Source organism: Shewanella sp. SM68 (assembly GCF_025653925.1).
Classification (GTDB): Bacteria; Pseudomonadota; Gammaproteobacteria; order Enterobacterales; family Shewanellaceae; genus Shewanella; species Shewanella oncorhynchi.
This window is the reverse complement of record NZ_JAKKRU010000001.1, coordinates 230,687-346,029: the sequence shown is the minus strand read 5'-3', so window position 1 is coordinate 346,029 and position 115,343 is coordinate 230,687. Positions and strand designations below refer to the sequence as shown.

At 44.0% G+C, this 115,343-nt stretch carries 95 protein-coding genes, 2 tRNA genes and 2 pseudogenes (1 of these 99 cut by a window edge); 67 read left to right on the top strand and 32 right to left on the bottom strand.

Annotated features, from left to right (window positions below; translation table 11 throughout):
- Window position 1 precedes the first annotated feature (1 nt).
- The 4 genes from L5M40_RS01515 (at window position 2) to L5M40_RS01500 (ending at window position 2,666) form a co-directional block, all read left to right on the top strand.
- Window positions 2-682 (top strand): response regulator transcription factor, encoded by a 681-nt coding sequence (locus tag L5M40_RS01515; RefSeq protein ID WP_105252565.1) that lies wholly within the window; start codon window positions 2-4, stop codon window positions 680-682.
- A 248-nt stretch (window positions 683-930) separates the two neighbouring features.
- Window positions 931-2,058, top strand: a complete 1,128-nt coding sequence (locus L5M40_RS01510; RefSeq protein WP_105252564.1) for a M14-type cytosolic carboxypeptidase — start codon at window positions 931-933, stop codon at window positions 2,056-2,058.
- 12 nt (window positions 2,059-2,070) lie between these two features.
- Window positions 2,071-2,388 carry a hypothetical protein gene (locus L5M40_RS01505; protein ID WP_028759858.1) on the top strand — a complete coding sequence of 106 codons (318 nt, stop codon included), beginning with the start codon at window positions 2,071-2,073 and terminating at the stop codon, window positions 2,386-2,388.
- Window positions 2,385-2,666, top strand: coding sequence for a YeaC family protein (locus L5M40_RS01500; RefSeq protein ID WP_113940384.1), 282 nt, complete (start codon window positions 2,385-2,387; stop codon window positions 2,664-2,666). The genes L5M40_RS01505 and L5M40_RS01500 overlap by 4 nt, the downstream gene beginning before the upstream one ends.
- Before the next feature lie 304 nt (window positions 2,667-2,970).
- Here L5M40_RS01500 and ansA read toward each other — a convergent pair whose 3' ends face one another.
- Together ansA and sppA are read right to left on the bottom strand one after the other, a co-directional pair.
- Window positions 2,971-3,984 carry an asparaginase gene (ansA, locus tag L5M40_RS01495; protein WP_006086774.1) on the bottom strand — a complete coding sequence of 338 codons (1,014 nt, stop codon included), beginning with the start codon at window positions 3,982-3,984 and terminating at the stop codon, window positions 2,971-2,973.
- A gap of 137 nt (window positions 3,985-4,121) precedes the next feature.
- A complete protein-coding gene (sppA, locus tag L5M40_RS01490) occupies window positions 4,122-5,969 on the bottom strand; it encodes a signal peptide peptidase SppA (protein WP_263176185.1) in 1,848 nt (615 codons plus the stop codon).
- Between the two features lie 165 nt (window positions 5,970-6,134).
- On the opposite strand from sppA, the gene L5M40_RS01485 reads away from it, so the two are divergent.
- On the top strand, window positions 6,135-8,153 hold the full coding sequence (locus tag L5M40_RS01485; protein ID WP_105252560.1) for an NADPH-dependent 2,4-dienoyl-CoA reductase: 2,019 nt from the start codon (window positions 6,135-6,137) through the stop codon (window positions 8,151-8,153).
- 316 nt (window positions 8,154-8,469) lie between these two features.
- Here the strand turns inward: L5M40_RS01485 and yfaE are convergent, their stop codons facing one another.
- From yfaE to ubiG, 5 genes are all read right to left on the bottom strand, one after another.
- Entirely contained in the window at window positions 8,470-8,895 is a 426-nt protein-coding gene (yfaE, locus tag L5M40_RS01480; RefSeq protein ID WP_113940499.1) for a class I ribonucleotide reductase maintenance protein YfaE, read from the bottom strand.
- A 38-nt stretch (window positions 8,896-8,933) separates the two neighbouring features.
- Window positions 8,934-10,064 (bottom strand): class Ia ribonucleoside-diphosphate reductase subunit beta, encoded by a 1,131-nt coding sequence (nrdB, locus tag L5M40_RS01475; protein ID WP_028759863.1) that lies wholly within the window; start codon window positions 10,062-10,064, stop codon window positions 8,934-8,936.
- Window positions 10,065-10,138: 74 nt separating this feature from the next.
- Window positions 10,139-12,427, bottom strand: a complete 2,289-nt coding sequence (gene nrdA, locus L5M40_RS01470; RefSeq protein WP_219250838.1) for a class 1a ribonucleoside-diphosphate reductase subunit alpha — start codon at window positions 12,425-12,427, stop codon at window positions 10,139-10,141.
- A 503-nt stretch (window positions 12,428-12,930) separates the two neighbouring features.
- Window positions 12,931-13,602, bottom strand: a complete 672-nt coding sequence (locus L5M40_RS01465; RefSeq protein WP_263176178.1) for an HAD family hydrolase — start codon at window positions 13,600-13,602, stop codon at window positions 12,931-12,933.
- A gap of 1 nt (window position 13,603) precedes the next feature.
- Window positions 13,604-14,314: a bifunctional 2-polyprenyl-6-hydroxyphenol methylase/3-demethylubiquinol 3-O-methyltransferase UbiG gene (gene ubiG, locus L5M40_RS01460; protein ID WP_173496881.1), complete on the bottom strand. Its 711-nt coding sequence runs from the start codon at window positions 14,312-14,314 to the stop codon at window positions 13,604-13,606.
- Window positions 14,315-14,699: 385 nt separating this feature from the next.
- On the opposite strand from ubiG, the gene gyrA reads away from it, so the two are divergent.
- The 3 genes from gyrA to L5M40_RS01445 all read left to right on the top strand — a co-directional run bounded on the left by gyrA (window position 14,700) and on the right by L5M40_RS01445 (window position 19,955).
- Window positions 14,700-17,450 carry a DNA gyrase subunit A gene (gene gyrA / locus L5M40_RS01455; protein WP_028759867.1) on the top strand — a complete coding sequence of 917 codons (2,751 nt, stop codon included), beginning with the start codon at window positions 14,700-14,702 and terminating at the stop codon, window positions 17,448-17,450.
- Window positions 17,451-17,585: 135 nt separating this feature from the next.
- Window positions 17,586-18,677: a 3-phosphoserine/phosphohydroxythreonine transaminase gene (gene serC, locus L5M40_RS01450; protein WP_263176177.1), complete on the top strand. Its 1,092-nt coding sequence runs from the start codon at window positions 17,586-17,588 to the stop codon at window positions 18,675-18,677.
- 357 nt (window positions 18,678-19,034) lie between these two features.
- Window positions 19,035-19,955 (top strand): LysR family transcriptional regulator, encoded by a 921-nt coding sequence (locus L5M40_RS01445; RefSeq protein ID WP_105252555.1) that lies wholly within the window; start codon window positions 19,035-19,037, stop codon window positions 19,953-19,955.
- On the opposite strand, the gene L5M40_RS01440 is transcribed toward L5M40_RS01445, so the two are convergent.
- From L5M40_RS01440 to L5M40_RS01430, 3 genes are all read right to left on the bottom strand, one after another.
- On the bottom strand, window positions 19,952-20,812 hold the full coding sequence (locus L5M40_RS01440) for a YjjW family glycine radical enzyme activase (protein WP_263176240.1): 861 nt from the start codon (window positions 20,810-20,812) through the stop codon (window positions 19,952-19,954). The genes L5M40_RS01445 and L5M40_RS01440 overlap by 4 nt on opposite strands.
- Window positions 20,813-20,838: 26 nt before the next feature.
- Window positions 20,839-22,395, bottom strand: a complete 1,557-nt coding sequence (locus L5M40_RS01435) for a YjjI family glycine radical enzyme (RefSeq protein WP_263176176.1) — start codon at window positions 22,393-22,395, stop codon at window positions 20,839-20,841.
- A gap of 376 nt (window positions 22,396-22,771) precedes the next feature.
- Complete coding sequence (locus L5M40_RS01430; protein ID WP_263172078.1) at window positions 22,772-23,962, bottom strand: amino acid aminotransferase; 1,191 nt, start codon at window positions 23,960-23,962, stop codon at window positions 22,772-22,774.
- A gap of 435 nt (window positions 23,963-24,397) precedes the next feature.
- Between L5M40_RS01430 and aroA the strand changes: the two genes are divergently transcribed.
- The 10 genes and pseudogenes from aroA (at window position 24,398) to L5M40_RS01380 (ending at window position 34,597) form a co-directional block, all read left to right on the top strand.
- Window positions 24,398-25,678, top strand: coding sequence for a 3-phosphoshikimate 1-carboxyvinyltransferase (gene aroA / locus L5M40_RS01425; RefSeq protein ID WP_263148166.1), 1,281 nt, complete (start codon window positions 24,398-24,400; stop codon window positions 25,676-25,678).
- Window positions 25,679-25,864: 186 nt separating this feature from the next.
- Window positions 25,865-26,557, top strand: a complete 693-nt coding sequence (gene cmk, locus L5M40_RS01420) for a (d)CMP kinase (protein WP_028759874.1) — start codon at window positions 25,865-25,867, stop codon at window positions 26,555-26,557.
- 99 nt (window positions 26,558-26,656) lie between these two features.
- Window positions 26,657-28,327, top strand: a pseudogene (gene rpsA, locus L5M40_RS01415) (30S ribosomal protein S1); the annotation flags it as partial.
- Window positions 28,328-28,400: 73 nt separating this feature from the next.
- Window positions 28,401-28,688, top strand: a complete 288-nt coding sequence (ihfB, locus tag L5M40_RS01410; RefSeq protein ID WP_006081718.1) for an integration host factor subunit beta — start codon at window positions 28,401-28,403, stop codon at window positions 28,686-28,688.
- Between the two features lie 122 nt (window positions 28,689-28,810).
- Entirely contained in the window at window positions 28,811-29,086 is a 276-nt protein-coding gene (locus L5M40_RS01405; protein WP_028759876.1) for a LapA family protein, read from the top strand.
- Between the two features lies 1 nt (window position 29,087).
- On the top strand, window positions 29,088-30,248 hold the full coding sequence (gene lapB, locus L5M40_RS01400) for a lipopolysaccharide assembly protein LapB (RefSeq protein WP_113940394.1): 1,161 nt from the start codon (window positions 29,088-29,090) through the stop codon (window positions 30,246-30,248).
- A gap of 45 nt (window positions 30,249-30,293) precedes the next feature.
- Window positions 30,294-30,989, top strand: coding sequence for an orotidine-5'-phosphate decarboxylase (pyrF, locus tag L5M40_RS01395; protein WP_263176238.1), 696 nt, complete (start codon window positions 30,294-30,296; stop codon window positions 30,987-30,989).
- A gap of 186 nt (window positions 30,990-31,175) precedes the next feature.
- The gene (locus L5M40_RS01390; RefSeq protein WP_028759878.1) at window positions 31,176-31,997 is read left to right on the top strand and encodes an SDR family oxidoreductase; all 822 of its coding nucleotides are present in this window, start codon (window positions 31,176-31,178) and stop codon (window positions 31,995-31,997) included.
- 70 nt (window positions 31,998-32,067) lie between these two features.
- On the top strand, window positions 32,068-32,610 hold the full coding sequence (locus tag L5M40_RS01385; RefSeq protein WP_263176174.1) for a DUF2058 domain-containing protein: 543 nt from the start codon (window positions 32,068-32,070) through the stop codon (window positions 32,608-32,610).
- Between the two features lie 229 nt (window positions 32,611-32,839).
- Window positions 32,840-34,597: an acyl-CoA dehydrogenase family protein gene (locus tag L5M40_RS01380; RefSeq protein ID WP_168827074.1), complete on the top strand. Its 1,758-nt coding sequence runs from the start codon at window positions 32,840-32,842 to the stop codon at window positions 34,595-34,597.
- Between the two features lie 101 nt (window positions 34,598-34,698).
- Here L5M40_RS01380 and dacB read toward each other — a convergent pair whose 3' ends face one another.
- The gene (gene dacB / locus L5M40_RS01375) at window positions 34,699-36,192 is read right to left on the bottom strand and encodes a D-alanyl-D-alanine carboxypeptidase/D-alanyl-D-alanine-endopeptidase (protein WP_263176173.1); all 1,494 of its coding nucleotides are present in this window, start codon (window positions 36,190-36,192) and stop codon (window positions 34,699-34,701) included.
- Between the two features lie 59 nt (window positions 36,193-36,251).
- Window positions 36,252-36,428, bottom strand: coding sequence for a hypothetical protein (locus L5M40_RS01370; RefSeq protein ID WP_006081710.1), 177 nt, complete (start codon window positions 36,426-36,428; stop codon window positions 36,252-36,254).
- A gap of 429 nt (window positions 36,429-36,857) precedes the next feature.
- On the opposite strand from L5M40_RS01370, the gene L5M40_RS01365 reads away from it, so the two are divergent.
- Together L5M40_RS01365 and pssA are read left to right on the top strand one after the other, a co-directional pair.
- Window positions 36,858-37,190 (top strand): DUF1904 domain-containing protein, encoded by a 333-nt coding sequence (locus L5M40_RS01365; protein ID WP_028759882.1) that lies wholly within the window; start codon window positions 36,858-36,860, stop codon window positions 37,188-37,190.
- Window positions 37,191-37,201: 11 nt separating this feature from the next.
- A complete protein-coding gene (pssA, locus tag L5M40_RS01360) occupies window positions 37,202-38,515 on the top strand; it encodes a CDP-diacylglycerol--serine O-phosphatidyltransferase (protein ID WP_028759883.1) in 1,314 nt (437 codons plus the stop codon).
- Between the two features lie 153 nt (window positions 38,516-38,668).
- On the opposite strand, the gene emrD is transcribed toward pssA, so the two are convergent.
- Both emrD and ampC read right to left on the bottom strand, forming a co-directional pair.
- Window positions 38,669-39,901 (bottom strand): multidrug efflux MFS transporter EmrD, encoded by a 1,233-nt coding sequence (gene emrD, locus L5M40_RS01355; RefSeq protein ID WP_263176172.1) that lies wholly within the window; start codon window positions 39,899-39,901, stop codon window positions 38,669-38,671.
- A gap of 377 nt (window positions 39,902-40,278) precedes the next feature.
- Entirely contained in the window at window positions 40,279-41,463 is a 1,185-nt protein-coding gene (ampC, locus tag L5M40_RS01350; RefSeq protein ID WP_263176171.1) for a class C beta-lactamase, read from the bottom strand.
- 396 nt (window positions 41,464-41,859) lie between these two features.
- Between ampC and L5M40_RS01345 the strand changes: the two genes are divergently transcribed.
- The gene (locus tag L5M40_RS01345) at window positions 41,860-42,624 is read left to right on the top strand and encodes a tRNA-uridine aminocarboxypropyltransferase (RefSeq protein WP_028759886.1); all 765 of its coding nucleotides are present in this window, start codon (window positions 41,860-41,862) and stop codon (window positions 42,622-42,624) included.
- A 147-nt stretch (window positions 42,625-42,771) separates the two neighbouring features.
- On the opposite strand, the gene L5M40_RS01340 is transcribed toward L5M40_RS01345, so the two are convergent.
- Complete coding sequence (locus tag L5M40_RS01340) at window positions 42,772-44,829, bottom strand: PhoX family protein (protein ID WP_263256188.1); 2,058 nt, start codon at window positions 44,827-44,829, stop codon at window positions 42,772-42,774.
- 430 nt (window positions 44,830-45,259) lie between these two features.
- Window positions 45,260-46,375, bottom strand: a complete 1,116-nt coding sequence (locus L5M40_RS01335) for a tyrosine-type recombinase/integrase (RefSeq protein ID WP_263256187.1) — start codon at window positions 46,373-46,375, stop codon at window positions 45,260-45,262.
- A gap of 589 nt (window positions 46,376-46,964) precedes the next feature.
- Here L5M40_RS01335 and L5M40_RS01330 point away from each other — a divergent pair.
- The 4 genes from L5M40_RS01330 (at window position 46,965) to L5M40_RS01315 (ending at window position 50,602) form a co-directional block, all read left to right on the top strand.
- Complete coding sequence (locus L5M40_RS01330; protein ID WP_219252409.1) at window positions 46,965-47,492, top strand: hypothetical protein; 528 nt, start codon at window positions 46,965-46,967, stop codon at window positions 47,490-47,492.
- Between the two features lie 167 nt (window positions 47,493-47,659).
- Entirely contained in the window at window positions 47,660-47,998 is a 339-nt protein-coding gene (locus tag L5M40_RS01325; RefSeq protein ID WP_105252539.1) for a hypothetical protein, read from the top strand.
- A gap of 347 nt (window positions 47,999-48,345) precedes the next feature.
- On the top strand, window positions 48,346-50,334 hold the full coding sequence (locus L5M40_RS01320) for an ATP-dependent DNA helicase RecQ (protein WP_131524715.1): 1,989 nt from the start codon (window positions 48,346-48,348) through the stop codon (window positions 50,332-50,334).
- Window positions 50,327-50,602 (top strand): hypothetical protein, encoded by a 276-nt coding sequence (locus L5M40_RS01315; protein WP_028759892.1) that lies wholly within the window; start codon window positions 50,327-50,329, stop codon window positions 50,600-50,602. Before L5M40_RS01320 ends, L5M40_RS01315 begins: the two co-directional genes overlap by 8 nt.
- A gap of 86 nt (window positions 50,603-50,688) precedes the next feature.
- Here the strand turns inward: L5M40_RS01315 and eco are convergent, their stop codons facing one another.
- A complete protein-coding gene (gene eco, locus L5M40_RS01310) occupies window positions 50,689-51,240 on the bottom strand; it encodes a serine protease inhibitor ecotin (RefSeq protein ID WP_028759893.1) in 552 nt (183 codons plus the stop codon).
- Window positions 51,241-51,881: 641 nt separating this feature from the next.
- On the opposite strand from eco, the gene L5M40_RS01305 reads away from it, so the two are divergent.
- From L5M40_RS01305 to L5M40_RS01285, 5 genes are all read left to right on the top strand, one after another.
- Window positions 51,882-53,132, top strand: coding sequence for a cation diffusion facilitator family transporter (locus tag L5M40_RS01305; protein WP_263256185.1), 1,251 nt, complete (start codon window positions 51,882-51,884; stop codon window positions 53,130-53,132).
- Window positions 53,133-53,612, top strand: a complete 480-nt coding sequence (locus L5M40_RS01300) for a MarR family winged helix-turn-helix transcriptional regulator (protein WP_028759894.1) — start codon at window positions 53,133-53,135, stop codon at window positions 53,610-53,612. It abuts the gene before it with no gap.
- Between the two features lie 211 nt (window positions 53,613-53,823).
- Window positions 53,824-55,917 carry a prolyl oligopeptidase family serine peptidase gene (locus L5M40_RS01295; protein WP_173244780.1) on the top strand — a complete coding sequence of 698 codons (2,094 nt, stop codon included), beginning with the start codon at window positions 53,824-53,826 and terminating at the stop codon, window positions 55,915-55,917.
- 268 nt (window positions 55,918-56,185) lie between these two features.
- A complete protein-coding gene (locus L5M40_RS01290; protein ID WP_263177187.1) occupies window positions 56,186-57,811 on the top strand; it encodes a phosphoethanolamine transferase in 1,626 nt (541 codons plus the stop codon).
- 188 nt (window positions 57,812-57,999) lie between these two features.
- Window positions 58,000-59,028, top strand: coding sequence for a GGDEF domain-containing protein (locus L5M40_RS01285; protein WP_028759897.1), 1,029 nt, complete (start codon window positions 58,000-58,002; stop codon window positions 59,026-59,028).
- Between the two features lie 132 nt (window positions 59,029-59,160).
- Here the strand turns inward: L5M40_RS01285 and L5M40_RS01280 are convergent, their stop codons facing one another.
- The gene (locus tag L5M40_RS01280; RefSeq protein ID WP_105252534.1) at window positions 59,161-61,866 is read right to left on the bottom strand and encodes an acetate--CoA ligase family protein; all 2,706 of its coding nucleotides are present in this window, start codon (window positions 61,864-61,866) and stop codon (window positions 59,161-59,163) included.
- A 276-nt stretch (window positions 61,867-62,142) separates the two neighbouring features.
- Between L5M40_RS01280 and L5M40_RS01275 the strand changes: the two genes are divergently transcribed.
- The 10 genes and pseudogenes from L5M40_RS01275 to L5M40_RS01230 all read left to right on the top strand — a co-directional run bounded on the left by L5M40_RS01275 (window position 62,143) and on the right by L5M40_RS01230 (window position 72,897).
- Window positions 62,143-63,285 carry a methyl-accepting chemotaxis protein gene (locus tag L5M40_RS01275; protein WP_263177189.1) on the top strand — a complete coding sequence of 381 codons (1,143 nt, stop codon included), beginning with the start codon at window positions 62,143-62,145 and terminating at the stop codon, window positions 63,283-63,285.
- A gap of 14 nt (window positions 63,286-63,299) precedes the next feature.
- Complete coding sequence (locus L5M40_RS01270) at window positions 63,300-63,584, top strand: STAS domain-containing protein (protein WP_028759900.1); 285 nt, start codon at window positions 63,300-63,302, stop codon at window positions 63,582-63,584.
- An 8-nt stretch (window positions 63,585-63,592) separates the two neighbouring features.
- Entirely contained in the window at window positions 63,593-65,326 is a 1,734-nt protein-coding gene (locus L5M40_RS01265) for a SpoIIE family protein phosphatase (protein WP_263177190.1), read from the top strand.
- 3 nt (window positions 65,327-65,329) lie between these two features.
- Window positions 65,330-65,695, top strand: coding sequence for a response regulator (locus L5M40_RS01260; RefSeq protein WP_028759902.1), 366 nt, complete (start codon window positions 65,330-65,332; stop codon window positions 65,693-65,695).
- A 17-nt stretch (window positions 65,696-65,712) separates the two neighbouring features.
- Window positions 65,713-67,866: a chemotaxis protein CheA gene (locus tag L5M40_RS01255; protein WP_263177191.1), complete on the top strand. Its 2,154-nt coding sequence runs from the start codon at window positions 65,713-65,715 to the stop codon at window positions 67,864-67,866.
- Between the two features lie 10 nt (window positions 67,867-67,876).
- On the top strand, window positions 67,877-68,389 hold the full coding sequence (locus tag L5M40_RS01250; protein WP_049821692.1) for a chemotaxis protein CheW: 513 nt from the start codon (window positions 67,877-67,879) through the stop codon (window positions 68,387-68,389).
- 5 nt (window positions 68,390-68,394) lie between these two features.
- Window positions 68,395-70,392: a methyl-accepting chemotaxis protein gene (locus tag L5M40_RS01245; protein WP_263256183.1), complete on the top strand. Its 1,998-nt coding sequence runs from the start codon at window positions 68,395-68,397 to the stop codon at window positions 70,390-70,392.
- Window positions 70,393-71,237 (top strand): annotated as a pseudogene (locus L5M40_RS01240) (CheR family methyltransferase).
- Window positions 71,224-71,844, top strand: coding sequence for a chemoreceptor glutamine deamidase CheD (cheD, locus tag L5M40_RS01235; protein ID WP_105252529.1), 621 nt, complete (start codon window positions 71,224-71,226; stop codon window positions 71,842-71,844). The pseudogene L5M40_RS01240 and the gene cheD overlap by 14 nt, the downstream one beginning before the upstream one ends.
- Window positions 71,845-71,847: 3 nt before the next feature.
- Window positions 71,848-72,897 carry a chemotaxis response regulator protein-glutamate methylesterase gene (locus L5M40_RS01230; protein WP_263148274.1) on the top strand — a complete coding sequence of 350 codons (1,050 nt, stop codon included), beginning with the start codon at window positions 71,848-71,850 and terminating at the stop codon, window positions 72,895-72,897.
- 108 nt (window positions 72,898-73,005) lie between these two features.
- Here the strand turns inward: L5M40_RS01230 and L5M40_RS01225 are convergent, their stop codons facing one another.
- Window positions 73,006-74,640, bottom strand: coding sequence for a diguanylate cyclase (locus tag L5M40_RS01225; RefSeq protein WP_263177195.1), 1,635 nt, complete (start codon window positions 74,638-74,640; stop codon window positions 73,006-73,008).
- Between the two features lie 391 nt (window positions 74,641-75,031).
- Between L5M40_RS01225 and L5M40_RS01220 the strand changes: the two genes are divergently transcribed.
- From L5M40_RS01220 to L5M40_RS01200, 5 genes are all read left to right on the top strand, one after another.
- Window positions 75,032-75,712, top strand: coding sequence for a class I SAM-dependent methyltransferase (locus L5M40_RS01220; RefSeq protein ID WP_263177197.1), 681 nt, complete (start codon window positions 75,032-75,034; stop codon window positions 75,710-75,712).
- Complete coding sequence (locus L5M40_RS01215) at window positions 75,702-76,763, top strand: HNH endonuclease (RefSeq protein WP_263148278.1); 1,062 nt, start codon at window positions 75,702-75,704, stop codon at window positions 76,761-76,763. Before L5M40_RS01220 ends, L5M40_RS01215 begins: the two co-directional genes overlap by 11 nt.
- Before the next feature lie 281 nt (window positions 76,764-77,044).
- Window positions 77,045-77,473, top strand: coding sequence for a hypothetical protein (locus L5M40_RS01210; RefSeq protein ID WP_219250807.1), 429 nt, complete (start codon window positions 77,045-77,047; stop codon window positions 77,471-77,473).
- Window positions 77,474-77,494: 21 nt separating this feature from the next.
- Window positions 77,495-78,079 (top strand): hypothetical protein, encoded by a 585-nt coding sequence (locus tag L5M40_RS01205; protein ID WP_219250806.1) that lies wholly within the window; start codon window positions 77,495-77,497, stop codon window positions 78,077-78,079.
- A 119-nt stretch (window positions 78,080-78,198) separates the two neighbouring features.
- On the top strand, window positions 78,199-78,825 hold the full coding sequence (locus L5M40_RS01200; RefSeq protein WP_219250805.1) for a Fic/DOC family protein: 627 nt from the start codon (window positions 78,199-78,201) through the stop codon (window positions 78,823-78,825).
- Window positions 78,826-78,828: 3 nt separating this feature from the next.
- Here L5M40_RS01200 and L5M40_RS01195 read toward each other — a convergent pair whose 3' ends face one another.
- Window positions 78,829-78,984, bottom strand: coding sequence for a hypothetical protein (locus L5M40_RS01195; RefSeq protein ID WP_173913200.1), 156 nt, complete (start codon window positions 78,982-78,984; stop codon window positions 78,829-78,831).
- Between the two features lie 206 nt (window positions 78,985-79,190).
- On the bottom strand, window positions 79,191-80,801 hold the full coding sequence (locus tag L5M40_RS01190; protein ID WP_263177198.1) for an ABC-F family ATPase: 1,611 nt from the start codon (window positions 80,799-80,801) through the stop codon (window positions 79,191-79,193).
- Window positions 80,802-81,476: 675 nt separating this feature from the next.
- On the opposite strand from L5M40_RS01190, the gene L5M40_RS01185 reads away from it, so the two are divergent.
- The 7 genes from L5M40_RS01185 (at window position 81,477) to L5M40_RS01155 (ending at window position 90,135) form a co-directional block, all read left to right on the top strand.
- Window positions 81,477-82,061 (top strand): VF530 family DNA-binding protein, encoded by a 585-nt coding sequence (locus L5M40_RS01185; RefSeq protein ID WP_263177199.1) that lies wholly within the window; start codon window positions 81,477-81,479, stop codon window positions 82,059-82,061.
- 1,533 nt (window positions 82,062-83,594) lie between these two features.
- Window positions 83,595-84,563 (top strand): helix-turn-helix transcriptional regulator, encoded by a 969-nt coding sequence (locus tag L5M40_RS01180; protein ID WP_131524741.1) that lies wholly within the window; start codon window positions 83,595-83,597, stop codon window positions 84,561-84,563.
- A complete protein-coding gene (locus L5M40_RS01175) occupies window positions 84,560-85,753 on the top strand; it encodes an EAL domain-containing response regulator (RefSeq protein WP_263177200.1) in 1,194 nt (397 codons plus the stop codon). Before L5M40_RS01180 ends, L5M40_RS01175 begins: the two co-directional genes overlap by 4 nt.
- Before the next feature lie 3 nt (window positions 85,754-85,756).
- Window positions 85,757-86,056, top strand: a complete 300-nt coding sequence (locus tag L5M40_RS01170; RefSeq protein ID WP_173496906.1) for a hypothetical protein — start codon at window positions 85,757-85,759, stop codon at window positions 86,054-86,056.
- Window positions 86,046-87,950: an ATP-binding protein gene (locus L5M40_RS01165; protein ID WP_263177202.1), complete on the top strand. Its 1,905-nt coding sequence runs from the start codon at window positions 86,046-86,048 to the stop codon at window positions 87,948-87,950. Before L5M40_RS01170 ends, L5M40_RS01165 begins: the two co-directional genes overlap by 11 nt.
- Before the next feature lie 187 nt (window positions 87,951-88,137).
- Window positions 88,138-89,172, top strand: a complete 1,035-nt coding sequence (locus tag L5M40_RS01160) for a GGDEF domain-containing protein (RefSeq protein ID WP_168827133.1) — start codon at window positions 88,138-88,140, stop codon at window positions 89,170-89,172.
- Window positions 89,173-89,346: 174 nt separating this feature from the next.
- Window positions 89,347-90,135, top strand: a complete 789-nt coding sequence (locus L5M40_RS01155; protein WP_263177203.1) for a CLCA_X family protein — start codon at window positions 89,347-89,349, stop codon at window positions 90,133-90,135.
- Between the two features lie 140 nt (window positions 90,136-90,275).
- On the opposite strand, the gene L5M40_RS01150 is transcribed toward L5M40_RS01155, so the two are convergent.
- The 3 genes from L5M40_RS01150 to L5M40_RS01140 form a co-directional block, all read right to left on the bottom strand.
- A complete protein-coding gene (locus L5M40_RS01150) occupies window positions 90,276-91,238 on the bottom strand; it encodes a hypothetical protein (protein ID WP_263177204.1) in 963 nt (320 codons plus the stop codon).
- Window positions 91,239-91,413: 175 nt separating this feature from the next.
- Window positions 91,414-92,154: a TonB-dependent siderophore receptor gene (locus L5M40_RS01145; RefSeq protein ID WP_263177206.1), complete on the bottom strand. Its 741-nt coding sequence runs from the start codon at window positions 92,152-92,154 to the stop codon at window positions 91,414-91,416.
- Window positions 92,102-93,499, bottom strand: coding sequence for a TonB-dependent siderophore receptor (locus tag L5M40_RS01140; protein ID WP_263256182.1), 1,398 nt, complete (start codon window positions 93,497-93,499; stop codon window positions 92,102-92,104). Before L5M40_RS01140 ends, L5M40_RS01145 begins: the two co-directional genes overlap by 53 nt.
- Before the next feature lie 125 nt (window positions 93,500-93,624).
- On the opposite strand from L5M40_RS01140, the gene L5M40_RS01135 reads away from it, so the two are divergent.
- From L5M40_RS01135 to L5M40_RS01105, 7 genes are all read left to right on the top strand, one after another.
- The gene (locus L5M40_RS01135; protein ID WP_131524752.1) at window positions 93,625-94,794 is read left to right on the top strand and encodes a PepSY-associated TM helix domain-containing protein; all 1,170 of its coding nucleotides are present in this window, start codon (window positions 93,625-93,627) and stop codon (window positions 94,792-94,794) included.
- A complete protein-coding gene (locus L5M40_RS01130; RefSeq protein ID WP_105252512.1) occupies window positions 94,794-95,270 on the top strand; it encodes a hypothetical protein in 477 nt (158 codons plus the stop codon). Before L5M40_RS01135 ends, L5M40_RS01130 begins: the two co-directional genes overlap by 1 nt.
- Window positions 95,271-95,541: 271 nt before the next feature.
- Window positions 95,542-97,713 (top strand): TonB-dependent siderophore receptor, encoded by a 2,172-nt coding sequence (locus tag L5M40_RS01125; RefSeq protein WP_173496912.1) that lies wholly within the window; start codon window positions 95,542-95,544, stop codon window positions 97,711-97,713.
- A gap of 638 nt (window positions 97,714-98,351) precedes the next feature.
- On the top strand, window positions 98,352-98,810 hold the full coding sequence (locus L5M40_RS01120) for a hypothetical protein (protein ID WP_263177208.1): 459 nt from the start codon (window positions 98,352-98,354) through the stop codon (window positions 98,808-98,810).
- Window positions 98,811-98,993: 183 nt separating this feature from the next.
- Window positions 98,994-99,644, top strand: a complete 651-nt coding sequence (locus tag L5M40_RS01115) for a DsbA family protein (protein ID WP_263177209.1) — start codon at window positions 98,994-98,996, stop codon at window positions 99,642-99,644.
- A gap of 795 nt (window positions 99,645-100,439) precedes the next feature.
- A complete protein-coding gene (locus L5M40_RS01110; protein ID WP_198573216.1) occupies window positions 100,440-100,625 on the top strand; it encodes a CsbD family protein in 186 nt (61 codons plus the stop codon).
- 142 nt (window positions 100,626-100,767) lie between these two features.
- Entirely contained in the window at window positions 100,768-100,920 is a 153-nt protein-coding gene (locus L5M40_RS01105; protein ID WP_301553935.1) for a DUF3309 family protein, read from the top strand.
- 423 nt (window positions 100,921-101,343) lie between these two features.
- On the opposite strand, the gene L5M40_RS01100 is transcribed toward L5M40_RS01105, so the two are convergent.
- From L5M40_RS01100 to L5M40_RS01085, 4 genes are all read right to left on the bottom strand, one after another.
- Window positions 101,344-101,646 carry a ferritin-like domain-containing protein gene (locus L5M40_RS01100; RefSeq protein ID WP_263256181.1) on the bottom strand — a complete coding sequence of 101 codons (303 nt, stop codon included), beginning with the start codon at window positions 101,644-101,646 and terminating at the stop codon, window positions 101,344-101,346.
- A 388-nt stretch (window positions 101,647-102,034) separates the two neighbouring features.
- Window positions 102,035-102,111, bottom strand: a tRNA-Val gene (locus L5M40_RS01095).
- 37 nt (window positions 102,112-102,148) lie between these two features.
- A tRNA-Val gene (locus L5M40_RS01090) sits at window positions 102,149-102,225 on the bottom strand.
- 250 nt (window positions 102,226-102,475) lie between these two features.
- The gene (locus L5M40_RS01085; RefSeq protein WP_168827724.1) at window positions 102,476-103,855 is read right to left on the bottom strand and encodes an MATE family efflux transporter; all 1,380 of its coding nucleotides are present in this window, start codon (window positions 103,853-103,855) and stop codon (window positions 102,476-102,478) included.
- 33 nt (window positions 103,856-103,888) lie between these two features.
- On the opposite strand from L5M40_RS01085, the gene L5M40_RS01080 reads away from it, so the two are divergent.
- Window positions 103,889-104,512 (top strand): riboflavin synthase subunit alpha, encoded by a 624-nt coding sequence (locus tag L5M40_RS01080; RefSeq protein WP_263177165.1) that lies wholly within the window; start codon window positions 103,889-103,891, stop codon window positions 104,510-104,512.
- 34 nt (window positions 104,513-104,546) lie between these two features.
- Here the strand turns inward: L5M40_RS01080 and L5M40_RS01075 are convergent, their stop codons facing one another.
- A complete protein-coding gene (locus tag L5M40_RS01075) occupies window positions 104,547-104,747 on the bottom strand; it encodes a CPXCG motif-containing cysteine-rich protein (protein ID WP_028759934.1) in 201 nt (66 codons plus the stop codon).
- A 247-nt stretch (window positions 104,748-104,994) separates the two neighbouring features.
- Window positions 104,995-105,228 carry a hypothetical protein gene (locus tag L5M40_RS01070; protein ID WP_131525575.1) on the bottom strand — a complete coding sequence of 78 codons (234 nt, stop codon included), beginning with the start codon at window positions 105,226-105,228 and terminating at the stop codon, window positions 104,995-104,997.
- A gap of 291 nt (window positions 105,229-105,519) precedes the next feature.
- Here L5M40_RS01070 and thrS point away from each other — a divergent pair, with 291 nt between their 5' ends.
- The 4 genes from thrS (at window position 105,520) to rplT (ending at window position 108,646) form a co-directional block, all read left to right on the top strand.
- Entirely contained in the window at window positions 105,520-107,448 is a 1,929-nt protein-coding gene (gene thrS / locus L5M40_RS01065) for a threonine--tRNA ligase (RefSeq protein ID WP_028759936.1), read from the top strand.
- Window positions 107,449-107,451: 3 nt separating this feature from the next.
- On the top strand, window positions 107,452-107,994 hold the full coding sequence (gene infC / locus L5M40_RS01060) for a translation initiation factor IF-3 (protein ID WP_012089240.1): 543 nt from the start codon (window positions 107,452-107,454) through the stop codon (window positions 107,992-107,994).
- 84 nt (window positions 107,995-108,078) lie between these two features.
- Window positions 108,079-108,273: a 50S ribosomal protein L35 gene (gene rpmI / locus L5M40_RS01055; RefSeq protein WP_006081653.1), complete on the top strand. Its 195-nt coding sequence runs from the start codon at window positions 108,079-108,081 to the stop codon at window positions 108,271-108,273.
- 16 nt (window positions 108,274-108,289) lie between these two features.
- The gene (gene rplT / locus L5M40_RS01050; protein WP_006081652.1) at window positions 108,290-108,646 is read left to right on the top strand and encodes a 50S ribosomal protein L20; all 357 of its coding nucleotides are present in this window, start codon (window positions 108,290-108,292) and stop codon (window positions 108,644-108,646) included.
- 254 nt (window positions 108,647-108,900) lie between these two features.
- On the opposite strand, the gene trxB is transcribed toward rplT, so the two are convergent.
- Complete coding sequence (trxB, locus tag L5M40_RS01045; protein ID WP_219234163.1) at window positions 108,901-109,854, bottom strand: thioredoxin-disulfide reductase; 954 nt, start codon at window positions 109,852-109,854, stop codon at window positions 108,901-108,903.
- A 331-nt stretch (window positions 109,855-110,185) separates the two neighbouring features.
- Entirely contained in the window at window positions 110,186-111,301 is a 1,116-nt protein-coding gene (gene ald / locus L5M40_RS01040; protein ID WP_263177168.1) for an alanine dehydrogenase, read from the bottom strand.
- Window positions 111,302-111,480: 179 nt separating this feature from the next.
- On the opposite strand from ald, the gene lrp reads away from it, so the two are divergent.
- The 3 genes from lrp to lolA form a co-directional block, all read left to right on the top strand.
- The gene (gene lrp, locus L5M40_RS01035) at window positions 111,481-111,987 is read left to right on the top strand and encodes a leucine-responsive transcriptional regulator Lrp (RefSeq protein ID WP_006081649.1); all 507 of its coding nucleotides are present in this window, start codon (window positions 111,481-111,483) and stop codon (window positions 111,985-111,987) included.
- A 342-nt stretch (window positions 111,988-112,329) separates the two neighbouring features.
- Entirely contained in the window at window positions 112,330-115,095 is a 2,766-nt protein-coding gene (locus L5M40_RS01030; protein ID WP_263256179.1) for a DNA translocase FtsK, read from the top strand.
- A 56-nt stretch (window positions 115,096-115,151) separates the two neighbouring features.
- On the top strand, window positions 115,152-115,343 hold the start of the coding sequence (gene lolA, locus L5M40_RS01025) for an outer membrane lipoprotein chaperone LolA (protein WP_028759940.1). The gene runs 435 nt beyond the window's last position; 192 of the gene's 627 nt are visible here — the first part of the coding sequence; it begins with the start codon at window positions 115,152-115,154; its stop codon lies off the right edge, out of view.

Genomic DNA, 115,343 nt, shown 5'->3' with positions numbered 1-115,343 from the left:
GATGAGTAAAATACTCTTGGTCGATGATGATCCATTGTTTAGCGTTTGGTTAGCTGATGCCCTATGTACACAAGGGCATGAGGTTAAGTGTGCGGTTAATGGCATCGAGGGTCTGGCATGCATTGACAGTTTTGCTCCAGACATCATAGTGCTTGATTTAGTGATGCCACAGATGAATGGATTTGAGTTGCTAAAAGCGCGTGAATGTTCAACGCCAGTATTGATGATTTCAGCACGTGACAATGAAGATGATCGCATCACTGGTTATGAATTGGGGGCAGATGATTTTCTGAGTAAGCCGTTTAGCATAAAAGAGATTTTTGTCCGCTTACGAGCCTTAGAGCGGCGTCTCTGTGCCGGTCACTCTCACTCGCCGCAAATGGCGACTGTGGCGGCTAAAGTGATTAACTTCGATGAAATGAGCTATAGGATCACTATTGGCACCCGCTATGTCGATTTGACCCAAACCGAGTTTAAATTATTTAAATATCTTTTTGAAAGAAAAGGCCAAGTCATCACTAAGCAAGAGTTGCAGCGCTCAGTGCTACAGAAAGATTTGGGCCGATTTGACCGTAATCTAGACATGCATATTAGTAACACTCGCCGTAAGCTAGCCAATATCAGCTTGCCGCGTAATTTGATAAATACAGTACGAGGCCAAGGTTATAGTTTTATGGTCTAACATCTTCATTAATTTATAGCGAAAGGCTCTTTTTTTTTATAGCGAAAGGCTCTTTTTTTGTGGATTTTAGGCGTGTTAACTGGTTAATTAAAGGCCGATTGCAAGTGTCTTGACTGAATTTAATGGCTTTCGTTTTCCCCTTGGGATGTTTTGGTTTATTCTATCGGCCATATAATAAAATGTGCCGTGTGCTATCTGTCGCACGCCATTAAATTGCCCTTAGTTTTAACAACCTATTAGGAATCATTATGCGGATCAGTGCCAACTTTGATGGCGGAAATATCCAAGTCGTCAATCTTGATAATAAAGACGATATTCAACTTGCTATCCGCCCTGATGCGGGTGGTGAGTTTTATCAATGGTTCAATTTTCGATTTGAAGGTGAAGTGGGTAACCATTACACCTTGAATATTATCAATGCGGGAACCGCTTCTTATACCAAGGGATGGGAAGATTATCAGGCGGTGGCCAGTTATGATCGCCAGCATTGGTTCCGTATTCCGACTCAATATCAAGACGGTAAACTGAGCATTAGCATAGAGTTAGATTGCGATGCCATTCAAATCGCTTACTTTGCACCCTACAGCTATGAGCGTCATTTAGATTTACTCAGCGGCGCCCAGTTACACCCAGATGTCAATTTAGAGCATTTAGGCCTGACCTTAGATGGCCGCGATATTACTCTGATGAAAGTGGGGAATGGCGATCCTTCTAAACGCAATATTTGGATCACCGCCAGACAACATCCGGGTGAAACGATGGCTGAATGGTTAGTTGAAGGCCTAGTGAATCGTTTACTCGATAATGACTGTCCCACGGCAAAGGCGCTGCTTGATAAGGCTAATTTCTATATAGTCCCCAACATGAATCCCGATGGCAGTGTCAGAGGCCACCTGCGCACCAACGCGATTGGGATTAATCTTAACCGCGAGTGGCAAACACCGAGTTTAGAAAAAAGCCCTGAGGTATATCACGTCGTCAACAAGATGCAGCAAACGGGTGTTGACCTGTTTTATGATGTGCATGGTGATGAAGGCTTACCTTATGTGTTTCTAGCGGGTTGTGAAGGCGTCCCCGCTTACAATGATAAACTCGCGCAGCTGCAAGCGGACTTTAGTCAAGCATTGACCTTAGCCAGTGCCGATTTTCAAACTCAGTATGGGTATGATAAAGATGAGCCCGGCCAAGCGAATTTGACCGTAGCGTCTAATTGGGTTGCCCAGACCTTCAAGTGTTTATCAAATACCCTTGAGATGCCGTTTAAAGACAATAACAATCTGGCCGATCCTTTTGTGGGTTGGTCACCAGAACGCAGTATTTATTTAGGTGAAGCATCGCTGATTGCCATGCTCGCCGTTGTTGATAAGTTACGTTAGGGCGAGGCTGATATGGCATTAATTGAATGTCCGGTGTGTCGTAAACGTATGTCGAGCAAAGCGCCTTCATGCCCCCATTGCCAAGCAAAAACCGATGGCGACAATGAGTCCTTATCGCGCATTAGCCATATTCAAAAGTCCAGCAGCTTAATGAATCAGAGTTTCGTTGCTATGACCTTGTTCATTGCTGGTGTGGTGATTTGGTTTTGGGGTGGGGAACCCGCCGAAGGTATGCGTGCGAATATCGCCGGAATATGCTTTGTGTTTGGTTTTGTAGGTTATCTCATTACACGAGTCAGAATCGTGTTACATAAGCGGAAAAGTGTATGACGGATATCAATCAAGTGATCGACCAAATGCCCGTTGAAGTCTATGAAAGGCTTCGCAGTGCTGCAGAGCTGGGTAAGTGGGAGGATGGTACTGTGTTGAGTGAGACTCAGCGTGAATCGACTCTGCAGGTGGTGATGTTGTATCAAGCGCGTAAGCTTGAGCAAACAGAGCATTTCACTATTGCATCTGACGGTAAAATTAATGAGCTGTCTAAGGCCGAGCTGAAAAAGCAATTCCGCGGTGAGCCGATTGCTGGCTTTAAAGCGCAGGATTTATAATTTCTGACTGGCCGCGCAGATCGGCTTGCAAGGTGTGCTTTATTAGGAATTAGGTGTAAGTCTGAGGTTGGCAAGGGGAGCTAGCATTTTATCTTTTGTTAGTGATATCAATGCTAACATTGATTTGATATCAAATAACTTCAATGCAACTCTTGGTCCGCAAAAGTCTTAAAATAAACGCTCATTTAGTGCTGTTAAGTCTGAACTAAAATCTAGTCTGAGTTTAAATCAAAAAAGCCCATCAAATATGGGCTTTTTTGTTGCTAGCGTTTGAGGGCAACAAACAGATTAGAAGACTATATCTTTAATCTATGCTCAGTTCACCGACTAGATTTTGTAACATGGCCGCTTTTATCTCAGCTGGCTGCAAATTTTTAGATAGCAAATAATGCAGTTTTGCTAAGGCCGCTTCTATGGTCATATCGGCGCCACTGATCACGCCTGCTTTGGCTAATGCATTGCCTGTGGCGTAGCCACCCATATTCACCTTACCTTGGAAACATTGGGTTAGATTCACCAGCACTATGCCACGTTCATCTGCTTGCCTTAAGGTTTTGAGTAAGGCGGCATCCTGCGGCGCGTTACCCACACCAAATGTTAGCAGTATGAGGGCTTTAACTGGCTGTTGCAGAATGTTCTCAAAAATCTGTGTTGATATCCCAGGATACAAGGTCACCACACCGACAGGTTGTGGGCTGATATGAGCGACTTCTAATGGGGTATCGTTGGCGACCGTGATTTTGCCTGCGCGCAGATTGATTTTGATCCCCGCCTCAAGCAGTAGCGGGAAGTTGGGTGAGGCGAAAGCATCGAAGCCGTCGGCGTGGGCCTTAGTCGAGCGATTACCCCTAAAGAGTTTGTTATTGAAGAATAAACACACTTCAGCGACTGGATAATTCGCCGCAATGTAGAGTGAGTTCAATAAATTAGTTTGGCCGTCTGAGCGCAACTGGGCGAGAGGAATTTGCGAGCCCGTCACTATCACAGGTTTTGACAAGCCTTGCAGCATAAACGATAGTGCCGAAGCTGTGTATGCCATGGTATCTGTGCCGTGAAGGATCACAAAGCCATCGTATTTATCGTAATTAGCTTGTATGTCGTCGGCGATCATCTGCCAATCGGTTGGTGCCATATTGGAAGAGTCGATAAGCGGGCAGTATTCGTGGATGACGAATGTCGGCATTTCTTCATGGTAAAACTCAGGCATAGATTGTACACACTGAGTCAGGAATCCCGCGACGGGGACAAAGCCGTTATCGGTCTTTTGCATACCGATGGTGCCGCCAGTATAGGCAACATAAATGGAGCGTTTAGTCATTCTTGTCGTTTTCTTAGCTTCAAGTGGCCGAATTATACGATTTTACTGACATAAACCCAATAAAAAAGCCCGGAGATCCGGGCTTTGTCTTTGTCATCATCTTGAAGTTGCGAGCTGCAACCTAGACGCTGGCAGATTTAGTTCATCATATTGCAACTATCACAGTAGATGTAGACGTTATTTGGATCATCGAAAGAGGTGAGTGTTTTCAAACTGCTAGTCCACTGTTGTAGCATTTGTTCTAACATCGATGACTGACTTAGTGAGGCGGGCAGGTAGCTCGATACTGAGGCAAACATCTGCTGCATGAATTTTTGTTCGGGTGTCAGCTCTTGCTCGATGACGCGGGTGTCAAATAGCGTCATATCCGCGAGTTTAGCGGCTTTAGCTATGGCTTCATCTATATCACCCAGTTCATCGACTAAGCCAAGCTCAAGAGCTTTTTTACCGCTCCACACACGGCCCTGAGCAATCTTATCGACTTGTTCTATGGTCATCTTACGTTCTTTAGCGACCAGGGAGATAAAGTCCGAATAGCCGCGTTCAATATGACGTTGGATAATCGCTTCAATCTGGGGGGAAAGTGTGCGGGTAACAGATAATCCTGCCCATTCTGAGGTCGATACGCCATCGGTATGCACGCCTATACTGGCCAATGAATCTTCAAAGGTAGTGATCATACCAAAGATCCCAATCGAACCCGTGAGCGTCGTTGGCGTTGCGAAGATATAGTCGGCACTGGCTGAAATCCAGTAACCACCGGATGCAGCTAAACTGCCCATACTCACAACCACGGGTTTACCCGCTGCTTTAAGTGCCAGTAATTCTTGACGAATCTGCTCAGAGGCAAAGGCGCTACCGCCAGGGCTATCAACGCGTAATACTAAGGCTTTAATGTGTTTATCAAAACGTGCCTTACGTAGCAGTTCGGCGGTGCTTTCGCCGCCAATTTGGCCCGCAGGTTGAGTGCCGTTCAAAATTGTGCCACTTGCCACAATAATACCAACACTGTCTTGCTCTACAAAGCTGGGTAATGGTGTCACTAAGGTTAAGTAATCATAAAAACTGACTTGCTTGAAACTGTCACCACTGCTGGCTTTTCCTACGGTTTCTAGCATGGTTTTACGAAAATCTTCTGTGGTCGCTAGGTTATCAACCCATTTCATGTTAATTGCCATTGTGGCTGAATCGCCATTGGCTTTATCGAGCTCTGCCAAATAAGTGGTTGCGTCGGGCACCAGAGAATTCGGTTCGATATTGCGATTGCCAGCAACCGTTTGTGTGTAGCTTTGCCATACATCGGCTAATAGTGCACTACTGGCTTCCCGCGCAGCATCTGACATATTGTCACGTATGTAGGGTTCAACCGCAGATTTAAAGGTCCCCACGCGGAAAATATGCGCTTTGACTTTGAGTTTTTCTAAGGCCGATTTGAAATATTGGTTGTACATACTCAGGCCATCAAGCGAGACACCGCCTTGGGGATTGAGGTAAATGGTGTCGGCAAAACTGGCGAGGAAATATTGATTTTGCTCGTAGTAGTTGCCGATGGCGATGACTTTTTTACCGCTCTCTTTAAAGCGATTGAGTGCATTGCCGATAGATTGTAGTTTGCTGATCCCAGCACGTTTAAGATCGACCAGATCGAGCACTAGTACGCTAATACGTTGATCTTGTGCTGCATTGTCAATGACATAAAGCACATCAGCGAGTAGGATTTCACCATCGGCGTTGGCATTTTGGCCTTGTTTGAATACGGCTTCTAAGGGATCGACTTGTTGTTTCTGATCGACAATAGAGCCGGCTAAATTAAGCACCAGTGCCGAATTATCTTCAACTTGGATATCTTCGCTACTGCCAATGGCGATAATGATCGCGGCTAAGAGTCCAAAAAAGATTAGATTGAGGATGAGTTTACGCGTCCCGTTCAGGGTGTGCCAAATAAACAAACATATTCTCTTGAAAAACGATGGGTTAGCGGACATCTGCCACTCCTTTATAAGTCCAATCTGCCAATGCTAACTGAAAATGGCGCTACAGGCTAAACACAATTGTAAAGGATTTTGACTGATGGCCTCGATCCAACGGTTGAGCTTAGATTTGACACAAGGTATGCTGATTTAAATCACTTGTTTTAAAAGGATGTTTGAATGTCGTTTCCCCATTTATTAGAACCCTTAGATCTGGGATTTACCCAGCTCAAAAACCGTGTGCTTATGGGCTCAATGCATACAGGTTTGGAAGAAGAAAAGGGCGGATTTGAGAAACTGGCAGCGTTCTACAAAGAACGTGCTCTGGGCGGTGTAGGTTTGATTGTGACGGGTGGTATTTCCCCTAATCTTCGTGGTCGCCTTACGCCCCATGCCTGTCAGCTGAGTTTTCCTTGGCAAGTGGGTAAGCATCGCGTGGTAACGCAGGCGGTGCATGAGGCTGGCGGTAAGATCTGTATGCAAATTTTGCATGCGGGCCGCTACGGTTATCATCCTTTTTCCCAAGCACCGAGCAAGATTAAATCACCCATTACACCTTTTACGCCGTCTGCTATGTCTAGTCGCCAAGTGCGCTCGACCATTAAGGATTACGCTAGTTCCGCCGCCCTTGCCAAGAAAGCGGGTTACGATGGTGTTGAGGTGATGGGATCTGAAGGCTATTTGATCAATCAGTTTGTCAGTGCGCGCACCAACACCCGCACCGATGAATGGGGCGGTGTGTTTGAAAAGCGGGCGCAATTCCCAATTGAGATTGTTAACGCGATACGGGCAAAAGTCGGAAAAGACTTCATCATTATCTTCCGTTTATCTATGCTCGATCTAGTGGATAACGGTTCAACTTGGGATGAAGTGGTGCAGCTCGCCCAGTGGTTAGAGCAAGCTGGCGTGTCCATTCTAAATACGGGCATTGGCTGGCATGAAGCGCGAGTACCGACCATTGCGACAAGCGTGCCCCGTGGCGCCTTTGCGTGGGTAACTGAAAAGCTCAAACAATCTGTCTCTGTTCCCTTAATTGCGACTAACCGCATTAACACCCCTGAGATTGGTGAGCAGATTATCGCCTCTGGTCAAGCTGACATGGTGTCGATGGCGCGGCCTTTCCTTGCTGATCCTGAGTTTGTGAATAAGGCTGCGGCGAACACGCCGGAGCTTATCAACACCTGCATTGGCTGTAACCAAGCTTGTCTTGATCATACTTTTTCCCTCAAGCGCGCAACTTGCTTAGTGAATCCTCGCGCCTGTTATGAGACTGAAATCAACTTCTTACCCACTGCAAATAAAAAGCGTATTGCGGTGATGGGGGCAGGCCCTGCGGGCATGGCGTTTTCTGTTTATGCCGCCATGCGTGGCCATGACGTTGTCTTGTTTGAAGCGAAATCTGAGGTGGGTGGTCAGTTTAATCTCGCCCGTAAAATTCCTGGGAAAGAAGAGTTTAACGAGACTATTCGTTATTTCATTAACCAAATTAAGCTGCATAAGGTGGAGCTGAGATTAAATACTCGCCTCGATGCCAGTGTGCTGGCGACGGAAACGTTTGATGAAGTGGTAATCGCCTCAGGCGTTGTGCCGCGTGATTTAGTCTTACCCGGTTTTGACGACCCACGGGTGGTCGATTATCAAAAAGTGCTCTCGGGTGAAGTGACTGTTGGTAATACGGTGGCCTTGATTGGCGCTGGCGGTATAGGATTCGATATGGCGCACTTTTTGTGTGAGCGCCAGTCGAGCACCTTGGACCCCGATAAATGGCTGCAACAGTGGGGCATAGATAAAACTTACCAGCATGCGGGCGGCCTAACTGAACCTCATTCCGACAATACTGATCATCGTAAGGTGTTTTTACTGCAACGTAAAACGTCGAAGATGGGCAAAGGCTTAGGCAAAACCACCGGCTGGATCCACCGTCTTGTGCTTAAGCAACATGATGTGAAGATGAAAATGGGCGTGAGTTACGACAAGTTTGATGATGCTGGACTGCATATTCGCGTGGGTGAAACCGCTGAAGTGCTGGCCGTCGATAACGTCGTTTTGTGTGCTGGGCAAGAATCGAATCGCACGTTAGTAGATGAGATGAAAGCAACGGGCCTGCCTGTGCATCTGATTGGTGGCGTAGATGTTGCGGCAGAGCTTGATGCTAAGCGTGCAATCCGCCAAGGCGCTGAACTGGCAATGCGTTTATAGAAAGTCGATAAGCCTTACGTTTTAAGCGTTAAGTATTCAATTTTAGATCCTGAAAGCCTGAACCTGTGTTCAGGCTTTTTTGTTTTAGTTTGTTTTAGGTTTTTTTGTGTGAATGCATTGAAAATAGAGAGAAGGGAAAATAGTGGGTTTTAAAACGTTTGGTATCTAATGGCGCGGATTGAATAAGGCTGTATTGAAAGGGGCTGTTTGTCTAAAGCTACTCTTTGTTTAAAAGCTCATTTTTGTTTTAAAGCGATTTTGGGTTTTAACGCCACATCTTGTTTAAAGCAGCTTATTGAACAATTGAGTCTTGCCGTTATGAGTCTTCAAACACTGCCTGTTTCTGCGTGCGTGTGTCACTTGCCACATTTTGTGTTTGCTTTGACTTAGCCAAACTGGCTTTATTCTGATGAGATTGACACGCATAGGTGACCACAGCTGCACCTTCAGGTGACAAGTCCAGCTCTAAATCTTCGGTTGGCACACAGCAGCAGGGCAAACATTCATCATGTTTAAGTTCGGCTAAGGGTTCGTTTAAGTAGCTGACTTTTCCGCTGATGACGCGTGTTTTGCAGGCGCCGCAGAAACCGTTGCGACATTCTGAGAAGATTTTAACTTTTTTAGCTTCGAGCGCTTGCAGCAAAGTGCCTTGTTGCTCGGTAAAGAGCAACACAGGCTGACCTTGAAGGCGCACGATTGGCGCCTTTGCAAACAGGTTTTGTGGCCGTTTTTTTGATGTCACAGTTTTAATGCCATTTTGTAACGTCACTTTTAAGTGTCTTATAGATCGAAGTCGAGGAATTCATCGCCATCAACCGCGGAGTCGATTTGGCCGACAAGGTATGAAGAGACTTCAACTTCCTGTGGTGCAACTTGCACTGCATCGCTTTCTAACCAGTTTTTCATCCAAGGTAATGGATTGGTTATTTCTGGGTATGGTTGCGGTAGATTCACCGACTTCATGCGTTGATTAGTAATAAACTCAACGTATTGGCACAGGATCTGTTCATTCAAACCTATCATAGAGCCGTCTTTGAACAGGTATTTGGCCCATTCTTTTTCTTGCTCTGCGGCTTTGAAGAATAAATCGAAAGCTTCCTGTTGGCATTCTGCAGCAATTTCACCCATTTCTGGATCGTCTTTACCGCCTTGCATGATGCTTAAAATATGCTGAGTGCTGTTTAAGTGTAAGGCTTCATCACGGGCGATTAAGCGAATAATTTTCGCGTTACCTTCCATGAGCTTACGTTCAGCAAAGGCAAATGAGCAGGCGAAGCTAACATAGAAACGAATAGCTTCTAGGGCGTTGACTGACATCATGCACAGGTACAAGGCTTTTTTCAGGGTACGGGTATTGACTATGACTTCTTTGCCATCGATGACATGGGTTCCAGCACCGAGTAAATGGAATATCTGAGTCAATTGGATCAAGTGATCGTAATAAGCGGCGATATCGGTCGCACGGCTTAAGATTTCTTTGTTCACGACGATATCGTCGAAGATCACTGAAGGATCGTTAACGATATTGCGAATGATGTGGGTGTATGAGCGCGAGTGAATTGTCTCAGAGAAAGACCAAGTCTCAATCCAGGTTTCTAATTCAGGCAGTGACACCAGTGGCAAAAAGGCCACATTGGGCGAGCGGCCTTGAATCGAGTCGAGTAGGGTTTGGTATTTCAGATTCGAAATAAAGATGTGTTTTTCATGATCAGGCAATGCACCGTAGTCAATCTTATCGCGACTGACGTCTACTTCTTCCGGGCGCCAAAAGAAAGATAACTGCTTTTCTATCAGTTTTTCGAACACTTCATATTTTTGTTGATCGTAGCGCGCCACGTTGACCGATTGACCTAAAAACATAGGTTCACGGGTGGCATCGTTGGGTGTTTGACAGAAGGTAGAGTAGGCCATGGTGCTATTTTTCCAATGGATAGGGATCCACTAAATAGGGATCCCTATAAAACCGTTAACGTTAAAGTTAAAGACTAGATTTTACATGCGCCGCCGGCGCAACCGTCATCTTCTTTCTCTAAATTGGTGATGTCATCGTGTGAATCCGACGCACCATCGCGAGTGTTATGGTAGTAAAGCGTTTTAACACCTAACTTGTAAGCATTGAGCAAATCTTTCAGCAGGGTTTGCATGGGGACTTTACGGCCTTCAAAACGTGAAGGATCGTAGTTAGTGTTAGCCGAAATCGCTTGGTCAACGAACTTCTGCATAATACCCACTAGCTGTAAGTAACCGTCGTTGCTTGGCATTTTCCACAGCAATTCATAGCTATCTTTCAGTGTATCGAAATCTGGTACCACTTGTTTTAGCTGACCATCTTTGCTCGATTTCACGCTGATAAGACCACGTGGTGGCTCGATACCATTGGTCGCATTGGAAATTTGCGACGAGGTTTCTGATGGCATTAATGCCGATAGCGTTGAGTTACGCAGGCCATATTGCTTGATATCGCTACGCAGTGATTCCCAGTCTAAGTGCAATGGTTCGGCACAAATTTTATCCAAATCACGTTTGTAGGTATCAATTGGCAAAATACCTTGAGAGTAAGTGGTCTCGTGGAATAACGGACACGCACCTTGCTCTTTGGCTAAGTTCATTGAGGCTTTCAGTAAATAGTACTGAATCGCTTCGAAGGTTCTGTGGGTTAAAGCGTTCGCGCTACCATCAGAATACTTCATGCCGTTTTTCGCTAAATAGTTAGCGAAGTTGATCACGCCTATGCCTAAGGTACGGCGATTCATCGAGGCGATTTGCGCGGCTTTGATAGGGTAATCTTGATAATCCAATAGATTATCCAGTGCGCGTACGGCGAGGTCGGCTAATGGCTCAATATCAGATAACTCTTTGATAGAACCTAAGTTAAGTGCTGACAGCGTACAAAGCGCGATTTCACCTTCTGGATCATCGATGTTGTTTAATGGTTTAGTCGGCAGGGCGATTTCAAGACACAGGTTAGACTGTCTGATCGGCGCGACTTTTGAATCAAACGGGCTGTGAGTGTTGCAGTGATCCACGTTCTGAATGTAGATACGGCCCGTTGAAGCGCGCTCTTGCATCATCAGTGAAAACAGCTCAACGGCTTTTATGGTTTTCTTACGAATGCTGCTGTCTTGCTCATATTGCACATATAAACGCTCAAACTCATTTTGATCTTCAAAGAAAGCATCGTACAAGCCAGGCACGTCAGATGGGCTAAATAAACTGATGTTTTCGCCTTTGATCAGACGTTGATACATCACTTTGTTCAACTGCACACCGTAGTCTAAATGACGGATACGGTTGTCTTCGACGCCGCGGTTATTTTTCAATACCAGCAGAGATTCGACTTCTAAGTGCCAAATAGGGTAGAACAGGGTCGCAGCACCGCCACGCACGCCGCCTTGAGAGCACGACTTCACTGCGGTTTGGAAATACTTATAGAAAGGTAAGCAACCTGTGTGGAAGGCTTCACCACCACGGATTGGGCTACCTAAGGCGCGAATACGACCGGCGTTAATACCGATACCCGCACGTTGACTGACGTATTTCACGATAGACGAAGCGGTCGCGTTGATGGAATCTAAGCTGTCACCACATTCGATCAGTACGCAAGAGCTAAACTGACGCGTTGGGGTGCGCACACCGGCCATAATTGGCGTTGGCAGCGACAGTTTAAAAGTTGATACCGCGTCATAGAAATCTTTAACGTATTTCAGGCGCGTCTCTTTTGGATAACGGGCAAACAAGCAAGCCGCAACCAAAATGTAAAGGAACTGCGCGCTCTCATAGATTTCGTGGGTAACACGGTTTTGAACTAAATACTTGCCTTCAAGCTGTTTTACTGCAGCGTAGGAAAAGTCCATATCGCGCCAATGGTCGATATAGGTATCCATCACATCCAGCTCTTCGCGGGTGTAATCTCTTAAAATGTGTTGATCGTATTTACCCAGCTCAACCAATTTAGTCACGTGAGCATACAATGCGGGCGGCTCAAACTGACCGAAGGCCTTCTTACGCAAATGAAACACCGCTAAACGGGCAGCGAGGAACTGATAGTCCGGTGATTCTGGAGAAATTAAATCTGCCGCAGCCTTGATAATGGTTTCATGGATAGCTTCGGTTGGGATGCCATCGAAAAACTGTAGGTGCGAGCGAAGTTCAACTTCCGAAACAGAAACGTTTTTTAATCCCTTGGCTGCCCAAGTAATTACGCGGTGTATTTTTTCGAGATCGATATTCTCACGATCGCCACAGCGTTTTGTGACTGTCATAGTGCTATTCATTTGGAGATAGGCCTTGGTTCTTATATGTATTTAGGTGAGCAAAATCACCGTACGTATCCTTGTAAAACAATCAATAATCGTCCCTTAAATACAGCTGACTGGTTAAAAACGAGTCAATTAAGCGGCGAGCTTCTAGTGTGTCTGATTGTTACCTATACACAAGATATGGTGTTTTAAATTATATGGGATACAAGATAGTGAGGTTTGCCCCTATTTGCAAGTCTGAATTCAGGGGACATCTTGTGGATAACGTGAGGATAAAATTTTGCGTTAGTAACGACTAACCTTGAAGCTCAATTTCAGGTTAGCGTGTCACACTCATGGGGGATTTTTAGGCGATCTTTTTCTTTAGATCGCGATCGCTCACGAGTGCCGATCTTTTATGCGCCTGACTTTTTCCGTGGGTCATAAATAGTATGCTGACACACTGATGTCCGTCAGTGAAGTTACGTATTGGATGCCTTATTCGTGAGCATTGTAGGCGCTGTTTTTGGTTGATGTTGTTAAGTCAATGCTTCGATTAGTGCTTGATGTAGCTCAGTTGGGCTCGCAAAATGCGCGTGCGCAGGCCATTGCAACGGCTTGTCGTTCACGCCCAGATAACCCCATAGGGCCACGCCGCCTAACATGCCAGCAGCCTTGGCCGCGAGCAAATCTCGCTCGGCATCCCCAAGATACAAAATGTGTTCTGGAGCACAGTTCAGCTGTTGTGCGCCTAACAGCATAGGTGCAGTGTGGGGTTTTGGGTGTTTTGTAGAATCGCCACTAATGATAACGGGCATACGCAAGTGTAAATTCAGTTTTCGCAATAAGGGACGGGTAAAGCGCGCAGGCTTGTTGGTGATCACCCCAAACGGCAGCTGAGTTAACTCGAGCCAGTCGAGTAATGCCGCTATGCCTGTGAATAGCGCACAGTGATCGCCATTTATACGCTGATAGTGGGCGAGTAGCCCTTGCTGAACTTGAGACCGAAGATCTTCTGCTGCATCAGGGATCGCGGCATCGACTAAGGCAAAACTGCCGTGGGATGCGGCGTAGCGCATGGCCGCTAACGGCTGCGCGGCGATGCCGACATCTTGAAGACTTAAATTGAGGGCTTGCACCAGATCCGGCGCGGTATCCGCTAAGGTGCCGTCGAGATCGAACAGTACGCCTTTGATCTGTGCCAGACTCATATTAATCAACCTTACGCGTCGCTATCATGTAATTCACATCAACCTTAGGCGTGTACTTAAAAATGCCCGTCAATGGGTTGTAGCTTACCCCTAAGGCATCGGTACAGATAAGATCGGTATTATCTACTAGCTCAATCAGCTCCGAAGGCTTAATGAATTTTTTATGCTCGTGGGTGCCAACTGGCAGCATTTTTAGCAAATATTCCGCACCTAAAATGGTGTGCACGTAGGATTTAATGTTGCGGTTGATGGTGGAGAAAAACACATGACCACCGGGTTTGACCATGTCACAGCATGCTTTAATCACAGATTGTGGATCGGGTACATGTTCGAGCATTTCCATGCAGGTCACCACATCGTAATAGGCTTGATGATCTTGGCTGTGGGCCTCGGCAGTATTTTTTACATAATTAATGCTCACGCCCGTTTCGAGGGCATGTAGGCGGGCGACTTCTAAGGGCTCATCACCCATATCTAAGCCATCAACCTCGGCGCCGATGCGGGCCATGCTTTCAGACAATATGCCGCCACCACAGCCGACATCGAGCACTTTCTTGCCGAAAATACCGCCAGCGGTTTGATCGATATAGTTTAAGCGCAGCGGGTTTAATAGATGCAGCGGCTTAAATTCGCCGTTGAGATCCCACCAAGTTTCGGCCATACGTTCAAACTTTGCGATTTCCTGTGGGTCTACATTGTTATTCTGATGCATGCTATTACCTGAAGAAGCTGTATTGTGCGGCTATTATAACGACTATGTTTGATAAACAAAGTGCTCGACTGAGCTAAGCCCTTGTGGTTGAGTGAATTTTCAGCAGTTATCTGCTTTTATGTTAATTGTTGTGCTCCGTATCGACCTTTTACTTCATCCCGTTGACGATTTTTCCTCATCGTAAGCCGTGTATTTCAACGCTTGTTTATAGCTCAAACGACCAAATTGACAGTGTTTTCATCTATTAAGCCACCAGACTCTCAATTCGATAATGATAGGTCTGGCGACATTAAATAACTGTGTTAGAATGCCAAATCACGTTTTTGGGCTAGGCAATGATACGGATTATACGTTGTCGGCTATTTTTCAGGGGAACGAGCAGTTTATGACTGATCTGGCATCATCTATTTCGCCAATTAATATCGAAGACGAACTAAAGAATTCGTACCTTGATTACGCCATGAGCGTTATCGTGGGACGTGCATTACCAGACGTGCGCGACGGCTTAAAGCCGGTTCATCGCCGCGTTCTGTTTGCCATGAGTGAATTGAAGAACGATTGGAACAAGCCTTACAAAAAATCTGCCCGTGTGGTTGGTGACGTCATCGGTAAATATCACCCCCATGGTGATTCTGCTGTTTATGACACTATCGTCCGTATGGCCCAGCCATTCTCACTGCGTTACACCTTAGTAGACGGCCAAGGTAACTTCGGTTCGGTCGACGGTGACTCAGCGGCGGCAATGCGTTATACCGAAATCCGTATGGATAAGTTAGCGCACCAATTACTGGCCGATCTTGAAAAAGAGACAGTGGATTTCGTCCCTAACTACGACGGCACAGAACAGATCCCAGCTGTATTACCTACACGCGTACCTAACCTGTTAATTAACGGTTCATCGGGTATTGCCGTGGGTATGGCAACCAACATCCCACCACACAACCTAACGGAAGTAGTGAAAGGCTGTTTGGCATTGATTGAAGAACCCTCACTGTCGATTGAACAGTTGATGGAATACATTCCTGGTCCGGATTTCCCCACTGCAGCGATTATCAATGGCCGTAAAGGCATTATTGATGCCTATAAAACTGGCCGTGGCCGCGCGATCATGCGTGCTCTGGCAGATGTGGAAACCGAAGATAATGGCCGTGAGCGCATTATCGTCACTGAAATCCCGTATCAAGTGAACAAAGCGCGGTTAATCGAGAAGATTGCCGAGCTGGTTAAAGATAAAAAGCTTGAAGGGATCAGTGGTCTACGCGACGAGTCTGATAAAGACGGTATGCGTATCGTTATCGAAATTAAGCGCGGTGAAGTGGGCGAGGTTGTACTAAATAACCTTTATGCTCAAACGCAAATGCAGTGTTCTTTCGGGATTAACATGGTGGCCCTGACCAATGGTCAGCCTAAACTGTTTAATCTTAAAGAAATGCTCGAATGCTTTATTCTGCATCGCCGTGAAGTGGTGACGCGTCGTACCGTATTTGAACTGCGTAAAGCCCGTGAGCGTGCCCATATTTTGGAAGCGCTGGCGGTTGCACTGGCTAACATTGACCCGATTATTGCACTGATCAAAGCCTCACCCACGCCTGCGGATGCCAAAGTGAAATTGGTTGAGCAAGGTTGGGAATTAGGCCACGTTCAAGGCATGCTGGAAAAAGCGGGCGATGACGCCGCGCGTCCAGAGTGGTTAGAGCCACAATACGGTATTCGTGACGGTCAATACTTCCTGACTGAGCAACAAGCTCAGGCCATTCTGGAACTGCGTTTACACCGTTTGACCGGTCTTGAGCACGATAAGATCATCGCCGAATACGAAGAACTGCTCGAATTTATCGCGGGTCTGCTGTTTATTTTGCGCAGTCCTGAGCGTTTGATGGAAGTGATCAAGGAAGAATTAGTTCAAATCCTTGAAGAATATGGTGATGCGCGCCGTACAGTGATCAATGCCAACGAAGTCGATATGAGTCTTGAAGACTTGATCAACGAAGAAGACGTTGTGGTAACACTGTCGCACTTAGGTTATGCCAAGTATCAACCATTGACCGATTACCAAGCCCAGCGCCGTGGTGGTAAAGGTAAAGCCGCGACGAAAGTGAAAGACGAAGATTTCGTCGAGAAGCTGTTAGTTGCCAATACCCATGATACCATTTTGTGCTTCTCTGATTTTGGTAAGATGTACTGGCTCAAAGTGTATCAACTGCCATTAGCGAGCCGTACGGCCCGTGGTCGTCCAATTGTTAACTTGTTGCCGTTATCCGATGGCGAGCGCATTACTGCGATTCTGCCAGTACGTGAATACGCGGCGGACAAGTACATCATCATGGCGACCTCACACGGTACTGTGAAGAAAACCGCACTAACTGCTTATAGCAATCCACGTGCAAACGGTATTATCGCCGTTAACCTCAAAGACGGTGACCAACTGATCGGTGTCGATATCACTAACGGTGATGACGAAATCATGTTGTTCTCGAACGAAGGTAAAGTGGTTCGCTTTGGTGAGAAAGTTCGTGATTCTGAAACAGGCGAAGTGAAAACCGATCCTGAAACTGGTGAAGAAGTCTTGTCCTTACGTCCTATGGGCCGTACTGCAACAGGCGTTCGTGGTATCCGTTTAGAAGAAGGTCAGAAAGTCGTGTCGCTTATCGTACCCAAAGGCGATGGCGCGATTCTGACTGTGACTGAAAACGGCTACGGTAAACGGACGCAACTGTCTGAATATCCAGCGAAGAGCCGTGCGACTAAAGGTGTGGTTTCAATCAAGGTGAGTGAACGTAACGGCGCTGTTGTTGGGGCTGTTCAAGTCGGTCTTAACGACGAACTGATGCTCATCAGTGATAAAGGTACCTTAGTGCGTACACCTGCGAGCGGCGTGTCTATCATTGGCCGTAACACTCAAGGTGTAACGATTATCCGCACTGCGGGCGACGAGAAAGTGGTCGGCCTACAACGTATCGACGAAATCCAAACTGAAGAAGATGAAGTCGAGCTGGATGAAAACGGTTTACCGATTGTTCCTGTCATTATCGAAGGCGAATTAGCCGACGAGGCTCTTGAAGAAGCGCTGGATGACGAAGAAGAGTTGGACGAAGATGAAGACGAGCTTGCTGATGATGAGCAAGACGAAGAGTAATTAAGTGTCATATTAACGAGCGTCCAATTGGACGCTCGTTTTTTTAATGGCATTGATGTTGATAGCATTGTTCGTTTTAGAATGGTTTCGTATTTATCAATACCTACATCATGGTTGGGATTAAGGAGAGTGTCAGTGAGCGCGATTTATAATTTCTGTGCTGGACCTGCAATGTTACCCGCAGCGGTAATGAAAAAAGCACAACAGGAATTACTTGATTGGAATGGCCAAGGCGTTTCCGTGATGGAAATCAGCCACCGAAGTAAAGAGTTCATCGCGCTTACACAACAAGCCGAGTCCGATTTACGTGAACTGATGCAGATCCCCACAAATTACCATGTGCTATTTATGCACGGCGGTGGTCGTGGACAGTTCTCCGCTGTTGTGAATAATTTTTTAGGTAATCATGGCAGAGCCCTGTATTTAGTCAGTGGTCAATGGTCATCTGCCGCGTTAGCCGAAGCACAAAAGCTCGTGGGTGAAGCGCAGATTGATAGCTTGAATATTGTTGAAAAACACAATGGACTCAATGCGGTTGTCTTACCTGATTTACATAAGATCGATGCCGATTATCGCTATGTTCACTATTGCCCTAATGAGACAGTAGATGGTATCGAAATTTTTGATGAATTAGACCCACCTTGGCCAATTGTTGCCGATTTATCGTCAACCATTATGTCACGTGAAATCGACGTCAGCCGCTACGGTTTGATTTACGCTGGCGCACAAAAGAATATAGGTCCATCGGGTCTGTCGATAGTGATAGTGCGCGATGACATGTTAACACTGCCGAGTTTACCGCAGTCGTCCATCATGGACTATCGTTTAGCCGTTGAGCATGACTCTATGTTCAACACACCGCCAACCTTTGCTTGGTATCTCGCCGCTGAAGTCTTTGCTTGGCTTAAGTCCATTGGCGGCATTGCGAGTATTGCAAAAATTAATCAACAAAAAGCGCAGATGTTATATCAATGCATTGATGGTAATGCTTTCTACCGTAATGGGGTTGTTGCAGCGAACCGCTCACAAATGAACGTGACTTTCCAATTAGTCAACGAAGCGCTCGATAGTGAGTTCCTAAAGCAAGCCCAAATAGCTGGACTCGTTGCCTTAAAGGGCCATCGTATCGTAGGTGGTATGCGTGCTAGCCTCTATAATGCAATGCCACTCGATGGCGTAGTTGCCTTGGTCAAGTTTATGAATGAGTTTGCAAACAAACATAGCTAGGCTTAGCTGTATTGAGTTACTCATTAGCTTGCGACGCTTAGCGTCTAGAGTTTGCTGCTTGAATATCAACGTTATGCTTATTGAATGTTGATCATCAGTTAGCCATCTCAAGTGAGACATCCCAAAAGCGAATGCTCAAATGCATTCGCTTTTTTGTTAACTTTAATTTATCGACAATGGCGTTAAGCAAGATGACGTTGAGACCAGATGCCTTCAAGAACACTCGTTTTGAGAAAGCCTGTGAGCTGACGCGCATTACTGAGTAAGATGCTGGGTTAGTTATATGTTATTGTTTATCATGATTAAAAGAACGTATCTTTAAATGCGTGTACACGATAAATCAATAGGATGTCACCGATGGATTTGGCCAAGCTTTCGCGGATTAGTATGAAGCATTTGATCACTTTGCATGTGATGCTCGATACCCTGAGTGTAACCGCCAGCGCCGAACGTTTATGTTTAAGCCCCTCATCCGTCAGTAAAACCTTAAGCCAGCTCAGGGACAGCTTGAACGATGAACTGTTCTATCGTAACGGCAACTCACTGGTAGCAACCCCATTGGCAAGACGATTAGGGCCTAGCGTGCAGCAAATGATCAATGATATGAATCAGATCATGAGTCAGGATGCGTTTAACCCTGCACATTTTGAGGGGCGTTTTTCGCTTGCGATGCGCGAAAGTACCTTTGAGCTGCTGGCCGCCAAGCTCAGCGCCCATATTCTGAGCTTGGCTCCTAATATCCGCCTCGATATTTACAGCAAAGACAATATTGGTTTTGATGGATTGCTTAAAGGTACATTAGACTTTGTGCTGTTACCCCATGATCTGAGTCAACCTAATCCTCTTCAAGACGATCTGGTGTGGGAAACCTTGTTTAGCGATGAAATGATCTGCCTGATGAATTCATCCCATCCCTTGGCTAAACAGCCGCATATCAGCTTCGATGATTACCTGAGTTTTAGCCATATTGGCATTACAGACACAGATCTGAGCACGCCTTTTTTTGATATTTTGCTCGCCCAGCAATCTAAAAAACGTGCCGTTCCCATTTCGGTCCCAGACTTTGGCAGTGCTGCGTTAATGTGCCATCACAGTGAGTTGCTCTTTACCTGCTCGCGCCGCTGGGCATCTATTGCCAGCCAAGCTCAAGGCTTAACGATTAAATCTTTACCCATAGAATATGGCAAAGTGGCTTACAGCCTAGTTTGGCATAGTCAAAGCATGAAAGATCCCGCGCTGCGCTGGCTTTATGAGCAAATTTTGTTTTGCAGTCGTTAAAGGTATATAGAAGGTAACATGAGATTGGTTACGCCTCGCTTTGCAAGGGTTGCGGCTAAGCGTTCAATATCGGCTTGTTTACAGCTTGGCCAATTGAGTGCTGCATCGACAACACCATGATGGTGAAAGGCATTTAACTTAACTCGCGTATCTGGGCCTAGCAGAAGTAAATAGGTCGCTAGTGCTTCTATTTCTTCCTCGTAATCCGTGATGCTTGGAATGTGCAGCAATCTCACCTCATACAGTTTTTGCTGTTTAGCCAATAACTGGATTGATTTGAACACGGCATGGTTATCACGACCGGTAATATACCTATGGGTATCCTGTTGCCACGCTTTAAGATCCACCATAGCGCCATCTAAAAACGGCAGCAGTTTATGCCATCCCGTTAGACTCAAACTGCCATTGGTGTCGAGCATACAAGTCAGGTGTGATAACGGCTTTGTGGCCTTAATCGCTTGAAACAACCCAATAATAAACGGCAGTTGCAGGCTCGCTTCGCCGCCGCTAACCGTAATGCCATTAATAAAGTGACGCTGACTATGGAGAATCGTCAGTATATCCTCAACGGTGTAACGAGTGAGCTTGGGGCTCGCTTGTTTTGGGCATACGGCAAGGCAGGTATCGCATTGGCTACAACGCTCACTATCCCAGTGAATACGAGGCTTATTATTGAGATTTATCAATGTCAGCGCATTTTCAGGGCAGGTGGTGACACAATCGCCACAGGCATCGCATAAACCTATGGTATGTGGGTTATGGCAGTTTTTGCATTGATAGTTGCAGCCCTGCAAGAATAACACGAGCCTGCTGCCAGGCCCGTCGACGCATGAAAAGGGCAATAGCTGACTGACTATTGCCTGTTTATTTATGGCCGGTTCATTTAACAACACAGGGGGGAGTGCTCATGGGCGATAACGCGTGCTTGTCGTTGCAATATTCCCGTATTAACCGCAGCTTCTGCGGCTAAGCCTGTGGTATTGAGACGCGAGCCGCACTGTTTAAACGCTTTAATATCTGAGCGTTTTACCATATAGCCAGTCACGCGCATTAAATCGTTAGAGGCGACATTGGCGGTAAACTCCCTAAAACCTAACTCAAGTGCGGCTTTACACAGTTGGAACATGGCTTGAGGATTGGATTTTACAGTTTCATCTATGGTCAAAATATCGCTAATCCCCGCCGTATAATACTGATGATGCTGCGCTAAGGCTTGAATATGGGCGATGGGATTCGGTTCAATACCATAGGGAATACGAACGCCTGGGGTCACATCGTTGTCGATACTAATACCGCCCTGTGAATGCAGTAGTGCCCGCCCATGGTAACCATGGGCGACGGGTGTAGATTTCACTATGGTATCGAGCGTGGCAGAAATACGGTAGCCAAGTTGATTTGCATCTGCCTGATGACCATAGCCAGTGTGTTGATCTCGTTGAGATAACTTCGTTGCATCAGTAGTCGTGAATGTCCGCAGAATATTCACGGCTTCTGCCATGCCGTAAATACCAAACATGGGTGCAAAGCGCGATTCATCAATCAATTGCTCTTTAACTAAAAAGCTGTCAAAGAAGTGTGATTCTTGATGCAAAAATGCCGAGCGCGCTTCAATGAGCTCGAAGGTGAGTGAGCAGTAATTTGGCAATACAGTATCAAAAAAATCGTTTATAGAATTGGCCTTTAACGCCACTTCTTTAAGATTCAGTCGAACTAAGGTATTGGCGCCGCCCGCTAACGGCAACGCGTTGTAGCAACTGACAATACCAAAACCGCGCTCATCAAACGCACTGGTATGCAGTGGGTAATTCGCGATATGCGGCTTACTGCACTGACAAATATTGGTGGTCGCAAGCAACAACAATTCATCCGGCGTGACGGCGGGGTCGTACATAAAGGTCAAATTGGGGGCAACTTGTTTTAACTCTGCATCAATGCGCAGTAGGGTGCGGCAAACGATGTTATCTGTAGGGCCAATATTCACGTGCATAAAGGCATCGGGCAGGGTTCTGTCGAGCATGATCCAGAACAGCTTTAATTTACGATAAAGGACTTCTGAATCTATTCCTTCAACGAAAGGCATCAAAATGTCATCCAGCTGACCTAAATACACGGGGATATTGGTCACCGATGGCACGTGATGATACAGAATCGTTAAGGCATTGATAGCTTCGTCCAAGTTTTTTGCCGCTGATAACTCTAAGTATTCAGAGCCTTGTTGAAGGTAGCGGGCATAATCTGGCAACACATAGCGTGGTTTAAACGGCGCATGGCCTTCAAACATGTCGCAAATAATACCGTCATTCATCGCCGCTTTTACCTCGGGCGATATCGACATATAGGGCAAACTGGCTTCCGCTTCTAATGCTAAATAGTTGGATTTTTGCTTGGGTGAAAGCTGAGGGCTAGTAACGATTTGCACTAATCTATCTGGTAATAACATGGCGGAATATCCACAAGTTCTATGATAACCACTAATTTACTCAGTGGCGTTGGCTTTAAAAAGTGAAAATAGCTGCAGTCCTGATTAATGAAATGGAAATCCGCCGACCGAGGTCACAATTTGTGGCTTATTGCGATAACGCCGCGATGCCAAAATCGCTAGAATGTGGTTTTACGATTGAAAATAAATGCTTGAACAGTGAGACGTGGTGGTGTTTGTCATATTGGGGGATATGCAACAGAGGATAATAAACTGTCAAAACTTATCGGGTGGGATGATTGAAAAATTGAATACATTAGGCGGTAAATGAACTCTGCTGTATCTCTTTATTGCGGGAATACAGCAGAGTGAGCGGTGCAGATAAACTCAGCGGCGCTTAGAGCACTTTAGCAATTGATTGGGCTAAGTAATCGACGTTATCTTCACTGATCCCAGCAATACTGATGCGACTTGAACCTACCATATAGATGCTGAATTCTTTTTGTAGGCGCGCCACTTGCTCTGGAGCCACCCCAAGGAAAGAGAACATACCTTTTTGGCGGGCGATAAAGCTAAAGTCACGGTTTACGCCGTTGGCTTTAAGTTTATCCACTAAAATGGCGCGGTTGCCGTTGATGCGATCGCGCATCACTTTCAGCTCATCAAGCCATTCTTGGGTTAATTCTTTTGATCCTAAAATCGTCTCAACAATCGCCGCACCATGGGCAGGTGGCATAGAGTAAAGGCAGCGAACCACATAAAGCAGTACCGATTGCGCGATATTGGCGGTATTGGCATCTTTGGCAATCACAGAGCAGGAACCAATACGCTCACGGTACAAACCGAAGTTTTTCGAGCATGAGCTGCACAGGATCATATTATCGACCGCTGCCGCCATATGACGCACGCCGTAGGCATCAATATCAACGCCATCACCAAAGCCTTGGTAGGCCATGTCAATCAGTGGCGTAAAGCCTTGCTCTTTTGTAAGGGCAACCACTTTATCCCATTGCTCTGTGGTTAAATCCATTCCGCTTGGGTTATGGCAACAGGCGTGGAATAACACCACATCATCAGGACTTACTTGCGATAATGCAGCAAGCATCTCATCAAATTTCAATGATTTGCTATCGTAGTCATAGTAAGGATAGGTTTTAACAGTAATACCAGCTGCTTCGAATAAACCGATATGGTTTGCCCAAGTTGGATCGCTTACCCATAACACGGCATTCGGGTTGCAGCGTTTGATAAAGTCACCCGCCACGCGCAGCGCGCCTGTACCACCGGGTGTTGAAACGGTGCGGATACGGTTAGCGATAATGGCACTGTGGCCAGCACCAAAGGCTAATTCCGTCATCAAGGTGTTGAATTGTGGTGAGCCTGTTGGGCCGATATACACTTTGGTGGTTTCGGTATCGAGACGGAATTTTTCCGCTTTTTTCACGCAGCTTAGAATAGGGGTAACGCCGGTAGGATCTTTATAAACGCCCACACCTAAATCCACTTTTTGTGGGTGAGAGTCTTCGCGGTACTGAGTTAACAAGCCAAGGATGGGGTCCGCTGGCATTGCGATGAGTGAGTTAAACATAGCTCCATCTACCTTTCTGGTTATAGTGCAAACGTGATTGTTCGTATCAGATATGCGTTATTTATCGTTTGGAGGCTAGAATAGCGCGGAAAGGTAAAGTAATTAAAGTGAAAACTGTGATTACACGCCAGTTATCTTGGCAAAAAAGCCTGCCAAAAATACGGTTAAATCATAAATTAACCACTTAAATTTTGCGTTTTTGTTGTTTTTACACTGATCTCAGCAAATAATCTGACCAAAATGCCATTTTTCTCGAAAAAACGGTTGAATCCTTAGCGACAATCGGTAATTTTATAACGACGAAGCACCAACAAGGCCCCAATCTCCTTTTATTTGTAATCTTAACTTGACGCGCTGTAGCGTGAAGTTGCCATTTTGCGTATTCAGTCCGCGTGATCGTGATGATGACGCCCTATAGAGAAAGAAGATTTATTCATGAAGCAATTACGTCTTGAACCTGTTGTGCAAGTCCACGGTGAAATCAATATTCCGGGCTCAAAAAGTATTTCAAATCGAGCCTTATTATTGGCCACCTTAGCCCAAGGTACTACCACGCTCACCAATCTGCTCGATTCAGATGATATCCGCCACATGCTGGCCTCCCTCAAGCAGTTAGGGGTGAACTACCGTTTATCGCAAAACAATACTGTGTGTGAACTCGATGGTTTAGGTGGTGTGATTTCCTCAGCATCCGCGCAGGAATTGTTTTTAGGCAATGCGGGTACCGCAATGCGCCCCTTATGCGCCGCCTTAACCTTAGGCCAAGGTGAATTTACCCTCACGGGCGAACCACGTATGGAAGAGCGTCCGATTGGCGATTTAGTCGATGCCTTAAGGCAACTCGGTGCCAATATTGTTTATCTTAAAAATGACGGTTTCCCGCCACTGACGATTAATGCCACTGGCCTTAATGGCGGTGATGTTGAAATTGCAGGCGATTTATCGAGCCAGTTTTTAACGGCTTTGTTGATGGTTGCGCCGCTTGCTAAGGGCAGCGTCAATATCCATGTCAAAGGCGAGTTAGTCTCTAAGCCTTATATCGATATCACTATCGCCTTGATGGCGCAGTTCGGCGTTAAAGTCATTAACCATGACTATGCCCGTTTTGAGATTGTTGCAGGCCAGCGTTATATATCACCAGGCAAAGTACTGGTAGAAGGCGATGCGTCATCGGCATCGTATTTCCTTGCCGCTGGGGCGATTAAAGGCGGCGAAGTCAAAGTCACGGGTGTGGGCCGCTTGAGTATTCAAGGTGATGTAAAATTTGCCGATGTGCTCGAAAAAATGGGCGCAGATATCGAGTGGGGCGATGACTATATTATTGCCCGCGGCTCACAATTAACCGCCGTCGACTTAGATATGAACCATATTCCCGATGCGGCTATGACCATAGCTACGGCCGCGCTATTTGCGAAAGGCACGACGGTTATTCGCAATATTTACAACTGGCGCATCAAGGAAACCGACCGCTTAGCAGCAATGGCTACTGAGCTGCGAAAAGTGGGCGCCGAGGTTGAAGAGGGGAATGACTACATTAAAATCACCCCGCCAGCCGTTATTAACACCGCTGAAATTGATACCTACAACGATCACCGCATGGCCATGTGCTTTTCTATGCTGGCATTTGCCGATTGCGGTATCACCATCAATGATCCTGACTGTACTTCTAAAACATTCCCTGACTACTTTAAGCAGTTTGCGAGCCTGCAAGGCTAAGTCTGTTTGTTTCGTCATTGTTACAACCATCAATGTCAAGAATAGCAAGCCGTATTTGTGCGGCTTCTAATCTTCATAAAAAATCCACGGATTTTGTTTGTCTTTTGTTGTACAATGCGGCGCGCTCATTTTCGGGGGCTCACTTGATGAACTCACGGATGATGGTTATTTTTTGCGGAGGAATGTATGTCTGAACGGGCTCCTGTAGTCACAATCGACGGCCCAAGTGGTGCTGGCAAAGGTACAATTAGTCAATTATTGGCTCAGCATCTAGGTTGGCAACTACTTGATAGTGGTGCCATTTACCGAGTTCTTGCGCTTGCAGCAATTCATCATAACGTTGAACTGGAAAATGAAGAGTCTATCACGTTGTTAGCGGCACATCTGGATGTGAAGTTTCTAACAGGCAATGATAAAGATCCGGTTCAAGTGATATTGGAAGGTGAAGACGTCACCAACGACATTCGCACCCAAGAGTGCTCGAATGCCGCTTCAAAAGTCGCTGCCTTTCCACGGGTGAGAGAAGCCTTATTACGTCGCCAACGGGCCTTTAAAACGGCGCCAGGATTAATTGCCGATGGTCGTGACATGGGAACAGTCGTTTTCCCAAGTGCGCCGGCAAAATTATATTTAACCGCCTCAGCTGAAGAGCGTGCCCAAAGACGCTATAATCAGTTGCAGGACAAGGGCTTCGATGTTAATATCGAGCGCCTTTTAAGTGAAATTATCGAACGTGATGACCGCGATATGAATCGTCCGGTGGCTCCTTTAGTCCCCGCCGATGACGCGCTCATTATCGATACTAGCGGTAAGGGTATTGATGAAGTGCTAGCGCTTGCGCTTAACTTTATCAACCAAAAATTATCCGGCACTAACTAAGTTAGTCCACCGGATAGGTATTCGTATTAAGGATGATACGGATAATTTGACTGACTCCACGTCTAGGACGGACAGTGGTTTAATAAAGAAAGTAACCTAAACATGACTGAATCTTTTGCTGATCTATTTGAACAATCCCTTCAAACTCTGGAATTCCGTCCAGGCTCTATCGTTCGTGGTACTGTTGTATCAATCAAAAACGGTATGGTACTGGTTGACGCGGGTCTGAAGTCTGAAAGCCCAATCCCAGCTGAACAATTCAAAAACGCTCAAGGCGTTTTAGAAATTCAAGTTGGCGATGAAGTTGACGTAGCTCTTGACTCTGTTGAAGACGGCTTCGGTGAGACTCAACTGTCTCGCGAAAAAGCGAAACGTCATGAAGCTTGGATCGTTCTGGAAAAAGCTTATGAAGATGCTGAAACTGTAATCGGTATCATCAATGGTAAAGTTAAAGGCGGTTTCACTGTTGAATTAAACGGTATCCGTGCCTTCTTACCAGGTTCTCTAGTTGACGTGCGCCCAGTTCGCGACACCGCTCACTTAGAGTACAAAGAATTAGAATTCAAAGTTATCAAGCTAGACCAGAAGCGTAACAACGTTGTTGTTTCTCGTCGTGCAGTTATCGAATCAGAAAGCAGCGCTGAGCGTGATGCACTGTTAGAAAACCTGCAAGAAGGTCAAGCAGTTAAGGGTATCGTTAAGAACCTGACTGACTACGGTGCATTCGTAGATTTAGGTGGTGTTGACGGTCTGCTACATATCACAGATATGGCGTGGAAACGTGTTAAACATCCATCAGAAATCGTCAATGTTGGCGATGAAATCAACGTTAAAGTACTGAAGTACGATCGTGAGCGCACTCGTGTGTCTCTAGGTCTGAAACAACTTGGCGAAGATCCATGGTTAGAAATCAGCAAACGCTACCCAGAAAACACACGTTTAACTGGTCGCGTTACTAACCTAACTGACTACGGTTGCTTCGTAGAAATCGAAGAAGGCGTTGAAGGTCTGGTTCACGTTTCTGAAATGGATTGGACTAACAAGAACATTCACCCATCTAAAGTGGTTAACTTAGGTGATGAAGTTGAAGTTCTGGTTCTGGACATCGATGAAGAGCGTCGTCGTATTTCTCTAGGTCTGAAACAATGTAAGACCAATCCATGGGATGACTTCGCAACTCGTTACAACAAAGGCGACAAGGTTTCTGGTAAGATCAAGTCAATCACTGACTTCGGTATCTTTATCGGTCTTGACGGCGGTATCGATGGTCTAGTTCACCTGTCTGACATTTCTTGGAACGGTACTGGCGAAGACGCAGTTTCTGAATACAAGAAAGGCGATGAAATCCATGCAGTGGTTCTGTCTGTAGATCCAGAGCGTGAGCGCATCAGCTTAGGTGTTAAGCAAACTGAAGATGATCCATTCAACGCATACTTGGCTGACAAGAAGAAAGGTACTATCGTAAACGGTACTGTTTCTGCTGTTGATGCTAAAGGTGTGACTGTTGAACTGGCTGACACTGTTGAAGGTTACATCCGTGTAGCTGACATTTCACGTGAGCGTATCGAAGATGCATCTACTGTCTATAATGTAGGTGATGCAATCGAAGCTAAGTTCATGGGTGTTGACCGTAAGAACCGCTCTATCAGCCTGTCAATCAAAGCGAAAGACGAAGCTGAAGAGAAAGAAGTAATGGCGACTCTGAACAAACAAGATGACGCTGTTATTAGCAATGCAATGGCTGAAGCGTTTAAAGCAGCTCGTAAATAATCGCCTGTTGTTTGGGGAGACATCTCTCCCCATTAGGCGACTGTGTTTGGCTTGATAATAGGGGATAGCTAGGATGACGAAATCTGAACTTATCGAAAAACTCGCCACCAGGCAGTCGCAGCTGTCGGCGAAAGAGGTTGAAGGCGCAATCAAAGAAATGTTGGAGCAAATGGCAACAACATTAGAAAGCGGTGATCGTATTGAGATCCGTGGCTTTGGTAGTTTCTCGCTTCACTATCGTGCACCGCGGACTGGCCGTAATCCAAAGACTGGTTCATCAGTCGATTTGGAAGGTAAATACGTCCCGCACTTTAAGCCAGGCAAAGAACTGCGCGAGCGTGTTGACGCCGTTAATGTGTGATTGACCGCATAGTAAAAAGCCTCCGTTAGGAGGCTTTTTTGTATCTATTGTAAGGCAATACTGGTCAGCTTAGTAAATTTCTTGGATAATCATTAAATTGAAACGCGTTTAGGGAGTGCAGCGTGAAATCATTTGTAGCAACTGTGCTTGTGGCACTGTTATTTATTTTGGCGTTGATTTTTGGCGCGCGTAATGAACAAGTGGTGACCATCAGCTATTTTGTCGCACAGGGTGAATATCGTTTACCTGTTGTGTTAGCGATTGTCTTTTTTGCTGGTTTTATTTTGAGTTGGTTATTTGCTAGCTACTATATTGTTCGCTTGAAATTAAGTTTAGCGGCAACTAAAAAGAAACTAAATCAAGTGATCGCTAAAATCCCTCAGGATGTAGACGCCTAATATGCTTGAGATCCTCTTTCTGTTGCTTCCCATTGCTGCCGCCTATGGCTGGTATATGGGGCGACGGAGCATAAGGCAGAATCAAAGTAATCAACGTAAACAATTGAGCCGGGATTATTTTACTGGCCTCAATTTCTTACTGTCGAACGAATCGGATAAAGCCGTCGATTTGTTTATCAGTATGCTAGATGTTGACGATGAAACCATCGATACCCATCTGTCACTCGGTTCGCTGTTCCGTAAGCGAGGTGAGGTCGACCGCTCTATTCGTATCCATCAAAATTTAATCGCGCGGCCTACATTAACCAATGAGCAGCGTGACATCGCTATGATGGAGTTGGGTAAAGATTATCTAGCAGCAGGTTTTTACGACAGAGCCGAAGAAATCTTTATCAACTTGGTCAGCCAAGACGATCACAGTGAAGAATCTGAAACACAGCTGATTGCTATCTATCAAGTGATTAAAGAGTGGCAGAAAGCCATTGATATCACTAAGCGTTTGAGTCGTAAACGTCAGCAAGTTTTAAAGCCGTTAACGGCGCATTTCTATTGCCAGTTAGCCGATGAAGCCAGTGATGACGCGCAGAAAATTAAACTGCTACAGCAAGCGCTGAAGCAAGATCCCCAATGCGGTCGTGCATTATTGACCTTAGCGAAAAAATTCCTCGATATTCAAGATTATGCCCAGTGTAAGCAAATGCTGCTGCAACTGAAAAAAGCCGATATCGAGCTTTTTGCCGATGCGATTCCAACGGCCAAACAAGTTTATCGCGACACGCAAGATAAAGAAGGTTTTCAAGAATTACTCGCGGGCGCCATGGCCGATGGCGCTGGAGCTTCTGTGGTGGTCGCCTTAGCGCAGCACATGATAAGTCTTGATGAGATTAAAGCGGCAGAGACCATGGTGCTCGATGCGTTATATCGCCATCCGACCATGAAAGGTTTTCAGCACTTGATGCAGATGCATTTGCGCCAAGCCGAAGAAGGGCAAGCTAAGCAAAGTTTAACTATGCTAGAGCAGCTCGTTGAACAACAAATTAAATTCCGTCCGAGTTACCGTTGTAAGGAGTGTGGTTTTCCTTCCCATGCGCTTTACTGGCATTGTCCTTCCTGTAAAAACTGGGGCAGCATTAAACGGATCCGAGGCCTAGACGGCGAATAATCTATTAGAAGAATACACAGTTTGTGTAACCCCGTTGGAGAGATGATGACGACTAAACCTATCCTCGTAGCGCTTGATTACGATAATAAAAACCATGCTTTACAACTGATAGAGAAACTCGATCCCAACATGTGCCGCCTTAAAGTCGGCAAAGAAATGTTTACCTTGTTTGGCCCGCAACTGGTGAAAGATATCCATGATCGTGGTTTTGATTTATTCCTTGATTTGAAATTTCACGATATTCCCAATACTGTCGCCAAAGCCGTGGCCGCAGCCGCAGAGCTGGGCGTATGGATGACGAACGTACATGCCAGCGGTGGCTTAGCCATGATGGAAGCGGCAAAAAAAGCCTTGCTGCCATACGGCGATAAAGCGCCTATGCTGATCGCGGTCACAGTATTAACCTCGATGAGTGATGACGATCTTAAATTACTCGGCATCAATGTTCCTGCGTTTGAGCATGTGCAACGTTTGGCGAAGCTCACGCAGCAAGCGGGACTCGATGGCGTGGTGTGTTCCGCCCAAGAAGCGACAGCCTTGAAATCACTGTTAGGTTATGATTTCAAGCTCGTGACGCCGGGGATCCGCCCAGTTGGCAGTGATGCTGGCGATCAACATCGGGTGATGACGCCACCTCAAGCGATTGCCGCCGGTTCAGATTACCTAGTGATTGGCCGCCCAATCACCAAAGCTGCCGATCCGTTAGCGGCATTGCAAGCGATTCACCAATCATTGGCATAGACGCCACACTAGCCGTCTAAAGCGCGGTTTGAAAGCCGTTTGACCGTCGTTTAAATAAAAAAGGCTTGGAATCGCTTGTTGGTATCCTTGATATGATTGATAAAAGTTGAAATAGTATCTTGAATGACAGCATAGAATAATGAATCACATCCTGAGTGCTTATCTCACTGTTCACGGAGAACGCCCATGTTTAATGCTACGATGTTTAACTATCAAGGTAAGAATGTTGTCGTTGTCGGAGGAACCAGTGGGATAAATCTCGCGATTGCCATTGCGTTCGCACAGGCTGGCGCAAATGTGGCCGTTGCGAGCCGGAGTCAAGATAAAATCGATGCCGCGGTATTGCAGTTGCAACAGGCCAATCCTGACGGTATTCATTTGGGTGTGAGTTTTGATGTGCGCGATCTTAGCGCCCTTGAAGTCGGTTTTGATAAAATCGCTTCTGAGTTTGGTTTTATCGATGTGTTGGTCAGCGGCGCGGCGGGGAATTTCCCCGCCAGCGCCGCAAAGCTTTCGGCCAATGGTTTTAAGTCGGTGATGGACATTGATTTGCTCGGCAGTTTTCAAGTGCTAAAGCAGGCTTATCCTTTGCTGCGTCGCCCCAATGGCAATATTATCCAGATTTCGGCGCCGCAGGCTTCGATCGCTATGCCAATGCAAGTGCATGTTTGTGCGGCTAAAGCGGGTGTGGATATGCTGACGCGAACTTTAGCGTTAGAGTGGGGCTGTGAAGGGCTGAGAATTAATTCGATTATGCCTGGCCCCATCGCCAATACTGAAGGTTTTAATCGCCTTGCACCCAGTGCCGCATTACAGCAAAAGGTTGCTCAATCCGTTCCGCTAAAACGCAATGGCGCAGGTCAGGATATCGCCAATGCCGCGCTATTCTTAGGCTCTGAATTAGCTTCTTATATTACGGGAGTTGTGCTGCCGGTCGATGGCGGTTGGTCACTTGGCGGCGCCAGTATAGCGATGACAGAGCTTGGCGAACTGGCCGCAAAAATGTAGTTTGGTTTTAGATGATTGATATTCAAAATCGAGAACTTTGATTTTATAGAAATTAAGTAGGTAATGATCCATGGCTAATGCATTACAAGAGCAGCTACTCAAAGCAGGGCTTGCCAGTAAACAAAAGGTTCGCGACGTTAAGACTCAAAAACGCCGTGATAAAAAATCACGAATAGATGATGGCTCCAGTGCTTTTAAGCAAGAAGTGGCTGAGCAAAAACGGTTGCAGGCGCAAAAAGATAAAGTGCTAAATGAGCAACGTTTTGCTGAGGCATCTGAGCGTGGACAAGTGCGCGGTTTAATCACAGAGTTCACTAAGTCTGCGATTAAGATCCCAGCTTATGCTGAAGTGAAATTTAACTATACTCTTGATAATAAAATTTATTCTTTATACATAGATGAAAAACTGCAGGCAGAATTGCTTAAAGGGCAGTTAGGCATAGTGCGTTACGAAGATAAGAGTTACTTAGTACCACATAAGTTAGCCGAGCGAGTTAAACTGCTGGTGCCGCAGTGGTGTGGTTATCTGTGGCAACAGGATGAATCTAAAGCTGTGGTCGTTGAAGATGATCCCTATGCAGATTACGCAATTCCTGATGATTTAATGTGGTAATTGCCACAAGCCTGTGACCTAACGCTAAGACAATCCTGTTGTAAAGCTTATAAAATAGAGACCCTTAAGTTCAAGCTTAAGGGTTTTTTTATGGGTTAAATTTATATTTAGCTCGCACACTCGCATACTTTTATATTATTCACAGCTGTATTTGTAATGAGATTGTTTTCTACAGTGAACTGGTATAAATTAAAACAACTGTTTTAATCCTACGTTTAAGAGTCTACCAATGAATCCTTACCAAGCCCCGTTGACGGATATGCGTTTCCTACTGGAACAGGTATTTGATGCCCCAAACACTTGGGCACAATTGCCTGAGATTGCAGAAATGGTCGATATCGACACGGCTAATGCCATTTTGGAAGAAGCAGCCAAGATCAGTTGTGAGTTGATCCATCCGCTGAACCGGACGGGCGATGAGCAGGGCGTGTTGCATCAAGACAATCAAGTGATTACCCCTGATGGCTACAAAGCCGTTTATGAGCAGTATTCCCAGGGCGGTTGGATTGGTTTGTGTGGCGATCCTGAATTTGGTGGCATGGGGATGCCGAAGATGCTGGGGATCTTAGTCGACGAAATGGCTTACAGTGCTTGTAATGCGTTTACGCTTTATGGCTCGTTAACCGCGGGAGCGGCTTTATGTATCAATGCCCACGGCAGCGAAGAATTGAAACAAGCTTATTTGCCTAAGTTATATTCCGGCGAATGGGCGGGTGCTATGGATATGACGGAGCCGCAAGCGGGTTCTGATCTGCGTAATATTCGCACTCGAGCTTTACCGCAGGATGATGGTAGTTATGCCATCACGGGCAGCAAGATTTTTATCACGGGTGGCGATCATGATTTAACTGAAAACGTCATCCACTTAGTGCTTGCCAAGCTACCGGATAGCAAAGGGATTTCACTCTTCCTTGTACCTAAAATATCGGTAAATACCGATGGCAGCTTAGCCAATGCCAATGGTGTATCAGTGGGGTCTATCGAGCATAAGATGGGCCTTAAAGGTTCTGCGACTTGTGTGATGAATTTTGATAATGCCCAAGGTTTCTTGATTGGCGAGCCTAATCGCGGCCTCGTATGCATGTTCACTATGATGAACTATGAGCGTTTAGCGATTGGTATTCAAGGACTTGGCAGTGCGCAGGCGGCGTACCAGATGGCGGCCGATTACGCTAAAGAGCGTAATCAAGGCATCGCCGCTGGCGGCTCACCGACGGGCAGTGATTCTGATCCCATTATTGTCCATGGCGATGTGCGCCGTATGTTGTTGACCATTCGTGCGATGACAGAAGCGGGCCGTGCTTTGTCTGTGTTTACAGGACAACAGCTGGATTTAGCAAAATATGCCCAAGATGAGGTTAAGGCTAAAGCGGCGCGTTATGTGGGTTTATTAACGCCAGTGGCGAAAGCATTTTTAACCGATCGGGGTCTAGATGCGACTATCATGGCGCAACAAGTCTTTGGTGGACATGGTTATATTCGTGAAACAGGTATTGAGCAATTAGTCCGTGATACCCGTATCGCTCAGATTTATGAAGGTACCAATGGCATTCAAGCCATTGATTTCCTAGGTCGTAAAGTCACTGGCGATAACTTAGCCGCATTAAACGAATTTGTGGCAGACTTGAAGGCACAAATGCGGGCATTCACCCATGTTGATGCGGTGAAAGTGGCGGCAGTATGCGCACGTTTAGATGCATTAGTTATAGTCGCCGAGTCAGTTAATGATCGCAAAGTGGCTCAGCCTGCACTTATTAATGCGTGTGCGGTCGACTTTTTAGATGCCTTTGGTTACACCCTGTATGGTTTCTACTGGTTGGCTATGGTTGATAAGGTTGCGGATCATGAAGATAAAGCTTTCGCCGAGCAGAAAGTCTATTTGTCTAAGTTCTATTTTGATAAGTTATTGCCAAAAGCGGATTACCATATCGCTCAAGTCAGAGCTGGTGATGCGACGACTATGGCGATGCCTGCGGAGTTGTTTTAACAAGGCTTCGGTATATTCGTTTAGATAAAAACTTAAAAAGCACTGATGACTCAGTGCTTTTTTGTGCAAGTTTTTTACTCTGTAGCAGTTAATTAATGACTCTAGTGAGCCGCAGTATTCACAGTCGCAGTGGTTGATGACGGTTGCAGCACTGAAATCAATTGTTTAAGAAACTCGGCATTGAATGAGGGTTTATGTTGATTTTTCAATTCAGAACTCATGCCATTCTCAAGGATTACAAACAGGGTATCGTTATGCTGGGGCAAACGGATAAAGCCCGCTAAGTTAGACACGCCTTGCATCGAGCCTGTTTTAGCGAAAATTTGCTGTTTAAGCGGCGGCTTGTTGTAGCCCATACGATATCTTAAGGTGCCGCTGATCCCCGCCTGTGGCAGACTCGTGATTAACGGACTAAAGCGGCTATCTTGGTGGATTAGCGCCAACACCGCGGCTAACTGCTTGGCATTGAGCAAGTTATAGCGTGACAATCCTGAACCATCCACAATATTGGCGTTACTCAAATCTATGCCTAAATTCGTTAAAATTCGCTGCATGGCAGCGGCACCATTGGTAAAGCTGCCTTGGGTTTTAAAATAACTTTTACCAAGTTGCTTAAAAAGACTATCGGCAATCAAATTATCTGACTTGAGCAGCATAGTCTCGAGCAGCTCAGGTAAGGGCGCCGAGCTATGGCTGGCAATTAGTTTTGCCTTTTGGGGTAAGCTAGTGCCGAGTTGTACTTTACCCGCAAGAGACATCTCGCCTTTAAGTAGGGAGGTGAGGTTATCTTGGGCAAATTTGAACGGATCGCTGACCGCAATCGCCAGTGGTATCGCCTCACCGCCAGGGTAACAGCCGCGTAAATGGTAGTTATTTTGACCTAATCTGACCATATCAAGTTGGCAAAATTCGCGGCTCGCCTTTTGATCAAACACCGCATCGCTGCTGATTTTAACTCCATAACTCCCCGCGCGCAGACTTACCTGTGAAGGTTTGCTGGTAGAGCTTGGGCTAAACTGACCATAGACGCAGTTCTGATTGATAATATAACTCGACACTGGCGCGGCAAAACAAATGCCCAAATCATCCCAAACCCAACCCGGAGCTTGCATTTGCTCTTGTTTATCGCCGAGCAAATACAGATGTCCATCAATGCGATTAATGCCTTGTTTTACGAGATTGGCAAAAATGGCCTTGAGATCGGCTTGAGTTAGCGTGGGATCGCCACTAAAACGCAGATAAGCACTGCCTGCGATATGGCCCTTGCGTATCGGTGCATCTGTCCATAATTCCGTGACATAACGAAAATCAGGCCCAAGCTGAGCCACAGCACTGACTGCCGTGAGCAGCTTTTGGGTACTGGCTGGAATAAACAAGGTCTCAGCTTGTTGGCTATAGATCACTTGATTGTTCGACATATCCATTGCCAGTAAGGCGATTTGTGAATGTCGAGGGCTGATCTTGCTGATTGCTTGGCTAAGCGAAGTGGTTTGAGCACTTATCGGCCTAGAATCATGTTGCTCTGCATAGGCCATATTATGACTTGCGGCTAGGAGCAGGCCGGCATATAGAGTGGTTTTCAGTAACGTTTCCATGTTAGCTATTGGCCATTTTTATCAAAACATCATTAAGATTAGGTTGGTATTGTGTGCGGTTAATCCTCACTGCTGCCGTCATCCTTTTCCATCAAGCGATATAAACGTAGGGTAACAAACAATACCAGCCCAATAAACAACGGCAGGATGAGTAACCCTAACTGGGTTTTAAAATGGAAAATACCCCAAGCAAACAGCAATGTCAGTGCTAACGTCAGCAGAATTTTTTTGTTCATAGTCTTAATCTTGTATCGTGTGGTCTAATCGCAAATAGGCGGTTTAGTTTACGCTAAATCACTGGATTCGGGGTGAATGAAATGGGTTTGAAGATTATTTTGTGATTTGGCAGACATTTTGGGTGCAGTTTAGTGAAATTTGGACTGATTTGTAGCGTTAAGAATCACCCTATTTAGGGGCAACATATTGTGTGGACGGGCAAATAATGCCGAGAATACTCGCCGTAAAATGCGATTTCAAGCAAGGATAAATGAAGAAGATTTTTAGGTAAATCGGTGCACTGAAGTGGAATAAAATCGCGTGAGGTCAAATTACCAGCAAAACCGTTAGGTTTAACAAGACTTTTGGGAGAAAAGTCTTGCCGAGACGAGGTGAAGTCGGTAATTTCTACCCCTTACGATTTTAGGTTCTTAGGTAACAACTAAACCATGCCACATATTAGTATGCGCGGCTTACCACAAGCGGTCGTTGCAGCGTTCAGCCAAACATTACTGCAGTCATTGGCGGATATATGTAAAGGTAATGCAGAGAGTTTCACATTAGATTGGATCCCAAGCATCAGTTTTCGAAATGGAAAAATTGATCAACGCTTTGTCCAAGTTGAGTTACTCTGGTTCCCTAAGGACCCTGATATACATCTTAAAGTAGAACAAACGATCAGGTTGGCAGTGACAGAGGCCTATCCAGAGTTAACACATATTGCTGTGATGTTTTTATCACTGAACCCCAGTGCTTCCTATCGGGGTGGTCAGCATGTTTAAAGGAGGATGCCTTGCTAGATAAGCTTGGTGGAATAGCCGTTCAACCCGAGGCTTTAACGTGGTTGCTCACGCCATGCCGTTTCAAGGCAGAATTACTCGCTCGTATTGCGAGCGCCAAGCACAGTATTTATATTGCGGCGCTGTATTTAGAAGATGACGAAGCGGGTCGTGAGATATTACAAGCCCTCATGGATGCCAAAGCAGCAAATCCAACGCTTGATATCAAAGTGTTAGTCGATTTTCACCGTGCGAGACGTGGCTTGATTGGCCATAAAGGTGATAGCGGTAACTATTTGATGTACCGCAGAGTTATGGCTGAAGCCGAACATCCCATCGATATCTTAGGTGTACCCGTCAAATCCCGTGAATTTATGGGTGTGTTGCATCTTAAGGGATTTATTATCGATGATGCCGTGATTTATAGCGGTGCCAGTCTCAATAATATCTATTTGCAACAACACGATAAGTACCGTTTCGATCGTTATCACTTGATTGAGTCTGCCGAATTAGCGCGCAGTATGCGCGCGATGATCCAGAAAAATATCATTTCTGATCCAGCTGTGTGTTCATTAACGCAAGATGCTGAGCAAGAAGTGCTACCACCAAAGACGGATATGCGTAGCTTTAAGCTGAGACTGTCTGACGCTGAGTATCAGTTTAAGGAAACCCGTGATGGCAATCGCATCACGCCGTTACTTGGGCTAGGACGCAAGAAAAACTTGCTCAATAAAGTGGTTGTCGCCTTGGTGGAAGAGTCAAAAGACTCGCTGTTTATTTGCACGCCCTATTTTAATCCGCCGTACATTTTAGTGCGCGCTTTAGCGAAGCATTTACGCAATGGCAAACGCATCGATATCGTTGTGGGCGACAAGACGGCTAACGATTTTTATATTCCGCCTGAGCAGGATTTCTCGACCATAGGTGCCTTGCCCTATATGTATGAGCAATCATTGCGTAAGTTCGCTAAACGCCAACAGTGGGCGATTGATAATGGTCAGTTGAATATCCATCTGTGGAAACACGGCATCAACAGTTATCACCTCAAAGGCATCAGTGCCGACGGTAATAAGCATTTGATCACAGGTTCTAATCTGAATCCAAGAGCTTGGGCGCTGGATCTTGAGAATGGTTTGTTGATCCAAGATGAAATTGGCTGCTGGAAAGCCCAGTTTGAAGCCGAGCAGGCGCATATTCTGGAACACACACAGCGGTTATATCACTACAGCCAAGTGGATACCTTACAGAGCTATCCCGCGCCAGTGAAGAAGATCATGACCCGAATTCGTCGCCTTAAAGCTGACTTTTTACTGCGTCGCATTTTGTAACGATTAAAGCTATAGAAGCAATAAATTAATCGATATTTTTGATTTATTACAGTGTGTTATCGATTTAAAAAGCCCACAACAATGTGGGCTTTTTATTGACTGACGGTAATAGATTTAGCTTAAACCAAGAATTGTCGCTTCAAATCATATGCATTAAATCTGTGGCATTAAATTCTGGTGAGTATCATTTTGATCTTTGGCGTAATAAAGAGACAGGATCACTAAAACCACCATTACAGCACTTAATAAACCTATGCTCAACTGGCCGCCCATAGGCACTAAAGACATAGTTAATGCGGCAAGTCCGGCACCAAAATTTTGTAATCCCCCCAATAATGCGCCCGCAATCCCCGCCTGACGTGGAAATGGCTCTAACGCAGCAGATGTTAGGGTAGGGAACAGCATGCCTGCGCCACTGAAGAATAAAATTGATCCAATAAGTAAGCTCCAGTCAACCACTAAATTAAAAAGACCAGGGATCAACATAAATAATGCGCCAGCACCGAGTAATGCAACACCTTGGTAAACAACTCTTTGTGGCTTATTCTGTCGGCCCGCGATGAGTGCCCCCAGTAAGTAGCCAGGAATTGGCGCAACAAAATAACAACTGACCATAAAAGGTGTCAGTCTGAGATATTGGCCATAGAGTACACCAGCAATTGCTTCAAACGCCGCAATACCGGCAAAGGTGGCGATCAATGAAAATAAATAAGCGCGAAACGCTCTATGGCGTAGGACATGCTTATAGGATTTGAAAACGGCTTGATGTTCCCGTTGCGTCTTAGGTAAAGACTCTTTAAAGAGGAATATTAACAACAGCCAGACCGCGACACCGAATCCCGCTAATACCCAGTATACGGCTTGCCAGCCAAAATAGGCCGCAGTGGCGCTGCCGATAAATGGTGCAAGCAAAGGTAAAAACACTACGGCCATAGAGACATAGCTATTAAATTTTACCAGTCGGTCGCCAAAGTAATGATCGCGGGGAATGCTACGGCACAATGCGCCTGCGCTGGCTGTGCCTAATCCTTGGATAAGGCTTGCCATAATTAGTTGGTTAAAGCTTGTGGCCTTCGCCGCGAATACAGCGCCTAGAACGAAAATTGCGATACCCACAACGAGCGGCATTTTGCGGCCAACGCGATCTGACACTGGGCCATACACAAATTGAAACATCCCGTAGGAGAGTAAGTAACAGGCCATCACGGCTTGTAGTTGGCTGGCGTCCACATGGAGCCCGAGTGCGATTTGTGGAAGGGCAGGTACAAAAATCGTCTGCGCCATTTGGCCACAGGCGACCATAAAGACAATCATTAACAGTAGGCTAGACTGACTCGCCGCTGGAGCGACATCGTGATGAATAGGAGAATGTGGCGTGCCTGACATGATATTTCCGAAAAAGGTCACTTAAGGTATTTGCGCGCATCTTACTCCCTAAAAGCGTAACTTCAAGTGTCAATCATATTGATTTAACGAAATAATTTTTAATGCGATGCATAAGTTTTTATCCTGATTTTAATCTGTAAAGCTAAACTTACGATAGGTTATTTGTCTGTTAACTAGGTCGATGAGTTGCAAATGAATTAACGCAAGGATTAACCCTGCGGTGCATCTTTTCTTACAAGCCGCCATGAGAAAAGAGAGATTGCAAGGAAACTGTGAGTTAGCAGCAAGGTGTCAGCCATAAATCAGTAGCGACAAGAATATTGTTAAGAAAAAGGAGATAGCACCAATATACTTATCTCCTCTATCCTAGTGCATGGTTATTTTTGCAACTTTTCGATCCCAGTTAAAATCTGGTAGCCCACAGTGACCCGTGGCGGAACGGGGGTGTTTTTATTACTCAGCAGTACAATGCCAAGTTTTTTGGCCGGAATAAAGGCTGCATAAGCGGCAAAACCGCCAGTAGAGCCTGTTTTATTAATCCACACATTTTGCTGCGGTGCGAGGGGCGGCACTATGGGTTTAACTGGCGTACTGCCAAATACGACTTCCTGAGTGTGACCTGCAAGCAAGTTATTGAGATCAATAGGATATGAGTAATGCTCCCAAATCATATCTTGGGTCATCATGCCCACATCAAAGTATCCCGTGTGGGTCTCATCGAGTGCCGTTTGCAGTGGTTTGGTAAGCGGGTGCATTTGCATATTAGCCTCAACAAATTGCAGTAAATCCTTGGCAGAGGTTTTAACGCCATAGGCTTCATCGGCTAATACACCGGGATTGACTCGCACTGGCATGTCTTGCTTATCATAGCCTTGGGCATAATCGGCCATTTTGTTGCTAGGAACCTTGAGATAGCTGTTTGTCATACCCAATTGTGGAAATAGTGTTTGCTCAAGTACTTGTGGAAACGTTTGCCCTAAACTCTGCGCGGCAATCATGCCAAGCAGCCCAATACTCGGATTGGCGTAATTCCTATGGGTCCCCGCGGCAAATGATGGTTGCCAATGCTTAAGGTAATCCATTAACTCTGCGTTATTAGTGACCTTATCAGGAACTTGCATCGGCAAATCCCCCGCTGTGTGGGTGGCTAAATTGATGAGACTAATCTTATCAAAATGGCTGCCTTTTAATGCTGGAACATAATCACTGGCCATATCCGTGAGTGTTAATTTACCTTCGCCCTGTGCATAGTTAGCCAGTGTTGCGGTAAAGGTTTTACTGATAGAGCCAATCTCGAACAGGGTATCTTCAGTCACACTTTGCCCAGAGGTTTTAGAACTGACGCCATATTGGTAAAAATACTGTTTACCTTCTATGGTGATGCCAATTACTGCACCGGGAATAGCATACTCGGCCATCAGTGGTTTAACTGCGGAATCTACAATTGACTGGATGTCTTTGGTATTAAGCGTTTGGGCCGTAGTGACATTAGAAAATAGCGTAGCAGTGAGCAGTACGCCGCTTAATAACGGTATAGAAGCGATCGGGGCTTTTGGGTGCATAATTGACCTTTCATTGAGACTGTATTTGTAGAGTAGATTTTCGCATGATATTAGGGCAATTCCACACTAAGTTAAGTCATTACTGATATTTAGTTTCAATACTCTCCCAATAAGTAAGTTAAACGTTAATTTGGTCGGTTTAGTGTTGCATACTAAGTGGCAACACAGATTAATACATTACAGATGTTTTAAGAGATGGTTGTTCTGTGCTCTTAAATTATCTCGCTGACGTTAGGCTGCAGATGAAACCACAACCACTGACACCGGCCTTTTATCACGATAATGTATTACGCGATTGCACCATTGATGGCCAAGGGATAAACTGCGCCACCGCGATAAAAAAGTGCTAACGATGTGGTCGCGATCCTTAATAAGTTTGATAGAGAATTGGTTTTTATGGCTTTAGCCCCCCATGCAGTGCACCATTTATATCAGTACCGTAAGTCTATTTCGACTAAACCCTTTGGTGCCCGCGGTAAAAAACTGATCCGCTGTCCATTATGCCTCTTAGGTGAGCAGTTCTGTACCTGTGCGCTACGCCGTCAGTTAGATACTCACGCCAGTTTTCTGCTGATTATGTATAACGATGAGGTGTTAAAGCCGACTAATAGCGGACGACTCATAGCGGATCTTATTCCTGATACCCACGCCTATATTTGGTCACGTACAGAACCTGAAGCTGAGTTGCTTGCTTTGCTGAATTCGCCGCAATATCAACCCTATTTAGTGTTTCCTGCCCAGTATGCAGAGCAAGGGCAAACCGTACTGAACCAAGTGCCGATGTCGACATTGGCCGAAGGCAAACGGCCGCTACTTGTTCTGCTTGATGGCAGTTGGCGTGAAGCGATTAAAATGTTCCGTAAGAGTCCTTACTTACACTCGCTGCCGTTGCTTTCCTTCGATCCCGACACGCTCGCGACCTATGCATTGCGTAAAGGTAGTCATGATTTTCAACTTGGCACCGCCGAGGTGGCATCATTGGCTTTAGGAGCGATTGGCGAAGCGGCTAATGGCAAAGCCTTAAGTACTTGGTTTGATTTGTTTGTTGAATCTTCCTTACTTGGCCGCAATCGCCGTTGCCGTGAGGACCTTCTGCCAATTACAGATTTTACCGATGCTTTTGAACTGGCCTTTGAACAAGCAAGTCGTAGTAAGAGTTAATAGATGTTGGATTTAATCTATTTTGAAAAAGGCTAGTTAACTATCTTCTTAAATAAAAAATCCCCTACAGTGAGGGGATTTTTATGTGTAGCAATTAACTTATAGGAACTTCATATTTAAGAAGATACCTCGCACAAGCATAATTGTTTATACCGCGACTTCTTTACCATCTAACTTACGGATAACGACCGTAGCGGCGCGAGGGCGTAATGTCGTGCCCGCAGGCGTTTTTTCAGCGGCATTGGACGAATAAGGCCAATTACCGGGATGCTGAATGTTAGCAAAAACAGAAGTGTAATCAGGGCTAATAGCAAAACCCGTAACCTCACAGTCATTTGGTCCAACAAAGAAACGCTTTAATTCCATTTGGTTATCAGCCGTTACGCCTAGCTGTTTCTCTTGGCCATCAACAAGTGTTGAAGGCACTATCGCTAGCATCTGATCGTTGGTTTCTTCTGCGACCTCCTTGGCTCCATTGTCGGTTTGAACCCACAAAATACCGCGTTGATCGAAGGCTAAACCGTCTGGGCTGGCAAATTGGTTAAGATCTGTTAAGCCTGATAAGTTTGTTTCTGCGTTACCATCACTTGGTGATCCGAATACGAAGATATCCCATGTAAATTCAGTATCTTTGTCACTTTCATCCCAACGAATAATATGGCCAAAGTGGTTTTTCAATCTAGGGTTCGCTGGATTGGTTTCAGTTCGTTTTGAGTTGTTGGTCAGGGTCAAATAAATTGAACCTGTGAAAGGATCGACAGCACACCATTCAGGGCGATCCATAGGTGTTGCACCAACAAGATCCGCTGCGCCTGCGGTGTTCAAAATAATCTCGGCTAAGCTAGCGAAAGTATTGCCTAGGGTTTTTCCGTCCGTAGTCTGGCTATCTAAGGTTAAAGGCAACCAAACACCACCACCGTTTGCATTAAACTTAGCTGCATATAAAGTACCTTCATTCATATACTTATCGCCAGTTTGTATGCGATTACTGCTGTCAGCATCTTTTGTATCCCATGCCGCGGCCGAGACAAATTTATAGAGGTATTCGAATTGTGAATCGTGGCCAGAATAGAACACTACTGGCTTACCTTCAGTTAATTTGCCAAAGGTACAGCCTTCATGGCGGAAACGACCAAGCGCGGTACGTTTTACTGCGCGCGATGTTGGATTGAAAGGGTCAATTTCAACAATATAACCGTGACCATTCGCTTCATTACGATAGTCATCTTGAGCACTTGCACCTTTTGGTGTGACATCAAAACGCGCGAATTCATCGAGACGTTCCTCATCATGACCAGCAAGATCATCCCAGCCATAACGTGTGCTGGTTTTGCTGATCCCAATGCGATTTTGCTCGGCAGTTAACGTACCACGGTTTGCGAAATAGCCAGGCCAGTTTTCTTCACAGGTCAAATAAGTGCCCCAAGGCGTGTAACCATTGCCGCAGTTATTTAATGTACCGCGAGCCTGACTACCGTCGGGAGAATAGCGGGTTTCGAGTAGAGAAGAGTAGGCGAGAGGACCGCTAATATCCATTACAGTCGCACCGGTGAATCGGCGGTTATGGTTATCATTGCTAACCACTTCCCATTGATTATTAACCAGTTTTATACGTACAACCGATACGCCATGGGCGTTGATTTCTTTACGTACCTCATCGATAATTGTGCGCAAACCTGAAGTAGGATCAAAAGTTTGTCCTGCAGGATGTAATGCAACTTCATCAATATATTCATGGTTAATGCAAAGTAAACCGTCATTACCCGTATCATTTAATGGAAAGAAATGCATGCCATCGTGGTGCATACCGACTGAGTTCGCTTGGTCATCGGCAGTGTTACTACCATCGCTTTTCCATAGTGCCGCTTTTGCATTTAATGGCGTGCCCCATGGTGCAAGTACCTGCGCTGTATAGCCTTCTGGTACGACGACGGCATCTAAACGAGAACCTGCAACTGACGTAAAGTTTAGCTTGGCGGTACTTTTTGTTGGTGGCAAAGGTGTCACTGGATCAACAGGTTTTGTAACAGGGGCGTCATCTGATCCGCAAGCAGTTAAGCCTACACTGGCAAAAGCTGTCATAGCACTGAGGCCTAAACCACTTTTTACGAAGTTACGGCGAGATAAATGTTTATCCAACACTTGGTTAAATGGCTCGTTATTACTTTTATTATAAAGTGTAGGATCAAAGGTGGCCTTACTCATATATTACTCCGGCTAGTACGATGGATTAAATTTCGTGACTAAGGCTAAAGTATCAATATGACAATAAAGATGATTTTATATTACAATAATACTGCAGTGAGCAATAAACCCGATATGCTATAAAAATGTTAACCAGCAGTTTGCTATGGTCGCTATGGTCTAAGCTGCTGAGGTCAAAGTACCTCGATTAGGATTTTTATTCTGCTATGATGTCAAATCTTGTGTCACAGATAAAAATATATAATGTGAAGTTATTGCTTTAATTATTTTTAAATATAAAACTTGGAAATAATTTAAATATAAATTACTGAATATCATCTTTATTCATAAACATGACAGATTTATATTTAACATTAAAATTGCTATTTTATTTTAGGTAAAAGACTAACTGATTCTTACCGAGTCATGATCTAGTTTAGTCTTTTGGGTTTTAGTCTCTTGGTTTTAAATAATGGCGGAGTGATCGAGGATCGGTATGGCCAGTTCTGGCCATAATGTATAAATGATCTTTATCATTTTCATGGAGTTGAGTGACACAACCACTACGCAGACTGTGGGCACCATAAAACTTTGCAGGTAGGCCCGCTTTTGTGCAATATTTTTTAATGATGCGATAAATATCATCTCCCGTGAGAAAACCACTATTTTTATGTAAACTTGAATTAGCTTCAGAGTGATGTTCTACTATTTGATAAGGGCGTAAATATTTCCCATCACGGGAAAGCGATCTAAATAAATGTCCATCCTCAATATTGGCGAGTGATAACCAATTTTTTACCGCGTTGAGTGCTGCAAAAGGTTCATGATCTGGCAGGTCTTTCCATTCCCGTTGACCTTGCTGATTACTCTTCGAATAAGGTAGGCGCACTTTTAGCTTATTACGTAAAAAACTGACATATTGAACTTTTATATCTGCAAGTTCAGAACGGCGAAACCCACCTTGTAATCCTAACTGAATAATGGCTTTGTCTCTTGCTCGGGTTAATGGCTGCACTTGTTCATCGATAGCTTGAATGAGCATTTCCACTTCATCATACATAATCGGTTGTTGATCATAATCACTCACATGGCGAGATTGATTTCTACTCAAGCCACGCATCACTCTGATCACCAGAGGGTGCTCGGTAGGCGAGTGGAATCCTGCTTGAATATGATGGTAGCGAATCGCCGCGAGTCGAGTCGTTAATGTCTGTTTAGAAAGTTGTACTCCAGTACTCTCTTGGATCAATTCTTTTTGATGACCAATAAATGAAATTACGCTTCTTGGATCTGCGGGCAGGGCCTGCAGTTGGTGCTCCGCACAATAACGGCTAAATAGACTAAAGCTCGTATTATAAACACGGCGGGTGTTGGCTGAAATTTCATATTCAGTTTCTTCGGCAGCACTTAAATAATCACTTCGAACAGATTGTGGTAGGAAAGTCTCTTCAAAAAAACGTGGCTGTTCAGTACGGTTATTATTGTGATGATCTGATCTAGTCACTCTTTCATTCGATACATTGGTGTTATTTTGAGCATTACTATTTGTCAGGATCATTTTAGACATGCCGTTGAAGTCACCTGATATCGAATTAAGAAGACGTAATTATACGCAAATCACACCTACATCTACCAGTGATAATCGTCATTATCACTGGTAGAGTGCTTATTTGTTCAAATAAACTTCTGTTATCGGAATAGGGCGCATTAAATAGCATTTAGTTGTTTTTTTAGTTTAAAAAATAGCCAAGATAAACCTATTCTAGCAATGGCGATTAATTAAGCGGATATAAAATTAAAGGCAATGATAGTATGAAATTCGTACTTTCTCTATGCAGTGGTTTCGAACTTAGTTAGTCACAGATGCATAATTTTAAAGAATGGTTTAACCATTTTATTGATTTTCTTGAATGGAATGCCGCTAAACTAGGCTTGCGTGTTGGGTGAAATTTAAGCTAATAACGACAACCGCTTATCGGGTTCTTAGCCTGTTATGAGTTGAGCTATTTCTGCCAAAGGCAAAATGAAGCATAAGGGATCGATTCCCAGTCAATAAAATGGTTGAACCATATATTAATACTTATCGATTTGTACTAGCATGAGGTCCCATTTATTTCATCCGCATTAAACGCATGCTTAGCTAAAGAAACGTATTTATGGAACCGCAAGCCTGGATATATCAACAAGACAAACCAACAGCAGGGAGAAAATTATTATTGCTTGAGGAAGCAGAATTAATTTTTGCCTTACCCTTAATTTATCGCCTTATCAATCCTGAAGCTGTGGCATCTAAACCGGATTGGTTTTGTGACGCTGAGTTACAAACGGTTTTCTATACTAAGTTGGTGACACAACTAAATGAATTAGTCCGATTACGCAAAAAGGCACAGCGGATCGACAACGAGCTTACTAATGTAAACAAAATGCTCAATCAGTATTTTACTGATTTTGGCTGGCGTATGGTTCGTAAAGAATTATCTCAAATAAAAAAACGGCAAAAAAAGTCTCATATTGAGCTGAGCAGGGATATTATTTTGAGGTTAAAACGTTATATGGAAACTCAAAAGTTAGACAGTTTTGACCAAGCCATTGATACTCTATTGTCAGAGCATAATGAAAATATTTCGCTTAATGTTTTACAACATACTGATGAGGATGTTGTAGACGACATTGTTGATGAATAGAACAAAAAAACGCGGATCTATGTTTTGAAGAATATGATTTTAAAGTTGTTCTATTGCCTAAAATGGATTATCTAATAAGGGTAAGTTAGCCGTGACTTATCTGTGCAGACACGTAAAATTACTGTTAAGATCTTATGTTTACGACTAGATAACGCGGGGCATTAGAGATGAGTTTAAGTATTGCAAACGATAGGAAAATTGCGGTTTTATGCCGAATTGAACCTGGCTGTCTCGGACCTGATGGCGTAGATCATATTGAGGCTTTTTGTGCTTTAGCCCAGAAAGCGATGCAACATTTTGACGTCGATGTCGGCACTTGGGTATTGATCCCAAGATATGATAAAACCTTAGAAGAGATGCAATATAGTCTTGCAAATAAGCTGCTTTCGCGTGAGCAGGCAACTAAATATTTAGTCTCTATAGGGCGTGACATTGATGGTTTTGAAGAAAGATTTCAGGACAAACTGACGTCGCTGATCAATCTATATCTTGCTAGAAAACCTTAAATGCTCAATTTATCGGAGATGTATTTTTTGCTGAGATTCATCTGACGTCTTGTTTTTTTATAGGAGATATCGGATCGAATTTTTACAAATCGGTTTTATTTTCATATTTAATTGCTGACTAAAAAAGTAAATTAATTATATATTAATCATTGTGTTGCAATGAAATCTGCACCTATAATTACGCTCTTGATGAGCAGTTAAGTTGGCTTGAAAACTCAGTTGTTGCTAATTAACTCCGTAAAGTACGTCAAAATTTGCTAGACTAGTCGACTCACTTAATGCTGAATCTTTTTCTTGCGGTATGCCCGAATTTTGTGGGTGGTAAGGATAAGTGTAAAGGACGGTTGATGTTCAATCCCATTCCGGAAACCAATCCATACGTTAGTTTATTGCAGCAGGATTTCGGGTTTTCTGAATTTCGTCCTGGTCAAGCGCAAACGATAACACAACTGTTGGCGGGGGAGTCGAGTTTAGCGATTTTTCCGACGGGTTCTGGTAAATCCCTTTGTTATCAATTTACAGCATTGCAGTTACCCCATTTGAGTTTAGTGATTTCGCCTTTACTCGCCTTGATGAAAGATCAGCTGGAATTTTTACAATCTAAGGGAATTCATGCGGCCAGCATAGATTCAACCTTAAGCGCCGAGCAGAGTCAGCAAGTGATGGCTGATGCGCGCTCTGGCAAGCTGAAAATCTTGATGGTGTCGGTGGAACGTTTCAAAAATGAACGTTTTCGGCAATTTATTCAATCGGTTCCGCTGTCCATGCTGGTCGTCGATGAGGCGCATTGTATTTCAGAGTGGGGCCATAATTTTCGGCCCGATTATCTTAAATTGCCCGACTATCGGCGCGAGCTTGAGATCCCGCTGGTACTGTTATTGACGGCCACAGCAACACGTAAAGTGAAACTGGATATGGCCAAGCGCTTTGATATTGCGCCTGAACACATAGTGCAAACGGGATTTTATCGACCCAATTTAGATTTGACTGTTCTGCCTGTATCAACGCAAGAGAAGAATGCCTTACTGGTTAACCAGATTGCATCATTCTCAGGTGCCGGCATTGTGTATGTGACTTTGCAGCAAACCGCCGAAACGGTCGCACGACTCTTGAGCCAACAAGGTATAGTCGCCAGTGCCTATCATGCTGGATTTGAAGATGAAAAACGTCAACAAATTCAAAATGATTTTATGCAGGATAAGCTGCAAGTGGTGGTGGCAACCATCGCTTTTGGCATGGGAATCGATAAGAGCAATATTCGTTTTGTGATCCACTACGATTTGCCTAAATCCATTGAAAACTACAGCCAAGAAATCGGCAGAGCAGGGCGTGATGGTGCGTTATCCCATTGTGTCACTTTGGCCAATCTTGACGGGCTCAATACCGTTGAGAATTTTGTGTATGGCGATACGCCGGAGCGAGAAGGTATAGCGCAAGTCATTGAAGCAATTCGACTTGAACAAGATTCTGCTCAGTGGGAATGTCAGCTTAATGGCGTGTCGACGGCGAGTAATATTCGCCAGTTGCCGTTAAAAACGTTACTTGTGCAGCTAGAAATTCTAGGTGTGGTTAAGCCGTTATTTGCTTACTACGCCGATGTTAATTACAAATTTTTAGTGGATAAACATGTCATTCTGAGCCGCTTTAATCCAGAGCGGCAGGCGTTTTTGACGCAAATTTTTAATCATACGCAGATGAAGAAAATATGGGGCGCGTTAGATTTTGATGCCTTGTACAGTGCGACGGGCCATGAACGCAGTCGCGTGTTGGCCGCGCTGGAATATTTAGCTGAACATCAGTTGATTGAATTAGAAACCAAACGAATTACCGATGTGTATCGGGTGGATGTTGCCGCATTAGCGCGTCCGGAACTCATCGATGAGCTGTACCATTATTTTATCGATAAAGAGCAGAAAGAAATTGCGCGAATAGCGCAATTAGTCCGCTTTTTTGAACTTGAGACGTGCTTAAGCCACAATTTATCCCGTTATTTTGATGATAATGAGACGCCGGCTATCTGCGGTCATTGCAGTGTCTGCCGTGGTCATTTCGCTAAGTTGAGTTATTCGACGGAACCTACTTGGCCGACAGATCAGCAGATATTGGCTGATTTACATGAATTGAAGCACCATTTAACGGCCAAAGGCATAGATGCTTTATCACTTGATACCTATTGTCGTTGCCTCGCTGGTATGTCAGTTCCTTTGGTGAGTCGTTTTCAAGTGCGTAAGTTGAGTGGTTTCGGCCGCTGTGAAAAATTGAGATATGCTGAAATTAAACAGAAAGTTGAGTCACTGTTGTCGCAACTAGATGATAAAAGAGTTGAACATGAATAAGGCCGTAAAAAAGATGTTAGCCACCCATGAACATTTGGTTCACTCTGAAGGTGTGACTGTGGTTTCGCATATGCAAAGGGAAAAGGCGGAGTGGATACAACATACTGTTATGATTGAAGATTGTGACGTGCCGTTTAAATTTAGACGAGTCAAAAAGTATCGTAATCTGCAAGGGCAAAAGATCAATGTCATCTATTACCCAGAGACAGAAACTGTGGCAGGTTTTGAAATAGAAATTATGCAAGTCGTTAGAATCAAACGATTCTAGTTAATGCGCTTCGAGTCTTTGCTTTTATCAATCAGCAAAGACTCGAAGCGCATTTGATTGATGACGCAAGAGTTAAATTCGGCTATTTACTTGGAATATTGATAGGTTGAATCTACTTTCCAAGTTCTGAAACGCAGTTCAGCGCCTTCTGGTAGATAAAACACCTTAGGCAAGCGACTGTCATAGCGCATTTTTAGTTCACCCGGAATACGTACAAAAGCTTCTTTCTTCGCCAATTCGAAACAGGCCATCATAGTGCTTGGGCCTTCAGCGATTTCATCCACTTGATAGTAGTTATAACCCCAACCTTGCACTGTCAGTTCCTTCAATTCCCCGTTTAATCCATGCTTATTGCAATCAACCATTTGAGTCTGACCAATTTGGATTTCGACCATGTAGTCATCTTCGTTTTCTAATTTAGGTAAACTTAAAATGTGCTGCACCATACCTGCTGCCGGAGCAGGGAACATCTTAGTGGCTTCCTGTGCGCTGTAATCTTTTGGATCGAAACGTTGAATACTGATCATAGGCGCATTTAACCCTGTTGGATGTGGTGGGCTCACCGCCGCGGCATTGAATGACAATAGTGCAAATGCAAGGGGAACAGTGCTAACGCTAAATAAGGTCTTCAATTTCATTTTGTTTCTCCTAATCGAACTGAATTGATGTCGATAAATTTGTCTGTGTTCTGCTCCCTATAAACGCAGCAGAGGTAAAAAAGGGTTAAATTATTCAATAAAAAATCGATTTTTTATTCAAATAATCTTTATCAATCTGGATAATAAGGGTTAATTACACTTTCCAATGACTTATTTTGTTAAGTTCGCAGCTATTTCAATTCTTTGCTGTGGCTGTTTTATGACTCATATCATGCGAAAAATATACGAAATAGCCTAGATAAAAACCTTAAAACTTGGATTTCAACTTGCACTGAAAAGCCACCGCTGTGTCTGTCTATAACTGCATAAGGCTGTAATAAAGCCAATCTAACTCAGCTATGTGAGCTGTTTTTACTCATAAATCAAGCGCTAATCCATTAAACCTTGCCTGATATCCTTTGCCTAGTCTAGCTGCCTATCTTAATTTACATATCAGTGTCTCGACTGATGGCAGGAGGGCTGATGCATTATGGGGATTCAAATACACGTTTAAAAGTTTGAAAACAGTATATCTTGATAAATAGTTAATTTGATCTTCATATATTTTGATTTTCAAACTATAATTCAAGCGACGAGTTTTTCACCATTAATAGCGATAGAAATGGAACAGGGGCCATACAATGAAATCAATGACAGCCGAGCAAGCGACAGGGCATCAAGCTACTACGGGAAGCCGCCAAGGGCACTCACTCGCCCAGTGGCAGCACGCCCATGAGTTTTCGAGTCAGAACCGCGATGGCGAGAAGAACACTCGCTATGTACTGTATTTAACCGTGATCACTATGGTGGCTGAAATTGCTGCCGGAACCATCTACGGTTCTATGGCACTGCTCGCCGACGGTTGGCACATGGGAACCCATGCCGCGGCCTTTATGATCACTTTATTCGCCTATTCGTATGCCCGTAAACACGCTAACGATCCTGCATTTGCTTTCGGTACTGGCAAAGTGAGTGTGCTTGGCGGTTATACCAGCGCAATAGCGCTAGGACTTGTGGCACTGGTGATGTTGATTGAATCGGGAATGCGACTGATTAATCCTGAGCAAATCCATTTTAACGAAGCCATATTTGTGGCTGTCATAGGTTTGAGCGTTAATGTGCTGAGTGTATTTTTACTCAAAGATCACCATACCCACGACCATGGGCACACTCATGGTCATAGTCACGATCATGGACATCAAGATGATCATGAAGACGAGCATGCTCATCACAGCTGCGAAGCACACTCCTCTCATGACGATCACGTCCATACGGCTCATTCACATGGTGCGGGTCCACATACACATGATGACTCACATGTACACGATGAAAGTCATCAAGATCATAGCCATTGCCATCATAAACAGGAGCACCATGCTGCTGAGCATGAGCATGAGCATGAGCATGAGCATGAGCATGAGAGTCAGAAGGCACACGGTGGTCATGATCACAACCTACGCGCCGCCTATTTTCACGTATTAGCCGATGCGTTAACGTCAGTGCTCGCCATTGCGGCCTTGTTGTTTGGTAAATACATGGGACTGACTTGGCTCGATCCGGTTATGGGTATAGTGGGTGCTGTGATTATTAGCCGTTGGTCATGGGGACTCATTCAGCAAACGAGTCCTATCTTACTTGACGGTGGTGTTAAAGCGTCATTACAGCGTAAAGTTGTAGAAACCCTTGAGGCCGTACCGGATCATCAAGTGGCCGATTTACATCTTTGGCGAGTGAGTGCCGATCACCATGCTATTATGGTGTCTATCGTGTCCCATTCACCGAAAGATGTCAGTTATTTTAACCTGTTACTGTCACAATTTCCTGAATTGGCCCATATCACTATTGAACTCCATACTTGCCGTCAGCGCGAGTGTATGGCTAAGGAAGCCTAAATGACTGTTGAACATCATCATTCATCAAACCTGAATTCAACGACTGCTCATTCAACGGCCGCACATTCAACAGATCATGCATTAAATCATGTGATTATTGAATTTTACGAAAAGCTGTCGTCTTGGGAACACGCCATTGTGCGTGACAAAGGTTTTAGCCTATCGCAGGTGCACACCATTGAGTTACTCGGCGTGCACGGCGCTATGAGGATGAAAGAACTGGCGGATAAAATTGGTGTCACAACAGGTACACTAACGGTTCAAATTGACAAAATGGTTGAAGCTGAGTGGGTTGTACGTCGTCCCCATGAAACCGATCGTCGTTCGATTCTGGTGGAGTTAACCGAAAAGGGCCAAACTTTGTTCCTCGAACATGATGCATTACATCTACAACTCACTACAGATCTCACCGCTAAAATGAGCAGTGAGGAACGAATCGTACTGCTCAATTTGTTGTCTCGTATGAATAACGAGTTTTAATTTACCCTATTTCATCCACTAAAAAGCGTCCCTCGTGGACGCTTTTTTATAGCATGACATTTTTAAAAACGCGATTCATTCTAGATTAATCATCTGCTATTACAGTACCTTACCTTTTGTTACATTCTTGTTGGATTAATAGTTGAACTGGATATTAATTAAGGTAATGTAAGGGCAGATCTCAAGATGGACTTTGTTTAAAAGGAATAGAATGAATAATAAATTACTGCCTTGGTGCATTGCAGGAGTGCTCGGTATGAGCGGTCAACTTCACGCAGAAGAAGATAAATACATTTGGTTAGAAGATGTTGAAGGCGCAAAGCCGATGGAATGGGTGAAAACCCAAAATGCTGCATCTGCCGCCGAAATTAAAGCGTTTAAAGGTTTTGATACCTTAGTGGCGAACAGTCTCGCCATCCTGAACGATAAAGAACGCATTCCCTACGCGACCCACATTGGCGACAAGTTATACAACTTTTGGAAGGATGACACCCATGTGCGCGGTATTTACCGCCGTACTACCATGGAAGAATATGCTAAACCCGATCCCAAATGGGAGACTGTGCTTGATATCGATGCCTTAGGTAAAGCTGAATCCGTCAATTGGGTATTTAAGGATATTAGCTGTCAGTATCCCGAAAATGAGCGCTGTTTTGTCTCACTTTCCCGCGGCGGTGCCGATGCGGTGGAAGTGCGAGAATTTAATTTAAATACTAAATCCTTTGTTGCCACCAAAGATAAGCCATTCTTTTTAAAAGAAGCCAAATCAAGTCTGAGCTGGATAGATAAAGACCACGCCTTTGTCGGTACTGATTTTGGTGATGGTCAAAGCATGACTGACTCAGGTTATCCACGGGAGGTGAAACTCTGGCAACGTGGTACAGCACTCGAGCAAGCGAAACCGATTTTCACTGGTGACAAAACCTCAGTCGCAGTATCAGGCTGGGTTTTATTCGATGATAAAACGCCGCTGAGTTTAGTCACTGAGGCACATACTTTTTATACCGCCAGCCAATATGTCTATCAAGATGGCAAACTCATAGGGTTGCCATTACCTCAAGATGCTGAGATTAAAGGTTATTTTAAAGGTAAGTTATTTATTGAGTTAAAGAGCGATTTAACCAACAAAGACGGTAACTTTAAGCAAGGCGCGGTCGTGTATGCCGATGTGGCGGATCTTATCGCCCAAAAAGCCAAATTCAGTTTATTTGTGAGCCCGACTCAGACCGCATCGATAGCGCAGCTTAGTTTTAGTAAGAGTGCGATTTTCGTGAATTGGCTCGATAATGTGAAAAGCAAATTAGTGCGGTATGAGCAAGACGAAAAGGGCGCTTGGCAAAGCACCCAAGTCCCATTCGAAGCGAATGGCGCCCTGACGGTAATGGACGTTGAGCAAGACAGTGATGATTTTTTCGTGAATTACACCAGTTTTCTTGAGCCTTCAAGCCTCTATACGGTTAATGCAAAAACCTTAAATCCGAAGAAAATTAAAGGTATGCCGCAACAGTTTGCTGCGGATAAGTTTAAAACTGAGCAATACTTTGCGACGTCTAAAGATGGCACTAAAGTACCGTACTTTGTGGTGATGGCTAAGGATCTTAAGTTAGATGGCACTAATCCTACGCTACTTTATGGCTACGGTGGGTTTGAAGTCTCACTGCGTCCATCCTATTCGGCCACCATTGGTAAGAATTGGTTAGAGCAGGGCGGCGTATATGTGTTATCTAACATTCGTGGCGGTGGCGAATATGGCCCAGCTTGGCATCAAGCGGCGTTAAAGCAAAATCGACATAAAGCCTATGAGGATTTCGAGGCAATAGCGGAAGATTTGATTGCCCGTAAAATCACGTCAAGCAAACATTTAGGCATCCAAGGTGGCAGCAACGGTGGCCTGTTAATGGGGGCGGCATTTACCCGCAGGCCTGATCTGTACAACGCTGTCGTGTGCCAAGTACCTCTGCTTGACATGTTTAGATTCAATAAGTTACTCGCCGGTGCCAGCTGGATGGGCGAATATGGTAATCCGGATATTCCTGAGGAATGGGCTTACATTAAAACGTACTCTCCGTACCATAATCTGCATAAAGACGTGCATTATCCAAAGGTCTTTTTCACCACATCGACCCGTGATGATAGGGTTCACCCAGGTCACGCCCGTAAGATGGTTGCTAAGATGAAAGACATGGGAATTGATGTCTTGTACTACGAAAATATTGAAGGTGGCCACGCCGGCGCTGCAGATAATAATCAAGCTGCGGAACTTAATTCAATGGCGTTTGCCTACTTATTACAGCAATTAAGATAATTACCGCTGGGTTAGCATGAATTGTTAACTCTTCACTGGTAAAACCGAGCAAGACCCTAATAGGTTGGGGAGCAGAAAACGGTCGAACTTATTGAGGTTCGGCCGTTTTTTTAAGTTTATTATTTAATGTTAACAATACCCACAGATAATTTGAGCCATTGCCGAGAGCTTGCTACTATTGCGAAAAAATTTCACTGTCAAAGGCTAAGACTACCTTAAGAATACTAAGTTATTCTCGACAAACAACTAATTTGAGTGAGAGCTATCAGTGTTAGCAAGATTTAAGACTCTATCGGTGAATCGATTCACTTTTATCACAGCGTTATTTTACGTCTGTATTTTCAATATCCCATTGTTTGGCATCATTAAGAAAGGCATTGAAAAACAACCTGATGTCGATCCTATCTTCATCGCTACAGTGCCGTTGTTTTTAACCTTTGCACTCAGTTTTGTATTTTCCTTATTTACGGTGAAGTATCTCGTTAAACCGTTTTTCATCTTACTCACCTTGTTATCATCGAGTGTGTTCTTCGCTGCCTACCAATACAATGTCGTCTTCGATTACGGCATGATAGAAAACACTTTTCAAACCAATCATGCCGAAGCGTTCATGTATGTGAATTTTGCTTCGATAATGAATATGTTACTGACTGGGATTTTACCCGCGTACCTTATCTATAAAGCGGATATTCAGTACAAACCTTTCCTAAAAGAACTACTGCATAAAGTGCTTTTTATGCTGGCGATGTTGGCGGGACTGGGCATTATTGCTTTCTTCTATTTTCAAGATTACGCGGCCTTTGGCCGTAACAACGACGAGCTAAAACGTTACATCGTGCCGACATATTTTATCGGTGCTGTGTCTAAGTACATCAATGTGCAGTACTTGCAAACGCCAATGGAATATCAGCAACTTGGCCTCGATGCAAAAAATGTCAGTGCCAACTCAAATGGTAAACCGAATTTATTAGTCCTCGTCGTGGGGGAAACCGCGCGTTCAATGAGTTATCAGTATTATGGCTACGACAAGCCAACCAACGCCCATACCCAAGACCAAGGATTAATAGTCTTTAAAGATACCCATTCATGTGGCACGGCAACGGCGGTATCTTTGCCTTGCATGTTTTCTCGCATGGGACGGGAAGATTACGATTCACGCCGTGCCTATGCTCAAGACACCGCCGTTGATGTGTTGGATCATGGTGGTATTAAAGTGCAGTGGTTTGACAATGATTCTGGCTGTAAAGGGGTGTGTGACCAAGTTGAAAACATAACCATTGATTTGAACAGTGATCCTCAGTTGTGCACTGGCCAATATTGTTTCGATCAAGTGTTACTGAACAAATTAGATGAAGCCTTAGCCAACGCAGAACGCAAAGATACTGTGATTGTATTGCATGTTATTGGTAGTCATGGCCCGACTTATTTCTTACGTTATCCAGCAGAACACCGTAAGTTCACACCGGATTGTCAGCGCAGTGATATACAAAACTGCAGTGAAGATGAGCTGATGAATACCTATGACAATAGTATTTTGTACACTGACTATATTATTAGCGAAGTGGTTAAAAAGTTAGAAAACCAACAAGATAAATTTGATCCAGCCATGTTGTATCTGAGCGATCATGGCGAGTCTTTAGGTGAAAAAGGCATGTATTTACATGGCGCGCCTTACAGTATCGCACCGATTGAGCAGACGAGCATTCCTATGCTTGCTTGGGTGTCAAAAGATTTTAGCAAAGATAATCAATTGGATATGGATTGTTTGGCTGAGCATGCGGCGAAAGGTGGTTTCTCCCATGACAATTTATTCGATAGTCTATTGGGACTAATGAATATCAAAACTGAGGTATATCAGCCTGAATTAGATATCTTTGCTCGCTGCCGCGGTTAATTGTGGACTTAATTGTCGCGAGGTTTAGCTCGTTCTAGTTGGTTCGGTACCGTGATGAGGAAGAGGATGGCAACATCCTCTTTTCTTTTGCTCCCTGTCATAATAATTGATTTCTCCCATATCCAAATCGAATCAGTTGAGTTAACTTAATGTATACAAAAACATAACAAATCTATGGTTCGCGATTTATGTCTTCTACTGCAGAAAATAAAGAACTTGATTCTGCCGCGCAAATTTTGCGTTTGGCCGTGCCGCAAATGTCTGCCCTCGATATTCCTGTTACTCCTGAAAATTACACTGTTTGGTATGAATATTTTGCAGGTACAAATCTCGATTTAAATCGCGCGATTGATGGTTTTTTGGCGAATTCTGTCTCTTTTACCAAGGAAGTTAATACCAGTCTTTATAAAACCTTTATCCAAGAACAGTCACCAGAAGTAATTGAAAATGTTCAGATTGAAACACAAATCTTGATCAATAGCCTGTTGAATAAAATCAGCCAGTTGAGTCAAGGAACCGCGGCATTTTCTGGCTCATTAGCCGAGTTTGGTTTGCGATTACAGACTAATCCCGATATCAATACCTTGAACGAGCTGGTTGATGGTGTGGTCGATGAGATGCAGATGCTACTTATCAACAACCGTGAGATGGAGCAAAGTCTGTGTACCATGGGTCAAGAAGTACAAAATCTTAAGTCGGAAATGGAAAATCTTAGCCTCGCAGCGATGACAGACCAATTAACGTCTCTGCATAATCGCCGCGCCTATGAATTGAGTATTCAGGATCAAATCTACCGTTCACAAGATCACCAGACCCGCTGTAGTCTCTTACTGATTGATATCGATAACTTTAAAGCCTTTAACGACACCTATGGCCATTTGACCGGCGATAAAGTATTGGCCTATGTCGCATTAGCCTTAAAGCAATGTGTGCGTGGGGATGACTTTGTTGCGCGTTATGGCGGCGAAGAATTTGTGGTGGTGCTACCTAACACCCATTTTCACGACGCATTGCAAGTGGCTGAAAATCTGCGTGAACGTATTTCTGAGCGGCGCTTAACGGTAGGGAAAGACAAAAAGCTTTCCCTTGGCGCGATTACTGTCTCGATTGGGATGGCCTCATTGCAACAGGGGGATGATGCTGAAACGCTGTTTAGTCGCGCCGATAAAGCACTGTACCAAGCTAAGTCCGAAGGTCGTAACTGTGTTAGAGGCTGAGAATGTGGGGGCGAGTGTCGATTTTTCAAGGCGTTAAGTATTAGCTAGGTCGTTATTTCGCTAAATAATCATTTACTTAGGATAAAAAAACGCCGCAATGATTTGCGGCGTTTTTGTTCGTCTGGGTAGGTGCTATTGATCACTGGGCGGTTTTAAATCCATGTGCATTTTGATCAAATGCTCCTCCATATCGAAGGTCACTTTAAAACCGAGACTCTTGGCAAGACTGGCCATATTGCGATTCTCAAACATGGTAAAGCCAGTGAGCACGGGCGTGTCGTTGGCCTGATAATATTTGATTAGTTTTTCGAGTAACAACTTACCTAACCCTATACCTTGATGATCGCCACGCACCGCCATGGCAAACTCGGCCTCGGTATTATCAGGGTCAATAGATGCACGCACGGCACCTAAGGTGATGTCATCGCCATCGGGTCCCTTAGCCGTGGCGATAAAGGCCATCTCACGGGCGTAATCGATTTGAGTTAATACCGCCATTTCTTCATGGGTCATTTTCGAGCGCACCCCAAAATAGCGTTTGTATCTGTCTTCATCGGATAGCGAATTATCGAAGGCCAAATGTTTAGGTTCATCTTCGGGCAAAATCGGCCTTAGCATTACCTTAAGGCCATTTTTAAGCTCGGCGAATTCTTCTAATTCCTTCGGATAGGGCATGATGGCCATCCGCGATGAACTGTCGGCATTGGCATCATGCAAACGGATATTCACATCGAGCAGAGTGATGTTTTCACCCGCGGCCAGTACTGGGTTTAAATCTAACGAGGCGATTTCAGGACAATCGATAATAATGTGGGATATTTGTGTTAACATCACGCACAGGGCATTCATGTCTAGACCCAGTGGTAAATGTCTGTCCTTTAACTTATGGGTCTTTAACGCTTGGATCACCATATAACGCGCCAGTGCCATATTCAGGGGAGGCAGGGCAACGGCAGCATCATTGGTAGGGTCCCATTCTGAGCCACCTTCGCCAAGGCAAATCGCCGGACCAAAGACGGGATCGCTTATCACGGCCACGCGGATTTCCTGTGCGCCAGCGGTCAACGCCATTTTCTGCACTATCATGCCTTCAATAATGGCTTCGGGATTGGCTTGATGCACCCTCTGGGTAATCGCATTCGCGGCGTGGCGGATATCTTCAGCCGAGGTTAAATTGAGCATCACTCCGTGCACATCGGACTTATGCAAGATGTTAGGGGATTGCACTTTTAACGCTAAGGGATAGCCCGCTTCATTCGCAATGGCCACCGCTTCATCGGCATCTTTCACAAACCAAGTGTCTATGGTGTTAAGCCCATAAGCACGCAAAATAGGGCTGGCCTCATGGGTTTCCAGTACCGATTTTCCTTTAGCTTGAGCCGCTTGCAGTAATTTGCGCGCCGTGAGGCTATCTGTCGGAATATTATCGGGGATCGATTGCGGCACTTCTTGCAGCAGTTTTTGGTTACGACGGTATTCAACCATGTGCATAAAGGCACCCACAGCACCTTCGGGTGTACGGTAGGTGGATATGCCGCCCTTAGTGAAGCGTTTTCGTGCCTGATAAGCCGAGTCTTCACCGCTCCAGTTCGTCAAAATATTGAGACGATTCTTTTTGGGATGCGCGTGGATCACACTCACCAAAGCATCAGCTATCTCAACACTTTCACCGAGTGCTGAAGGGGAGTGCAAGACCAAAATAGCGTCAAGTTCATTGGAATCCATCAAGATAGTCAAAGCTTTAGCATATCGTGACGCGTTCGCATCACCAATGATATCGATGGGGTTTTGCCTTGACCAAGTATTAGGTAACACGGCTTCTAATTTGGCTATGGTATCTTCTGATAACTCCGCCAGTTTACCGCCGCGCATAATGAGTTCATCCACCGCTAACACCGCGGGGCCGCCACCGTTACTGATAATCCCTAAGCGCTCACCTTGCAGCGGATTGGAATGCGCTAAACTTTCAACCGCGGCAAACAGTTCAATTAAATCGTTAACCCGCAACATACCTGCACGGCGAAACGCCGCTTCATACACGGCATCGTTACCGCCAACACCGCCCGTATGCAATTTTGCGGCGCGGGCACCTTCGGCGCTGCGGCCTGATTTAATCACTAGAATTGGTTTATTGCGTGAAGCGGCTCTAGCAGCCGAGAGGAAATGGCGCTTCTCATTCACCGAGTCGATATAAAGCATGATGGCGCTGGTGCGGCTATCGCGGCCAAGGTAATCGAGCAGTTCGTCAAAGTTAATGTCGGTGGCATCACCGAGGGAGATAAAGGAGGAAAAGCCAATACCTTTGTTATTGGCCCAATCGAGTACCGTTGTACAAATGGCGGCCGATTGAGACACAAAGGCTATTTTGCCCGGTAGGGCGCTGGCGTGGGCTAAGCTGGCGTTTAATCCCAATGGGGGTAATAGCATTCCTAAGCTATTTGGCCCCAGAATGCGCATCCCGTAACGCTTAGCATTTTGCATGGCAAGGTCGAGCAGGCTCACGCCATCTTCGTTAAATTCCTGCGCCATCCCTGCTGCCATAATAATGGCCACCTTACAGCCAAATTGCGCAAGGGTTTCAACGATGGCGGGCACACGGCAAGCGCGGGTACAAATAACCGCTAAATCGGGTTTGATGGGTAAGGCTTCAATATTGGGATAGGCGAGCACGCCCATCACTGCCCGATACTTAGGGGTGACTGGCATGATAGGCCCCGAAAAACCACTCGATAGTAGGTTTTTCATCAGCACATTACCCGCGCGTTTTTCGGTATTCGAAGCGCCGATAATAGCAACGGAAGTCGGTTTAAATAAGGAGTTTAATGTACGTTGACTCATAAGCGATCCCATCCCAATCCATGACGCTTCCAGTGTAACCTAGGGTATGAGGACTGCACAGTTAAGTTTCGGGTTCCATTAAGACAAGTTTATTAGCAAATCATGAATTTACGGTAATTTACTGAGAATTAGCGCTCAATGATGGGGATTTCTATCGCGATAACTGCATTTTCCGCATTGCGACACGTAACAATGTGAATAATTTCACTTTCGTGTTTGAAAATCACCCAATATGAAACTACTTTTTAATCACTGTACAATTATTGTGAAGTCCATATGACATACAAGGATGGGGTCGTTGCGGTGCTAGCGGCAGGCGTTGGATATTCGCTGAGTTTGATAACATTGTGGGCTATTGGTCCGGTTATTTCTGTATTGATGATGTTGCTGTGGCAATTTTATCAGCACCAGCAAATGCAGTCAGTTCAACAGCATGATGATAAGTCCTTCAATAACCAACTTGCCGCAGATTGGCAAGCCCATATCAGTCTGTACCAAGAGTCAATCACGACGCTTAACGGCTGCGAGGCTAACATTGACAGTGTGCTAGCGGTGCAAGGTGACGCAGTCAATTTGCTCGGTGAGTCATTCGATGGTTTAGGGCGGTTAATGACGGAGCAGACAGGATTTATTTCAGCGCTTGTCCAAAGTACGGATGATGCTGAGTTATTCCATTCAGATCAAATGAAGCAATTTGCCAATAATACCTCAATGACGTTAGAGCGTTTTATTCAATCCACCATAGAAATGTCGGCATCAACTATGGAGTTGTTGGAAAAAGTAAATCTCATCTACGAGTCTATGCCTCAAGCGATGAAAGCCTTGCAAGACATAGATCAAATCTCGTCCCAGACTAATTTGCTGGCTTTAAATGCGGCAATTGAAGCGGCGCGGGCGGGTGATGCGGGTAGGGGCTTTGCCGTTGTGGCAGATGAAGTGCGCGCTTTATCTACTCGTAGCGCAGGTTTTAGTGAAAGCATACAAAAACAGCTTAAATCAATTCAAATTCAGATTGAGCAATTAACCGTACACGTGAGTAAAGTCGCCGCTCAAGATATGACTTATATTATTGATGCAAAAAAGGATATAGATACTGCACTAAGGCAGATTATCGTTAAAGCAGAGAAGGATTCTCAAGTGATTGAACGTATCGATTCATCGGCACATGAACTAGAACAAGCCATCTCGGATACTATTCGGGGATTGCAGTTCAGTGATATTACTTCCCAAAGCCTGATTTACACAAATCAGTCCCTAAACCATTTAAAAGAATCGCTCAATCGCGTCACCACTATGTCACAACAGGAGTTTGGCATTAAGGGTGATGACATCACAATACAAATGAGTCGCCGACGTCAGGAGACTCATAATCCCGTTTCAAGGGATCAAATTACCTGTGGTGAAATTGAACTCTTTTAATTAGGGATAACACAATGTCAAATATTAAAGTTATTTCATTGCCAGAGCGCTTTGACTTTTATTACCACAAGAAATTCACCAGTGATTATCAAGATATTTTAACGCTTCCAGAGGTTAACCATATTATTTTAGATTTTAGTCGAGTGCTTTACCTCGATAGTTCTGCTTTAGGCATGATGGTATTGCTGCATCGTAAGGCGCAGGAGTTACATATTTCTACGTCTGTAAAAGGTGCACATGGTCAGGCGAATGAAATCCTTAGTATTGCCAATATGCAGAAAATCTACATCATAGAGTAACACTCATTATGGTATCGCTTACTCAGCCGGAACATTTTATTTTAGTTATCGATGATGACGCTATTGCGAGTCAAAGGATAAGTGACTTTATTCATAGCAAAGGTTACAACGTCATTGTCTGTAGTGATCTAGAAGAAGGTTTATTTGAAATAACGCAAAATACGGTTGATTTAATTCTGATTAACTATTGGTTAAAGGATGGTACCGCACTGGCGTTACTGGACAAGTTAAATAAGGATAAAAAAGAAACACCTGTTATAGTCATGAGCGAGACAAAAGAAAATCAATCCGTATTAGCCTGTTTTAGAATGGGGGTTTTGGATTTTGTTGTTAAACCGATAAATGTTGAAATATTTTGGTACAAGGTTGAATGTTTACTTACCCGGGTGCAACTTCAGCATAAAGTAGAGCATCAAAGAATTGAACTTGAAAAAATGCTTTATGAAAAGGCCCGAGAAGAACACATGGCCCGGCATTTATTTGAGCACTTAGTCAATATTGATAATACTGACTTTGATTTTGTACATACTTATTGCCAAGCCAGTGCCAATTTTAGCGGTGATATTATCCTCAATGGCATAGCGCCTAATGGCAATTTCTTCTTAATTCTCGCCGATTCAACGGGTCATGGCCTGAGTGCAGCCATGCCCATCATGCGTGTTGCCAGCACATTTAGGGCCATGGTTTCAAAGGGATTTTCTTTAGTTACGTTTATTTATGAACTGAATGCTAAGCTCCACCGAGAAAACCCTGAAGACAGATTTGTTGCCTGTATTATTTTAGAAGCCGATTTTAATCGTAATAAATTACATATTTGGAATGGTGGTATGCCCCCCGTGTATATTCAAACGGGGGGGGGTGACTGTTTAACAAACCACAATATTAAAGAAACTGACCATTCTCATTCAGTCAGTAATCAATCCATCGATAAATTTAAATCGACAAATATGGCCCTTGGTATTTTACCTCCGCATACTTTTATAGCGGATATTGTTACGGTTGATTTACCATCCCATGGGCATGCTTGCCTTTTTAGTGATGGTTTAATAGAGCAATATACTCATGACGGCAATCCATTTGGCATTGATAAGTTAAAAGATCTTTTTATCCATTTTTCAGGTGGTTTAATAAAATATTTAGAGAACAATATGCATGAGTACTGTTCTGCTGAAAATATTGCCGATGACATCACAATTTGTACCTTAGATTTTGAACGATTAAACACTTGGCATCAAGATCGTGATGTCAATCGTATTAAAGCCATTATGGATGGTGAGTTCTGCTGGGATGTCAGTATTGCAGGGCCTATGTTACTCAGCGCTGATTATTTAAGTTCATTGAATCAGTTTCTCAGTATATTGGGATTTGCGACCAATTTCTGTCAACGGGTTTTTACTGTTGTCGCAGAGTTATTTAGCAACGCTATTGATCATGGTGTACTAAAATTAGATTCTCGACTAAAAAATGATCCAGAAGGCTTCGAACTGTACCATAGTATTAGGGACAGTTTTGCAGATAGGCTCACGGAAAATGATTGGGTAAAAGTGAGCATCATCTGGCGTTCATCGCAGGATGAATTACATATTAGCGTGGCTGACAGTGGCAAAGGCTTTGAGGGTGATGAAAATTTGATGGCGGACATTCCTCAGTTGTCTGGGCGCGGTCTATCGCTGGTGAAAACATTATCTAAGACATACGAATTAGTACCGCCAGGGAATATAACTAAAGTCATAATGGAATAGCGCATGAGTAAAAGAATATTAATTGTTGATGATTCCGCAGCGATTCGACAAATGGTCGAAGCGACCCTTAAATCGGCTAATTATCAAGTGGTACTGGCCAAAGATGGTCGAGAAGCCCTCGATATCTGTAATGGGCAGAGATTTGACTTCATTCTGACAGACCAAAACATGCCTCGAATGGATGGGCTGACCTTAATTAAATCCTTACGTGCTATGTCGGCATTTATGCGTACGCCGATCATTATGCTCACCACGGAAGCGGGCGATGACATGAAAGCCCAAGGGAAAGCCGCGGGTGCGACGGGATGGATGGTAAAACCCTTTGATCCTCAAAAGTTGTTGGCTATTACGGCTAAAGTGCTGGGTTAACTGCAACGGGGTGCGCTATGTCCATCAATATGGCCGAGTTCCATCAGGTCTTTTTTGAAGAAAGTCATGAACATCTTGAAAATATGGAACAATTGCTATTGGCATTGGACCTTGCTTCTCCCGATCCTGAAGAACTGAACACCATTTTCCGTGCTGCACATTCTATAAAAGGCGGCAGTGGTATTTTTGGTTTTACCGCATTAACCAGTGTCACCCATGTGATGGAAAACCTGCTGGATAAAACGCGTAAGGGTAACTTCCAATTAACGTCATCTATTATCGATTTACTGCTGAGTACTGTGGACACGTTATCCCATATCTTGAGCTTGTACCGCGAAGAAGAGCAGATTGATTGGCAGGAGGTTGAATACAGTAAAAGTCAGTTGGTCGCAGCGTTAAATGGTGAGCCTTTTAGTTCATCAGTTGCGATACGTAATGGTACAGACGCCGCTAGCACTCCCATCATAAATGCAACACTGACCGCACCAGTGGAGGCAGAAGATCTGGGTTTTGGATTTTTTGAAGATGAAATGGCATGTGATATTGCCATCGAAGGTGAAGACTTTGGATTTTTTGATGAGGCTTATCAAGCGGAAGACATCAGCGCTGACAGTGCGATAAATAATAAAGAGCGTAATGCTGATCTGTGTGATGTGACAATTGACGATGATGAGTTAGGCTTTGGTTTTTTTGAAGCATTAACGCCAGAATCCTTCGCCAATGAAATCGAGTTATTAAGTTCGAAACCGCTAGTGCAGAAGGTTTATAAGCCAGCGACCACTCGAGCACATCAAGCCAAGGAAACTGGAAGTAGCCAATCCAAAAACACCTTATTTAAAGCCAAAGCGACTGAGCCCACCGTACCTGATTCAACCCTGCTCACGAGTCCTTCTGTGAAAGCAAGCTCGCCTGCAATACTGAGTTCAAACGCAACATCAAACTCATCCGTTGCCCCAAAGCCCAATACCACAGAGGTGAAAACAGCGACTAAAAAATCAGCAACGCCGGCTCAGGATGCCACCTTAAGGGTCGAAACCTCTAAGATAGATACTTTGGTTAATCTCGCGGGCGAGCTGGTGATCACTCAGTCTATGTTGACCCTCATTGGTAACGAGATGACGGGCGATTTAGGTGAGCGACTCAAGACCGCACTCAATGAATTGGAACGTAATACCCGTGAAATGCAAGAGGCAGTGATGTCGGTGCGTATGCTGCCGGTATCTTTTGTGTTTAACCGTTTCAACCGTTTAGTGAGGGACCTTTCTGAGCAACTGGGTAAAAACGTCAATCTCGTGATTGAAGGTGGCAACACAGAAATTGATAAGGGAATGATTGAAAAGCTCGTCGATCCGCTGACCCACTTAGTGCGCAATAGTTTAGATCACGGTATCGAAAAACCTGAAAAACGGCTCGCAGCGGGTAAATCCGAAGTGGGCGTGTTATCCCTTAAAGCCAGTCAAAGGGGCGGTAATATCGTTATCGCTGTGCACGATAACGGTGCAGGTTTACACCGTGAGCGCATTATTCAAAAGGCGCGGGAAAACGGTTTGCAAGTGGCTGATAACAGTAGCGACAAGCAAATTTGGCAATTGATTTTTGCCGCAGGATTTTCAACCGCGGAGGAAGTCACTGATGTGTCAGGCCGTGGTGTTGGTATGGATGTGGTGCGCCGTAATATTGAAGCCTTAGGTGGACGCATTGATATTGAGTCCACTGAGGGCCAAGGCTCAACCTTTGAAATCCAGTTGCCACTCACGCTCGCCATTGTCGATGGTATGACGGTTTCTGTGGGAAATCAGATCTACATTCTGCCCTTAGTGCACATCATAGAATCTATTCAGCCGCAAACGGAACAACTTAAATTTCTCGCCAAAGAAAGACTCTTAAAAGTACGTGAAGAGTACTTACCTCTGCTCAATCTTTATCAGCTGATGGAAATTGAGCCCAATGCTAAGAGCCCAGAAGAGGGCATAGTCGTATTGCTCGAAAGCAACCACAAGCGCTTTGGCCTGTGCGTTGATGCCTTAGTTGGCCAGCAGCAAGTGGTGATTAAAAGTCTTGAAAAACATTATCGCAGGATCCCCGGAGTTTCCGGCGCCACCATCATGGGCGATGGCAGCGTCGCGTTGATCCTCGATGTCGAATCGCTCGCTCTGCACATTAAAAATTAAGGAAATAGCCATGGAGAGTCGATCAACTATGACCGCCAAAGTGGAATACAACGCCCATGATGAGGTGGAGTTTTTAAGCTTTATGTTAGGCGAAGAGCACTATGCCCTCGACATTATGTCCGTCAAAGAAATTCGCGGTTATGAGTCGGTCACTAAAATCGCCAACGCCCCTAGCTTTATAAAAGGCGTGATTAATTTGCGCGGTGACATAGTGCCCATAGTGGATTTACGTATGAAATTTGCTGTTGGAACCGCCACTTATAACGAGTTCACTATTGTTATTATGCTCAATGTGTTTGAACGTATAGTCGGCATAGTGGTCGATGCCGTCTCCGATGTGATTAAGCTGTCGGCGGAGGAAATCTTACCTGCCCCAGAATTTGGAGTGGCGTTCGATAGCCGCTACCTCAAAGGCTTAGCCACGGTCGAGGATAAGATGATCATTTTAGTAAATATTCAGGCTCTGATCAGCAGTGATGAGCTGGGTCTAATTGATGCAAATAGTCTGACTGATCAGGAGTAACAATAATGAGTATCTTCAAATTTTTTGGCAATGATGAGGCGCGTGAGCAAAGGGATGAAGAGCGTCAGCGCTATTTTCAGCTACTTGATAACAGTGGCAACAGCTTTATGATCGCTGACAGTCAGCGCAATATTATTTATGCGAATAAAGCCGTCGTCCGTTTACTGCAAGAGGCAGAGGACGATATTCGTAAAGAGTTACCTCAGTTCTCGGTTGCCAAACTGATCGGCAGTAATATCGACATTTTCCTTAAAAATCCTGCACATCAGCGTAATTTATTAGAGCGTCTAACCCAATCCCATACCGCGCAAATCACCATAGGCAAACGTACCTTTAGGTTGATTTTGACGCCGATTATCACGGCTGAAAATAAGCATTTAGGCACAGGTGTTGAGTGGATAGACCGTACCGAAAGTATCGAAGCCGAGCGAGCAACCCAACGCATCCTCGAAGCGCTCAATAATACCAGTACCAACGTTATGATCGCCGATGCTAACCGTACGATCATTTATATGAATCGCTCGGTCGAAACTATGTTGCGCCATTCTGAAAGTGAGATCAGACAAGCCTTACCGCATTTTTCTGTGGATAAAATCCTCGGCAGCTCGATGGATATCTTCCACCGCAATCCTGCTCACCAAGCAAGTTTACTCGATAAATTAGACCGTAAATATGAATCGCTTATTAAGGTCGCGAGTTGCCATTTTCGCTTAACCGCCAGCCCGATTGTGTCTAAAGAAGGTGAGCGCTTAGGGACTGTTGTTGAGTGGCTCGACCGCACCATTGAAGTCCAAACCGAGCAGGAAATTTCCCGCATAGTCACAGCCGCAGCTGCGGGTGATTTCTCCCAAAGGGCGGAAACAGATGGCAAGCAAGGTTTCTTTTTAATGCTGGCGAACAATTTAAATTCGTTAATTGAAACCTCGGAACGTGGATTGCAAGATGTGGCGCGGGTACTGATGGCGCTAGCGGATGGCGATCTTACCACTCGCATTTATAACGACTATGAAGGCACCTTTGATGATTTGAAAAATTACTCAAATCAAACTGCTGAAAAGTTATCCTTCATGATCCAAGATATTCAACGAGCCGCGGATACCATCAATACCGCTTCGGCAGAAATAGCTCAAGGCAACGCTGATTTATCCAGCCGCACCGAAGAGCAAGCTTCGAGCCTAGAGCAAACCTCGGCCAGCATGGAGGAACTCACAGGTACAGTGAAACTCAATGCGGATAATGCCAGTCAAGCCAATGCCTTAGCCTCTAAAGCGGCTGAAGTCGCAGTGGATGGCGGTGAGCTTATCCAGCAAGTTGTCCAGACCATGGCATCGATTAATGAATCGGCGCGTAAGATTGCCGACATTATTGGTGTTATCGATGGTATTGCTTTCCAGACCAATATCTTAGCGCTCAATGCTGCGGTTGAAGCTGCGCGGGCGGGTGAGCAAGGCCGTGGCTTTGCTGTAGTCGCATCAGAAGTGCGCAGCTTAGCCCAACGCTCGGCCAATGCCGCTAAAGATATCAAGGCATTGATATCGGATTCCGTGTCTAAAATCGAGAGTGGCAACAGCCTTGTCGGTAAGTCCGGCGATACCATGAAGGAAATCGTCATCGCTATTAAACGGGTGAACGACATCATGGCGGAAATTGCCTCAGCCTCTAATGAGCAGGCCATCGGTATCGATGAGATCAGCAAAGCCGTAGTGCAAATGGATGAAATGACGCAACAAAATGCGGCATTGGTTGAAGAAGCGGCCGCTGCAGCGGAAAGCATGCAATCCCAAGCGCAGCAACTCTCAGACAGTGTCGCCAGTTTTCGCGTGGACGACGAAGATGAAGCCCCAAGACGCAGCAACGCGAGATTAGCGGCGCCCAAAGCGAAGGCGATGAAACCCATCAAACAGCAGCTTCAACCTATGGCAAGAGCCAGAGTGACAGAGAAACCTAAAACCAATGCGATGAAGCCCATGAAGCAAGATCAAGATGAATGGGAAGAATTTTAATTGAGTGAAAACAAACCATTGGAACGAGAGTTTGCCTATACCTCGGTGCACTTTAATACCGCGAGGACGACGCTGTACCGCTTAGCGGGGATCAAACTCGCCGATAGCAAGGATGCTATGGTGTATAGCCGTTTAGTGCGACGGATCAGAACATTGAAATTAGCCGGTTTTTCGGCTTATTTTGAGTATCTGCTAAGCCATGAAAACGAACACCAAGAATTTATCAATGCGTTAACCACGAATCAAACAGCATTTTTTCGGGAGCCGCATCACTTTGAGGTGTTAAAACAGTATTTAATCAATAACCCTGACGCTCGCAGGATCTGGTGTGCGGCCAGTAGCACAGGGGAAGAACCTTACTCGATTGCGATTGTCGTCGCTGAACATTTCAACAGTTTTAAAACGCCTATCGAGATCATTGCTTCCGATATCGACAGCGGCGTGCTTAAAAAGGCTGAAATGGGCATTTATCCTTTAGAGCGTATCGATACTGTCAGCGATATTCGCAAGAAACGGTTTTTCACCGTGGAAGGGGTTCACAGTTGGGCAATGTGCGCGTTGTGCCCGAATTAAAGCAGATGCTCAAGTTTACCCGCATCAATTTACTCGATTCTTTTTGGCCGCTAAAAACGCCAATCGATGTGATTTTTTGCCGTAATGTAATGATTTATTTCGATAAAGAAACGCAGGAAGTCATATTAAAACACATGATGAACTCCCTTAGCGAGGATGGGCTTTATATTGCGGGACATTCGGAAAATTTTAATATGTTCCCGCAAATCATCACTGCCGTTGGTCAAACAACCTATCGGCCAGTGAAGGGGCTCATGAGTGCTAAAACCTAATATCGAATATGCTATTGCAGAGCCGAATCGCTATCACGATCATCATTTTGGTTGCGATGCGGTAAAAATATTACCCGGCGAGTATTTTGCGACCCGTGAAGATACCATGATAGTGACAGTGTTAGGCTCCTGTGTGTCAGTGTGCTTGTATGATCCTAAGCTCAAAATTGGCGGAATGAATCACTTTTTATTGCCAAGTGACAATAGCAATTGTACTGGGGTGCTCGCCGATTCTGCCCGTTACGGCGTGTATGCCATGGAGTTGTTAATCAACGACTTACTCAAGCTTGGCGCACAGCGCAACTCACTCGAAGCTAAGGTGTTTGGGGGCGGTAATATGTTACGCAGCTTTACTGTGCATAACATTGGTGAGCGTAATGCTGAGTTTGTGATTGAATATCTCAATCTTGAAAATATCCCTATCGTTGCTGCCGATTTACTCGATGTATATCCGCGCAAAGTGTATTTTTTCCCCCATTCGGGAAAAGTGAAAGTCCGCAAAATTAAATCCATGCATAACAGTACAATTCTTGACAGGGAAAGTGAGTACCGTTTACGGGTTCGTAATTTACCTTCGGGCGGCGACGTTGAACTATTTGGTGATTAAGTTATGACGATCAAAGTGTTAGTTGTTGACGATTCTGCGCTAATGCGCAGCTTGCTCGGTAAAATGATTGAGGCTGACTCTGAACTGTCTCTGGTTGGGCTTGCTGCCGATGCCTACGAGGCCAAAGATCTGGTGAACCAATTTCGCCCCGATGTGATTACCTTAGACATCGAAATGCCCAAAGTAGACGGTTTAACATTTTTGGATCGCTTGATGAAAGCCAGACCCACTGCAGTAGTGATGATTTCATCGTTAACCGAGCAGGGCGCTGATGCGACCTTTAATGCCTTGGCCTTAGGCGCGGTGGATTTTATCCCTAAACCGAAATTAGACTCGCCCCAAGGTATTCATGATTATCAGGATTTGATTTTAGATAAGATCAAATCTGCCGCGAAAGCCAAAATCATCAAGCCGCAGAAATTTGTTGAGCCAGTACGCCCTGTTTCAAGTAAGCGGCCAATATTGGCCAATACAACCCTGACACAGCATTTAGTCGCGATAGGCGCATCTACTGGCGGTACTGAAGCCATTCTTTATGTATTACAACATTTACCCGCGGCTATGCCGCCGATAGTGATCACCCAACATATGCCAGCGGGGTTTACCCGCACTTTTGCGGAACGTTTAAATCGACAGTCACGGATTACTGTCAAAGAAGCCGAGCATGGGGAACGACTCTTACCCAGTTATGCCTATGTTGCCCCTGGCGATCATCACCTTGAGATCATCAAAGTGGGTGGTAGTTATAAAGTTAAATTAACCCAAGATGAAAAGGTCAGTGGCCACAGACCTTCGGTCGATGTGATGTTTACGGCCTTGGCCCAATGTGCCGCGCCCAATATGAGCGCGATGATTTTAACCGGTATGGGCAAAGATGGCGCCGAAGGCATGGTGGCGTTACACCAAAAAGGCGTCACTACATTTGCCCAAGATGAACAAAGTTGTGTGGTATTTGGCATGCCACGAGAAGCAATAAAGTGCCGTGCAGTAGATTATGTAGTGGAGTTATCGCAGATGCCGAGCAAGCTCATTAACCATTTAAGCTCACTGTGACCGCCCACGCTGAGTGGGATTAAAAAGTAACGAATAGAACGTGAGTCTCGCAGGAAGAGCATTACGCCGAACTGATTTGTGCGCTGCAGTGGCTCATTCTGTTTAGGGTTAGTCAGTCGTAGAAACCACGAGCTGATTTCTACCTAAACGCTTAGCTTCGTAAAGGTTTTTATCTGCCAGTAACAGGCAATCTTGAAATTCCTCACATTGATCCGAAAAGGCTAAACCGCCGCTGAGCGTCACCTTAAATTCGACGCCATCTTCAACAAATACGATATGGCTAAAGCTTTCACGGATCGCATTCAACTTGGCAATCGCCAGTGGTTTTTGCATATCTGGCAGCACTAACATAAATTCTTCACCACCGTAGCGGCCGGTAAAGTCAGTTTGACGTAAGGATTGTTGTAACAGGTGGGCAAATGCCAACAACACCTTATCACCACCGGAATGACCATAAGTATCGTTGACCTTTTTGAAGTGATCTAAATCGAACATAGCGATACAAACTTGAGAGTTAATCCGTTTCGCTACGTTAAAACAGCGTCTCGCAGCCACCAGAATTTGGGTATGATTTAGCAGCCCAGTTAAGCTGTCGCGACTAGCCGAACTGCGAATATCATGACCCCGTTGCGCACGGGAAATCACCTGCGCGACGAATAAACTCGGCGCGGTTTGCTTTGAAATTAAGTAATCTGATCCCGCTTGTATGATGCTGACTTTATTCTGCATCGTATCATCAGAGCTCAACACGAGAATTGGGCTCGAGGTGTATTTGTCCAATTGACGGATCATCTTTGCCAGCTCAAGCCCGTTCACTTCGGGCATGTACAAATCGAAGATAAACAAATCAGGCTCAAATTGCTCAAGGGCAGGCAAGACTTGCTCGGCACTCGATAACCCTTTTACCATCAAACCGTGACTGCGTAACAGACTTGAAAAGTAATCCACCATAGATTGTTGATCATCCACCAGTAACACCTTCAAGGGTTGTTTCTCTGACATTTTGAGGGATTGATGGATTTTGCGCACTAATAAAGTGGTCTCAGCAGGTTTGACAAAATATTCGCTGACATTGGCACGAATGGCCAATAGCCGCATGTCAAAATCTCCCCGCGAGGATAAAACAAACACTCGGGTATTATTCTTCTCAAACTCAGTGGCGGCTTCGAACAAGGCCTCTTCAGTCCAATCGGGTAGAATTAAATCTAATAAAATCAGATCGAAGGGCGTTTTATTTTGCACCACCAGAAAGCTCGTGAAATTCAAAAAATGCTGCACACTAAAACCGAACTCTCGCAGCTGCTTTGTGATCATAGCGCCGACATTCCCATCGTCTTCTATGATGGCAATATGGTGCTCATGGCGCGCCTTTGACGGTTTATAGGGGCTTTGCTGCATTTGCGCCTCTACTACTGGCGCCGACGGTTGGCCGCGCATATTGTTTTGTAACAACTGGTGGAAGAGGGTATCTAAGCCTTTGATCGTAGGAAGTTCGGGGGCTGGCGCATTGAGCAGCCCCTTAAGCAGCAACTCCAGTTTATCTACTATGTGTTTGGTATCTGACAACCCAAAGGTCTCGCTCGACCCTTTTAAGTTATGCACCTCTCGGTACACGGCAGACAGCATGTGAGCGTCCCAATTTTTACGCAATGAAATCCACAAGGTAATGATTTGTTTCTTTTTATCCGGCAGTGCATGTAAAAACTGTCGTTTAAGTTGCTCTAACGAATCTTCAAAACTCATAGGCAATAGATATCCTAAATAATTGAGCCCTAGGTCTTAATCTCTATATAGACGCTACGCCAAGACGTTAAAACCCGTTCACTCCAACACTGAAATGGAAACTGCTCTGGAGAAGCATGTAACAGATTCAATCAATTGCACTTATCTTTACACTCACTCATAGAGTGTAAACCACTGCGAAAAAAACGACGGGAAAATGCTGAGATTGCATAGGCATTGATAAGAATATTGGGGCGAATAGCCGAAATCAGCACAGTGATCGCGAGCTGCATAATGCTAAATATTTTATGCAAAACAGCATGATAATGATGACATGTATTTTTTATCAAATACGATTGTGATAAGTTAGCGTCTGTAAAAACAATCACTTGTTGCAAAAGGATCGTTGTCAGTGAGCACAGTGTTTTATAATGACTACGCCGAAATACTCGCGGCACAGTATTTGTCTAAAACCTTTGAAGAAGTGCATTCGAGTTGGTTGCATCATCTTTTGCCTCTACTTACTAAAAATACATTGTCGATATTGGATGTAGGAGCTGGTTCTGGCCGGGATGTGTATTATTTAGCCGAAAAAGCACAGGGCAAAAAGACACAAATTATTGCAGTCGAACCTGCGGTTGTTTTAGCGAAAATGGGGCAGGTGTTAACTCGGGATCTACCCGTGCGTTGGATTGAGGATGGTTTACCTCAGTTGCAAAAAGTGGTTGGCCTAGCGCAACAGTTTGATCTGATTTTACTCAGCGCTGTGTGGATGCATTTATCTCCCTCAGAGCGCCCACTTGCACTAGTAACACTCTCACGCTTACTCAATTCGACTGGACTTTTAGTCATCAGTTTGCGCCATGGCCCAAGCCACGATGCGCGCGTTATGCACCCAGTCAGTGCCGATGAACTGCTCACACTTGCTGCAGATTGTCAGCTACGACTTTTAGATTTGAGCCAAGATGAAACCGATAAACTCGGTCGCTCACAAGTGCATTGGCAGACGTTAGTTTTTACACCCAAACTGATGCCAAACGTAAATGCACCTGAAGCAAGCGTTATTATTCAGGAGCGACTGAATGCCGATTGATGCGAGAAGACAAGTTGAATTTATTAGCTATTTACAACGTCTGTTAGTTGAAGGGGATTTCGTTGCAACTTACAAATTTGCCTTACTGCATGCGATCGCCGATATCTGTATCGAACGGCCATTAATACTCAATGCCGATCCTGCGCTGAAAACCGCCATCAGTATTGATGATTTGGTAGAGAAGTTTATTGAACTTTACTGGCAACACTCTTTGCCTTTTGGTGCCAATGATGGGTATTTTGTCTTGATCCAAAATAGTGGAAAGCAATCAGCCTTGATCAACAGTTTGATTGAACTACGCCATCAAGGTGTTAACAGTCTATCCCAGTTAAAAGCGCATCTTAGTTATCCAGCTTTATTGCGTAAAACGCGCGGTACGTTTAAAGATGGCCCCTTATGGCGCTTACAAAACTTGTCACGTAATGAAGAATGTTTTCTTTATCCCCATGATAAAACGAAAAATTACATCGAGTTGAATCCGGGGATCGCATTTTGCTTCAGGCGATTTCACGATTTAGTGGTGTCATTGGCTCGTACTCAATGGGTACAAAAAATCGCCGAGTTTCCAGCAAATCAGGTCATTATAGGCAGTAAAGGCAATTTAAGTGAGTTTCTGTTTGGTAGCGACAGACAGACGATCACCTATGCTAGACCTGTACTGCTTGATATCCAAAAAGGCCAATGCTTCTATTGCCAAAAATCATTAAAAGAAACAGGCGAAGTGGATCATTTTATCCCTTGGGCACGATATCCTAATGATTTAGGCCATAATTTTGTCCTCGCTCATAGCAGTTGTAATAATCAAAAACGCGATCATCTTGCCGCTCAGCACCATAAAGATAACTGGTATGAGCAAAATATTATCCAGCATGGCCAAACGTTACACTCTGAACTCAGTCGATATTTCGTCTGTGAGAGTGATCGCTCTGAAGCCATTACGACTTGGGCTTATCAGCTTGCAGGACAAAATCGCTCGCCTCTCTGGCTCGATAAAAAGACCTTTGTGCCTTTTAATGCATTAGACAATGACCTGTCAAATACAGCAATTTAGAGCATGCTCACAGTTTTATGGCACTTATTTTTAGCACTCGCCAAGGTAAGCAACTGTGCTGCAATTGAATGAGCAACGCTGCCAAGCTAAAGTAATCGATGAACTATTTACACGTTATCCTGATGGTATCAAACAACTGGATCATGATCGGAAAACGGGGCGTTGATTCAGTTTAAAAATCTTAATTATCTATTTTTAAAGGAAAGGTATGACAGAGTTACTAAAAGGGATTTTTTCAATTTCACTTTTATTGATAATACATGTCTAGTTTTGGAGGTTCGATGATGAAATCGATTTTCTTACTGCCCATATCTGTGCTTGTGCTGATAGGTTGTACAACGCCTAAATCGCCGAGCGAAGTCTATGACGAGTACAATGCTAAGGTACAGCAGGGGATGAGTTATCAAGAGGACAAGGCTTACTATACCCAACGTAAGCAAGCGGATGTTGAGTCTAAGTTCCCACAGTATATGCAGCAGATGAAGCAGTCCCGCGATGAAGTGATCGCATCTTATCTTTCATTTTCAAAAGCCGCTGCCAAGTGCAAAGCACTCACCTTAGTGTCGCAGGTGATAGAAGGGGATACGGCCGTTCTTGAATATGCACAAAAAGATCTCTGTGGTAATGCATCGGAGGCGAATGAAAAACAAAGAATTAGCATGATAAATGAAGGTGGTTGGAAAATTGATGAGCTCCAAATTAGTCTCTAAATCATTTGGAATGTCGTATCTATGACAGGATTTTATGAGTTTTTTAGCCTGCCAAACGGAGTTGAAGTTACTTGCCCCCATTGTGCTGGCTGCGCCACTTTTACCTTTGCCCATGTTTTTCGTTTAGAGAAAAAAGATGTGCATTTATTTGAGGGTAGGCAGTTTGAGATCAAGCTGTTTAATCAAAGATTTGCCCATAAATGGCCTGGAGTACTGTTTTTCCCTCCGCTATTGGATGCTTCTTGGCGGGAAAAATTGCCAGAAAAATACCAAGGTACTTCGACTTGGGAACATAGGGCAAACAGTGCTTTTACAGATGGTACAGATCTTGGTCTTATTTGTTGTTATCAGTGTATGGCAAAACAGAAACATCGACTTGAATGGCCCAATGACGCATTTTATTCCCTTGAGTTTAAAGGTCATTCACTTTGGGCATTTAATAAACAGATGATGCTTCAGATCCGTGATTATATTCAGGCCAAAGATCGCGATGCGGTATTCGAGTCTGAGCCGATAGTCATTCGACATTTGCCGACAATTTTTAAACTGGCTAAAAATCGTGAGATATTGGTTAAAAAAATTAATAAGCTAATTTATAGCCCATAGTTTCTACATACCTATTTCAAAGACTTGTGTGGTCAATCTCATCGAGTAGTTGTGTTAAGTTGTCTGTGACTCGGATATTTGCTTTTCTATTAGTTATTACAGTTAGCGGGTCTATTATCATGTCGAAATATCATATTGGCACTACCGAGGATGAATTCGAACCCGGTTCCGGCGGCCATATACTTCGTAACAAACTCGCGATAACCGATGAAGAGGATATGGCAGAGGTAGAGACTCAGTTGTTACTAAAGCTTTATGAGTACGTGTTTCAATCTGGTGTTATTGAAAGCGAGCATCTATCGGTTGGTATGCTCTTTGAGTGGCATCGAAAATGGCTCGGTAATGTTTATTACTGGGCTGGTGAGCGGCGTACAGTCAATATGGGAAAAGGTGGTTTCGAATTTACGGCAGCGGCTCAAATACTTAAGTCTCTCACTCAGTTTGAAAAGGAATATTTAAGCAAGTTCAATGGTTTAAATTCGTTTTCTAGAGATGAAGTTGTGAGTTACTTGGCTGAAAGTCATGTGGAATTTATCCTAATTCACCCATTTAGAGAGGGAAATGGACGTTTGTCACGTTTGATACTCGATGTGATGGCAGTAAAGGCGGGTTATCTCCCACTTGATTATGGGATTTGGGAACAAAATAGAGATTTTTATTTTAAGTCAATTCAAGCAGGGTTGGGTGGGGATTATCAACATATGGCTCGTTTGGTAAACGATGTGCTCAGCGCTAAAAACGAATGAAGTTTAGGCTAAGGTCAAATGACTGAAACGGCTTTTTTTGGCCTTCAATTTTGCTTCAACTTCAGCCGTAGTTTTACCCGTCTCAATAGCGGTTGAACTGGCCACAGCGCGATAGAGTCGATTTTGAGTCACTTGTGTGTTTTTTGATTTAGTTTTCATAGGATCAACCTCAATTAAGTGCATGAATTATAGCACTCTAGATAACGAATAGACAGCTGTGTATCCAAGGCCCAAAGCAGCAATACTTCATGTTTTACCAATCATATCGCTCTTTAGATATCGATAAAAAGTCGTCAGTAGGTTCTCCAATGACGACTCTTTTAATCAAGCTGACATAGCCGATTAAGGTTTATCAAAGCACAACATTACGCGCTCTTTCTCGCTTCCATTCCAGCTTGGCTTGAAAGGTACTCATCGAAAGTGCCTTGGAAGTTAATCACTTTTTTATCTTTAATATCAATGATACGTGTTGCGAGTGACGATACAAACTCACGGTCATGACTGACGAATATCAAAGTGCCTTCAAAGTCTTTCAACGCATTATTGAGTGCTTCGATGGCTTCCATGTCCATGTGGTTAGTCGGTTCGTCCATGATTAGCACATTGATGTCTTGCATCATTAACTTACCGAATAACAAGCGGTTTTTCTCACCACCTGAACAGTTACGGGCTTTCTTGTTCGCGTCATCTTCGGTGAACAGCAGACGGCCTAACATGGCGCGTACCATAAGATCGTTGTGCTTAGGTTGGCGCCACTGTGACATCCAATCCATTAACGTGTAGTCATTATCAAATTCGTCACTGCTGTCTTGTGGACAGTAGCCGATTGATGCGTTTTCTGACCACTTGATCACGCCTTTATTATGCTCTAAATCATTGACTAAGCAGCGTAGGAAAGTGGTTTTACCCACGCCGTTTTCGCCGATAATCGCTAATTTTGCACCGGCTTCGAGGATTAAGTCGCCGCCTTCGAATAGCAGCTCACCATCAAACCCGTGGGCCAAATCTTCGAGGATCAGTGCTTGGCGATGCATTTTCTTGCCGGCATCGAAACGAATAGAAGGGTGAATACGGCTTGAGGATTTCACTTCATCAAGCTTGATCTTGTCCATTTTTTTCGCGCGCGAGCTGGCTTGTTTTGCCTTAGATGCGTTGGCACCGAAGCGGTTGACGAAGTCTTGCAGTTCTTCGATTTCAGCACTTTTCTTGGCGTTGCCCGACAATAATTGCTCGCGGATCAAAGAGGATTGGGCGAGGAAGTATTCGTAGTTACCTGGGTAAATGCGCAGTTCGCCATAATCGATATCGGCCATGTGGGTACAGACGGCATTCAAGAAATGCCTATCATGGGAAATAATGATCATGGTGCATTTACGTTTGTTCAACTCGGCTTCTAACCAGCTAATGGTATGAATGTCCAAGTTGTTGGTTGGTTCGTCGAGCAGCAGAATATCAGGGTTGGCAAATAGCGCTTGTGCCAACAGGACCCGCAGTTTCCAGCCCGGTGCCACTTGTTGCATTAGGCCGTAATGGAAAGATTCTTCAATACCCGCTTCGAGCAGGATTTCACCGGCGCGGCTTTCGGCGCTGTAGCCATCCATTTCGGCAAATTCACTTTCAAGATCGCCAACACGCATACCATCTTCTTCGGTCATATTTGGATTAGCGTAAATTGCATCGCGTTCCTGTTTGACTTTCCACAGGGCTACATCCCCCATGATCACCGCATCGATCACACTGTATTGTTCAAACGCGAACTGATCTTGGCTTAGGGTACCGACTTTTAAGCCGGGCGTGATGGACACATTCCCAGAGGTTGGCGCTAACGCTCCGCTGAGGATCTTCATAAAGGTCGATTTGCCACAGCCATTCGCGCCGATCAAACCATAGCGGTGACCGTTGCCAAATTTCGCTGAAATGTTTTCAAACAATGGCTCAGGGCCAAACTGCATCGTGATGTTCGCGGTAGAGATCAAAGGAGCTTTCCTAGGTATTTGCTAACGGGGATTGTGACAAACAAGCCTCAAAATGAAACATGCGCTTCACCCACTCTAAGCCAAAACATTAAAGTTGGGATAATAAGGTCGCGGAGTATACAGACTAAGGGCTAAAGATGCGAGCAAGGATGTGATGCGCAGCTATAAATCGAGCCGTTTCAGTTGCGTTTATTTTGAGGTTGACTCAAGGCATCAGCGGATCATAGGTAAAATTTAGAAACGGGTTTGAGCTTGATGCTGAGTTCATACCTGTTAGCGTGATATCGCGGATATGTAGATTAAAACCGTCAGCTGCGGCGTATTTTCTTTGCCCTAAAGCCGATACCAAACCTCGCTAGCGCAAATAAAAGAAGGCGTTTAGCTTATTTACCGTTATTATTCCCGCAGTTTTGTCGAGCAGCAGATTTTACGGCTAATATTTAATGGCTCTGTTTGGAGGCTTTAGGCCCTTAAGATTTAAGATCTAAGCATCACGAGTAACAAGGCTTAACGCCCTATGCTATTGCCGTAACAACGTCAGTGGCTCATGACTTCATAACTTGAGTGATTTCTCTAATCGCGAGTTTTAGTAGCGAATTGAGTCACTCGTTTAACAACTCAAAACCGTAAACTAATACAGTAAAATCAGCCAATAGGGCTGAACTTGGAATTCCCATGATTGAAGAGCAACAGAACAACCCGTTACACGGCCTCAAACTCGAGACAATGATCACTGAGTTAGTCGATTTTTATGGCTGGAAAATTTTATACGCGGCATTAAAGCTAGGTTGCTTTAACACCAACCCGACCATTGAGGCCTGTATTATTTTCCTCAAGAAGACTGAGTGGGCGCGGGAGAAAGTGGAAAATTTTTACCTGTATCGATTCAAGCGTATGCCTAAAGCCGTCGGTGAGCAGTTTGATCTTAAGCCACGCGAACGAGGTTTTGCCTCAGGTATCGCGCCGCGTAAACCGATGGAACTCACCATAGAATCTATCGCTAAAATGCAGGCACAAGCCAGCGCCGAGTACGAAGCGGGTAATAAACGTCCCAACTCTGGTTATGGCTCAGGTAAGAGCTTTGGTAGTGGTTCAGGTAAAAGCTCAGGCAAAAAACCTACGGGGGGACGTGGCACCGGCTCTGGATATGGTTCATCGAATAGCAACTTACAGCGCCGAAACGAACCCAGAAACGATGAACGTTCAGGACCAAGCCCATCGACGGATGACAACGATCCGTGGGGCACTAAACGCGGCTAATCCCATGTCTGTCGGATTGTGTGGGCATGGTTTTTCACAGGCGTTAGTTTTATATTCGTTATTTACAGTGACTAGCCTCAGCTTGCTATTTTCGTACCCGTAAAAAATTAGCTCTGGTATGAGTTAGCTTTTGTAAGAGTTGTTTTGAAGTCATGGCTCTAGTTGTATGATAGAACATCTGATTTATCGCCTGATTTAAAGAGAAGAGGTTAGCTGTTGAATACTGCTAACCTCTTTTTTTATGATTAACTATTCACTTTATTGCATTAAGGTGAGAAAAATATCGGGGGTTATAGTTTTAGATTTGCATATCAAGTGCATAACCAGTTAATTCATCAATTTGCAATCAGATGGTGCCGGTTGCTCATGTTTACGACCACTACCAGCGCCTTCTCTAACACCTGTGCTTCATACTTTGTGCCTTTTTTCATCTTAGTCTGCTAAATGTCCAGAGTTAACGTCAAGGTGTTTGACGATACAGATCCAAGGTAACCATTTAAATGTTTGATTATCATTGGGTAAGTAGTTTTAGCCGTCTTGCTCCACCAGCATTCTCTGTTGCCAAACGCCGCTGCCGACTTGCAGATGCGTAACGGTCAAACCATAGGTTTCGGCGCTGCCGTCATTCAGTGCCAAGGGATATGTCAATCACTACTATATGCGAACTGCGGTTAGGCTTAGCGGCTGGTATTCTTTTGTGTCTAATGCGGGATAACTTAAGCTTGTTTGACATAGCTGAAAAACTGACAATGAGCCCAGCCACCTTAAAACGGCGTTTGGCCGAGATGGATTTAAACTTTGGCCAACTTGCCGATACTTGCTGATTAGACCCGTTTAATCAAAGCACGCTATAACTTGGCGACACCTGCGCAAGATGCCCACAGTATTGCCACTTCTTTATCCTTCAGCGACGCCAGTGATTATAGGCGTTCCTCTAAACGCTGGACTGGCCAATTACCCACTTATTTTCGCAGCTGGCTTGCTTAAGCCGTAAGCTATTAAAAACTATCCTAGTAATATCTCTAAGCTGATACTGTCGCGGTTTGCCTATTCCAAACGTGAATAACCATGCGTGAAAAATGTGGTTCAGTGAGAATAATCCCGAAGTTATATCCAAAATTTTGAATATTTAGCGCATAAATAATCAATTTGGCGTTTTGTGGCCATTGCTGGTGAATCTTATATTTTATGCGGTTTTATAGGAGAGTCTGTTGATTGCGGTTTTATCTATGATGCAATGATTTAACCGAACGAATAACTAGACACTTTTTTCCATCGCTTTTTTGACTGTGCCATGGTCTCAGATAAACAATGGCATTTATACTCGTTTTCCTATTGCAAAAAACGTGGTGAATAAAAGGCTGAGATGGAGGAACTGAGTGATGAGTGACGAAAAAATCACTGGACTTTATTTCATCGAGAAACTTCAACGCATTTGGATTACATTTAGACATCCAGAGCCAGTAGATGACATCGACCATAAGACGTATATGGAGCTGCTAGATAAAATAAAAAATTCAGATGGAACGCGATATGATTTGTACACCTATCTCCTATCAAAGCAAAACAAGTGCACAGACATTCTCCAATTTCTTAAAACACACCAGAACTGAGAATAATCTATCTCAAGAAGATTTATGTAGTCTGCTCAGGCAAAAAAGCTGCCTGTTCGATATGTTAGACTCCATCACTATTAGCCGTTGGGAGCGGGGAGTTAACATTCCATCCCTAGCTAAACAGTCTGAAATCGTTGAAATATTTGGCTCTGAACTATTTGATATTTATCGGGAGGACAAAAAATTCATCAACGAAGGTTTAGCGTTAATTAACCTTTTTGAATCGACCATAGAACGCAGTGATCATCCGTACTACCGTAATACTCCTTATCGTGTCGAGTTTATCGAAAGCCACCATCAAAACTTTATGACCCTGCTGCAACTTAGCTTGATTTATGAAAGTAACCCACGTTTATCCTTTGTGAGCCGTAAGTTGTCTCAACCTTTTTTTCGTGGACTCTCATTGGTGGTGGCTTTTAGCTTTGGGGATCAAATCATTGGACACAGTCTATTCTGCCGCACTCAAGGCAAAATTGCCCTCGAATTTATGAATGATGAGGTGGACTTGTTTGAGGTCATTAACCATAACAGTCAAGCTTTGCCAGATACCTTAATGGTGTTCTCCTCCTTTGGTGTAACGCCTTATATTGAAAATTATATGATGTCTGTTTATCTCAATGAATTGGCCACGAGTCGCTCACTTAAGTTTTTGAGTTTTAATATCTGTGATGAGTCACTAAAACGAAAATTGACGCAATTTAAGTTGCCCATATTCAAAGTGAGAACGATAGAAGGCGGCTTCAAACCAGTCAAAAACTATTCGTTTTTCTCCAGTCGCACAGAAGTCATGGCGAATCGTAATTTACTCAAGCTTTCTGTTATCCCTACATCCAAATCACAGACGATCGATCCCATTTTCTTTATGCAGTTAGAGACCAATATATGAATATTCTCATCATAGATGATCAACGCTTTATTAGAGAAACCATGAAAGCTGATATCCATAAGTACTTAGCAGAGGACAATGTGGAGATCTATGAAGCCAGTAATGGTAATCAAGGAATTGAACTGATCTTAGCTGTAGAAGCAAAACTTGATTTAGTCATTTTAGATTTAAAAATGGATCAAGGTGACGGTATTGCGGTGATTAATATGTTGGCCTCCGAGCCCCGATTTACAGCCATTCCGATTGCGGTGATAAGCTCCTCGGATAAACGGACTTTAGAACTGGTGGATAGCATTATCACGGGTTTGAAACTCAACTTGCTTGGCGTATTTGCTAAACCTATCAATGTGAATGACATTTTAACGCCATTGCTAGACGCCTCCGACGATAGAAACCTTGCCCATCAACATGAGTCTATCGTGCAAGACATGGCGGTGAATATCAATGTGCGGCAATTGCTCAAAAATGAACAATTAATTTTGTGTTATCAGCCTAAGATTAACCTTAAAACAAAGGCGATCATCGGTTTTGAAGTGCTTTCGCGGCTTTGCGATCAATCCAATGGCTATATTTATCCCGACGTTTTTTTGCCATTGGTGAATCTGCAGGGGCTAAATAGCTTGTTTTCGCGGATGGTTATTTCCCAAGCATTGCAATGTTGGTCGCGCCAACCGTTATTAATGGCGTTTGCCCTGTCGATTAACATTACCGCAGATGATTTGACCTGTGATGAACTCATTGAGTACATCATCGAATGTGGTCGTGAGTATAAACAAATCCATTTGATTTTAGAGCTCACCGAATCACAGGAAATCATTAACCAAGATAGAGTACTTAACTCAATTGCACGGCTGATCATCAATAATATTGATATTTCCCTCGATGATTTCGGTAAAAGTTATTCTACCTATGATCGTCTTGATGCCATTCCCTTTAAAGAGATCAAAATTGATAAAAGTTTTGTCTCCGATATGGATATCAATCACCAACATTATCTCATCGTAGAATCCACCATCGCGCTTGCGCAGAAGATGCACGTAAAGGTGGTTGCAGAAGGCGTTGAGACAAGTGCAATAGAGTTAATTCTCTCTGAGTTGGGGTGTGATGTTGCCCAAGGTTATTTGTACAGCCCCCCGATTGAAGGTCGTTATCTTATTGATTGGATTGCTCAATATAATAGGAGTGCCTAATGTATGAATGCTAATACTGAGTTACCCAAGGCCTTATCTGTATTCTTTGAGCAATACAGCCAAGAACAGCAATCGCGACTGCGATTGACACTGATTGCTGAATTACAGCGAATGCGACTTGGGCTAGAACAATATGAGTCCTCTGACAGTATTGAAGGCCTGAAACATCAATTTACGGGTATTGCGCGCTACTTGCAGCTTAAAGATATGCTGTCTGTCATGGATGTTTGCGAGCGAGAGCAGTTTGAACATCAGTTATGCAGCTTGCTAAAGGCCGTAATGGATTACGCTAATGAGCTTTAAATATAGCGCTTGTATCAATATGTTCAGTGGCTTATGGGTCACTCTGTTGGTGCTGTGGTTAACCTTGTCCCACTCACGTTATGAATTTGACTCCATTTACAATAAAAAAGCAGAAGCGGTTTTTACTTCTTCACGGGATATGTTCTTACAACATGAAATTATGTTGGATGCGCTAAAATCGTTTTTTTATGCTTCGAGTGAGGTAACGTCACAGGAATTTGAGGTTTTTGCTAAGGACTTACTGAAGATCAAATCTGCTGTCGCTTTTACACTGACCTCCGAACTTGAACTGGCCTATATCTCTGATCAGACAATGGCGCCAGAACTTAAGCCACTTAAATTAGTCAAGAATAGTAAAGGGGAACTTCAGGCTAGCCTTGCCGATTACACGTTAGCGGTTGTTAATATCGATGGGCCTAATATGCTTTATTTAGTCTATGCCATTTCTCACCAGCGGATATTAGCGCGGATTGAGCAGGAGCAAGGTGTATGTATTAGCTATCAATTTGAACAATCGTTATTGCAAAGTTCATCCTGTAACCATGAGTTTCCCACAGGCATATTTTCAATGTTTAGCTACTCAGATAGCCGAACTTTGGATATTCCTGGATACCAAACCCGTGTAGATTTACGCATAGAATATCAAGTGCCACAAAAAGAGGTTGTCGAGCTAATCGTGATTATCTTATTGATTGCTTCTCTTGGTATTACTCTGTCTTTTCTTTTGTACTTTAAGTCTAAAAATCAGCATATTGTAGAGCAGATTAAGCTCGATAATCGATCTAGATTAGCAGTACTTTCCAGCATAAATCATGAGATCCGCACTCCTATCAATGCCATTCTTGGCTACAGTCGCATGTTAAAAAAAGCGCGCTCACAGCCACAAAAACTGGACGAAATTATCGATAAAATGACCTGGTCAGCTAACTTACTTTACTCGGTTGCCGAAAATACGTTGAATTACAGTAAGGCTGAAGCTGGGCAGTTAAAATTGAATCGGCATTTAGTCAATTTGCACGAATATCTGAGCAATATTGAGGATTACTATCGTGCTTTTAGTGCGACATCGGGTAAACGTTTACAGGTTGTCGTGAATGAGTCTTTGCCGAAGTTTATCGAGCTCGATGGGACTAAGTTATTCCAACTCATGACGAACATTATCAATAATGCCTTTAAATACAGTACGGGTAGCGAAGTGCATTGTTATATGGACTTACGCCTTAAACGTCACCATAAAGACCATAGTCCTATGCTTAGGGTACTGATCCGCGATTTTGGCGAGGGAATGTCAAAGGAAGCACAGCGCGCTTTAGTTGATCCCTTTATGCACGCATCTAACTCATATACAACAACATCGGGCATGGGATTAGGACTCTATACTTGTAATCGATTGCTTGAGCAAATTGGCGGTAAGTTTATGTTGCGCAGTCAAAAGGGCAAAGGCACCACAGTGCTGTTACATTTTCCCTGCCAACTTACCGAGGTGAAAGAACGATTAACGATTCAATATGATCAACAAAAAGTGTTAATCATAGATGATAATCTGTTTAACCTTGAGATTTGCAAAGCCATGCTAGAGCACTATCATTTTCAAACCTTCAGTGTTGATAACGCAGCGCAAGCACTTAAGATGTTGATTCACTCATTGCCACATATTGTTATTGTGGATTACCGTTTACAAGATATGAATGGCTTGCAACTTATCAAACAGATGCAACAAACATTACAAAACCTTGCCAGTGATACCCAGATTGAGCATCACTGTCGCTTCTTTTTACTTTCAGCTAATGATAGCGATGATATTCCTGAGTTAGCATTATTCCCTGAGGTACATTTCATGCAGAAACCTTTTAGTGCTGAAATATTTCTCAGTAAATTGGCCGTAAAATCGTAAATTATCAAAGTATTGGATCTGATTTTTAAAGCTTATTTGCCGAATGTGTGGGATTTATATCGCGGTAGAGCCAATCCCGTTGCGGTAATATGGGGGTAAAGACAAAGACGCTGTGATTAGTGTAGAACGCTGCTAATCTAAACATGTCGGAGATCTTCTCTAAAAGCGTCATTGCTAGGAATAATCGATGGAAAAAGAATCTCTTGAGTCTGTTTACCCCTTTTTAACCGAAGCCTTACGGCTAAGCGAGAATGGCCTCGCTGTTTTGGACAAGCACAATCATTTTATCTTTTATAACCATACCTTTGCGAAAATGTTTGGTTTTGTTGATCAAGACATGGCTGGCCGGCATTTTGACGACATGATGCACTTTGCCTTTACCCATAAGCAAGGGCCTAAAATTGATCATGAAACCATAGAGGAATGGCTTGAACTTATTCATGCGAATCAACGTAAATCAGCTTTTCGACGTTTTGAAGTGGATCTGGTCGACGGTAGCTGGTTGCAACTTTCTGAGCAGGTTTATCACAATGGCGATATGGTCATTGTTTGCACCGATATTACCCAGTTAAAACAGGTCGAATTTGCCCTAAGGAATGCGCAGACTGAGTTGAATCGACTCGCACTCACCGATGAATTAACCGGTATTGCCAATCGACGGCATTTTTTCCAGCAGTTAGAGCATGAAATCAAACGCTTGAGTCGTCTACAGTTACCTTTGTGCCTGGTCATGATGGATATTGATTATTTTAAACTCGTTAATGATCGCTATGGGCATCAAGTGGGTGACAAGATACTGCAGCATTTTACCCAATTTATCAGTGCTCGTACGCGCCCATACGATATCTTTGGTCGCTTCGGCGGTGAGGAATTTGCGCTATTACTGCCAGAAACGTCGGTCGATGTCGCGCAGAAAATTGTGACGCGTATGATGTTAGCGCTTGCGAATGAAGATATTTCAGCGATAGTCGCCGATTTTCACTATCAATTTTCGGCAGGAGTGAGTGCGTTAACACCTGTAATTACTCATCATGCCATCGAAGAAAACAGCGGTATTTTAGCGCTTCAGTCTGTGCCTTCACCGATTGAAATCGGGAGTCAGTGCCGTTCAGATGCTGAAAAGCTGGTGGCCGAGGCCGATAAAGCCTTGTACCACGCTAAAACTACGGGGCGAAATCGTGTCGTGGTTTGGGATGATGTGATATTAACGGCTAAAGCTTAACGAACCCTGTGGTTGTCGAAATCTAAGCATCGCGATACCAAACCAAGAGTAAGCGCTGCTTGGCTCCTATTCTTAACTTGATATTGTACTTAATGCAGCGTTTTGTTCCTCTGTCTTTTAACCTAAAATAGCCAGCTTAATGTGTCTCTCACTGCATAGGGTTCAAGGTAAGCCGTGTTAATCAATCAGCAATATAACCGCTATGGACCCGATTATCGATTTGGTGAGCAAGTCACTTTTCTTGATATTAAACAAACCTTTGGTTTTAGCCATGTGCGTGTTGGCCGTTGGGTGACGCGGGATGAATCGCGCATTGCTGCGGATTTAGTGTTTGATTCGCTCGCCGATCTGGCCTTTATCTTAAAATTGCCACCTTTGACTTTAGGGCTGCGGGAAACCGTCAGCCTGGCCTTTGGTCATGGCGGCCAAAAGGGCGTTCAGGCCCATTATGCACCCGCGACCCGAGAGTTGGCATTGGCTAAAAATGCAGGTGCAGGTGCTTTAGCCCATGAGTTTTGGCATGCGTTTGACCATTATATTGCCGCTAAATCATTCAAACCTACTAATAAGCGGTTTCAGTGTGCGAGCGATCTTTGGCTATCCGATCTGCCCATCATAGAGCATCCATTAAATGCTCGATTATCTGAGATCTTCAAAGTGACATTGTTGAGTGGACAGGGTGATGAGCCCCATGATTATGTTCGCCGAGCGATTGCATTAGATAAAAAACATGGGATGCAGTACTTCTCTCGGCCAACGGAGATGATGGCGCGAGCATTTGAAGCCTGTATTGAATCTTATACTGATATTTCGAATCCGTATTTAGTGTCGGGAACCCGTTTTTCAGCAATGGCAAAGGAGGGGGCTTATCCCGATGAAGCCCACAGAAAAGTGATTTTTCAGGCGCTGATCAATTACTTTGAACCGCTGGGGATCGCATTGGGTAAAAATTTCCTTAACTAGGGTGTGTTGACGTTTTGAGTCATGCATTTAAACAGAGGTTGGTTTAGCGTCGCTAGAGGGCAAGGTAAAAGGTAAAACGACATTCGCCTTAGGTATTTTGAATGTGTTTTGAATGCGAATGGCAGTGGACAGGGGGAGGGTCAAGAGTCGTTTGAAGGCTGATTGCCAATTAAGCTCGCGTGCTTAGTTGACAACGTTTGCCAACAATAGGCCAAACTATGGCGAATCGCATCAAGATATTGAGATGCCTGAGTATCCATTAAATACCAATAGCTAGGTTTTGATTCAGGCATGTGGTTGAAAAATAAAGGTTCAGCATTGATGAGCTGGCTAGGGTGAGCAAATTGTAGCCAAATATTAATGGGTGTATGCGCCAGTGTGATTAGCCATTCAAGTTGCATCTGCCGCGTGGGTGGATTTAGCGCATCTGCGATTAATAAGCTCGGCTCTTGTAAACGCACAAGTAAATCAAATGGATTACCTGCGTTTATCCTAGGTGCGACTTGGCATGGTTGCATTTGGTTTATTGCGGATAGGCGAGGTAAAAATACGGACGCTAAGCTAAATTCAGGCCAGTCGAGCGATGGTACCAAAGCCTGGGCAATCCGTCGTTCGCCTAACCAATTATGCACCATGCAAGGTAAGTGATCGTCAGACGGTAAATCATTGGGTCTTGATAAACTCGGAAACAGCGACATCCGCTGCACTTGCACATGCTGAGACAATTGCTGCATCAATACGATTGTGGTTAAGCCAGATGAAGGCCAGCAACCGAGTTTAGGGGTTAATTCAATCGCGACTTGTGTCAAGGCTTGGGTAAGCAGACCACTTTGTGGATGACCTTGTACCACAAAGGCATATTTTGATTCAGCAAAACCACCGTTGGCGATATTCACTATCTGATTATTTACATTGCTGTTTTCAGCCCATTGAGTACCGTTAAAAATAAATGTCGTACCTGTGGTTGCAGGCTGCCAATCGCCAGAAGCATTACCAATAACGGTCACTTGCTCAAAGGCAAGGGTGCCCGCTAGAGCTTGCAGATCTAATTTAGCATGTGGCATCTGCAAATGTTGATGCATGTGGGTGTGAGACTTAGGCATAGGCGGAACATCTGTTTTACGAACTCAAAATGGACTTCATTGTAATGGATTATCCCCCTGAGCCCAAAGGGTTAATCCATTGAAGTTTACCGGATGCTGTTTTAACGCAGGATAGTTTAGCTTTAGGTAAACCGCGCATAAAAGTGATGCGCGGTATTGGCGATTAACAATTAGACTAAAAATTATAGCTCAGGCTAAGTTCGACATTTCGCGGTTCGCCGAAGAAACCTTGATTATAGAAATCGATACTAGAGTAGTACTTTTCATCAAACAAGTTTCGAATATTCAAACGGACAATCGCATCATCAGTGAGTTGATAACTTGCCATAAGATTGGTAAGGAAATAACTGGCTTGTTCAGAGCTTTCGCCGTTAGGCCCCGCGTTTTCTACATAAATCTTGCTCTGCCAGCTTAAGTTGCCACCTAATGTGAGATCTTCTAGAGCGCCATCAAAGTGATAGAGCGAAGATAATCGTACTAAGTTTTTAGGCAAATGTGTGCCAAAGGCCGAACCATCGGCTTTTTCAGATTCACTGTAGGTGTAACTGAAGTACAGATCCCAATCCTCTGTGGGTCTACCCGTTAGTTCCATTTCAAAACCACGGTTACTGGTGCCATCCACAGCGCGCATTGGAAAGCTACCATCAGGAAGTGGGTCTTTAATGTTAGGATCTTTTTCCGCCACATTTTCCTTTTGAACTTTAAACACTGCAACACTGGCGGTGAGTTTTTCGTCGAAAAAATCGGCTTTACTGCCAAGTTCAATATTATTGCCAGTTGTCGGGTCTAAGCGTTTGTTATTAGCATCTTTGGCATCTTGAGGCTGAAAAATCTCAGTGTAACTGGTATAAATCGACACACTGTCACTGATATCGTAAATCAATCCCGCATACGGCGTAATGACATTTGTGCTCATAACCTGGATCGACTTTATATTGGCTGATACGGCTTCCTAACAGCAGTGTGACCTGATCGTGCAAATTGAGTTGGGTAGCAATATAGGCACCTTTTTGGATCTCTTCAGTCTCTTCATTGGTGGGAATCGATGGATAATTTGGCTCTGCAATCGAGCCATCCCACTCAAAGAAATTGCCTATGCTTAAAACATCTGTGGTGTAGAAAGAGTCGGCGCTAATATCTTGTTTTGAATAGAGTAGGCCGGTTGTTAGTTTATGTTCTCGACCCAATAGTTCGAATGGCCCTGAAGCAAATATTCGCGCCGCATCTTGCTTACGGGTTGATTGGTAGATCATAGGCAATGCACTCATCCCCAAACCTGTGATTTTATCTGGGGAGCCATATAAATATAGCAAGTGTCCATCCATCTTATCCTCACGATGTTCTATGTCGAGTTTGAGTTCCCAGTTATTATCAAAGTTGTGTTCTAAAGTAGAAAAAACGTTCGCACCATGGCGTTTCCAACTAGACCAAGATGCTGCAGTGGTCGTCGAACGGGGAAGGTCACTCGCTAAACTGCCGTCGGCATAAAACAGTGGCAGCGCTCCCCAAGTGGAGCCTTTAGGATCGCGGTCACTATAGTCCGCGCCCAAAGTGAATAATGTGCTATCACTTAATCTTGCAGTAACGACGCCATAAATTTGCAGATTTTCATCTTCGGCTAGATCGGTAAAACTATCTGATTTTTCATAGGCGGCAAAACGTGCTTGGACATCGGCATCTTCTGTTATGTCCACTGAACTATCACCTTCTACACGATAACTGTCCCATGAACCTACTTTTGCACTGAGGTAACCCCCTGGTGAAGATTTTGGACGTTTACGAATGAGGTTGATGGCGGCCGAGGGTTCTCCTGCACCCGTTAATAATCCGGTTGCACCACGAACCACTTCTACTCGATCGAAGATAACTGTATCGGTCGAAGCATCATTGAAGAAACTAGAATAGTTAACAGGCACACCATCAAATTGGAAGTTAGTGATTGGATTACCACGGGCGCTAAAAAAGTAGCGGTTAGTTTCTGCTTTCTGTGTAGAAATACCCGGTGTTAAAAACATTAAGTCAGCAACATTGTTAAGAGAAAAACTCTGAATAAATTCTTGATCTATAATCGTCACTGACTGCGGTGTTTCTCTCAGTGTTAAAGGTAAGCCCGTTGCTGTAGCAGCTTTATCTAAACGACTACCTTTAATACTGATCACTTCGATATTGGCGTCTGCGTCAGATTGAGTTTCGTCGGCGTAGGAACTCGGCGCTAACAATAGGCTCGAAATGAGCGCTGCTAACAAGGTTTTATCCATCATGATTCCCCATCATAGTATTTTGTGACCGGCATTCTAATTGAAAACAATTCCCAGTACATCGTATTGATAACAATTTGCATTACCTTTACACTCGCGAAATACGATAAGTGTTAGGAAAGTCACAAATGGCGAAGATCAGTAACCGATTCTGGTTTATGTTGCATGGTTGGGTGTCGCTCCCAATTTGGTTGTTATTTTGTTTTATCTGCTTGACGGGGACGATTGCGGTACTGAGTCATGAGATCACTTGGTTAACAAATCCTGCATCGAGGGCGTTGAACCCTAATGATTTACCCGTAAAACCGGTTAGTGAATTGATGACGATTGTTGAGGAAGCCTACCCAAGTGCGGCAGTCTCTGGCGCTATGACCTTAGAATCTTATATGGTCAATGTGATCATGTTCAGTGACGCGGATAAACCCTATGCCATGGCCTATGTCAATCAATACACAGGTGAAATCCAACAGATTAATGAAGGCATGACATTTGCCGGCTTTATCAGATCTTTACATGCTTGGTTATTATTTCCTTGGCAAAGCGGTTACAGCTTGGGCTATTACCTTGTCTGTTCGATGGCGCTGTTTATGCTCGCATCTTTAGTGACGGGACTCATTGTTTATAAACGTTTTTGGCGAAGTTTTTTTGCTCCGAAATTGCGTGTGAGTCAAGGTAAAAAGACACTATTGGCCGATTTGCATAAATTGTCTGGTGTGTGGTCTATTTGGTTTATCGCGATTATGGCCGTTACCGGATTATGGTATTTAGTCCAAGCCATTTTTTGGCATGCAGATATTGATATCGAGCCACATGCGCCATTGGTTGCTGCTGAGCAATTGCCCTTTATCCAAAAGGGTGATGTGAATCCCGCAGATCCAAGCGTGTCATTTGCACAAGCCTTAACATTAGCACAAACGCACTTTCCTGACTTTCAACCAAGCTATGTGATGAAACCCGAGCATAATCGTGACATGTATCATCTGAGCGGTAGTGGCGAGCACATTTTTTACGATCAGTATTCTTACAACCTTAGCATTAACCCTTGGACGGGGGAGATTACAAGAGCGACATCACCCGAGACGATGACAGGAATACAAACGCTAATGCATATCGCAGATCCTTTGCATTACGGTACCTTAGGTGGTATCTGGACAAAAATCATTTGGTTTATTTTTGGGGTGATCCTATCGGGTATGTCAATCACGGGATTTATGATGTGGGGACTGCGTAATGTGCGTGCAATTAAAAAAATGGGATCCCCCAGTACTGTGACAGATAGGTTAGAGGAGGTACGTTAATGGCTTTCATTCATTCAACTTTTTGGCAAAAAAATAAATATAAACTGAGTGGGTTTATTCTATTGCTCCCCCTATTGTTTTTGTATCAGTCGCTAACACCTACATTTCCACCGGCATGGCAGGCTCAAGAGTTAGGTGAATTTAAAATAGCCCCTTTACCCTTAGATCTAAAAGCACCCTATGTGCATCATGATGACTATGTGAAAGATTTCATGTTGGTTTTTGAAAAAGGTGAGGTAGGCAATATACGCCAAGGCTATGCCAATATTGGAACGCAGGCTTTGCCAATAGCAGATTTACAGCGCAGTGAAAATGGTATTTTACACGGTAATAAGCATGGCCAACACGTACACGCCATCGCAACTAAGACGCTAACCTCCGCCGATAGTCTGTGGATATCGATAGAGAATTGGCAAGGTGAGTGGCAAGTGGCAAAGTGGCCTCTACCTGCCGAGCTAATAGTACAGACACACTGATGAAGTAAAAGCTAAACACTAATGGCGATCCAATGGAGTAATAATCTCAGGGTCGCTTTTAGTGGCGTAGATTAAGAATGATTAACCGAATACGGGTAAAGAATAACCTTTTTCGCCGTAAACGCTCACTTTTGAAGGCATAAACACAACGGGGACGTTTATTCCTCATTAATAAATGATGAATTTGTTATATATATCACCAAAATACAAATGAAAGTGATTCGCAATAGTGTTACCGTATATCCATCCTAAATAAACTCCCTAAATTACTATGCGCTTTTATCTACTACCTCTCGCGTCTGCCATTACTTTGGCATTAAACCCTTTGTCAGTCTTGGCTGCAGAGCCGTCTTCTGCAGCAGATGCAAATGATCAAAATATTGAAAAAATAACAGTGATGGGCAAGTACACTGTGAGTCGAACCATTGATACCGCCACAGGTTTAGGGCTGTCACTGCAGGAAACGCCACAGTCAGTGAGCATCTTGACCGCTGAACGGATCCAGGATCAGGCACTCAATACCGTTGTTGATGTGGTTAATAACACAGTAGGTTTGTCTTCATCTAAAACAGATAACGTTCGAAATGGCTTTATGGCTCGTGGTTTTGCGGTTCAGAATTACCAGATCGATGGCGTACCTTTATCTTGGAGTTTGGGGGGCGATGCAGGTGAGACTGTGTCTGATATCTCTCTGTACGAGCGTGTAGAGGTGGTGCGTGGTGCAACAGGCTTACTAACGGGGGCAGGGGATCCTTCTGCTTCAATCAACCTAGTGCGCAAACATGCCGACAGTGACGAACTTAAGGGCTATGTTGATGTTGCTACGGGTAGCTGGGATAAAAAACAAGTTACCGCAGATGTTTCTAATGGCCTCAACGACAGTGGCAGTGTGCGCGGTCGCATGGTCGCTAAATATGTCAATAGCGATTCTTATCAGGATCTTTATCAAGACCGTAAGACCATTCTTTACGGCGTAATTGATTCAGACATTACTGACAACACTATGCTGCGCGTTGGCGGTAGTTACAATAACAACAACCCCAAAGGAGCGATGTGGGGGGCGTTACCAGCAGTATTCAGCGATGGTTCGGCTACTGATTGGGATGTTTCTACTACAACAGCGGCAGATTGGAGCCGTTGGGAAACGACTAACATCAACTATTTTGCTAACTTGAACCATTATTTCAGCAATGGTTGGCAGTTGGTGGCGAACTATAATCGCATGGAATATGAAACCACCACCAAAATGATCTATATGTCTGGCTTGCTGAATAAAGAAACCGGTGCAGGTTTGAGCGGTCAGCGTTATCACAGCCATGGTGAAAGTAACTCTGATAATTTCGATTTTCAGTTGAAAGGCGATTACCAACTCTTTAACCGTGAGCATCAATTTGTGACTGGTGCCTTATACAGCAAACAGAAATCCTATGCTGATACCTATGAACCCATCCGTGAGAATATGACAGGCTGGGACTCAAAGGCAGTTGAAAACTTTTATGATTGGCAAAGCAACGCCTTTGAAGAGCCTGAATGGTCAACAAACGCCAATCGCCAGTTGAATATGGATACCGAGCAGAAAGGTTTCTACGCAGCAACTCGGCTAACAATTACCGATGATTTAAAAGTGATTGCCGGTGGCCGTATTTCTAGTTGGAACCGCGAAGGGGTCAGCTATGGTACTGATACCAACTTTGGTGATGATGGCGTGTTCGTTCCTTATGTTGGCGCCTTGTATGACATAAACGAAGAGCATCGTGTTTACGCCAGTTATACCGAAATATTTAATCCGCAGAACAGTAAGGATATTAACGGTGATTATTTAGAGCCACTCGAAGGTAAAGCCTATGAAATCGGTTTAAAGAGCGCTTATCTAGATGATCGTCTGCATACCGCAGTGGCACTGTTTAAGATTGAACAGGATAATCTGGCAACACCCGCTGGAACTATCATTGTTGACGGTACTCCAACCACTTATTACAAAGCTGCTCAAGGTACTGAGAGTACAGGCTTTGAGTTAGAAGTGGTGGGGGAGTTTATCGATGGGTGGAATATCACGGCTGGCTATTCGCAGTTTACAGCGGAAGATGCTGACGGAAAAAAAGTGGCGACTACTAGCCCTCGCAAACAGTTTAAACTATTCACAACTTATCAGTTTGTCGATTACCTGCCTGAGTTGACCGTGGGTGGTGGTATTAACTGGCAGAGTGATAGTTACTCTGAAGGGGGGACAGTAAAAATCGATCAGGATGCTTACTCTTTAGTCAACCTGATGGCTCGTTATAACCTCACTGACAACATGGATCTGCAACTTAACGTAGAGAACCTATTAGACGAAAAATACTATGCTTATATGTCTGCCTCTGCCTCAATGTCCGAAGCATATAGCGTGTATCATTACGGAACCCCACGTAATGTGACCCTGAGCTTTAATTACCGCTTTTAAATTTCCGCTAAATAAAAGGAGTAGCCGATTTATCAGCTACTCCTTTTGTATCTTCTATTATTGTTATTCCCAATATCTTTATGGCTTGTTTCGTGCGTATTAACGACTCAGTACTGATATCGGTAAATATTGGGCTAGCTCACCTATGGTTCGTTCCTAAATATAATACTGTTATTAACTGAAAGCGGGAAGATGATGCCCTTCAATCTAGTTATGAAAGGGCAACATATTGTATTGGTAGTTTTCCCTCTTTCTTGTTCGCATTGTATTGTCAACAATCAGTGCGGCAACGAACAGAGTCAATAGAAAAATATAGGTATACTCATGCCATTAGCCTTATTACAAGGTTGTGGCTTATCGCCAGCTTTTTAAGCTAAAGACCAGATGTTACATAGATTAAGCCGTTGTTGGACTGATACAGTATTTTATTTTGATGACAAGATGTCAACAATTCATATCAATAATAGCCATCTGCTTTTGACTATTTAGTTAATAATCATTTCAAAACTGCACTTTTAATGAGACATAATGTCATAGTAAATATGGGCTTGTTTAGTAAGTTTACTTTCATCAATGCATAGAAACGTGATTCATTTTTCACAGTAAAGACCAAGGACTCCCGTTTTGAGGAGAATAATATGCAAATAGAAACGCTTTATGATGTTATGCAATGGACTAGAAGTATACACCAACAGCTGCATGCATTTGCGGCACATTGCGCACTTACAAATGATAGCGAAAGAAGCGGATTACTGTTAGAGTATATTTCAGCCCACGAGCAAAAAATGGCACTGGTTATCAGACAGTTCGAAGATAATGGCAATAGCAATGCACTTAACACTTATTGTCGGCATTATTATGAAAAAACCGCTATTCCTTTTAACACCATAGGTGAACATCCATTTAAGAGGATGGATACGGATGAAATAGCGATGGCCACACTTGAGTATCATAAAAATATTGTAGGGCTGTTTGAATATCTACAACATTGCAGTTCTGCACCTTCCGTAACTGAATTTCTTAGCAATATACTGTCCCTTGAAGAAGCAGAAAAGCGATTGCTGGCACGTAATATGAAACAAATCGATGACTTCTAGTATGTCTGCTAAAAATCACATCCTTGTACCTATTGCTCGGTGTAGCCTCGGTATTTATTCTGTAGTTCAGATATTGAAATCTTGACTTCTGTGGGTAACAAGTAGAACTGCCATCACAATAATTATTGATTAGCCTTGAAACTAGAGTGTATGACTTAAACTGCCACCTTATTAAGGATTAACATGAATCAACCCCTGATCATTGATTACTACTCTGATATTCTTTGTGTGTGGGCTTGGGTTGCACAACAGCGTATTGAGGAGTTAAATAAAAAGTTAGAAAATAAAATTCATTTTAAATATCATTATCTTGATGTATTTGGTGATGTTCAAACAAAAATTGAGACACAATGGAAACAGAAAGGTCAATATAATGGTTTTGCAGAACATGTACATAAATCTGCATCTATCCGTGATGACGTTCCCACAAACTCAAAAATATGGACTGAAGTCAGACCGACAACGTCAGCCAATGCTCATTTAGTGCTCAAAGCCATTGAACTTATCTATGACAAAAACACCAGTATCAATATGGCATTGAAATTTCGGAGTGCATTTTTTATCGATGCATTGGATATTGGTAAGCTTGAAATACTTTATGATCTGGTTGATTTCTATGAGCTGGAACAGAAAAAAATCATCTCAAGCGTTCATGATGGTTCTGCTATAGCCGCATTAATGAGCAACTACCAAAAGTCAGCACAACAAAATCTACAAGGCAGTCCAAGCTATATTATCGACGAAGGTAGACAAATATTTTATGGTAACGTAGGTTATCGTGTTCTTCTTGCGAATTATAGAAGCATTATTGTAAAAATCAGCAGTCGAGGCTAGTTGGTGCTAAAAACCTTAGACTACCAGTCTGTGGTTCTCTAAGTTCTACAATATGCTATGAACACCTCTAGACCATTTTAACGTTTTTAGAGTTATACCTCTTAGTTCCTTCTTCGTTTAGCCACTGAATACTCATATTCATATTTTTAATGGCATCGATGACATACCAAAATATAGCTACATTAGGTATCATCTGATGTTTCACTGTGTTTTAAGTTAAATTGAGGATTAAAATATTTATAATGTGTACGCTATCGCACAGACACACTTTTAGATAAATTATAAATTGGATGCAGAGTTTAGATTGATATGCCTTTAATGGGTAATCTTTATCTTAATAAGATGGTTTATGTTGTTTAGCTTGATATTTTGGCTCATCATTAGGATGTCAGCTTTAGCTGAAAAATCACTAGATAATTAAATAATGGAATTCAGCCATGACTAATACTGAATTTCAGTAAATAAAATAATCTCCACAATTTATACTTAAGATAAAATTCAAGATTGCTACATAATCACCCCTATTTAAACCAATGTTATATTGTAGAATTAATACCTAAGTTGACGCGGTGTGATTGATGAGGAGCCAGTCACACAATTTTATGAAAAAACCGCGGAATTAATTTTAGTCTAATTTTTATGTCGCTTTACTGATATTTTACCAACTAAGATTTTTACTAAAAATATTTAGATGTTTACTAAGCGCTATTTACTAAAAATGAACAATAGCTCATAGCTGATTGTTAGCGCTCATTATTATTTAGATGTTATATCAACAACAAAAGGAAATTGACCATGAACAAAGACCAGATAGAAGGTTCAATAAAAGACGCTGCAGGCAAAGTGCAGCAAAAAATTGGTGAGATCGTTGGCAACCCGAAACAGCAGATGAAAGGGGTTCAGAAACAGATAAAAGGTAAAACTCAAAAAGCAATTGGTAATGTAAAAGAAGCGACTAAGGATGCCGAAAAACACAGTTGATGTCAGAGGCTTTTACAATTAAGTAAGCACCTTAAGCATAAAGTTTGGCAGCTTTATGTGGGTATTTAAAAGGATCTTTGTCATATTGATTAAGATTTCTGGTTCGAGTTATATCCATAATGTCTAGGAGACTCTCATGAGTATAGGAACAATATTATTGGTGGTTTTGATTCTGATGCTGATCGGTGTGGCTCCGACTTGGCCACACAGTAAGAGCTGGGGGTACGGCCCGAGCGGTGGATTAGGTTTGGTAGTATTGATCCTCGTTATACTCCTTCTACTCGGTAAAATTTGAGCGATAAAGCCTAAGTCATGTACGACCTCAATATTGAGTCGTCATTTCTAACTGCCGTAGGTAGCTAAAAATAGTGAGTGATGTTTTTAGTCGTTCAAAAATGGCTGACATCGCTCGTTTTTCTTGCACGGCAGTGCTCGCCATTCTGAGATTGAAAGGTCCTATACGCCTAAGATTTACACGCAAGATATTTCGTTAAGGTAGCATTAGGTGAAGTCCTTCACGCTAAAAATGAAAGTCACTAAGTCCGTAGAATACAGTGTCCGTAGTAATACATTTGCACGCTAGTATTCTGCAAGGCTGTATGAAATGAGCTAAATGGTGCAATAACACATGCAGAGGTTTGTTTTATAAGAACGGCAGCTTAGTGACTAAAGGCGTTTGCTCACGAAAATGGCTTGCTCAAACAGCCAGATTGAATACTTATTTGTGAACAATAGGTGTGTGAGCAACAGGCGTCTCTGTAAAAAGGTAATGTTTTAGCTGTTTATCAAAGCTCGGATCTTGTCTCCTTATCCATTCTTGTAGCATTGCAGCATGTTCTTTTTCTTCGTCTCGATTATGTATAAGTATCTCTCTCAACTCATTATTTTTGCACGCATCAACTCTTTGATTATACCAGTCTATTGCTTCAAGCTCTTCCATCAGTGATGTAAGTGCACGGTGCATGTCCTTGGTTTTATCGGTGAGTTCAGTAATGGGTTCATGATAACATTCATTCGACATTGGGATTTCCTCGCTAAATGCAGATAGGATCGCTCACTATTGAGCGGTGATGATAATTGCAGATGATTGTCTTAACGCTATTTTCAACGAACAGACTTTGAATGCATTATTCTGCGACCTTAACCTTCGAGTGTCTGTTCGATGCCGTACTTAGTCAGAAATTTTTAGGCAGCTCGTTTAAAAGGATTGGAGAGGGCGTAGAAATACCACTGCGAATATTTGATTTAGCACAGGATATTACTTTGGATGTTGAACTTTGAGATATTTGGGAATGAATTTTAAATCAAAAGATAAAGGCAGTGAAAACCATAAACACCTGCTTTAAAAGGCAGATTAATGTATTTAGCTTGATAAGCAGAGGGGGATTAATGAAATACATAATAAGAAATGGTACACCCGAGTGGACTCGAACCACCGACCCCTACCATGTCAAGGTAGTGCTCTAACCAACTGAGCTACGGGTGCACTGTTTGAATTTCAAATTTAGACTCTTTGAAGAGAGTGGTACACCCGAGTGGACTCGAACCACCGACCCCTACCATGTCAAGGTAGTGCTCTAACCAACTGAGCTACGGGTGCATCGCAAAATTTAACAAGCTATTCAAAAGCGTTGCGCCTTGGAACGAGCGCTATATTAGGGGCATAGCGCAGGGCTGGCAAGCAAAAAAAACAAATTTGTCGTCAAATGGTGAATTGCTGTGCAACTTGCCCAGTGTTTCAACAACGCCGCTGATAAAACCGCAATTTCTTATTCGCTTTACTTCAGAGAATGCATCGAAATCAAACTGATAAACCAAAAGGCGAGTACTGTCGCTCGCCATTAATGCAATCAATGGTGAACACTGTCACCTTCAATAAGGCTCAAATGCACGCCATGCTTTTGGATGTAACGCAGACGAATGAAAAATAACAGCGCTGCTGAGGTCAAGCCCGCAATCAATCCTGCCCAGAATCCATGGGCGCCCATCGCGGGAACGATATGGTCCGTATAAGCTAAGGTATAACCGAGTGACATACCAATCCCCCAGTAGGAAAACAGCGTGATATAAAAAGCGCTGCGTGTATCTTTATAACCGCGAAGAGCACCCGCTGCGACCACTTGAACTGAATCAGATAATTGATACAGGGCTGCCATCAACATCAAGCTGCCAGCTAAGGCAACCACTTCAGGATCACCATTATAAAGTTTCGCAATTTGGAATCTAAATAATACGGTCAAAACCGCTGTCGTTAGAGCAAGGGATAGTGCCAGCCATAAGCCCACTTTAGTGACCACAGCGGAAATATCGGCGCGATCACGGCCTAAGTAATAACCAATCCGAATCGATACCGCGATACCGATAGATAACGGCAGCATAAATACGATGGCAGAAAAGTTGAGCGCAATCTGGTGACTTGCGACCACTGTTGCGCCAAGTGGCGCGAGTAATAGCGCTATGATGGCAAATAAACTCACTTCAAAAAACAGCGCCATTGCTATCGGCATGCCGAGTTTGGTCATTTTCTTCATAGTTTCAAAGTCTGGGCGATGAAATTTACTGAAGGGAGCTAAAGCCGCGAACTTTTTATGCAACTGCATGTAAATGGTCATGGCAACTAGCATGGCCCAGAATACGAGAGCAGTGGCGATACCACAGCCTGCGCCGCCCATGGCCGGTACGCCAAAGTGTCCATAAATAAAAATATAGTTAGCGGGGATATTTACGGCTAGACCGACAAAACCAATGACCATGGTCGGTAAGGTATAGGATATACCTTCACTGCAGCCACGTAGTACTTGATAAAGCACAAATGCGGGCGCGCCCCATAAAATACCGTCGAGATATCCTATGGTTAAGCGGTATAATTCAGGCTCCAAGTCCATGTGGCCAAGCACAAAGGGGGCTGATGCAAGGAAAACCATCACACCAATGCCGCCTATAATGGCAAGATAGGCACCTTGAAAGGCCAAAGGTTGGATAGCTTTTTGATTATTCGCGCCATTATAGTGGGCAAATAAAGGCGTAAAAGCCATCAGCAAACCTTGGACGAACAGAATAGCGGGTAACCAAAGGCTAGTGCCGACTGCGACGGCGGCCATATCGACTGCACTAACACGGCCCGCCATAACAGTATCAATAAAGCCCATCATGGTCTGAGTGACCTGAGCTATTAGCACCGGCAGCGCCAATTGGATTAAACGTTTGGCTTGATAGCCTGAATGATTCATAAATACAGCCTTTAACGATTAAGCGAGCAGAAAATGTTTACAGGTATAGTTCAAGCCACCTGCGAGGTGGTTGCAATACATAAGAAAGATGGCCTAAATACCCTTGAGGTAGCGTTCGAACCTGATTTGCATGAGGGACTTGCGATTGGTGCAAGTGTGGCAAATAACGGGGTATGTCTTACTGTGACTCAGGTCGTTGATGATAGGGTATTTTTCGACGTAGTGGAAGAGACCTTGCGACTGACGAATCTGGCTAATTTGTCTATAGGTCAAAGCGTTAATGTTGAGCGTTCGTTAACTTTTGGTAGTGAAATTGGTGGGCACATTCTCTCTGGCCATATCCATACTAAGGCCAAAGTCATCGATATTAGCCATACAGAACAGCATTATGATCTGACACTTGGCATTGAGCCTAAATGGATGGATTACATTTTTTATAAAGGTTTTGTTGGCGTTAATGGCTGTAGTTTAACGGTTGGCGAGGTGAGTGACTCCGGTTTTAAGTTGCACTTAATTCCTGAAACCCTAAAACTGACCAATTTAAGTCAGTATAAAGTGGGTGATGAACTCAATACTGAGATCGACAGCCAAACACAAATTATCGTCGACACAGTCGAGCGCGTGCTGGCCAGGCGTTTTAACGAACAAGCACGTTAGTTTTGTGACATCGCAGCGTGTAGTGCAATCTCGTTTAATAGATTTGCTCGTCGTCTGAATCGATATACAGCTCAACCGTTCGTCTCGATTCATCGATGTGTAAGCGTAAGTGAATCGGATTACAACAAATTCGGCAGTCATCGTAATAATCTTGGTCTCCACAGCTGGCATCGATACTGATATCTTGATGGTGCCCGCAGTGGGGACAAGCAATAACTTTGTTCATGACTCTCATGGTGCAACTCCTTATCGCCAATAGAGCGAATCGCTCTGCTCAATCAACGCATCTCATACTTCGTACGCTTATCGCTTATATTGTCTGCGCTTTGACGATTTCGAAACCTGAGTGCGCTTTATGTGCTTCCTATTTGAGTATACAGTAGAGTGCAGTGCACTGACTTAGATGAAGTCGGTCTCAAAACGCAGCATGATAGACCTTCTGGTTAAATATTTTCTTGTTGGATCATTATCTCTTCTAAAAACTAGTCCTTTGCCGTCACTAACCCCTCCATTTCATTGCTGTGTAACACGCCATCGCGGGCATCTTGGGTAATATCCAGCGTTAAACGCTGCATCTGTTGCTCAAGTTCACTTTTAATATCAACGAGTAACACTTGAGTATCAATCAAAGATTTGCTTGTGATTTTCACCTGCGGCTCAGGTAAAGCGGTTGCTGTGTGCGTGAGTGTTACAGCCAGTAGAATACAGTTCAACATATCAACTCCCTTGTCATGTTTTCAGTGATGCCCAATAAACTGGCGCTAGAATAGGGGAGTTAGATGACCAAGAAGTTACCAAGACACTGCAAAATCATGAATTTGCTTTTTGTTTCCAATCCCAATTCTGGTCAATATGCTTGCGCCTTTTAGCTACAATCCCTTAGAATAAACGCCCTGCTACGCAAGGCGGCTAAGACTCCTGTACTGTCTTAACCTAGCGAGCATTTCTCTTACATTAACTAAAACCAAGTGGCCCTACGTGTGGGTCACCACTGGAAAGGACATTTCATGCCTGTAATTACACTTCCCGATGGTAGCAAACGCGAGTTTGCTCATGCTGTATCGACCCTCGATGTTGCCGCCGATATTGGCCCTGGTTTAGCGAAAGCTTGTATCGCTGGCCGCGTTAATGGCGAATTAAAAGATGCTTGCGATCTCATTGAAACCGATGCTGAGCTATCAATCATTACCGCCAAAGACGAAGAAGGTGTTGAAATTCTTCGCCATTCTTGCGCGCATTTATTAGGTCACGCGATTAAGCAAATGTGGCCAGAAACCAAGATGGCGATTGGTCCTGTTATCGATAATGGCTTCTACTATGATATCGACCTTGAGCACAAGTTGACTCAAGATGACATCGACGCCTTAGAAAAGCGCATGCTTCAACTGGCAAAAACCAACTATGACGTAGTAAAACGTGTCGTTAGCTGGCAAGAAGCCCGTGATACATTCGCTGCGCGCGGTGAAGATTATAAGATTGCCATTCTGGATGAGAACATCAGCAAAGACGCGACGCCTGCGCTATATCATCACGAAGAATACACTGACATGTGTCGTGGACCGCACGTACCTAACATGCGTTTCTGCCAACATTTTAAATTAATGAGCATTGCCGGCGCTTATTGGCGTGGCAACTCAGAAAACAAGATGTTGCAACGTATCTATGGTACCGCTTGGGCCGACAAAAAAGCCCTGAGTACGCACTTAACCCGTCTTGAAGAAGCGGCTAAGCGTGACCACCGTAAAATCGGTAAGCAGCTCGACTTGTATCACATGCAAGAAGAAGCACCGGGTATGGTGTTTTGGCATAACGACGGTTGGAGCATTTTCCTCGAATTAGAAAGATTCATTCGCCGTAAGCTAAACCAATACACTTACCAAGAAGTGAAAGGTCCATTAATGATGGACCGCGTGTTGTGGGAACGTTCTGGTCACTGGGATAAATACTCAGAAGCCATGTTCACGACCAGCAGCGAAAACCGCGAATACGCCATCAAGCCAATGAACTGCCCAGGCCACGTGCAGATCTTCAACCAAGGGTTGAAATCTTACCGCGATCTGCCATTGCGTATGGCTGAATTTGGTTGCTGTCACCGTAATGAACCTTCAGGCTCGTTACATGGATTAATGCGTGTACGTGGTTTTACGCAAGACGACGCCCATATTTTCTGTACTGACAGCCAAGTTCAAGAAGAAGTGAGTGCCTGTATCCAGATGGTTTACGATACTTACGCCACCTTCGGCTTTGAAAATATCGTAGTAAAACTGTCGACTCGCCCAGAGAAACGCATCGGTGACGATGCGATGTGGGACAGAGCGGAAGAAGCACTTAAGCAAGCTCTGCGTGCCAATAATATTGAATTCACTATTTTGCCAGGCGAAGGCGCGTTCTACGGACCAAAAATCGAATTTACTTTACACGATTGTTTGGACCGAGCGTGGCAATGTGGTACTGTGCAGCTCGATTATGCGTTGCCAAGCCGTCTTGGTGCAACTTACGTTGCCGAAGATAACAGCCGTCAGACCCCAGTGATGATCCATCGTGCTATTTTAGGTTCTTTGGAACGATTCTTGGGTATCTTGATAGAAGAATATGCAGGACGTTTCCCAACTTGGTTAGCCCCAATGCAAGTTGTCGTGATGAATATCACCGATAAACAGGCTGATTATGTTGAAGAAGTCGTAAAATTCTTCAAAGAACAAGGTATTCGAGCGTCTTTTGACTTGAGGAATGAGAAAATAGGCTTTAAAATACGCGAGCACACCTTAAGGCGTGTCCCTTATTTGTTGGTCGTTGGCGATCAAGAAATGGAAAATAAGGAAGTAGCGGTGCGTACCCGTGATGGTATCGATTTAGGTAAGATGCGACTTGAAGATTTCGCCACTAAAATCCATCAACAGATTTCGCTCCGTAGTCTCAAATTGTTGGAGGAATAGGTCATAAAGATCAAAAAAACAGCAGGGCGTCAGCCGGCCCCTAATAGAATCAATGAAGAAATCACAGGTGTACCAGAAGTACGCTTAACAGGCATTGATGGTGAAGCTATTGGTGTGGTAAGCATCAGAGATGCTCAGAATTTGGCAGATGAAGCAGGTGTAGACCTAGTAGAAATCAGCCCAAATGCTGAACCTCCAGTATGTCGCATTATGGACTACGGTAAGTTCCTTTTTGATAAGGCTAAGTCAGCCAAGGAACAAAAGAAGAAGCAAAAGCAGGTTCAGGTCAAGGAAATTAAATTCCGTCCTGGAACTGACGAAAACGACTATCAGGTAAAACTACGCAACCTGATACGTTTTCTGGAAGACGGGGACAAAGCGAAGATTACGCTTCGTTTCCGAGGTCGCGAAATGGCACACCAAAACCTGGGTATGGATCTATTGAACCGTATCAAGGCTGATTTGGACGAGTATGCGGTTGTTGAATCTTTCCCGAAAATGGAAGGCCGACAAGCAATTATGGTGCTAGCGCCTAAAAAGAAATAAGTAGGGCAAAACTTAAAGTAGCAAAGGTCTATGGCCTTTGCTCGCCTTGCTTTTTATTAAACATCCCAATGCGGAGTTTTAGAAATGCCTAAAATGAAAACAGACAAGGGTGTAGCGAAGCGTTTTAAGAAAACCGCTAATGGTTTCAAGCGCAAGCAAGCACACTTACGTCACATTTTGACGAAAAAAAGCACTAAACGTAAACGTCACTTACGTGCCAAATGTTTAGTATCAAAAGCTGACGTTCCAGCAATCGCGCGTCAATTACCTTACGCTTAATTTAGGAGATTAGAAAATGCCAAGAGTTAAGCGTGGTGTAACCGCTCGTGCTCGTCACAAGAAAGTTTTAAAACTAGCTAAAGGTTATTATGGCGCTCGTAGCCGTACTTACCGTGTTGCTGTTCAAGCAGTAACTAAAGCTGGTCAATATGCTTACCGTGACCGTCGTCAGAAAAAACGTCAATTCCGTCAACTTTGGATTGCACGTATTAATGCTGCCGCTCGTCAAAATGGTCTGTCTTACAGCCGTTTCATCAACGGTCTGAAAAAGGCGTCTATCGAAATCGATCGTAAGATTTTGGCTGACATCGCTGTATTCGATAAAGTTGTATTTGCAACTTTAGTTGAAAAAGCAAAAGAAGCGTTAAACTAAGAAATTAGTTTGTTGCTGTAGAGAAGGGACCATTTGGTCCCTTTTTTTGTGCGCCATTTTAGGCTTAACCCAACCTAAACACTTATAAGCGCTCATTTAACTGGTACAAGATTAAGAATCGGTGAAGGAAAGAAATGTGCGTGCGTGAACAATATTAATTGGCACAGCCTGCAAAAAATTTTGCTATTACTTAACGATTTTGACCTAAAAAAATAGCAGGCTAAGCCTGCTATTCGTTGAAAAATCGAGTCTAATTATTTTTTAGCGTCTAAATAACGCTCTGCATCGAGTGCGGCCATACAGCCTGTACCGGCAGAAGTAATGGCTTGACGATAATGTTGGTCCATCACATCACCACAGGCATAAACACCTTCGATACTGGTTTGCGTGGCGTTACCTTGCAAGCCACTCTGAACTTTTAAATAACCGTGGTTCATTTCCAACTGGCCTTCAAAAATACCGGTATTAGGGCTGTGACCAATAGCGACGAACACGCCAGCAACGGATAAGTCAGTGATCGAGCCATCTTTAGTGCTCTTCATCTTTAGACCTGTCACACCCATGGCATCACCAACCACTTCATCCATGGTTTGATCTAAGTGAAGGATGATGTTGCCATTGGCGACTTTGTCCATCAGACGGTCGATCAAGATTTTTTCTGAGCGGAAGGTGTCACGGCGATGGATGAGGTGAACTTCAGCAGCAATATTGCTTAAATATAATGCTTCTTCAACGGCGGTATTGCCGCCACCGATCACAGCGACTTTTTGATTGCGATAGAAGAAGCCATCACAGGTTGCACAGGCTGATACACCGCGACCTTTGAAAGCTTCTTCTGACTCTAACCCTAAGTAACGGGCAGAAGCGCCAGTTGCGATGATCAGCGCATCACAGGTGTACTCGCCGTTATCGCCTTTCAGACGGAAAGGGCGCTCGGTAAGGGTCACTTCGTTGATATGATCGAACAAGATTTCAGTATCGAACTTTTCAGCATGCTTCTGCATACGTTCCATCAAGGCCGGACCTGTTAAGTCGTCCGCATCGCCTGGCCAGTTTTCAACTTCAGTCGTCGTGGTTAATTGACCACCTTGTTGCATACCTGTGATCATCACAGGTTTTAAATTCGCACGCGCAGCATAAACGGCTGCGGTATATCCTGCTGGGCCTGAACCCAAAATCAATAAGTTACAATGTCTGACCTGGCTCATTTTTATCTCCGTGCCTTTAGCAAATTGCAAGGATTGTAGGGAATTTACCTGTGGGGGTAAAGTGTTGGAGGGCGATTCTTTTAGATTGCACTAATCGAGTCCATCCGTTTTAGTATGGAGAGTGTCAGTTTTACTTTACTGTGAATAAATAGCTTAAGTGTGAACCACGAAATGAAGCACGGGATGAGCTTGTATAAATATGATGGTGCGATCGCAGTGGAGCCTATTTCTACCCAATAAAAATCGGCCTCAATTGTATCGAGACCGATTTGAATTACATACTAAGTAAAGCTAGCTCAAATCCACATAAAAAGTTAAGTTAATTAAAAACTTATACTAATAGTGTAGCAGGAGATGTGAACGCTAAGTTTAGGGCGTGAGCCACTTCCTTACACACCACTTTACCGTGCATGACGTTTAAGCCATTAAGAAAATGCTTGTCTTGCAACAGCGCTTCTTTATAGCCTAAATTTGCTAACTTGAGAATGTACGGTAAGGTTGCATTGTTAAGCGCAAATGTTGAAGTGCGAGCGACCGCACCAGGCATATTTGCAACACAGTAATGCACAACATCATCAACGATATAGGTAGGATCTTGGTGAGTAGTGGCATGTGAAGTTTCAACACAACCGCCTTGATCGATCGCCACGTCAACGATAGCGCTGCCAGGCTTCATACGTGAAATCATGCTACGAGTAACCAATTTTGGCGCCGCAGCACCTGGAATTAGTACACCACCAATCACAAGATCGGCCTCAATAACATGACGTTCAATTGCATCTGCAGTTGAGTAAATGGCTTTTACAGCAGAACCGAATTGCACATTTAAACGACGCAGAGCATCAATACTGCGATCAAGAACAACAACATCAGCACCCATACCAACTGCCACTTGTGCTGCATTAGTACCAACCATACCGCCGCCAATAATGACGACTTTAGCAGGCTCAACTCCCGGTACGCCGCCCAGCAACATACCGCGGCCACCAGAAGATTTCTCTAATGCCATAGCACCAGCTTGGATTGACATACGACCAGCGACTTCAGACATAGGAGCAAGCAAAGGCAGGCCACCACGATCGTCTGTCACAGTTTCGTAAGCGATACATACGGCACCACTTTTGATTAAATCTTCAGTTTGCGGTAAATCTGGAGCAAGATGCAGATAAGTAAATAAAATCTGATCGTGACGCAACATAGCGCGTTCAACTGCTTGAGGCTCTTTTACTTTTACAATCATCTGCGCTTTAGCAAAAACTTCAGTAGCAGTCGCTAAAATTGTGGCGCCAGCATCAATATAATCTTGATCTGAAAAACCAATACCTATGCCTGCATTTGTTTCAACAAAAACGTCGTGACCTTTGATCGCCAACTCGCGAACACTAGAAGGAACCATACCGACACGATATTCGTGGTTTTTAATTTCCTTGGGAACACCAATAATCATCTTTGAGCCTCAATTGCCTGAAATCCCACTTTTAATGGGCATAATTGTTATTTTATCGTGACCTGAACGTGATTAATTCAGGGATATCTAGTATAGTATCGGCGACGCAGTTTATGCTGCTGAACTTTCGGCATACGTAGAATAAAATGTTGTTTTAGTGATAAAGCAAGGTTAAATAAATGGCATATAATAAAAAGAGTCCTGTAAAAGACTTGGATCGCATCGATCGCAACATTCTTAATGAACTACAACTTGATGGCCGCATTTCAAATGTGGAATTGTCAAAAAGAGTCGGACTAAGTCCAACTCCGTGTTTAGAAAGAGTAAAACGTCTCGAAAAGCAAGGTTACATCAATGGCTATACCGCATTGGTGAATCCTCATTTCTTGGGTGCATCCCTACTGGTATTCGTGGAAATCACATTAAGCCGTGATACTCCCGAAGTGTTTGATAAGTTTAACCGTGCAGTGCAACTACTCGATGATATTCAAGAATGTCATCTGGTTTCAGGCGATTTTGACTACTTACTGAAAACTCGTGTTTCAGATATGTCGGCTTACCGTCGCTTGTTAGGTGAAACTTTATTGAAATTACCTTCTGTTTCCGACACGCGTACTTATGTTGTGATGGAAGAAGTTAAGCACACCAGTCGTGTAGCGATAAATCATCTACTCTCAGATATCTAAATTACCCTGATTGTTTGGTTTTACAATAAGGGGCTTAGGCCCCTTATTTATCAGTAACGTCGATATATTCATTTCATTTTACGCCTATTGCTATTCGCCTTGTATTGCCCTTAAGTTTACGAACTTAGGGGCTTCTTTTTGTGGCATTTTTAAGCAAACTTGTTAACGGAAGTGTTTGTGTAATAACTCATTCCTCCCCAAAAGCACACTAAAACACCTCAATAGACCAAATTTTGCCAATCATGACCAATTCTGTATAGAAAAACAGGCTAATGTGCTCCACATTTAGTGGGATTCTGGTATCGTTACCCCACCTGTTTTCACTTTTATGGATTACGTCGTTTGTCTCAAGGAAATAGTGTACGCACGCTCACTGGCCTGCAACGTCTGCTGGAAGGCGGACTCATCATTTGTTGTGTTCTTGCCACTTATATTTTGCTCGCATTGACGAGTTTTAGTCCGTCTGATCCTGGTTGGAGTCAGTCGCATTTTCAAGGCGATATTAAAAACTGGACCGGAGCAGTAGGGGCTTGGATTGCCGATATTCTGTTATATTTCTTCGGCGTTACGGCTTATATCATGCCAATCATTGTCGCATCGACGGGTTGGTTATTGTTCAAACGTGCCCATCATTTACTTGAAGTTGATTACTTTTCAGTGGCCCTGAGATTGATTGGATTTTTACTGATCATTCTGGGATTTTCTGCTTTGGCGAGCATGAATGCCAACAACATCTACGAGTTTTCGGCAGGCGGAGTGGCGGGTGATGTCATAGGCCAAGCCATGTTGCCGTATTTTAATAAACTCGGCACTACCTTATTACTGCTGTGTTTCTTGGGCTCAGGCTTTACGCTGTTGACTGGGATTAGCTGGCTGACTGTCGTCGAGAAAATCGGCTTAGTCTCTATTTGGATTTATAAAAAGTTAAAATTATTGCCGCAAGCGATGAAGCGTGAGCATGAAACCGAGGATACCCGTGGTTTTATGTCCGTGGTGGATAAGTTTAAACAGCGCCGTGAATCCCAATATGTGCTAGAAAAGCCCCCCATAGTTGAAAAGCCTAAGGTGCGTGAGCGTCATATTGGTCGTAGAGCTGAGATAACCCCAACGCTATATGCTGCCACTGATGATATGGTCATTGAACCAGAAGGTATTATTACTGAAACTGAGAATAATTCGTCGCCAAAAAACAAACTATCGGCGCTTGCAAAAATTCTGAGCTTGAATAGCAGTAAAAGTAAGAGTGCACAACGGGTTGAGCCACAAATCGATAATGATGATTTGGCCGCCCATGGCAATTTTGAAGCGCCACCTTGGCTAGCTGAACCTCAGCATTCAAATACCGATGAGCAAGACAGTGCCGATTTTAATTCGCATTCATTAGATCATGATGACAATGAGCCAGTGTTTAGCAGTCAAGCATTTACAGAAGATGAAGACGATGAAAGTCTAGGTTTTAGCGATGATGACATCATTGATTTTGATACTAAAGTGTCAACAGGTGCACTGAATCAAGCGCAGCGTAATAAGCAAGATCAAAAAGCTAAAATTGTCGATGGCATTGTGGTATTGCCAGGACAAGAAGACAAACCCGCACCGAAAAAACCGATGGATCCTCTGCCGAGTATTAACTTGCTCGACATACCTGACCGTAAGAAGAATCCCATCAGCCCAGAGGAATTGGATCAAGTAGCCCGCCTTGTTGAGCTTAAGTTGGCCGATTTCAACATCATCGCCAATGTGGTGGGTGTGTATCCAGGTCCTGTGATCACACGTTTTGAATTAGAATTAGCGCCGGGCGTTAAAGCGTCAAAAATCTCTAATCTATCAAAGGATTTAGCTCGTTCATTACTGGCTGAAAGCGTGCGTGTGGTTGAAGTTATTCCGGGCAAGGCTTATGTAGGACTCGAATTGCCCAATAAATTCCGCGAAACCGTGTTTATGCGCGATGTGTTAGATTGTGCCGCCTTTACTGAGAGTAAATCCAACTTAACTATGGTGTTAGGCCAAGATATTGCTGGTGACCCTGTTGTTGTTGATCTTGGTAAAATGCCACATTTATTGGTAGCCGGTACTACAGGCTCTGGTAAGTCTGTGGGTGTAAACGTGATGATCACCAGCTTACTGTATAAGTCTGGCCCAGAAGATGTACGCTTTATCATGATCGACCCCAAAATGTTGGAATTGTCTGTCTATGAAGGTATTCCGCATTTGCTATGTGAGGTAGTTACCGACATGAAAGAAGCTGCCAATGCGCTGCGTTGGTGTGTCGGCGAGATGGAACGTCGCTACAAGCTGATGTCTATGATGGGCGTACGTAACATCAAGGGCTATAACGCTAAAATTGCCGAGGCGAAGGCCAATGGCGAAGTGATTTTAGATCCTATGTGGAAGTCTTCTGACAGCATGGAGCCAGAAGCGCCTGCGTTAGATAAGCTGCCATCGATTGTTGTCGTGGTCGATGAATTTGCTGACATGATGATGATTGTTGGTAAAAAAGTTGAAGAGTTGATTGCCCGTATTGCCCAAAAAGCGCGTGCCGCAGGCATACATTTAATTCTTGCAACCCAAAGACCGTCAGTGGATGTGATCACTGGTTTGATTAAGGCCAACATTCCCACACGTATGGCGTTCCAAGTGTCATCGCGTATCGATTCGCGCACCATTTTAGACCAACAGGGTGCCGAAACCTTGCTTGGTATGGGTGACATGTTATTTTTGCCACCGGGTACTGCGGTACCGAATCGTGTTCATGGTGCGTTCGTTGATGATCATGAAGTTCACCGTGTCGTTGCCGATTGGTGCGCCCGTGGCAAACCGCAATATATCGAAGAAATCCTCAACGGTGCCAGTGATGGTGAACAAGTATTATTGCCTGGTGAAACCGCTGAATCAGACGAAGAATACGATCCGTTATACGATGAAGCAGTTGCCTTTGTTACAGAAACTCGTCGCGGCTCAATTTCAAGCGTACAGCGTAAATTTAAGATTGGTTATAACCGTGCAGCCCGCATTATTGAACAGATGGAAGCACAAGGTATTGTTTCTGCTCAAGGCCACAACGGTAACCGTGAAGTCTTAGCGCCGCCAGCACCAAAACATTATTAAGCCGCGCTAAGGCGTAGCTTTGATACACCCAAGGGTTTTACAGGGTAAGGAATAAAATGAAAAAACGATTATGCGCTGTGTTGTTAGCTTCACCTTTGCTATTTAGCGCGGCTGTGTTTGCCGATGATGCGCAGCAGCTTAGGGAGAAATTGATTGGTACCGCGTCACTAAAAGCCGATTTCAAACAAACCGTAACAGATGTCAATAAAAAGGTTATTCAAACGGGGTCTGGCATTTTTGCCTTAGCG

Excerpts from the sequence above, each read along its gene's own strand:
- dacB (WP_263176173.1), bottom strand. The coding sequence starts at position 36,192 with ATGGAAACGTTACTGAAAACCACTCTATATGCCGGCCTGCTCCTAGCC.
- lapB (WP_113940394.1), top strand. The coding sequence starts at position 29,088 with ATGCTTGAGATCCTCTTTCTGTTGCTTCCCATTGCTGCCGCCTATGGC.
- L5M40_RS01250 (WP_049821692.1), top strand. The coding sequence starts at position 67,877 with ATGGAGAGTCGATCAACTATGACCGCCAAAGTGGAATACAACGCCCAT.
- L5M40_RS01325 (WP_105252539.1), top strand. The coding sequence starts at position 47,660 with ATGAGTTTAAGTATTGCAAACGATAGGAAAATTGCGGTTTTATGCCGA.
- L5M40_RS01100 (WP_263256181.1), bottom strand. The coding sequence starts at position 101,646 with ATGTCGAATGAATGTTATCATGAACCCATTACTGAACTCACCGATAAA.
- L5M40_RS01285 (WP_028759897.1), top strand. The coding sequence starts at position 58,000 with ATGTCTTCTACTGCAGAAAATAAAGAACTTGATTCTGCCGCGCAAATT.
- L5M40_RS01245 (WP_263256183.1), top strand. The coding sequence starts at position 68,395 with ATGAGTATCTTCAAATTTTTTGGCAATGATGAGGCGCGTGAGCAAAGG.
- rpmI (WP_006081653.1), top strand. The coding sequence starts at position 108,079 with ATGCCTAAAATGAAAACAGACAAGGGTGTAGCGAAGCGTTTTAAGAAA.
- L5M40_RS01120 (WP_263177208.1), top strand. The coding sequence starts at position 98,352 with ATGCAAATAGAAACGCTTTATGATGTTATGCAATGGACTAGAAGTATA.
- pyrF (WP_263176238.1), top strand. The coding sequence starts at position 30,294 with ATGACGACTAAACCTATCCTCGTAGCGCTTGATTACGATAATAAAAAC.
- L5M40_RS01180 (WP_131524741.1), top strand. The coding sequence starts at position 83,595 with ATGATTTGTACACCTATCTCCTATCAAAGCAAAACAAGTGCACAGACA.
- L5M40_RS01080 (WP_263177165.1), top strand. The coding sequence starts at position 103,889 with ATGTTTACAGGTATAGTTCAAGCCACCTGCGAGGTGGTTGCAATACAT.
- L5M40_RS01315 (WP_028759892.1), top strand. The coding sequence starts at position 50,327 with ATGAATAAGGCCGTAAAAAAGATGTTAGCCACCCATGAACATTTGGTT.
- L5M40_RS01335 (WP_263256187.1), bottom strand. The coding sequence starts at position 46,375 with ATGTCTAAAATGATCCTGACAAATAGTAATGCTCAAAATAACACCAAT.
- L5M40_RS01265 (WP_263177190.1), top strand. The coding sequence starts at position 63,593 with ATGGTATCGCTTACTCAGCCGGAACATTTTATTTTAGTTATCGATGAT.
- L5M40_RS01280 (WP_105252534.1), bottom strand. The coding sequence starts at position 61,866 with ATGAGTCAACGTACATTAAACTCCTTATTTAAACCGACTTCCGTTGCT.
- L5M40_RS01465 (WP_263176178.1), bottom strand. The coding sequence starts at position 13,602 with ATGAGTCTGGCACAGATCAAAGGCGTACTGTTCGATCTCGACGGCACC.
- L5M40_RS01075 (WP_028759934.1), bottom strand. The coding sequence starts at position 104,747 with ATGAGAGTCATGAACAAAGTTATTGCTTGTCCCCACTGCGGGCACCAT.
- L5M40_RS01160 (WP_168827133.1), top strand. The coding sequence starts at position 88,138 with ATGGAAAAAGAATCTCTTGAGTCTGTTTACCCCTTTTTAACCGAAGCC.
- cmk (WP_028759874.1), top strand. The coding sequence starts at position 25,865 with ATGTCTGAACGGGCTCCTGTAGTCACAATCGACGGCCCAAGTGGTGCT.
- L5M40_RS01125 (WP_173496912.1), top strand. The coding sequence starts at position 95,542 with ATGCGCTTTTATCTACTACCTCTCGCGTCTGCCATTACTTTGGCATTA.
- L5M40_RS01230 (WP_263148274.1), top strand. The coding sequence starts at position 71,848 with ATGACGATCAAAGTGTTAGTTGTTGACGATTCTGCGCTAATGCGCAGC.
- L5M40_RS01340 (WP_263256188.1), bottom strand. The coding sequence starts at position 44,829 with ATGAGTAAGGCCACCTTTGATCCTACACTTTATAATAAAAGTAATAAC.
- L5M40_RS01170 (WP_173496906.1), top strand. The coding sequence starts at position 85,757 with ATGAATGCTAATACTGAGTTACCCAAGGCCTTATCTGTATTCTTTGAG.
- L5M40_RS01145 (WP_263177206.1), bottom strand. The coding sequence starts at position 92,154 with ATGAGCACAAATGTCATTACGCCGTATGCGGGATTGATTTACGATATC.
- sppA (WP_263176185.1), bottom strand. The coding sequence starts at position 5,969 with ATGTCCGCTAACCCATCGTTTTTCAAGAGAATATGTTTGTTTATTTGG.
- rplT (WP_006081652.1), top strand. The coding sequence starts at position 108,290 with ATGCCAAGAGTTAAGCGTGGTGTAACCGCTCGTGCTCGTCACAAGAAA.
- L5M40_RS01185 (WP_263177199.1), top strand. The coding sequence starts at position 81,477 with ATGATTGAAGAGCAACAGAACAACCCGTTACACGGCCTCAAACTCGAG.
- L5M40_RS01175 (WP_263177200.1), top strand. The coding sequence starts at position 84,560 with ATGAATATTCTCATCATAGATGATCAACGCTTTATTAGAGAAACCATG.
- L5M40_RS01430 (WP_263172078.1), bottom strand. The coding sequence starts at position 23,962 with ATGTTTAACTCACTCATCGCAATGCCAGCGGACCCCATCCTTGGCTTG.
- L5M40_RS01195 (WP_173913200.1), bottom strand. The coding sequence starts at position 78,984 with ATGAAAACTAAATCAAAAAACACACAAGTGACTCAAAATCGACTCTAT.
- L5M40_RS01255 (WP_263177191.1), top strand. The coding sequence starts at position 65,713 with ATGTCCATCAATATGGCCGAGTTCCATCAGGTCTTTTTTGAAGAAAGT.
- L5M40_RS01200 (WP_219250805.1), top strand. The coding sequence starts at position 78,199 with ATGTCGAAATATCATATTGGCACTACCGAGGATGAATTCGAACCCGGT.
- lrp (WP_006081649.1), top strand. The coding sequence starts at position 111,481 with ATGGCATATAATAAAAAGAGTCCTGTAAAAGACTTGGATCGCATCGAT.
- L5M40_RS01225 (WP_263177195.1), bottom strand. The coding sequence starts at position 74,640 with ATGAGTTTTGAAGATTCGTTAGAGCAACTTAAACGACAGTTTTTACAT.
- L5M40_RS01115 (WP_263177209.1), top strand. The coding sequence starts at position 98,994 with ATGAATCAACCCCTGATCATTGATTACTACTCTGATATTCTTTGTGTG.
- L5M40_RS01365 (WP_028759882.1), top strand. The coding sequence starts at position 36,858 with ATGCCACATATTAGTATGCGCGGCTTACCACAAGCGGTCGTTGCAGCG.
- L5M40_RS01445 (WP_105252555.1), top strand. The coding sequence starts at position 19,035 with ATGGATTTGGCCAAGCTTTCGCGGATTAGTATGAAGCATTTGATCACT.
- L5M40_RS01135 (WP_131524752.1), top strand. The coding sequence starts at position 93,625 with ATGGCGAAGATCAGTAACCGATTCTGGTTTATGTTGCATGGTTGGGTG.
- gyrA (WP_028759867.1), top strand. The coding sequence starts at position 14,700 with ATGACTGATCTGGCATCATCTATTTCGCCAATTAATATCGAAGACGAA.
- L5M40_RS01270 (WP_028759900.1), top strand. The coding sequence starts at position 63,300 with ATGTCAAATATTAAAGTTATTTCATTGCCAGAGCGCTTTGACTTTTAT.
- L5M40_RS01070 (WP_131525575.1), bottom strand. The coding sequence starts at position 105,228 with ATGTTGAACTGTATTCTACTGGCTGTAACACTCACGCACACAGCAACC.
- L5M40_RS01385 (WP_263176174.1), top strand. The coding sequence starts at position 32,068 with ATGGCTAATGCATTACAAGAGCAGCTACTCAAAGCAGGGCTTGCCAGT.
- nrdA (WP_219250838.1), bottom strand. The coding sequence starts at position 12,427 with ATGAATAGCACTATGACAGTCACAAAACGCTGTGGCGATCGTGAGAAT.
- L5M40_RS01485 (WP_105252560.1), top strand. The coding sequence starts at position 6,135 with ATGTCGTTTCCCCATTTATTAGAACCCTTAGATCTGGGATTTACCCAG.
- L5M40_RS01165 (WP_263177202.1), top strand. The coding sequence starts at position 86,046 with ATGAGCTTTAAATATAGCGCTTGTATCAATATGTTCAGTGGCTTATGG.
- L5M40_RS01435 (WP_263176176.1), bottom strand. The coding sequence starts at position 22,395 with ATGTTATTACCAGATAGATTAGTGCAAATCGTTACTAGCCCTCAGCTT.
- L5M40_RS01505 (WP_028759858.1), top strand. The coding sequence starts at position 2,071 with ATGGCATTAATTGAATGTCCGGTGTGTCGTAAACGTATGTCGAGCAAA.
- ald (WP_263177168.1), bottom strand. The coding sequence starts at position 111,301 with ATGATTATTGGTGTTCCCAAGGAAATTAAAAACCACGAATATCGTGTC.
- L5M40_RS01370 (WP_006081710.1), bottom strand. The coding sequence starts at position 36,428 with ATGAACAAAAAAATTCTGCTGACGTTAGCACTGACATTGCTGTTTGCT.
- L5M40_RS01300 (WP_028759894.1), top strand. The coding sequence starts at position 53,133 with ATGACTGTTGAACATCATCATTCATCAAACCTGAATTCAACGACTGCT.
- L5M40_RS01500 (WP_113940384.1), top strand. The coding sequence starts at position 2,385 with ATGACGGATATCAATCAAGTGATCGACCAAATGCCCGTTGAAGTCTAT.
- trxB (WP_219234163.1), bottom strand. The coding sequence starts at position 109,854 with ATGAGCCAGGTCAGACATTGTAACTTATTGATTTTGGGTTCAGGCCCA.
- L5M40_RS01320 (WP_131524715.1), top strand. The coding sequence starts at position 48,346 with ATGTTCAATCCCATTCCGGAAACCAATCCATACGTTAGTTTATTGCAG.
- L5M40_RS01140 (WP_263256182.1), bottom strand. The coding sequence starts at position 93,499 with ATGATGGATAAAACCTTGTTAGCAGCGCTCATTTCGAGCCTATTGTTA.
- eco (WP_028759893.1), bottom strand. The coding sequence starts at position 51,240 with ATGAAATTGAAGACCTTATTTAGCGTTAGCACTGTTCCCCTTGCATTT.
- thrS (WP_028759936.1), top strand. The coding sequence starts at position 105,520 with ATGCCTGTAATTACACTTCCCGATGGTAGCAAACGCGAGTTTGCTCAT.
- L5M40_RS01510 (WP_105252564.1), top strand. The coding sequence starts at position 931 with ATGCGGATCAGTGCCAACTTTGATGGCGGAAATATCCAAGTCGTCAAT.
- L5M40_RS01110 (WP_198573216.1), top strand. The coding sequence starts at position 100,440 with ATGAACAAAGACCAGATAGAAGGTTCAATAAAAGACGCTGCAGGCAAA.
- L5M40_RS01305 (WP_263256185.1), top strand. The coding sequence starts at position 51,882 with ATGAAATCAATGACAGCCGAGCAAGCGACAGGGCATCAAGCTACTACG.
- L5M40_RS01380 (WP_168827074.1), top strand. The coding sequence starts at position 32,840 with ATGAATCCTTACCAAGCCCCGTTGACGGATATGCGTTTCCTACTGGAA.
- L5M40_RS01295 (WP_173244780.1), top strand. The coding sequence starts at position 53,824 with ATGAATAATAAATTACTGCCTTGGTGCATTGCAGGAGTGCTCGGTATG.
- L5M40_RS01215 (WP_263148278.1), top strand. The coding sequence starts at position 75,702 with ATGCCGATTGATGCGAGAAGACAAGTTGAATTTATTAGCTATTTACAA.
- L5M40_RS01150 (WP_263177204.1), bottom strand. The coding sequence starts at position 91,238 with ATGCCTAAGTCTCACACCCACATGCATCAACATTTGCAGATGCCACAT.
- L5M40_RS01210 (WP_219250807.1), top strand. The coding sequence starts at position 77,045 with ATGATGAAATCGATTTTCTTACTGCCCATATCTGTGCTTGTGCTGATA.
- ihfB (WP_006081718.1), top strand. The coding sequence starts at position 28,401 with ATGACGAAATCTGAACTTATCGAAAAACTCGCCACCAGGCAGTCGCAG.
- L5M40_RS01085 (WP_168827724.1), bottom strand. The coding sequence starts at position 103,855 with ATGAATCATTCAGGCTATCAAGCCAAACGTTTAATCCAATTGGCGCTG.
- nrdB (WP_028759863.1), bottom strand. The coding sequence starts at position 10,064 with ATGGCCTACTCTACCTTCTGTCAAACACCCAACGATGCCACCCGTGAA.
- L5M40_RS01205 (WP_219250806.1), top strand. The coding sequence starts at position 77,495 with ATGACAGGATTTTATGAGTTTTTTAGCCTGCCAAACGGAGTTGAAGTT.
- ampC (WP_263176171.1), bottom strand. The coding sequence starts at position 41,463 with ATGCACCCAAAAGCCCCGATCGCTTCTATACCGTTATTAAGCGGCGTA.
- aroA (WP_263148166.1), top strand. The coding sequence starts at position 24,398 with ATGAAGCAATTACGTCTTGAACCTGTTGTGCAAGTCCACGGTGAAATC.
- L5M40_RS01130 (WP_105252512.1), top strand. The coding sequence starts at position 94,794 with ATGGCTTTCATTCATTCAACTTTTTGGCAAAAAAATAAATATAAACTG.
- L5M40_RS01390 (WP_028759878.1), top strand. The coding sequence starts at position 31,176 with ATGTTTAATGCTACGATGTTTAACTATCAAGGTAAGAATGTTGTCGTT.
- ansA (WP_006086774.1), bottom strand. The coding sequence starts at position 3,984 with ATGACTAAACGCTCCATTTATGTTGCCTATACTGGCGGCACCATCGGT.
- L5M40_RS01275 (WP_263177189.1), top strand. The coding sequence starts at position 62,143 with ATGACATACAAGGATGGGGTCGTTGCGGTGCTAGCGGCAGGCGTTGGA.
- L5M40_RS01515 (WP_105252565.1), top strand. The coding sequence starts at position 2 with ATGAGTAAAATACTCTTGGTCGATGATGATCCATTGTTTAGCGTTTGG.
- L5M40_RS01345 (WP_028759886.1), top strand. The coding sequence starts at position 41,860 with ATGGCTTTAGCCCCCCATGCAGTGCACCATTTATATCAGTACCGTAAG.
- ubiG (WP_173496881.1), bottom strand. The coding sequence starts at position 14,314 with ATGCATCAGAATAACAATGTAGACCCACAGGAAATCGCAAAGTTTGAA.
- L5M40_RS01330 (WP_219252409.1), top strand. The coding sequence starts at position 46,965 with ATGGAACCGCAAGCCTGGATATATCAACAAGACAAACCAACAGCAGGG.
- emrD (WP_263176172.1), bottom strand. The coding sequence starts at position 39,901 with ATGTCAGGCACGCCACATTCTCCTATTCATCACGATGTCGCTCCAGCG.
- L5M40_RS01260 (WP_028759902.1), top strand. The coding sequence starts at position 65,330 with ATGAGTAAAAGAATATTAATTGTTGATGATTCCGCAGCGATTCGACAA.